The following is an 85,636-nucleotide window of genomic DNA, read 5'->3' on the forward strand; positions in this document are numbered from 1 at the left end:
CGCGCACGGCGTGGCGCCCGTGGTGCCGGCGCCCGGTGCCGGCGGGCCCGCCGACGGATCCGGCGAGGCCGCCCGTGGCGAGCGGCGGCCCGCGCCTCCCGCCCTGCCGCCGGCCGGGCCGCAGCCCGCGCCCGTCGCCCCGCAGGCCGGGGCCGCCGGTGGTACCGGCCTCGTCGAGTGGCTGCGGGTGCCCCGGCCGGACGCCGGGCCCGGGGTGTGGCGGTACGGGCACGTGCCGCGGCCCGAGCGGGAGGAAGCACAGACGCCGCTGCGGTCGGTGCTGTCCGGGGCGGTCATCTCCTTCCTCGCCGGCGTCCTGCTGTGGTCCCTGCTCCGCAACGGCTACATCCCGTACTGGAGCGTCCCCCTCAAACTCTTCACCCCCGACGACTGGTGGCACCCGCTCGACGGCGGCCCGCAGCCCGGCACCGGCGGTGTCCTCGCCCTCGCCGTCTACGAGCTCGTCCTCTTCACAGGCGTCTTCTACGGGCTCGGCCGCTTCGGCCGCTGGCCGTACGCCTGGCGGCGGCTGACCGCCGAACGCGGGCCCGCCGCCCAGGCCGTCCTCGCCGCCGTCGCCGGAGTCGTCACCGTCGCCCTCGTCCGCGGCGGCTGGATCCCGGTCAAGGGCGTCGTCTACGCGCTGCTGCCGTACGAGCGGGGCACCCCCACCGCCGCGTACGCCAACCAGCACATGGTCGAGACGGCCGACCTGTGGATGACGGTCGCCGCCGCCCTGCCCTTCGTCTGGCTCGCCCTGCGCCGCACCGCCCGCCCCGCCGGCCCGGCCGTCGCCGCGCCGCTCACCGACCCGGCCGCGCCCGACCCCGCCGACTGGCCCGAGCTGCGGGCCGCCGGGCTCGGCGAGGCCGCCGACCGGCTCGCCGCCGAGGCCGCCGCCGGCCGCATGAACGACGTCGACCACACCCGGATCCGCGCCGCCTGGGAGACCGCCCGCACCACGGCCGACCGGCAGGCCGCCTTCCTGCGCGAGGTCCGCGCCCACGGCGCCGCCGCCTTCGCCCACCCCTCGGGCGCCCGGCTGCTGCCCGGCCGGACGGCGGCCCACGACCTCACCCTCCGCCAGGTCCGGCTCGGCACCGTCGCCGACGTGCCCCGCAACCCGTACCCCCGCCGCGGCACCGGCCTCGCCGTCGACCCGGCCGTCCTCGGCACCTCGATGCTGGTCGTCGGCCCCTCCGGCAGCGGCAAGACCACCCGGCTGCTCCGCCCCGTCGTCGAGTCCCTGGCCCTCCAGGCGCTCGCCGGACAGGCCGCCGTCGTCGTGGTCGGCTCCGCCGGGGCACCGCTCGGCCCCGACGAGGCGTACGACGTCGTCATCCGCGTCGGCGACCCGGCCTCGCCGCACGACCTCGACCTCTACGGCGGGACCGGCGACCCCGACCAGGCCGCCACCCTCCTCGCCGACGCGCTCGCCGACGACGCCCACGGCGTCCCCGGCACCACCGACGCCCGGCGGGCCGCGACCGCGCTCGCCCAGCTCCTCGGCCCGTTCCACGCCGTCCACGGCCGCTTCCCCACTGTTCCCGAGCTCCGCGAGCTCCTCGACGGCGCCCCCGCGCCCCGCCAGGCCCTGCGCGCCGCCCTGGAGCGGGACGGCAGGGCCTCCCTCGTCCGCGAGCTCGACGCACGGGAACGCCAGCACGGCACGCCCGGCGACCCCGCCCCCGCCCTCGCCGACCGGATCGCCCTGCTCGACCGGCCCGCCTTCGCCGGGTTCTTCGACACCACACGCGGCGCCTCCGGCGGCGGGCCGTTCACCATGCGCGCCCTGGAACACCCCGTACGCGTACGGATCGACCTGCCCGAGACCGGCCACCCCGACGCCTCGCGGTTCCTCGCCCGGCTCGTGCTCGCCCAGTTCCTCGCCCGCGCGGTCACCCGCACCGACCGGTCGCGCTTCGCCTGCCTGGTCCTCGACGACGCCGCCCACACCCTGACCGCCGGGACCGTCCGCGGACTGCAGCGCCTGCGCTCCGCCCACGCCGGCGTCGTCCTCGGGCTGCGCGGCCTCGACGACGTGCCCGAGCACCTGCGCACGCCGCTGCTCGGCGCGGTCGGCTGCCGGGTCGCCCTCGCCGGGGTCACCATGTGGGACGGCAAGCGGTTCGCCGAGACCTGGGGCACCGAATGGGTGGAGACCCGGGACGTCACCAGCCGGACCGTGCTCGCCGACGAACCCCTCACCCGGCTCATGCACACCCTGCGCAGGCTCGTCACCGGCCGGGCCGTCACCACCGACGCCGTGACCGTCCGCGAGGTCGAGCGCGAACGCTGGTCCGCCTCCGACCTCGCCCACGCCGTCCCGCCCGGCCACGCGGTCCTCTCCCTCACCCACGTACGGGGCGAACACACCCCGCCCCTCCTGGTCGACCTGCGCGACACCCCTTGAGGGTCCCGGCGGCCCGCGAGGCCGAGGGGGCCCTCGGCCTGCGAGGCTGGGGGCGGGCCCGGGAAGGGACTGGCACAATCGGGGGCGCGCCGCCCGTCGGGCGGTGCGCGCCTCCCCATCCCCCACGCGCACTCCCTCCCCCCTTAAGGTCCGACGGTTCCCCATGCCGCCCACCCTCGCCTCGCTCGTCCAGCACTCGGCGCTCAAACTCACCGTCCGCGCCGGTGAGGACCGCCTCGACACCCCCGTGCGCTGGGCGCACGTCAGCGAGCTCGCCGACCCCGTCCCGTACATGGAGGGCGGCGAGCTGCTGCTCACCACCGCGCTGACCCTCGACGCCGAGGACCCCGAGGCGATGCGGCGCTATGTGCGGCGGCTGCTCGGCGCCGGTGTCGTCGGGCTCGGCTTCGCCGTCGGCGTCAACTACGAGACCATCCCGGCGGCGCTGCTCGACGCGGCCCGCGAGGAGCACCTGCCGCTGCTCGAAGTGCCCCGGCGCACCCCGTTCCTCGCCATCAGCAAGGCCGTGTCCGCGGCCATCGCCGCCGACCAGTACCGGGCCGTGACCGCCGGCTTCGAGGCGCAGCGCGAACTGACCAGGGCCGCGCTCGCCGAAGGCCCGAACGCCGTCGTCGCCCGGCTCGCCGCGCATGTCGACGGCTGGGCCGCGCTCTACGACACCTCCGGCAGCGTCCTCGCCGTCTCGCCCGAATGGGCGGCGCGCCGGGCCGCCCGGCTCACCGCCGACGTGGAACGGCTCCGGGAACGGCCCGCGCCCGCCAGTGCCGTCGTCGGCGGCACCGACGACCGGGTGGAGCTGCAGTCCCTCGGCACCGGCCGACGGGTGCGCGGCGCGCTCGCCGTCGGCACCGGGGCGCCGCTGGGCACGGCCGAGCGGTACGCCGTGCACTCCGCCGTCGCCCTGCTGACCCTCACGACGGAACGCTCCCGCTCCCTCCAGGCCGCCGAGCAGCGGCTCGGCGCGGCGGTGCTGCGGATGCTGCTCGCCGGGCAGCCCGACCACGCCCGCGCGGTGGCCGGCGGCCTGTACGGGGGGCTGCTCGACGCGCCGTTCCGGCTGCTGATCGCCGAGCCCGTGCCCGGCGGCGAGGCGAAGGAGGGCGGCGAGGCGCCGCTCGCGGTGCTCGCCGAGACCCTGGAGGCGGCCGCCGCCCGGGCGGGCGAGTCCGTCCTGACCGTGCCGGAGGGCCCCGAGGGCGCGGAGCGGCTGGTGGTCCTCGCCGGGGACGGGGGAGCGGTGGTCGCGGCGTGCGCGGGGTACGCGACGCGGGAGGCGGAGGAGGCCGGCCTGGTCGTGGGGCTGTCCGCCCCGACCGGACTGATCGCGGCGGCCGCCGCCTACAAGCAGGCCGAACAGTCGCTGTCCGTCGCCCGCAGGCGCGGCCGGGCGCTCGTCGAGCACGAGGAGCTGGCGGCCGGCTCCGTGCTGCCGCTCCTCGCCGACGACGCCGTCCGCGCCTTCGCCGACGGACTGCTGCGCGCCCTCTACGACCACGACGCCACCGGCCGCGGCGACCTGGTGGCCTCCTTGCGCGCCTGGCTCTCGCGGCACGGCCAGTGGGACGCGGCCGCGGCCGACCTGGGCGTCCACCGCCACACCCTGCGCTACCGCATGCGCCGGGTGGAGGAGATCCTGGGCCGCTCCCTCGACGACCCCGACGTCCGCATGGAGCTCTGGCTGGCCCTCAAGACCCGGGGCGACGGGACGCCGGCGGGCGGGGGACCCGGTTCGGAGTAGCGCCGCCCTCGAATTCGAGCTCCCCCTGCCCGATCCCGGGCAAAATTCTTGGATTCCGCGCCGCCCGCTGCCTAGTCTCCTGAGCATGACAACCCCCGCCGTCGATTCGGCAGCCGACGCCCAGCCTCCCTCCCCCGCCCCAGCAGCCCGCCGCGTCCCCGTCGCCGTGTGGGTGGCCCTCGGGATCGTGTACGTCGTGTGGGGATCGACGTACCTCGGGATCCGGGTCGTCGTGGAGACCATGCCGCCGTTCCTCTCGGCGAGCGCCCGGTTCGTCACCGCCGGTCTGCTGCTCGCCGGGATCATCGCCTGGCGGCAGGGGCCCGCCGCGCTCAAGGTGAGCCCGCGGCAGCTCGCCTCCGCCGCGGTCGTCGGCCTGCTGCTGCTCCTCGGCGGCAACGGGCTCGTCGTCCTCGCCGAGACCTCCGTGCCGTCCGGGCTCGCCGCGCTCCTGATCGCGGTCGTCCCGGCCTGGGTGGTGCTGCTCAAGGCGGGCTTCGGCGAACGGCCGAGCGCGGGCGGTCTCGTCGGCGTGCTGCTCGGCCTCGCGGGGCTCGCCGTGCTCACGCTGCCGGGGTTCAGCGGGGACGTGAAGGCCGGCGGGGTGGTCCTCGTGATCGTCGGGACGCTGCTGTGGTCGGTCGGGTCGTTCGCCTCCTCGCGGATCCCGATGCCCGCCAACCCCTTCACCGCCAGCGCGTACGAGATGGTCGCCGGCGGCATCGGCTGCCTCGGCGTCGGCCTGGTCCGCGGCGAGCAGCACGGCCTGGACCTGTCGGCCGTCTCCGGCCGCTCCTGGGCCGCCCTCGGCTACCTGATCGTCTTCGGCTCGCTGATCGCCTTCACCGCGTACGCCTGGCTCCTCCAGGCCGCCCCGCTCTCGCTCGTCGCCACCTACGCGTACGTCAACCCGGTCGTCGCCGTCGCCCTCGGCGCGCTGATCCTGAACGAGGCCCTGTCGTGGCCGATCGTGCTCGGCGGCGCCGTCGTGGTCGCCGGGGTGTGCCTCATCGTCTCGACCGAGCGGCGCGGATCTCCGTCCAGTCGGCGTACCGCGCCTGGTGACGACCGGCCCCCGCGCCCCATGGCGCCCGTCCCTTCGGCCAAAGCGGACAGATGAAACGCCCCACCACTCCATCACGGACAAGCGCCCCTTCGCCCGCTTCGCCCTAACGTGGCACGAGAGCGCGAGAACACCCCCTCGCACCACCCCCGAAACGGAAAGGGCCGGTACGCAATGACGACCACCCACGCCTTCTGGCTCGCCGGCCGCGAGGCCACCGGCGAGGCCACCTTCGACGTCACGAACTCGTACGACGGACGTCTGGTCGGCAAGGTCAGCGTGCCCACCGAGGCCCAGGTCGAGGAGGCCGTCGCCGCCGCCCACGCCGTCGTCGACGAGTTCGCCGCCACCCCGGCGCACGTCCGCGCCGCCGCCCTCGACCACGTGTCGAAGCGGCTCGCCGAGCGCACCGAGGAGATCGCCCAGCTGATCTCCGCCGAGAACGGCAAGCCCATCAAGTGGGCCCGCGGCGAGGTCGGCCGTGCCGTGTCCGTGTTCCGTTTCGCCGCCGAGGAGGCCCGCCGCTTCAACGGCGGCGAGGCCCAGCGCCTCGACACCGAGGCCGGCGGCGTGGGCCGCCTCGCGCTCACCCGCCGCATCCCCAAGGGCGTCGTGCTCGGCATCGCGCCGTTCAACTTCCCGCTGAACCTCAGCGCCCACAAGGTCGCCCCGGCCATCGCCGTCGGCGCCCCGATCATCCTCAAGCCGGCCCCGTCCACCCCGATCTCCTCCCTGATCCTGGGCGAGATCCTGGCCGAGACCGACCTGCCGGCCGGCTCCTGGTCGATCCTGACCGTGCCGAACGACCGCATGCCCGCCCTGGTCCAGGACGAGCGCCTCCCGGTCATCTCCTTCACCGGCTCCGACACGGTCGGCTACGCCATCCAGGAGTCCGTGCCGCACAAGCACTGCACCCTGGAGCTCGGCGGCAACGCCGCCGCCGTCGTCCTGCCCGACTGGTCCTCCGAGGCCGACCTGGACTGGGCGGCGACCCGCATCGCCACCTTCTCCAACTACCAGGGCGGCCAGTCCTGCATCTCCGTGCAGCGCGTGATCGCGGACGCCTCCGTCTACGACCGCCTGCTGCCGAAGATCGTCGCCGCCGTCGAGGCCCAGGTCACCGGCGACCCCGCGGACGACGCCACCGACGTCGGCCCGCTCGTCGACGAGAACGCCGCCAAGCGCGTCGAGGCCTGGGTGGACGAGGCCGTCGCGGCCGGCGCCAAGCTGCTCGCCGGCGGCAAGCGCGAGGGCGCGACCTACGCCCCGACCGTCCTCACCGACCTCCCCGCCGACGTCACCCTGGCCCGCGCCGAGGTCTTCGGCCCGGTCCTGACCGTCGCCAAGGTCGACGGCGAGGCCGAGGCCTTCGCCGCGGTCAACGACTCCGACTTCGGCCTCCAGGCCGGTGTCTTCACCCACGACCTCCAGGCCGCCTTCCGCGCCCACCGCGCCCTCGAGGTCGGCGGCGTGATCATCGGCGACGTCCCGTCCTACCGCGCCGACCAGATGCCGTACGGCGGCGCCAAGCGCTCCGGCGTCGGCCGCGAGGGCGTCAAGTACGCCATGGACGACTACACGTACGAGCGGGTCCTGGTCCTCACGGGCCTCGCGCTGTAACCCGTACGTACGCATCACAGACCGACGGCCGGAGCCCACTGTGCGGGGGCTCCGGCCGTCCTGCGTGCCCGCCTCCCCGCCCCCGCCGTCTTTCCGAACCCGTGGATATCGGGTACGACGGACATAGCCACATGGCCCCCCGACGAGCGGCGAGGTGAGCCCCTCATGTCCGCACCCACCCAGCGGCCGCCCAAGGTCACCGAACGCGAGGCCCGGCAGGTCGCCGAGGCAGCCCGACAGCAGGACTGGCACAAACCCAGCTTCGCCAAGGAGCTCTTCCTCGGCCGCTTCCGCCTCGACCTCATCCATCCGCACCCGCTCCCCGCCGACGAGGACGTCCGGCGCGGCGAGGCCTTCCTCGCCAAGCTGCGCGCCTTCTGCGAGACCCGCGTCGACGGCGCCCGCATCGAACGCGAGGCCCGCATCCCCGACGAGACCGTGCGGGGCCTGAAGGAGCTCGGCGCGCTCGGCATGAAGATCGACCCCAAGTACGGCGGTCTCGGCCTCACCCAGCTGTACTACAACCGCGCCCTCGCCCTCGTCGGCTCGGTCAGCCCCGCGCTCGGCGCGCTGCTCTCCGCCCACCAGTCGATCGGCGTACCGCAGCCGCTGAAGCTCTTCGGCACCCAGGAGCAGAAGGACGCCTTCCTGCCCCGGCTCGCCCGCAGCGACATCTCCGCCTTCCTGCTCACCGAGCCCGACGTCGGCTCCGACCCGGCCCGGCTCGCCACCACCGCCGTCCCCGACGGCGACGACTACGTCCTCGACGGCGTGAAGCTGTGGACCACCAACGGCGTCGTCGCCGACCTGCTCGTCGTCATGGCCCGCGTCCCCGCCTCCGAAGGCCACCGCGGCGGCATCACCGCCTTCGTCGTCGAGGGCGACTCACCCGGCATCACCGTCGAGCACCGCAACGCCTTCATGGGCCTGCGCGGCCTGGAGAACGGCGTCACCCGCTTCCACCGGGTCCGCGTCCCCGCCGCCAACCGCATCGGCCCCGAGGGCTCCGGCCTCAAGATCGCCCTCACCACCCTCAACACCGGCCGGCTCTCGCTGCCCGCCGCCTGCGCCGGCGCGGGCAAGTGGTGCCTGAAGATCGCCCGCGAATGGGCCGCCGAACGCGAGCAGTGGGGCAAGCCCGTCGCCCGGCACGAGGCCGTCGGCACCAAGATCTCCTTCATCGCCGCCACCGCCTTCGCCCTGGAGGCCGTCGTCGACCTCGCCTCCCAGATGGCCGACGAGGACCGCAACGACATCCGCATCGAGGCCGCCCTCGCCAAGCTCTACGGCTCCGAGATGGCCTGGCGGATGGCCGACGAACTGGTCCAGATCCGCGGCGGCCGCGGCTACGAGACCGCCGACTCCCTCGCCGCCCGCGGCGAACGCGCCGTCCCCGCCGAACAGCTCCTGCGCGACCTGCGGATCAACCGCATCTTCGAGGGCTCGACCGAGATCATGCACCTGCTGATCGCCCGTGAGGCCGTCGACGCCCACCTCGCCGTCGCCGGCGACATCATCGACCCCGACAAGGACCTCGCCGACAAGGCGAGGGCCGGCGCCAGGGCCGGCGGCTTCTACGCCCGCTGGCTGCCGAAACTCGTCGCCGGCCAGGGCCAGCTGCCCGGCGCGTACGGGGAGTTCGGCGACCTCGCCACCCACCTGCGGTACGTCGAGCGCACCTCCCGCAAGCTCGCCCGCTCCACCTTCTACGCCATGTCCCGCTGGCAGGGGAAGATGGAGCTCAAACAAGCCTTCCTGGGCCGGATCGTCGACATCGGCGCCGAGCTGTTCGCGATGAGCGCGGCCTGCGTACGGGCCGAACTGCTGCGCACCACCGGCGAGCACGGCCGCGAGGCCCAGCAGCTCGCGGACGCCTTCTGCCGCCAGGCCCGGCTGCGGATCGCCGAGCTCTTCGGCCGGCTCTGGGACAACACCGACGACCTGGACCGCAAGGTCGTCGACGGTGTCCTGGCCGGCGCGTACACCTGGCTGGAGGAGGGCATCCTCGACCCCAGCGACGACGGCCCCTGGATCGCCGACACCACCCCCGGCCCGTCGACGAAGGACAACGTCCACCGCAGGATCCGGTAGCCGCTTCCCGCCGTATGAGGCGCCGCCCGGATCCCCGGACGGCGCCTCACATACGCCCGCCGCCGCCCAGGCCCCCGGACGGCGCCTCACGTACGCCCGCCGCCGCCCAGGCCCCCGGACGGCGCCTTACGTACGCCCGCCGCCGTCCGGCCGTCGTTCCCGACCGGCCCCCACCCCGCCGTCCACGTTCCGGACCGCACCGCGCCCCCGCCGCCGCCACCGGCAGGATGACGGGCGTGACCGTCATCCAGATCCCCGGCTCCAAGTCCGTCACCGCCCGCGCCCTGTTCCTCGCCGCCGCTGCCGAAGGCACCACCACCCTGCTGCGGCCGCTCCGCTCCGACGACACCGAGGGCTTCGCCGAAGGGCTGAAGGCCCTCGGCTACGCCGTACGGCAGGAGCCCGACGCCTGGCACATCGAGGGGCGGCCCGCCGGGCCCGGCGTCGGGGAGGCCGACGTGTACTGCCGGGACGGCGCCACCACCGCCCGCTTCCTGCCCGCCCTCGCCGCCGCCGGCCACGGCACCTTCCGCTTCGACGCCTCCGCCCAGATGCGCCGCCGCCCGCTCGGCCCGCTCACCACCGCCCTGCGCGAGCTGGGCGTCGAGCTGACCCACGGCGAGCGCGAGGGCCACCACCCGCTCACCGTCACCGGCCGCGGCATCAAGGGCGGCGCGATCCGGCTCGACGCCGGCCAGTCCTCCCAGTACCTCACCGCCCTGCTGCTGCTCGGCCCGCTCACCGCCGAGGGCCTCGCGATCACCGTCACGGACCTGGTCTCGGAGCCGTACGTGGAGATCACCCTCGCGATGATGCGGGCCTTCGGTGCCGAGGTCACCCGCGAGGACGGTCCCCAGGGACGTACGTACACCGTCGCCCCCACCGGCTACCGGGCCACCACGTACGCCGTCGAGCCGGACGCCTCCACCGCGAGCTACTTCTTCGCCGCGGCCGCCCTCACCCCCGGCGCCGCCGTCACCGTCCCCGGCCTCGGCACCGGCGCACTCCAGGGCGACCTCGCCTTCACGGACGTCCTGCGCCGCATGGGCGCCGAGGTCACGACCGACGCCGACGGCACCACCGTCCGCTCCACCGGCACCCTGCGCGGCCTGACCGTGAACATGCGGGACATCTCCGACACGATGCCGACCCTCGCCGCGCTCGCGCCCTTCGCCGACGGGCCGGTCCGCATCGAGGACGTCGCCAACACCCGGGTCAAGGAGTGCGACCGGCTCGACGCCTGCGCCGAGAACCTGCGCCGCCTCGGCATCACCGTCGCCACCGGCCCCGACCGGATCGAGATCCACCCCGGCACCCCGGCCGGCCCCGCCGAGATCGCCACCCGCGGCGACCACCGCATCGTGATGTCCTTCGCGGTCACCGCCCTGCGCACCCCGGGCATCACCTTCGACGACCCGGGCTGCGTGCGGAAGACCTTCCCGGACTTCCACACCGCCTTCGCCGCGTTCGCGCGGAACCTGTGAGGGCGCCGGCGGGGGTGCCGGTCAGGGCGCCGGTGCGACGGGCCGTGTGAAGAGCGCACCGTCTTTGCGGCAAGAATGGGGGGCATGAGCGACCGCCCCTCTCCTCTCGCCGACCCGCACATCGCCTTCGACGTCTCCGAAGGCCGCCGGGACATCGTCGTCCTCGGCTCCACCGGGTCCATCGGCACCCAGGCCATCGACCTGGTCCTGCGCAACCCCGACCGGTTCCGGGTCACCGCCCTCGCCGCCTCCGGCGGCAGGGTGAAGCTGCTCGCCGAGCAGGCGCACCGGCTGCGGGTCGGCGCGGTCGCCGTCGCCCGCGAGGACGCGCTGCCCGAGCTGCGCGAGGCGCTGAAGGCGCTGTACGGCTCCGAGCCGCTCCCCGAGCTTCTCGCGGGCCCCGACGCGGCCACAGCGCTCGCGGCCTCGCCGTGCCACACCGTCCTCAACGGCATCACCGGCTCCATCGGCCTGGCGCCCACCCTCGCCGCCCTGGAGGCCGGCCGGACGCTCGCCCTCGCCAACAAGGAGTCGCTGATCGTCGGCGGCCCGCTGGTGAAGGCGCTGGCCAAGCCCGGTCAGATCATCCCGGTCGACTCCGAGCACGCCGCCCTGTTCCAGGCGCTCGCCGCCGGCACCCGCGCCGACGTCCGCAAGCTGGTGGTCACCGCCTCCGGCGGCCCCTTCCGCGGCCGCACCCGGGCCGAGCTGGAGGGCGTCACCCGCGAGGACGCCCTCGCCCACCCCACCTGGGCCATGGGCCCCGTCATCACGGTGAACAGCGCCACCCTCGTCAACAAGGGCCTGGAGGTCATCGAGGCCCACCTGCTCTACGACATCCCCTTCGACCGGATCGAGGTCGTCGTCCACCCCCAGTCGTACGTCCACTCCATGGTGGAGTTCACCGACGGCTCCACCCTCGCCCAGGCCACCCCGCCCGACATGCGCGGCCCCATCGCCATCGGCATCGGCTGGCCCGAGCGGGTCCCGGACGCGGCCCCCGCCTTCGACTGGAGCCGGGCCTCCACCTGGGAGTTCTTCCCGCTCGACGACGAGGCCTTCCCGTCGGTGAACCTGGCCCGGCACGTCGGCACCCTCGGCGGCACCGCCCCCGCCGTCTTCAACGCCGCCAACGAGGAGTGCGTGGACGCCTTCCTCGCCGGAAAGCTGCCCTTCAACGGAATCATGGATACGGTCACCGCAGTCGTCACCGAGCACGGTGCCCCCGCCGGGGGAACCTCGCTCACGGTGTCGGACGTCCTGGAAGCGGAGACCTGGGCCAGGGCCCGGGCCCGGGAACTCGCGGCGAAGGCAATTGCGGAGGCGCGCGCATGACCACACTCCTGACCGTCCTCGGCATCGTGCTGTTCGCGGTGGGACTCCTCGTCTCCATCGCCTGGCACGAGCTGGGCCACCTGTCCACGGCCAAGCTCTTCGGCATCCGGGTGCCGCAGTACATGGTCGGCTTCGGCCCGACCCTCTGGTCGAGGAAGAAGGGCGAGACGGAGTACGGCATCAAGGCCATCCCGGCCGGCGGCTACATCCGCATGATCGGCATGTTCCCGCCCGGCAAGGACGGCCGGATCGAGGCCCGCTCCACCTCCCCCTGGCGCTCCATGATCGAGGACGCCCGCGAGGCCTCCTTCGAGGAGCTCCAGCCCGGCGACGAGTCCCGGCTCTTCTACACGCGCAAGCCGTGGAAGCGGATCATCGTCATGTTCGCCGGGCCCTTCATGAACCTGGTGCTCGCCGTCCTGCTGTTCTTCGGCAGCGCCATGGCGATCGGCTTCGAGACCCAGACCACCAAGGTCGCCGGCGTCACCAGCTGCGTCATCGACCAGAGCGAGAAGCGCGACACCTGCAAGCCGAGCGACCGCCCGTCGCCCGCCAAGGCGGCCGGCCTGCTCAAGGGCGACCGGATCGTCGCCTTCAACGGCGAACGCGTCTCCGACTGGAACACCCTCTCCGACCGCATCCGCGCCACCACCGGGCGCGCCACCGTCACCGTCCAGCGCGACGGCCAGGAGCTCGACCTCCACGCCACGCTCCTGGAGAACAAGGTCCTCAAGAAGGACGCGGACGGAAACGTCGTCCAGCCCCTCCAGTACGTCTCCGCCGGCTACCTCGGCTTCGAGTCCGGCCGCGAGGTCGTCCCGCTCACCTTCGGCCAGTCCGCCGACCGGATGACCGACCAGCTCCAGGCCGGGGTCCAGTCCGTCATCGCCCTGCCCGGCAAGATCCCGGACCTGTGGAACGCCGCCTTCGGCGACGGCGAGCGCAAGCAGGACTCGCCGGTCGGCGTCGTCGGCGCCGCCCGCATCAGCGGTGAGCTGATGGCCATCGAGGCCCCGCCGCAGACCAGGCTGGTGTTCTTCCTGAACCTGCTGGTCATGTTCAACGTGTCGCTGTTCCTGTTCAACATGCTCCCGCTGCTCCCGCTCGACGGCGGCCACATCGCCGGCGCGCTGTGGGAGTCGATCCGCCGCCACACCGCCCGGATCTTCCGGCGGCCCGACCCGGGCCCCTTCGACGTGGCCAAGCTGATGCCGGCCGCCTACGTCGTGGCGGGCGTCTTCGTCTGCTTCACCCTGCTCGTCCTCGTCGCCGACATCGTCAATCCGGTGAAGCTCACGTGACCCGCCGCGCGGCCGGACCCGTGCGGTGTCCGGCCGCCCGCCCGCGGGGCGGTAATCTCGAAGACCTGAGCCCGATGAACCACACCTTGGGGTTGTACAGCTGATGACCGCGATCTCTCTCGGTATCCCGTCCGTTCCGACGAAGCTCGCCGAGCGGCGCAAGAGCCGCCAGATCCAGGTCGGGTCGGTGGCCGTCGGCGGCGACGCCCCGGTGTCGGTGCAGTCGATGACCACCACCCGCACCTCCGACATCGGCGCCACGCTGCAGCAGATCGCCGAGCTCACCGCCTCCGGCTGCCAGATCGTGCGCGTGGCCTGCCCCACCCAGGACGACGCCGACGCGCTGCCGATCATCGCGAAGAAGTCGCAGATCCCGGTCATCGCCGACATCCACTTCCAGCCGAAGTACGTCTTCGCCGCGATCGACGCCGGCTGCGCCGCGGTCCGCGTGAACCCGGGCAACATCAAGCAGTTCGACGACAAGGTCAAGGAGATCGCCAAGGCCGCCGGCGACGCCGGCGTCCCGATCCGCATCGGCGTCAACGCCGGCTCCCTCGACCGCCGCCTGCTCCAGAAGTACGGCAAGGCCACCCCCGAGGCCCTCGTCGAGTCGGCCCTCTGGGAGGCGTCCCTCTTCGAGGAGCACGGCTTCCAGGACATCAAGATCTCGGTCAAGCACAACGACCCGGTCGTGATGGTCAACGCCTACCGCCAGCTCGCCGCCCAGTGCGACTACCCGCTGCACCTCGGCGTCACCGAGGCCGGCCCCGCCTTCCAGGGCACCATCAAGTCCGCCGTCGCCTTCGGCGCCCTGCTCGCCGAGGGCATCGGCGACACCATCCGGGTCTCCCTCTCCGCCCCGCCGGCCGAGGAGATCAAGGTCGGCATCCAGATCCTGGAGTCCCTGAACCTGCGCCAGCGCCGCCTGGAGATCGTCTCCTGCCCCTCCTGCGGCCGCGCCCAGGTCGACGTCTACAAGCTGGCCGAGGAGGTCACCGCCGGCCTCGACGGCATGACCGTCCCGCTGCGCGTCGCCGTCATGGGCTGCGTCGTCAACGGCCCCGGCGAGGCCCGCGAGGCCGACCTCGGCGTCGCCTCCGGCAACGGCAAGGGCCAGATCTTCGTCAAGGGCGAGGTCATCAAGACCGTCCCCGAGTCGAAGATCGTCGAGACCCTCATCGAGGAAGCCCTCAAGATCGCCGACCAGATGGAGAAGGACGGCGTCGCCTCCGGCGAGCCGACCGTCGCCGTCGCCGGCTGACCGGCTGACTCTCCGGCCCACCGGCACGGTCCCCCGGCCGGCCCTCCGGCCCCTCGGCACGATCCTCCGTACGGTCCTCGGCCGGCCCTCCGTACCGAAACAAGCCCCTCCCGCCACGGGAGGGGCTTCTTTCACACCTCCCCGCCGGCGGGAAGGGGCGGTAAAGTGCCAAGACCAGCAGAACCGTACGGTGAGGCCCCACGTGTTGACGCAATCATCGACGCGGGTCCTCGAACCCGCCGACCTCGGCGCCGCGCTCGCCGTCCTGGACAGCGCCCCCGTCGAGAACGCCTTCGTCACCGCCCGCGTCCAGATCGCCGGCCTCGACCCCTGGCGCCTCGGCGGCGAGATGTGGGGCTGGTACGCCGACGGACAACTGCGCTCCCTGTGCTACTCCGGCGCCAACCTCGTCCCCATCTGCGCCGGCCCCGAAGCCGTCCGCGCCTTCGCCGACCGGGCCCGCCGGGTCGGCCGCCGCTGCTCCTCCATCGTCGGCCCCGCCGAACCCACCGCCCGGCTCTGGAGCCTCCTCGAACCCAGCTGGGGCCCCGCCCGCGACGTCCGCGCCCACCAGCCCCTGATGATCGCCGAGGAACCGTCCGCCACCGTCCCGCCCGACCCGCTCGTCCGCCGGGTCCGCAAGGACGAGATGGACGTGATCATGCCCGCCTGCGTCGCCATGTTCACCGAGGAGGTCGGCATCTCCCCGATGGCCGGCGACGGCGGACTGCTCTACCAGGCCCGCGTCGCCGAACTCGTCGGAGCCGGCCGCTCCTTCGCCCGCATCGAGGACGGCAAGGTCGTCTTCAAGGCCGAGATCGGCGCCGCCACCCGCCAGGCCTGCCAGATCCAGGGCGTCTGGGTCGCCCCCGAACACCGCGGCAAGGGCCTGTCCGAGACCGGCATGGCCGCCGTCCTCCAGTACGCGCTCACCGACATCGCCCCGGTCGTCAGCCTCTACGTCAACGACTACAACACCCCCGCCCGCGCCGCCTACCGCAGGGTCGGCTTCCAGGAGGTCGGCGCCTTCATGAGCGTGCTGTTCTGACCGGCTTGTAGGGTGCGGCGCATGGATGAGCGCATGGATGAGCGCGGGAACGACACCGAGGTCGCGATCGCGCCGGTCGATCTCGCCGCACGGGTCGACGAGGCCCTCGCCGTACAGGCCGTCGCCTTCGGACTCGACGAGACCGAGGTCGCCGTACGCCGCCACATCGTCCTGCGCCACCTGCTCAGCCCCGGCGCCCGCGCCTACGCCGCGACGACCCCCGACGACCGGCTCGTCGGCTTCGTCTACGGGATGCCCAACGACCGCACCCACTGGTGGTCCACCATCGTCGAGCCGTACCTCCGCTCGGAGGGCAACGCCGCCTGGCTCCACGACGCCTTCGTCATCACCGAGCTCCACGTCCACCCCGACTACCAGGGCAGGGGAGTGGGCCGCGCGCTGATCACCACGATCACCGACGGCTCCGACCTCCCGAAGTCGATCCTGTCCGCCATCGACACCGAGAGCCCCGCCCGCGGCCTGTACCGCTCGCTCGGCTACACCGACCTCGCCCGCCGCGTCCACTTCCCGAGCGCGCCCCGCCCGTACGCGGTGATGGGCGCTCCGCTGCCGCTGAAGCGCGCGCACGGCACACGGAACTGATTTCACCGTCCCGGGCCCGCCCGGCTAACCTCCTAGCCATCACCTAAACATCCGGCAGGAGTACGAGAACCATGGCCAACGCACCGGTCCAGCGCATGTCCCAGTTGATGGCGAAGACGCTGCGCGACGACCCGGCCGACGCCGAGGTCCTCAGCCACAAGCTCCTCGTCCGCGCCGGCTACGTCCGCCGCACCGCCGCCGGCATCTGGAGCTGGCTGCCGCTGGGCAAGAAGGTCCTCGCCAACGTCGAGCGGATCGTCCGCGAGGAGATGGACGCCATCGGCGCCCAGGAGGTCTCCCTCCCGGCGCTGCTGCCCCGCGAGCCCTACGAGGCGACCGGCCGCTGGGACGAGTACGGCGCCGAGCTGTTCCGCCTGAAGGACCGCAAGGGCGGCGACTACCTCCTCGGCCCCACCCACGAGGAGATCTTCACCCTGCTGGTGAAGGACCAGTGCTCGTCCTACAAGGACCTGCCGGTGATCCTCTACCAGATCCAGACGAAGTTCCGCGACGAGGCCCGCCCCCGCGCCGGCATCCTGCGCGGGCGCGAGTTCCTCATGAAGGACTCGTACTCCTTCGACCTGGAGGACGAGGGCCTCGCCCACTCCTACGCCCTGCACCGCGAGGCCTACCAGCGCGTCTTCGAGCGCCTCGGCCTCGACTACCGCATCTGCGCCGCCACCGCGGGCGCGATGGGCGGCTCGAAGTCCGAGGAGTTCCTCGCCCCGGCCGAGGCCGGCGAGGACACCTTCGCCGACTGCCCGAACTGCGACTTCGCCGCCAACACCGAGGCCATCGCCTACGAGCTGAAGCCGGTGGACGCCGCCGGTGTGCCCGCCGCCGAGGACATCCCCACCCCGGACACCCCCACCATCGAGACCCTCGCCGCCTCCCTCGGCGTCCCGGCCTCCGCCACGCTCAAGAACCTCCTCGTGAAGGTCGACGGCGAGATCGTCGCCGTGGGCGTGCCCGGTGACCGCGAGGTCGACCTGGGCAAGGTCGAGGCGCACTTCGCGCCCGCGACCGTCGAGATGGTCACCGAGACGGACTTCGCCGAGCGCCGTGACCTCGTCCGCGGCTACGTCGGCCCGCAGGGCCTCGACAAGGTGAAGTACGTCGCCGACCCGCGCGTCGCGCCCGGCACCGCGTGGATCACCGGCGCCAACAAGGAGGGCATGCACGCGAAGAACGTCGTCGCCGGACGTGACTTCGAGGTCGAGGAGTACGTCGACGTCGTCGTCGTCGAGGAGGGCGACCCCTGCCCGAAGTGCGGCACCGGCCTGAAGCTGGACCGCGCCATCGAGATCGGTCACATCTTCCAGCTCGGCCGCAAGTACGCCGACGCGCTCAAGCTCGACGTCCTCGGCCAGAACGGCAAGCCGGTCCGCGTCACCATGGGCTCGTACGGCATCGGCGTCTCCCGCGCCGTCGCCGCGCTCGCCGAGCAGACCGCCGACGACAAGGGCCTGTGCTGGCCCGCCGAGGTGGCCCCCGCCGACGTCCACGTCGTCGCCGCCGGCAAGGCCCTCCAGACCGAGCTGGCCCTCGACGTCTCCGACAAGCTCTCCGCCGCCGGCCTCCGCGTCCTCGTCGACGACCGCGCCGGCGTCTCCCCGGGCGTCAAGTTCACCGACTCCGAACTCATCGGCGTCCCCAAGATCCTCGTCGCGGGCCGCCGGGCGGCCGAGGGCGTCCTGGAACTGAAGGACCGCCGCACGGGCGAGCGCGAGGAACTGACGGTCGACGAGGCGATCGCCCGCCTCAGCGCCTGACGACGCACGGGCCCCGTGCACGGTGCCGGGGAGGTCGGCCTACGGACCCTCCGCCCCCACCGGTGCGGTGCCCACCGGCTACCCGCCCCACCGGTGCGGTGCCCCCGCAGCGCCGGGCCCTGTGCGGTGCTGCGGGCGCTCCGCTCGCCACGGGTGCGGTGCCCACCCGCAGCGCCGGGCCCGTGTCGAGGCTGCGGGCCCTCCGCCGCCCACCGGTGCCGGCCTTACCGGTGCGGCGCCCCCCGCCCCGGCGCGGGGCGCGCCCGTTGCAAGGGCCTTCGCCCACGCCCGTGTGGGCAATCGTCCCGCTGGGGCGGGACGGGTGGGCACACGGGACGGCGCCCATGCGGCGCGTTCCGCACCTGCACCTGCCCGCACCACGAGTGAGCCGCACCAGTGGTGCGGGTCAAGGCGCAGGGAGCCTAGCCCGGCAAGGGGCGCCGTTCCGTGGTGCCCACCCGTTCCGCCTGGAGCTACCCCCGGACGAAGTCTGGGGGAGGAACGAATGCCCACAACGGAGTGGGGCGACGGCCCCGCACGTGGCCGGGGGCAAGGCCCGGACGGGGCGGGGCGGCGGCCCGAAACGGTGCCGCAAGCCCGGAACAGCGGGCCCTGGGCCCGCAAGGCGTCCGGCCACGGGGCTCCACGGGCGGCAGCCAGGACCCGCAGGGGTGCGCGCACCCGGGCGCCCCGCACAAGCCCCCGCTCCCGTCCCGCCAGGGACCCCTCAGCCGCCGCCGTCCTCGTGCGGCGCCGGTTCCACCGAGGTGCCCGTCAGGTCCTCGATCGCGTCCTGGGCCGCCGCCCGCCCCGCCCCGTACGCGTCGCTGCGCGGCGGCACCGTGGGCTCGTGGTACAGGTGGTGCTGCCCCGATCCCGGCCCGGTGGGTGCCGCACGTTCCAGGAAGCGCAGCAGCTCCACCGGGATCGGCAGGACCAGCGTCGAGTTCTTCTCGGCGGCGACCGCCATCACCGTCTGCAGCAGCCGCAGCTGCAGCGCGGACGGCGCGTCCGCCATCTGGTGCGCCGCCTCCGCCAGCTTCTTCGACGCCTGCAGCTCCGCGTCCGCGTTGATCAGCCGCGCCCGACGCTCCCGGTCCGCCTCCGCCTGCCGGGCCATCGACCGCTTCATCGTCTCCGGCAGCGAGACGTCCTTGATCTCGACCCGGTCGATCTGCACGCCCCAGCCGATCGCCGGAGAGTCCAGCATCAGCTCCAGACCCTGGTTGAGCTTCTCCCGGTTCGACAGCAGGTCGTCGAGGTCGCTCTTGCCGATGATCGACCGCAGCGAGGTCTGCGCCATCTGCGAGACGGCGAACTTGTAGTCCTCCACCCGCACCAGCGCCTCGGCCGCGTCGACCACCTTGAAGTAGACGACCGCGTCCACCCGCACCGTCACGTTGTCCCGGGTGATGCCCTCCTGCGCGGGCACGGGCATCGTGACGATCTGCATGTTCACCTTGTGCAGCCGGTCCACGCCGGGAACGATCATCGTGAAGCCGGGCTTGCGCACGTCACCGTGCAACCGCCCGAAGCGGAACACCACGCCCCGTTCGTACTGCTTCACCACGCGCGCGGCGGCACCCACGTACGCCACGGCCGCCGCACCTGCTCCGCCGGCCGCCATCAAGAGCTCTTCGATCATCACGGCCCCCTCGGGGAAGGGTTAAAGCCAGCGTATTCCCCTAAAGCCAGCCCGCGAACTCAAGCAGCAGCTCCGCGTCCGTCCGCCGGCCCGCCGTGAGCGCCCGGGTCGCCGACTCGACCGCGCGGAACAGGGTCCAGCCGCGCAGCCGCTCCCGGTCGAGCTCCAGGGAGTCCGCCAGCTTGTTCACCCGGCGCCGGGCCGCCGACGCGCCGGCCGAGCCGGCCACCAGGTCCTCCACCCGGTCCCGTACCAGCCGCGCGAGGTCGTAGGCGCGCTCGCCCACCAGGGGATCGGGCCCGACCGCGAGCCACGGCGCGCGGTCGCCCGCCAGCACCTTGCCCTGCCGGAAGCAGCCGTGCAGCAGCAGCGTCTCCGCGCCCCCGGCGACCAGCTCGTCACGGGCCGTGAGCGCGGCGGCCACCAGCTCACCGGCCTCGGCGTCGGCCCCGTAGGAGGCCATGGCCGCGGCCTGGCGGGCGGTCCGCTCCGCCACCGACTCGAAGCCGTGGCCCGCCGACGGCTCCACCCAGAGCTTGCGCACCGTCCCGGCGGCCTCCAGGAGGGCCTTCGCCTCCGGCAGCGAGCGCAGCGACACGTCGGGGTGCAGCCGCTCCAGGAGCAGCGCGCCCTCCTCCGTCTCGCCGAGGAGACGGACCGCGCCCCAGCCGTTCCAGTGCGCGAGGGCGTCCCGCTCCAGGTCCGGACGGGTGAATCCGGGCGCGATCTTCACGACGGCGTCGGGGACGAGCACGACGAGGCTGCTGCGCCCGCCGGGGGCCACCACCCGCTCGGTGGCGAGACCGGCGTGCTCCAGCGTGTCCCGGGCGAGCTCCGGGAGCTTTCCGAGCCACTCGGCCGCGGCAGCGTCCCCGTACGTCTCGCCGAGAGCCCGCACCAGTCGCTGCGGCGGTTCGAAACCCATGCGTGCGTTGTTCCTTCGGCTCGGCTCAGGCCCGTTCGGCGAGCCCAGGAAAGGTTACGTCGCTGCCGCGCCAGCGGACCGCCCGCACCGCCGCCTCGCGCAGCGCGGCCGCCGCGTCCCGGCGCAGCGGCCCGTCGGCGGAGCGGACCAGGTCGGAGTAGACGCCCGCGACCCGGTCCTCCAGGACGGCCGCGAGGCGGACGGCGGCGGCGCCGTCGGGCACCGGGAACGGCAGCGCGTAGCCGGCGGCCGCGGCGACCGGTTCGCCGCCCAGGTCCCGCATGGTGCGGCGCAGCGCGTCGCGCCGGGCGCGGTGGGCCTCGTACGCGGCGGTGGCCTCCCCGCGCCGGCCGTCGCCGACGCGGGCGCCGACGACCCCGTAGCCGTACACGGCGGCGTGCTCGGCGGCGAGTGCGGCCTGGGCCGCGTCGAGCGCCGTCATCCCCGGCCCCCTTCGGTCGTAGGAGTCGTCGTCGGAGCGGTCAGCAGGAAGGCGTGGGCCGCGCCGGCGGCGGCGACGGAGGCGAGCAGCCGGGCGTACTCGGGCGGCGCGGTCAGGAGCGCGGCCATGTGGGTGTCGGCGGTCGCCCGTTCGGCGGAGGCGAGCGTCTTCAGCGCCGCCGCCGGATCGGCCGGTACGCGGACGAAGGCGAGCGACCGGGACGGCGACGGGGAACCGGAGGGCGCGGGGGAGCCCGAGGGGGAGGCGGACCCGGGGGAGCCCGGCGCCGGGGCCGTGCCGTCCTCGCCCAGCGCCTTCACATGGGCCGCCACCGAGGCCCGCAGCGGCGCGAGCCGGTCCGCGAGCGCCGGGTGCCCGGAGACGACCGCGTCGTAGCGGAGCAGCAGGTCCCGGCTGGCGTTCGCCGAACGGGTGCGCAGGGCCGCCTCCGCGGCCGCCGCCCGATCGGCCGCACCGGGCTTCCTCGGTCCGTCGTTCCCGCCGGACGTACAGCCCGCGAGGGTCACCGCCGCGCCCGCCGCGAGGAGCGCGCGCCTGCCCACTGTCGTCACGCCTACTCCCTCGCGTGTTCGAACGACTCGAAGATCACCGCAGGCGAGCGTACCCGCGGCCCCCGGCCCGGTGGACGGCAACACCCTCCTGGACCGGATACCCTTTGGTCTGACACGCGACGAACCCACAACAGCACACGCGGCCGAGGAGTCACCCGGATGAGCACCACCCAGAGCGAACGGCTGCGCGGTCTTCTGGAGCCGCTCGTTCACGCGAAGGACCTCGACCTCGAGGAGATCGAGGTGTCCCGGGCCGGCCGCCGAGGACTGCTGAGGGTCATCGTCGATTCGGACGAGGGCGTCGAGCTGGACGCCTGCGCCGAGCTGAGCCGCGTGATCTCCGAGAAGCTGGACGAGACCGACGCGATGGGCGAGGGCGAGTACGTCCTCGAAGTCAGCTCGCCGGGCGCCGACCGCCCGCTCACCCAGCACCGCCACTACGTGCGCGCCACCGGCCGTCTCGTGAAGCTGCAGCTGACGCCCGAGGCGGGCGGCGGCGAGCTCGTCACGCGCGTTCTCGCCGTGGACGAGGACGGTCTGGACACCGAGGTGCCGGGCGTGAAGGGCCGCAAGGCCACCGCCCGCCGCGTGGAGTTCTCCGAGATCGCGAAGGCGCGTGTCGAGATCGAGTTCAACCGCAAGGACAAGAAGGAAGAGGAGGCGTAGCCGTGGACATCGACGTGAAGCTCCTGAAGGGCTTGGCGCAGGAGAAGGAAATCTCCTTCGAGATGCTGGTCGAGGCGATCGAGTCGGCCCTCCTCATCGCGTACCACCGGACCCCCTCCGCGCGGCGCCACGCGCGCGTGGAGCTGGACCGGCACACCGGTCACGTGACGGTGTGGGCGAAGGAAGACCCCTCCGAGCTGGAGGAGGGTCAGCAGCCGAAGGAGTTCGACGACACGCCGTCGGACTTCGGCCGGATCGCCGCGAGCACCGCCCGCCAGGTCATCCAGCAGCGGCTGCGGGACGCCGAGAACGACGTCACCTTCGGCGAGTACGCCCGCCGCGAGGGCGACATCGTGGCCGGCCAGGTGCAGCAGGGCAAGGACCCGAAGAACGTCCTGGTCAAGCTGGACGACAAGCTGGAGGCCATCCTGCCGGTGCAGGAGCAGGTGCCCGGCGAGGAGTACACGCACGGTCTGCGGCTGCGCACGTACGTCGTACGGGTGGCCAAGGGCGTCCGCGGCCCGTCCGTCACCCTGTCGCGCACGCACCCCAATCTGGTGAAGAAGCTCTTCGCCCTGGAGGTGCCGGAGATCGCCGACGGTTCCGTCGAGATCGCGGCCATCGCCCGTGAGGCCGGTCACCGCACCAAGATCGCCGTCCGTTCCACCCGTTCGGGCCTGAACGCCAAGGGCGCCTGCATCGGCCCCATGGGCGCCCGGGTGCGCAACGTGATGGCGGAGCTGCTCGGCGAGAAGATCGACATCGTCGACTGGTCGGACGACCCGGCCGAGATGGTGGCGAACGCCCTGTCTCCGGCGCGGGTCTCCAAGGTCGAGATCGTCGACCTCGCCGCCCGTTCGGCCCGGGTGACGGTGCCCGACTACCAGCTCTCGCTGGCCATCGGCAAGGAGGGCCAGAACGCCCGTCTGGCCGCGCGGCTCACCGGCTGGCGGATCGACATCCGGCCCGACACCGAGCAGCAGGACGACGCCGCCCACTGATTCTTTTTGGCCAACGACTGTTCGATTTTTGCCCCGAACGGGTGAGGTCGGTACGGGGAGGTAGACTTAAGCGTGTCTGGCCGGACGCATGCCCGCGCGTGCCCTGAGCGAACCTGTGTGGGATGCCGGGAGCGAGCGGCCAAGAGCGATCTGCTGCGGATCGTGATGAACAAGGACGAGTGCGTCCCGGATCATCGCGGTACGCTGCCCGGCCGGGGTGCTTATCTGCACCCCGCCTCGGTCTGTCTCGACCTGGCGGTGCGTCGCCGGGCGTTCCCGAGGGCCTTCAGGGTCCAGGGACCGCTCGACACGACGGCGCTTCGCGAACATGTCGAGCAGGCGGCACCGTAGAGATGTACGGCACGAAGAAGTACGGCACGGAACCCCGTGCGGTCAGGTACCTCGCGAGTTGGAAGTAGGTCGAGATTGCGATGAGCACTCGATGAGTACGCGATGAGTACGCCCATGAAGTAGCGACGGTCCGGCGGTAACCGGACCTCAAAGGAGCGAAGTGGCTAAGGTCCGGGTATACGAACTCGCCAAGGAGTTCGGTGTGGAGAGCAAGGTCGTCATGGCCAAGCTCCAAGAACTCGGTGAGTTCGTCCGTTCGGCGTCCTCGACGATCGAGGCGCCGGTCGTGCGCAAGTTGACTGATGCACTGCAGGGTCCCGGCGGCAACGCCGGCAAGACCTCTGCGAAGCCGGGTGCGCCCCGCAAGGCGACGCCCGCCCCCAAGCCGGCCCCGGCGCCCTCCCCGGCGCAGGCCGCACGTCCGGCCGCCCCCAAGCCTGGCGCGCCCACCCCGGCGCCCAAGCCCGCGGCGGCCGAGAAGTCCACCCCGGCAGCGGCGCCCGCCGCCCCGGGCAACCGTCCGACCCCGGGTCCGAGGCCCGCGGCTCCCGCGCCCAAGCCGGCGCCGGCCGCCCCGGCTCCGACCACCCCGGAGTTCACCGCGCCTCCGTCGGCCCCGGCCGCCGGTCCGCGCCCCGGCGCGGCCCCCGGTCCGCGCCCGACCGGCGCCCGCCCGGGCCAGCAGGCTCCGCGTCCCGGTCAGCAGGCTCCCCGTCCCGGCGGCCAGCAGGCCCCGCGTCCGGGTGCCCGTCCGGCCGGTCCCCGTCCGGGCAACAACCCCTTCACCTCCGGCGGCTCCACCGGCATGGCGCGTCCGCAGACGCCCCGTCCGGGTGGCGGCGCGCCGCGTCCCGGCGGCCAGGGTGCCGTTCCGGGCGCTCCGCGTCCGCAGGGTCCCGGGTCCGTTCCCGGCGCCCCGCGTCCGCAGGGCCAGGGTGCGCGTCCGACCCCCGGTGGCATGCCCCGTCCGCAGGCTCCCCGTCCGGGCGGCGCGCCCGGCGGTAACCGTCCGAACCCGGGCATGATGCCGCAGCGTCCCGCTGCCGGCCCGCGTCCGGGCCCCGGCGGCCGTGGCCCGGGTGGCCCCGGTGGCCGTCCCGGCGGTCCCGGTGGCGGCGGCGGTCGTCCCGGCTTCGCCGGTCGTCCGGCCGGTCCCGGCGGCGGTGGCGGCGGCTTCGCCGGCCGTCCCGGCGGTCCGGGTGGCGGCGGCGGTCGTCCGGGTGGTCCCGGCGGCGGTGGCGGCGGCTTCGGCGGTCGTCCCGGCGGCTTCGGCGGCCGTCCCGGCGGCCCCGGTGGCCGTGGTGGCACGCAGGGCGCCTTCGGCCGTCCCGGCGGCCCCGCGCGTCGCGGTCGCAAGTCGAAGCGGCAGAGGCGCCAGGAGTACGAGGCCATGCAGGCCCCGTCCGTGGGCGGCGTGATGCTGCCTCGCGGCAACGGCGAGACCATTCGCCTGTCGCGCGGTGCGTCCCTCACCGACTTCGCGGAGAAGATCAACGCCAACCCGGCGTCGCTCGTCGCGGTCATGATGAACCTCGGCGAGATGGTCACGGCCACGCAGTCCGTCTCCGACGAGACGCTGCAGCTCCTCGGCGACGAGATGAACTACACCGTTCAGATCGTCTCGCCGGAGGAGGAGGACCGTGAGCTGCTCGAGTCCTTCGACATCGAGTTCGGCGAGGACGAGGGCGGCGAGGACGAGCTGGTCTCCCGTCCGCCGGTCGTGACCGTCATGGGTCACGTCGACCACGGTAAGACCCGACTCCTCGACGCCATCCGCAAGACCAACGTGGTCGCGGGCGAGGCCGGTGGCATCACCCAGCACATCGGTGCCTACCAGGTCGCCACCCGCGTCAACGACGAGGACCGGGCCATCACCTTCATCGACACCCCGGGTCACGAGGCGTTCACCGCCATGCGTGCCCGTGGTGCGAAGTCGACCGACATCGCGATCCTCGTGGTGGCGGCCAACGACGGTGTGATGCCCCAGACGATCGAGGCGCTGAACCACGCCAAGGCGGCCGACGTGCCGATCGTGGTCGCGGTCAACAAGATCGACGTCGAGGGCGCGGACCCGACCAAGGTGCGCGGTCAGCTGACCGAGTTCGGTCTGGTCGCGGAGGAGTACGGCGGCGACACCATGTTCGTCGACATCTCCGCCAAGCAGGGCCTGAACATCGACAAGCTGCTCGAGGCCGTCGTCCTGACCGCCGACGCCGCCCTGGACCTCCGGGCCAACCCGAACCAGGACGCGCAGGGCATCGCGATCGAGTCCCACCTCGACCGCGGCCGCGGTGCGGTCTCGACCGTCCTCGTCCAGCGCGGAACGCTGCGCATCGGCGACACGATGGTCGTCGGCGACGCGTACGGCCGTGTCCGGGCCATGCTCGACGACAAGGGCAACAACGTCGAGGAGGCGACCCCGTCGACTCCGGTCCTGGTCCTGGGTCTCACCAACGTCCCGGGCGCCGGCGACAACTTCCTCGTCGTCGACGAGGACCGCACGGCCCGCCAGATCGCCGAGAAGCGCGCCGCGCGGGAGCGCAACGCCGCCTTCGCCAAGCGCGTCCGCCGCGTGTCCCTCGAGGACCTCGACAAGGTGCTCAAGGCCGGTCAGGTCCAGGAACTCAACCTCATCATCAAGGGCGACGCGTCCGGTGCGGTCGAGGCTCTCGAGTCCTCGCTGCTCCAGCTCGACGTCGGTGAAGAGGTCGACATCCGCGTCCTGCACCGCGGTGTGGGTGCGGTCACCGAGTCCGACATCGACCTGGCCATGGGCTCCGACGCCATCGTCATCGGCTACAACGTCCGCGCGGCCGGCCGTGCCGCGCAGATGGCGGAGCGCGAGGGCGTCGACGTCCGGTACTACTCGGTCATCTACCAGGCGATCGAGGAGATCGAGGCGGCGCTCAAGGGCCTCCTCAAGCCGGAGTACGAAGAGGTCGAGCTCGGTACGGCGGAGATCCGCGAGGTCTTCCGCTCGTCCAAGCTGGGCAACATCGCCGGTGTCCTCATCCGCTCCGGCGAGGTCAAGCGCAACACCAAGGCGCGCCTCATCCGCGACGGCAAGGTCGTGGCCGAGAACCTCAACATCGAGGGTCTGCGCCGCTTCAAGGACGACGTCACCGAGATCCGCGAGGGCTTCGAGGGTGGTATCAACCTCGGAAACTTCAACGACATCAAGGTCGACGACGTCATCGCGACCTACGAGATGCGCGAGAAGCCGCGCTCGTAACGCACAGCGCGACAACCGGGGCCGGTCGGCGGGAGTATTTCCGTCGATCGGCCCCGGCCGTTGCGTGTACGGTTTTGATGTTCCTTCCGGGCCGTCGCCCGGCAGGCCGTCGAACCCGAACCGGCGGGACATCCGGCACCACATGTACGTGGGGACTCTGTCCTTCGATCTGCTCCTCGGCGACGTTCATTCGTTGAAGGAGAAACGCTCCGTCGTCCGGCCCATCGTCGCCGAGCTCCAGCGCAAGTTCTCCGTGAGCGCGGCCGAGGTGGGCGACCAGGACCTCCATCGCAGGGCCCGTGTGGGGGTCGCGCTGGTCGCCGGGGACGCGGGATTCGTGTCGGACGTGCTCGACCGCTGTGAGCGGCTGGTCGCGGCCCGGCCCGAGGTGGAGCTGCTGTCGGTGCGCCGCAGACTCCACACTGATGAAGACTGAACGAGCAAGGCAAAGAAGGAGAAGGACCAGTGGCCGACAACGCGCGGGCGAAGAAACTGGCGGACCTCATCCGGGAGGTGGTCGCCGAGAAGCTGCAGCGCGGCATCAAGGACCCGCGCCTGGGTACGCACGTGACCATCACGGACACCCGCGTCACCGGTGACCTGCGGGAGGCCACGGTCTTCTACACGGTCTACGGCGACGAGGAGGAACGGGCCAGCGCCGCCGCCGGCCTGGAGAGCGCCAAGGGCATCCTGCGCTCGGCCGTCGGCCGGGCCGCGGGCACCAAGTTCACCCCGACGCTCACCTTCGTGGCCGACGCCCTCCCGGAGACCGCCCGGAACATCGAGGACCTCCTCGACCAGGCGCGGGCCTCCGACGCCAAGGTGCGCGAGGCGTCCTCGGGCGCCACGTTCGCCGGCGACGCCGACCCGTACAAGAAGCCCGGCGAGGACGAAGCCGCCGAATGAGCAAGGCAACCACCACCACGCCCGACGGCCTTGTCATCGTCGACAAGCCGTCGGGCTTCACTTCGCACGACGTCGTCGCCAAGATGCGCGGGATCGCCAGGACCCGCCGGGTCGGGCACGCCGGCACGCTCGACCCCATGGCCACGGGCGTCCTCGTCCTCGGCGTCGAGCGGGCGACCAAGCTGCTCGGTCACCTCGCGCTGACCGAGAAGGAGTACCTGGGCACGATCCGCCTCGGGCAGACCACGATCACCGACGACGCCGAGGGCGAGATCACGGCGTCGGTCGACGCGTCGAAGGTCACCCGCGAGCGGATCGACGCGGGCGTGGCCGAGCTCACCGGCGACATCATGCAGGTGCCGTCGAAGGTCTCCGCCATCAAGATCGACGGCAAGCGGTCCTACGCGCGCGTGCGCGGCGGCGAGGAGTTCGAGATCCCGGCCCGGCCGGTCACCGTCTCCTCCTTCCAGGTGTACGACGTGCGGGAGGCCACCGCCGAGGACGGCACCCCGGTTGTCGACCTCGTCGTCTCCGTCGTCTGCTCCTCCGGCACCTACATCCGGGCGCTCGCCCGCGACCTGGGCGCCGGACTGGGCGTGGGCGGCCATCTGACCGCCCTGCGCCGCACCCGGGTCGGCCCGTACAAGCTGGACGCGGCCCGCACCCTGGACCAGCTCCAGGAGGAGCTGACGGTCATGCCGGTCGCCGAGGCGGCCGCGGCGGCGTTCCCGCGCTGGGACGTCGACGAGAGGCGGGCGCGCCTGCTGCTGAACGGCGTCCGCCTGGAGATGCCGGAGTACCCGGCCGGCCCGGTCGCGGTCTTCGGCCCGGACGGGCGGCTCCTCGCCCTGGTCGAGGCGCAGCGGGGCAAGGCGAAGAGCCTGGCCGTCTTCGGCTGAGCCGTAGCGCGGCCGTCGGGCTCGTGGGCGGGGCACCCCTGGGGGTGCCCCGCCCCTCTTTTCTCCCTCCTTCACCCCTTCGGGCGGGCGCTCGAAGTGAACGGGGGGAGCGCGAGGGGGCGCGTTCGGCAGGTGCACTGCCCCGGTGATCACCGGACGCCTACCGTCGAACCATGGGGAGCGGGAACCGGACGACGCTGGTACGGATCGAGGATCCGTCCGGCCGGTCCGTCGGCACCGGATTCCTCGTCGACCACCACGGCACCGTCCTCACCGGCCACGAGGTCGTCGCCGGCGCCGGCCCCGAAGGCCTGCTGCTGCGCGCCCCCGGCGGCCGAAGCGTCCATGTCGCGCCCGCCGCCATCACCCCGCTGCCCGACAGCGGGCTCGCCGTCGTCCGCACCGAGGGCCTGGACGCCCGCCCGCTGCCGCTGTCCACCCGGCAGGACCTCGAACCGGGTACGTACGTGCGGATCGAGGCCCACGGCTGGCGCGAGGCGCGCGTGCTCGGGGCCACCGCCGGACCCGCGCTCGAACTCGCCATCGGCACCGAGGGCGCCGAGGCCCTGCGCGAGGGCGGACCCGCCGCCGGCGGCCCCGTTCTCGACCCCGTCACCGGAGCCGTCCTCGCCGTCCTCGGCACCGCCCGGCACGGCGACCGGCGCGCCGCCGGCCACGCCCTGCCGATCCCGCCCGCCGGCCCGCTCGCCCCGCTCCTGCGACGCAACGCCGTCACCGTCCCCTGCTACGGTCGCGACCTCAACCCGGCCGGCGTCCTGGAGCTCACCGCCACCACGACCGGGACCCACGAGGACCTCCCGCCCGCCCGCGTCCACGACGACGGCACCACCCCGGTCCTCGCCGTCGTCGGCGCCCCCGGCACCGGCCGCAGCACCGCCCTCGCCAACCTGGCCGCGGCCCGCGCCCACGGGCCGGAGCCCGAGCCCACCGTCTGGCTGCGCGGCGCCGACCTGCGCGCCGACGACCGCTGCGTCGCCGACGCCATCGGCCGCGCCCTGCGCCGGGCCGGGCGGGTCGCCGCCGCCTCCGGCACCCCGGGCGACCCCGCCGCCGTCACCCCCGAACAGGCCGCCGCCCACGGCCCCCTCCTCGTCCTCCTCGACGGCCCCGAGGAGATGCCGCCGCACCTCGCCCACCGCCTCGCCGCCTGGACCACCGCCACCGAACGGTGGCTCGCGGAGCACGGCGCCCGCCTCGTCGTCGCCTGCCGCCCCGAACACTGGGAGCAGGCCCGCGGGCTGTACGAGGCCGAGCCCCGGGCCGTCGTCCTCGACGACCTCACCGAGGCGGAGGCCGCCGAGGCCCGGCGGCGCCACGGCGTCCCCGACGACGCCATCGCCGAGGAGGACGCCCGCCACCCCCTCGCCCTGCGGCTCCTCGGCGAGCTCCGGGCGGCCACACGGGGCGACCTGCCCGGGCGGCCCGACCGGCACCAGATCTTCCAGGCCCACCTGGACCTGATGTGCCTGCGCGTCGCCGTACGCATCGCCGCCGCCCAGCGCCCCGTCCTGCGCGGCACCGCCGTACGCCGCCTCGCCGCCCGCGTCAGCGGCCAGGTCCACGAGGCCGCCCGCCGCTGCCTCGGACCCGGCCAGGGCGAACTGGACCGCGCCTCCTTCGAGGAGCTCTTCCCCTGGCGCACCGGCTGGGCCTCCGCCGTCCTCACCGAGTCCCTCCTCGTCCCGGCGGGCGCCGGCTACCGCTTCTGCCACGAGGAGGTCGCCGACTGGCTCCAGGGCACCCACCTCGACATCGACCGCGCCCTCGACAGCCTGATCCACCACCCGGCCCCCCTCCCCGTCCCCCGCCACCGCATCGGCCCCGTCCTCCAGTCCCTCCACCACCTCCACCACGACGACGGCCCGACGGGCCTGACCCCGCGGCTCATGCGCCTGGTGGACGCGCTGGAGGAGTTCGCGGGGCGTGCGGGTGCGGGTGCGAGTGCGGGGTGGGACGGCGGGGCGACGGAGGGGGCGGAGGGGCCCGTGACCGGGGCGGCCGTGGGGTGGTCGGTGGGGCTGGGGGCGCCTGGGGTGCCGGGGTCCGTGGCCGGGGCGGGAGGCGTGTCCAGTGCGCCTCTGGCCCCAGGGTCCGTGACCGGGGCGGGGCCACTGGTCGCCCCGGGGGCACCTGGCTGGGCGGTGGCCGCGCCGGAGGCGCCCGATGACCCACCGTCCGCTCCCGTCCCAGGGGCCTCGGGAGCTCCTTGGGCCCCCTGGACGGGAGGTTCCTCGGGCCCGCCTGCCGCTCCGTCCCCCGCCACGGGCCGGGGGCCCTTGGCCGTTCCTCCGGCCCGGGGCCGTCACCGGGCGGGTCCGGCGCCGACGGGTGCGACCGGACCAGGACGGCCGGAAGCCGACCAGGCCGAGGCGTGGCGCGACGGTCCGGGCCGGTCCGGGACCCACCCGCCTGACCGCCCTTCCGGCGCGGTGGGACGCGGGCCGGGCCCGGAATCCGATGCCGGGGTATGGGCGCCGCGCGCCTTCGGCGGTACCGATTCGGTCCCGATCGGCGGCGGCGTGCCGTCCGCCGGGGCCGCAAGGACGAGGGGCCGGCCTGCGGCCGGCGGGCCGGACGGCGGGGGGCAGAGCGGCACGGACCCCGCGGATGCGGCGTGGACCTCCGGCGCGGAGGCGGGGGCGGCGCTGAAGGCCGCCCACCCGACCGAGGCTGCCGACGAGGCCCCGGCAGGAGCCTGGTACAGCGCGAGCGGGGACGGCTCCCTGAGGCCGGGTCCGGGGCCGGGGACGGGGACGGGGGTGGTCGCGCCGCGTGGCGCCGTCACCCCGGTGCCCGCATCCGCAGACGACTCGGGGGCGGGGCCTGCGCCCGTACCGACGTCGGGGGAGCCCGGAGGCGCAGCCCTGGCTATGGAGACCACCGCCTGGGCGCGGGCTGCCGGAGCACCGCCCGCGCCCGGAGGCGCCCCGGTGTTGGCGGAGAGCGCACACCCGGGGGCCTGGGCCGCGGGCGCGTGGGGTTTTGCGGCGGCCGCCCCGGCGGGTACGTCCGGCGCGCCCCGAGGCGCAGCCCCGGCGACGGACAGCGCACATCCGGCCTGGGGCGCGGGCGCGGGCGCGGTCGCGTGGGGTTCCGCGGCGCCCGTCCCGGCGGGTACGTCCGGCGCGCCCCGAGGCGCAGCCTCGGGCATCGACCGGGTGTGGCCCGAGGACGCCGCTCCCGGTACGGCGCCCGTGGGGCCTGCCTCCGGGCAGCGGGCGGCCGCCGACGATCCGGCAGGGCGGCCCGGACCCGGCGCGGCCGTGGCACCGTGTGGTGTCGTCCCGCCCGGGTCGGGATCCGAGGGCGATCCCCTCGGACGCGAAGCGGTGTGGGCTTCGGCCGGGCCCGTCCCTGACGGACGCGCAGGCGCGGTGCCCCGGGCCAGGGAGGCGACGCAAGCGGCGAGGACGGCCGGCACGACGCCGATGCCGCCTGGCGTCGGTGGCGGTGCGCACGCGGCACTGCCCGAGGCAGACCTCCGGCAGCGGACGGCAGGCGACGGGGCCGTGGCCCAGGGCGGCGTCACCCCGCCAGGGACGGGGTCCCGGGGTGCGCCGGTCGGCGACGCAGCGGTGTGGGTCTCGGCCGGACCTGTCCTGCCGGTGTCGGCCGCTGACGAACGTGCGGGCACGGCGCCCCGCGCTGCGGACACCGCGCCCGCGGCATGGGCCGCCGATGCGGCGACCTGGACTTCGGCCGGGCCTGTCGCGGCGGCGCCCGCCCCTGGACGCCCAGGCGCGGTGTTCCGCACTACGGGCACGGCGCCTCCGGCGGGGGCTGCCAGGGCAGAGGGATGGGCTCCGGCCACCACGGAGACCGGACACCCTGCCGGGCTCACCTCAGCGGGGCCTGGCTTCGGCGAGAGCGGACACGCGGCTGAGGACGGCCTGCGGCAGGGGCCGGCCGCCGAAGGTCCGGCAGGGCGGGGACCGGTGGCGCCGCATGGCCTTGCCACGCCGGGCGTAGCCTCCGGCGCGCCCGGAGACGCAGACCCTGCCACAGGCTCCCCGTACCAGGCCTGGGCCGCCGGTGCGGTGGCCTGGGACTCGGCGGCGCCCGTGCCCGGCGCTCCTGGAGCCGCAGGCCCCGCCACGGACACCCCGTATCAGGCATGGGCCGCCGGTGCGGTGGGCTGGGACTCGGCGGCGCCCGTGCCTGGCGTTCCTGGAGACGCAGGCCCCGCCACGGACACCCCGTATCAGGCATGGGCCGCCGGTGCGGCGGCCTGGGACGCGCCCGCGCCCGGCGCGCCCGCAGCCGCAGGCCCCGCCACGGACACCCCGTATCAGGCATGGGCCGCCGGTGCGGCGGCCTGGGACTCGGCGGCGCCCGCGCCCGGCGTGCCCGGAGCCGCAGGCCCCGCCACGGACATCGCAGACGCGGTGAGTGCCGCCGGTGCGGCGGCCTGGGACGCGCCCGCGCCCGGGGCGCCCGCAGCCGCAGGCCCCGCCACGGACACCCCGTATCAGGCATGGGCTACCGGCGCGGCGGCCTGGGACTCGGCGGCGCCCGGCGTGCCCGGAGCCGCAGGCCCCGTCACGGACACCTCGTACCAGACAGGGGTTGCCGACTCGCCCGCGCCCGCGTCTGCCCTGCCCCGAGCCGCTGCCCCCGCCACGGACACCCCGCCCCAGGACCTGGCCCCCGGTGCGGCCGCCGGCCGGCCGGGGACTGCCGGGGGCTTCCGGCAGAGGGCGGCAGCAGCGGCCCCCCGGGACATCGCCACGCCCCAGCCCGCGTCCGCTTCCGGTGGGCCCGTCCCGGTGGGTCCTTCCTTCGGTCCGCTCCGAGGCGCCGAGCCTCCCGTGCGGGTCCCCCGGCCCCGTACGGCGGTGGTGGGCATGCGCGCCGAAGGGGTGTGGTGGGCCTCGCGGTTGCTGCGTGGGGTGCTCGGGCAGGTGCGGGACGCGCGGCCGTATCTGGCCGTGGTGCGGCGGCTCGCCGATCTCGTGGGCGCGGGCGCGGTGCACGGGTTCGGGGTGGAGTTCTGGGGCGGGCTGCGGGTCGGGGAGGGCGAAGGGCTCGATCTGCTGCGGCGGCTCGTGGTCGCCGACCCCCCGCCCGCCACGCGCGGCCCCCGGTTCCTCGACCCGGCCGCCGACCCCCCGCCCGCCACGCGCGGCCCCCGGTTCCTCGACCTCGCCGCCGCGCGGCTCGTCGCCGACCCGCGCGGCGTGCAGCCCCTGCTGTGCCGGTGGTTCGGGGACGAGCGGCCCCTCGTGGCCGCGCCCGGGGCCACCGTCGGCACCGCCGCCCAGGCGCTCCTGCACACCCACCGGTCGCTCGCCGTGGACGACCTCTGCGAGGCCCTGGTCGCCACCGCGCACCCGCTCGCCGAAGGGCTCCTCGCGGCGCTCGCCGAGGACGAGCCGGCGGCGGTGTGCCGGGCCGTCGACCGGTGGGCGCACGACGACGGCCGGCCCGAGCGGCGCGCGGCGGCAGCGGCGTACGGGACCCTCGTCGCCCCGCACGCCACGGACCCCGCCGACCGCGGCACCCTGCGCTACGCGGCCCTCGCCCTGCTCGCCCGCCCCGACGACCGCCCCCTGCACGGCGCCGCCCTCGGGCTGCTGCTCCGCGACCCGGACGTGCGCGGCCGGTTCCTGCCGCGCGCGGTCGCCGACCCGGGGGTGCCCGTGGACGCCCTCGCCGCCGCGCTGCCCAGTCACCCCGAACCGGTCCTCGACGCCTTCCGGGCCCGGCTCGACGGCCCCGACGCCGCACCCGTCCTGCGTGCCCTCGCCGAGGTCGACACGCCCCGCCTCGCGCGCCGCGCGGCCGGCCTCGTCGCCGAGTACGCCGAACGGCACCCGGAGGGTGCCCCGCTGGTCGCCGCCTTCGTCGACCGCCGCCTCGAAGAGGGGCCCGAGGCCCGCTGCGTCCTGCACCCCCTGGTGATCCGTCTCCTGACGCTCCCGGCGACCCGGGCCGCCCTCGCTCCCGTCCTGGCCGCCCCCGGCACCGGCGCCTCACGCTTCCTGCGCACAGAGCTGTGCGCCGAACTCCGAGACATGGCCAACACCATGCCGATGCCTACGAAGCCGCATGCTCATGGCAGTCTTAGACCTGCGCCAACAGGCGTACACGCGGACATGGGTACAGGCGGACGAGGAGCGGTCACAGTGCAGCGCTGGCGTGGCTTGGAGGACATTCCCCAGGACTGGGGGCGCAGCGTCGTCACCATCGGCTCCTACGACGGCGTGCACCGCGGGCACCAGCTGATCATCGGCCGGGCCGTGGAGCGCGCCCGCGAACTGGGCATCCCCTCGGTGGTCGTCACCTTCGACCCGCACCCCTCCGAGGTCGTCCGCCCCGGCAGCCACCCGCCGCTGCTCGCCCCGCACCACCGGCGGGCCGAGCTGATGGCCGAGCTCGGCGTGGACGCGGTGCTGATCCTGCCGTTCACGGCGGAGTTCTCGCAGCTGTCCCCGGCGGACTTCATCGTCAAGGTGCTCGTCGACAAGCTGCACGCCAAGCGCGTGATCGAGGGCCCCAACTTCCGCTTCGGCCACCGGGCCGCCGGCAACGTCGACTTCCTGGCCGAGCTCGGCGCCACGTACGACTACGACGTCGAGGTGATCGACCTCCGGGTGAGCGGCACCGCCGGCGGCGGGCAGCCGTTCTCCTCGACGCTCGCCCGCCGGCTCGTCGCCGAGGGCGACATGGCGGGCGCCGCCGAGATCCTGGGCCGCCCGCACCGCGTCGAGGGCATCGTCGTGCGCGGCGCCCAGCGCGGCCGCGAGCTCGGCTTCCCGACGGCCAACGTCGAGACCCTGCCGCACACCGCGATCCCCGCCGACGGCGTCTACGCGGGCTGGCTGACCGCCGACGGCGAGCGGATGCCCGCCGCGATCTCGGTGGGCACCAACCCGCAGTTCGACGGCACGGAGCGGACCGTGGAGGCGTACGCGATCGACCGCGAGGGCCTCGACCTGTACGGCCTGCACGTGACCGTCGACTTCCTCGCCTACGTCCGCGGGATGCTCAAGTTCGACACCCTCGACGACCTGCTCGCGGCGATGGCCGACGACGTCGAGAAGTGCCGTGAGCTGACGGCCGCCTACGACCGGGGCGAGCGCCCGGTCACCACGTGACCGCCCGTCATCCGGCGACCGTCATCCCGTGACCGTCATCCCGTGACCGTCACCACGTGACCCACAGCTCCTTGGGCCCGCGGATCAGGCCCTTGGACTGGAACACCGTGTCCTCGGGGCGGCCCGCGAGCCGCAGCTCCGGATAGCGGGTGAGCAGCGTCGAGAGCATCACCTCGGACTCCATCCGGGTCAGCATCGCGCCCATGCAGTGGTGCGGCCCGTGGCCGAAGGAGACGTGCCCGACACCCGTACGGTCGAAGTCGACGGTGTGCGGGTCCTCGAACACCTCCGGGTCGCGGTTGGCGGCCAGGTAGGAGGCGTACACCGCCTCGCCCGCGCGGATCAGCACCCCGCCGACCTCCACGTCCTCCAGGGCGATCCGGGGCAGGCCGACGCCGTTGCGGTGCGGGATCCAGCGCAGCAGCTCGTCCACGGCCTGCGGCAGCAGCTCCGGTTCGGCGCGCAGCCGGGCGGTCAGGTCCGGCCGGGTGAGCAGCAGGTAGACCATGTTGGCGCTGTTGTTCCGTACCGCGTGCGCGCCGCTGATCAGGATCGCCATGGCGAGCGACACGGCCTCGTCGACGTCGACGCGGCCCTCGGCCAGGGACTCGGCGAGCACGCCGGCCAGGTCGTCGGACGGCTCGGCCCCGCGCTGTTCGAGGAGCCGGGAGATGTAGCCGTGGATCTGGGCCTTCGCCGCCCGGCTGCTCTCCGGGCCGGGCCCCGAGGACAGGATCAGATCCGGCCAGGAGGCGAGCTCGGCCCGGTCCTCCTCGGGGATGCCGAGCAGGTCGCACACCACCGCCATCGGCAGTGGGCCGTGCAGGTGCCTCATCAGGTCGGCGGGACGCCCCGCCCGCTCCATGGCGTCGAGGAGCCGGTCGGTGGTCGCCTGGGCGAGCGGGCGCAGCCGTTTGGTCGACTGCCCGGTGAACGCCTTCGTCACCGCCTTGCGCAGCTGGGTGTGGTACGGCGGATCGGCGTAGTTGAGCGCCGCCTTGGAGGCCACCATGTGGCCCGTCATCCCGGTCACCTGGCGTTCCAGCAGGGCCGTCCGGCTGAACCGCGGGTCCGAGGTCACCGCACGGACGTCGTCGTACCGGGTGACCAGCCACGCCTCGTGATCCGCGCCGAACGGCAGCCGGATCCGGGCGACGGGCTCGTCATGGAGCAGTTCGAGCAGCAGCGGGTCGAAGTCGAGGGCCGGCAGGTCTTCGACCGCCCAGGTGCGGACCGGCCGGGACCCGGCCGTCGGGGCCTGGGCGGGGGCCTGGGCCGGGGGAGGGGCCGCCGGGGGCGGGGAGGTGGTGGGTTCGGAGGTCATGAGAGGGCTGTTCCCGGCGGGGCCCGACGGCGACACGCCGAGCGCCGACAGCCCCCTGAACGGAGGACGCGCCGGTCCCGGCCGAGGTCACGTTCCGCGACCGGCCGGTCGCTCTCGCGGTTGCGGGCTCGCGACGGCGGGGTGAGTGTGGGCCCAGTTCACGGCGAACGAGACGAAGGAGCGCGTGTCGTGGTGACTCTGTGCAAACCCGCGGTGTCCGTACCCGAGTACGTGATCACGATGGAGGAGACCCTCGACCTCGCCCGCTCACGCCATGCCGACCACCCCCAACTGGCCCTCGCCCTGCGGCTGATCGGGAACACCGGGGTCACCCGTCGGCACATCGTGCAGCCGATCGAGGAGACCCTGAAACATCCCGGATTCGAGGAGCGCAACGCGCTCTACGAGGCCGAGGCGAAGGCCCGCGTCCCGGCGGTGATCAAGGAGGCCCTGGACAACGCCGGGCTGGGCCCCGAGGACATCGACATGATCGTGTACGTGTCGTGCACGGGCTTCATGATGCCCTCGCTCACCGCCTGGCTGATCAACACCATGGGCTTCCCCAGCCACACCCGGCAGATGCCCATCGCCCAGCTCGGGTGCGCGGCGGGCGGCGCGGCCGTCAACCGGGCACACGACTTCTGCACGGCGTACCCGGACGCCAACGTCCTCATCGTGGCCTGCGAGTTCTGCTCGCTGTGCTACCAGCCCACCGACCTGGGCGTCGGATCGCTGCTGTCCAACGGCCTGTTCGGCGACGCGGTGGCCTCCGCCGTCGTCCGGGGCCGCGGCGGCACCGGCATCGCCCTGGAACGCAACAACTCCTACCTCGTGCCCGACACCGAGGACTGGATCGCCTACAGCGTCCGCGCCACGGGCTTCCACTTCCTGCTCGACAAGCGGGTGCCCGGCACCATGGAGCCGCTCGCGCCCGCGCTGCGCGAACTCGCGGGCGAGCACGGCTGGGACGCCGGCAAGCTGGACTTCTACATCATCCACGCGGGCGGCCCGCGCATCCTGGACGACCTCAGCCGCTTCCTCGAAGTGCCCCCGGAGGACTTCCGCTTCAGCCGGGCCACCCTGACGGAGTACGGCAACATCGCCAGCGCCGTCGTCCTGGACGCGGTGCGCCGGCTCTTCGACGAGGGCGGTCTGCCCGAGGGCGCGCGGGGGATCCTGGCCGGCTTCGGCCCGGGCATCACCGCCGAGATGTGCCTGGGGCGGTGGACGAACGGGCAGCCCGCGCAGGAGACGAGCCTGAACGCGCGCCGCATCGTGGGCTACTCGCCCCGGCACGCCACCCCGGTCCGCACCACCGCCGCCTGACCGCGCACCGGGCCCGTACGGCGCTTCCGCTCCCGGCCCGGCCGCGTCCCCGACCTCACCCCACCCCCTGTACCGCCCCGCTCCCCACCGCAGAGGAGATTCCCATGACCGCCACGCCACCCTCCCTCCGCAGATCGCTGCGCGGCCCCGCCGCCCTCGCCGTCCTGGTCGCCGCGGCCTCCCTCACCGGCGTGCCCGCCCATGCCTCCGCCCGTGTCCCCATGCACCAGTGCTGGATCAACGACGTCCCCGCCCCGCCCGGCGCCCAGGTCAACGGCACGCCCCAGGACGACCACATCTTCTGCGACAGCGACATCGAGGGCGTCACCGTCTCCGGCGGCAACGGCAACGACATGATCGAGATCAGGGGTCTGGTCATCGACTCGGCCGTGCTGGGCGGTGAGGGCGACGACGTCATCCGCGCCAAGCACCTGGTGCCGCAGACCACCTTCAGCATGGTGCGCGGCAACCGGGGCAACGACGTCATCAAGGTGGCCACCGTGCACGGCGACGGGGCCAAGCTCGGTGCCGTCGTCCACGGCGACGACGGCAACGACAAGATCACCACCGGCTCGGTCCACGGCGCGCCCGGCCAGTTCAACCGCGGCGGCGGCATCGTCACCGGCAACGACGGCGCCGACACCATCAAGACCGGCGTCATCGACTTCTCCGGGCGGGTCCTCGGCGGCAGCGAGAACGACACCATCGAGGCCGCCGCGCTCGGCCCCGAGTCCGGCGGCATGATCCAGTCCGGCCCCGGCGACGACACCATCCAGGGCCCCGGCGGAGCCGTGCTGATCGTGGGCGAGCACTGGGGCACGGTGGACGCCGGCGTCGGCAAGGACACCTGCACCGTGAAGTCCGTCTCCACCCGGACCTCCATCAGCTCCTGCGAGATCCTCCCGAAGGGCTCCGTGCCCCAGAAGCCCGCGGGCCAGCCGCAGAACCCGGCAGCCCCGGACTCCGCGGCGAAGCCGCCCCAGGAGCAGGGCCAGAACCAGGACCAGGAGCAGAACCCGAACCAGGAGCAGAACCAGCACCAGGCACAGCCGCCGCAGGACCCCACGGCCCCGCACTCCGAGGTGAAGCCGCCGCACGACCAGGCACAGCCGCCGCAGGACCAGGGGCAGCCGTTCCCGAACCTGGTGCCGCCGCCCTTCTAGGACGGCCGGCACGGCCCGCACGACCGGCGCAGCCCGTCCGGTCTGGACGGGCCGCACGACCCGCACAGCCCGCACAAGCCGGACGGGACACCCGTCACACCCGTCCGGCCCGCGCCCAGTGACAGGCCGCCTCCACCCGGTCCGCGCCCGCCGCGAGGACCGGAAGGTCCTCCGTACGGCAGCGCTCCGCCACCCCGGCCGCCTCACCCGAGGCCAGCACCGGGCAGCGCACGTGGAAGCGGCAACCGGACGGGATGCGGGCCGGGTCCGGGGGCTCGCCGGTCAGCACCACCGGATCGCCCTCGGACTCCGGAAGGACCGACAACAGCGCCCGCGTGTACGGGTGCCGGGGGCTCGTCAGGACCGACTCGACGGGCCCCGTCTCCACGATCCGGCCCAGGTACATGACCGCCACCCGGTCCGCGATGTTCCACGCGAGGCCCAGGTCATGGGTCACCACCAGGGCCGACAGGCCGAGTTCGTCGCGCAGGCGCAGCAGCAGGGCCAGGATCTCACCGCGTACCGACGCGTCGAGCGAGGCGACCGGCTCGTCCGCGACGATCAGCTCGGGCGCGAGGACGAGCGCGCCCGCGATGACCACCCGCTGGCGCTGCCCGCCGGACAGCTCGTGCGGATAACGGAGGAAGAAGCGCTCCGGGGGCCGCAGCCCGGCCCGCGCCAGGGCCTCGGCGACCGCCGCCCGCTCGTCCCCCGCGTACCCGTGGATCCGCAGCCCCTCCGCCACCGCGTCGTACACCGTGTGCCGCGGGTTCAGCGAACCGCTCGGGTCCTGAAGGACCAGCTGGGCCCGCTTCCGGTAGGCCCTCAGCGCCTTCCCCGTGTACGACAGCGGCTCGCCCGCGAACCGCACCGTGCCCCCGCTCGGCCGGACCAGGCCGAGCAGCGAGCGGGCGAGCGTCGTCTTGCCGCACCCCGACTCGCCGACCAGGGCCACGATCTCGCCCGCGCCGATGTCCAGGTCCACCCCGTCCACCGCCCGCGCGGCCGGCGCGCCCCGCCGCCCGGGGAACTCCACCCGCAGGCCCTTCGCCGACAGCAGCGGCCGCAGCGGCCCGGAAGAACTCATGACGTGCTCCCCACCTGGGTTCCGACGTGTACGCAGGCCGCCCGGCGCCCCTCGCCCGCCTCCCGCAGCTCCTGGTCCCGCTCCGCGCACCCGTCCACGGCCACCGGGCAGCGCGGATGGAAGGTGCAGCCGCCCGGCAGGTCGGCCGGGTCCGGCGGGTCGCCCGGCAGCCCGCGCGGGGCGCGCCGCGACGCCGGATCGCCGATGCGGGGGAACGCCGAGGACAGCGCCCGCCCGTACGGATGGGCGGCGGCCTCGTACACCGCCTTCGCCGGACCCTCCTCGACCACCCGCCCCGCGTACATCACGGCCAGCCGGTCGCAGGTGTCCGCCAGCACCGCCAGATCGTGGCTGATCATCAGCAGACCGATGTCCTGCTCGGCGACGAGCCGCTCGATCAGCCGCAGGATCTGCGCCTGGATCATCACGTCGAGCGCGGTGGTCGGCTCGTCCGCCACGATCAGCAGCGGATCGCAGGCCAGGGCCATCGCGATCATCACACGCTGCCGCTGCCCGCCGGACAGCTCGTGCGGATACGCCGCCGCCCGCGCGGCCGGCAGACCCACGTGCTCCAGGAGCTCCCCGACCCGGGCGCGGGCCGCCGCCGGGGTGGCCCGGCCGTGAACGAGCAGCGGTTCGGCGATCTGGTCGCCGATCCGCCGTACCGCGTTCAGCGAGTGCATCGCGCCCTGGAAGACGATCGACGCGCCCGCCCAGCGCACGGCCCGCAGCCGCCCCCACTTCATGGTGAGGACGTCCTCGCCGTCGAGCAGGATCTCCCCGGTCGTCCGCGCCGACGCCGGGAGCAGCCGGAGCAGCGCGAGCGCCATCGTCGACTTCCCGCACCCGGACTCGCCCGCGACCCCGAGCTTCCGCCCGGCCGGCAGGGTGAGGTCGACGCCCCGTACGGCCGGGACGGCGGCCGCCCCCGACCCGTACGTCACGCTCAGGTTCCGTACCTCCAACAGCGGGCGCGTGCTCAACGCCCCACCCCCAGCCTCGGGTTGAGGACAGACTCGATCGCCCGCCCGCACAGGGTGAACGCGAGCGCGACCAGCGCGATCGCGATCCCGGGCGGCGCCAGGTACCACCAGTGCCCGGACGAGACGGCGCCCGCCTCGCGGGCGTCCTGGAGCATCCCGCCCCACGAGACCACGGTCGGATCGCCGAGCCCCAGGAAGGCCAGGGTCGCCTCGGTGAGGATGGCGGTCGAGATGCCGAGCGTGGTCTGGGCGAGCACCAGCGGCATCACGTTCGGCAGCACGTGCCGGGTCATGACGTGTCCGTGACCGCCGCCGAGCGCCCTCGCCCGCTCGATGTACGGGCGGGACTCGACCGCGATGGTCTGCGCCCGGACCAGCCGGGCGGTCGTCGGCCAGCTGGTCACCCCGATGGCCAGGATCACCGTCCACATCGACCGGGACATCACGGTCGCGAGCACGATCGCGAGGACCAGGGCCGGCATCACCAGGAACCAGTCGGTGATCCGCATGAGGACGGTGGAGAACCAGCCGCCGTAGTGCCCGGCGACGATCCCCACGAGGGTGCCGATGGCCACCGACAGCGCCGCGGCCATGAGGCCGACCAGGAGCGAGATCCGCGCGCCCCAGATCAGCAGGCCGAGCAGCGAGCGCCCGAACTGGTCGGTGCCCAGCGGGAACTCGGCGCTCGGCGACTCCAGCGCGGTGCCGGGCGCGTTCGTCACCGACTGCACGTCGGCGCCGACGAGCAGGGGCGCGGCGAGCGCGACGAGCCCGATGAGGGCGAGCCCGAGCAGGCCGTAGAGGCCGGCCCGGTGGCTCCGGTACCGCTTCCAGAAGCGGGCGACCGTGCCGCGTCTGCGTTGCCAGGTCAGCGAGGTCTTCGTCGGTGCGGTCTTCGTCGATGGAGTCTTCTGCGCTTCGGTCTTCGTCGGCGAGGTCATCGGCCCACCCGGGGGTCGAGCAGCGGATAGAGCAGGTCGGCGATCAGGTTCATCACGATCATCGCGCCGGCGAACACCACGAACAGGCCCTGCACCAGCGGCAGATCGGGCACGCTGAGCGCCTGGTAGAACAGGCCGCCGAGGCCCGGCCAGGAGAACACCGTCTCCACCAGGATGGAGCCGGCCGCCACATGGCCGAGGTTGATGAAGACCATCGTCACCGTCGGCAGCAGCGCGTTCGGTACGGCGTGCCGGCGTCGTACGGCGTCGTCGCGCAGCCCCTTCGCGCGGGCGGTGGTCAGATAGTCGCCGCCCATCTCGTCGAGCAGCGAGGACCGCATCACGAGCAGGGTCTGCGCATAGCCCACGGCGACCAGGGTGAGCACCGGCAGCACCATGTGGTGGGCGACGTCGAGCACATGGGCGAAGCCGGTCTCGCCCGTGCCGGACTCCATGCCGCCGGTCGGGAAGAGCCCGGGGACCGGTCCGACGCCCACCGAGAACACGATGATCAGCAGCAGCCCGAGCCAGAACGACGGCACCGACCACAGGGTCAGCGCCACGCCCGTGTTCAGCCGGTCGCCGAGGCTGCCGTGCCGCCACGCGGAGCGGGTGCCGAGCCACAGACCGAGGGCCGAGTACAGCACCACGGCCGTGCCGGTGAGCAGCAGCGTCGCCGGGAGCTTCTGCGCGATGAGCTCGCCGACCGGCGCGCGGAACTGGTACGACAGGCCGAGGTCGCCGGTCAGCGCCTTGGCGCAGTAGTCGGCGAACTGCTGCCACAGCGGCAAATCGAGGCCGAACTGTCTGCGCAGCGTGGCGAGTTGCTCGGCGGTGGTGGGCATCCCGTGGGTCATCGTCTTCACCGGGTCGCCCGGGATGATCCGGAACAGGAAGAAGCTGGTGACCAGGACGGCGAGGAGCGAGACGGCCGCGCCGGCCACCTTCCCCGCCGCGTGACGGAGGTAGGCGGCGGCGGTACGGGCCCGCGCGCCGCCCTCGGAGGCGCGGACCGAGCCGGTGCCGGCACCGCTGTCGCTGTCGCTGTCGCTGTCGCTGCCGGTGCCGGTGCCGGTCCGCGTCACCGGGGCGGGAGTGCTTGCGCTCGTCACGGGCTACTCGCGGTCGTCGGCGGTGGAGCGGCGGCGCAGCCCGAGGAAGATCCCGATGGCGACGACGGCCACGACGGCCGCGCCGATCCCGGTCACCACACCGGCGGAGGACCCGCCGCCGGAGCCGTCGCCGGCGGTCCGCGCCGCGGGCACGGCCGACCACCAGCTCCAGTAGCCGTCCTGCCCCCACAGGTTGCCGGCCGCCTCGGGCATGGTCGTGATGGAGCCGATCTGGTCCGTGCGGTAGGCCTCCAGGGCGTTCGGGTACGCGAGGACGTTCATGTAGCCGGTGTCGTAGAGCCGCGACTGCATCCGCTTGACGATCTCGGCGCGCTTGGCGGGGTCGTACTCGGCGGCCTGCTGCGCGTAGAGCGCGTCGAACTCCCGGTCACAGATGAAGTTGTCGGTGGCGCCGGTGTCCTTGGGGGTGGCGGGCAGCGTGCCGCAGGTGTGGATGGACAGCACGTAGTCAGGGTCGGGGTTCACCGACCAGCCGTCGAAGGCGAGGTCGTAGTCGCCCTTCACCCACGGGTCGGAGACGCTGTCGAGGCACTCGACCTTCAGCCCGATGCCGAGCTTGCCCCACCACTCCTGCAGGTACTTGCCGACGGCCTTGTCATTGGGGTCGGTGGCGTGGCACAGGATGCGGAAGTCCAGCGGCCTGCCGTCCTTGCCGACCCGCTTGCCCGCACCGTTCAGCCGGTAACCGGCGGCGTCCAGCACCCGCGCCGCCTCGGCGGGGTCGTAGGAGCGCTTCTGCCCCTCGGCCGGCTTCCAGAAGTACGAGGAGAAGCGCGGCGGGATGTAGCCCTCGCCCTCGACGGCGTGCCCCTGGAAGACCTTGTCCACGAGGGTGGCGCGGTCCACGGCGAGGAACAGCGCCTTGCGCACCTCGGGGTCGAGCAGGGCCTTGTGCCCGTTGCCGAAGGTCCGGCCGTCCTTGGCGCGCGCCCCCGGGTTGGTGGCGAGGGCGAAGAAGCGGCGGCCGGGCGCGTCGTTGACCTTGATGTTCTCGTGCGACTTCAGAGCCGCGGCCTGAGCGGGCGTCAGGTTCGGTACGAAGGACACCTCGCCCTTCTGGAGGGCGGCGACGGCCGCGTCACCGTCCTTGTAGTACTTGAAGACCAGCTCGTCGAACTTGGGCGCCCCGCGCCAGAACTTCTTGTTCGGCTTCAGCTTGATGTACTGGTCGACCTTGAAGTCCGTGATGACGAAGGGGCCGTTGCCGACGATCGGGAACTGCCGGTCGTTGTTGAACTTCGAGAAGTCGGTGACCTTCTCCCAGACGTGCTTGGGCACGATCGGCACGTCCAGGGCCGTCATCGTCGCCTGCGGCTTCTTCAGCTCGATGACCAGGGTCTGCGGGTCGGGCGCGGTGACCTTCTTGAAGTTGGCCGTGAAGCTGCCGTTGGCGGTGGCCGCGTTCGGGTCGGTCATCATCGTGTTGAAGGTCCAGGCGGCGTCCTCGGCGGTGGCCGGCTTCCCGTCGGACCACAGCGAGTCCTCGCGGATCGTGTACGTCCAGGTCAGCTTGTCCGGCGAGGTCTTCCACGCGGTGGCCAGGCCCGGGATGGGGCGCGCGTCCTTCACGTCGTAGTTGGTCAGGTACTCGTAGGCCAGCCGGTGGATGCTGGTGGAGACGAGCTTCTGGGCGAGGAACGGCGACAGCGAGTCGACGCTCTGCGAGACGGCGACGGTGAGCGTCGTCGGAGCGGGCTTGTCGTCCGCCCGGGCCGCCGCCTGTGCCGCCCGGGCCGCCTGCGCCGCCGGGGCCGCGTGCGCCGACGGGGGGACCGCCATCAGCGAGGCGGCGACGACGCCGGCCGCGGCGAGCAGGCGGACGGCTCGGTGGGTGGGTGCCGGACGGGGTGGAGCCTTCGTGACCATGACCATGGGGCGTGACCTCGCGTCGGGATGCGTGCGTCGGGGGAAGTGCCGTGGATCTTGGGCTGACGATGGATGAAGCGAAGGTGTATCAGCGGTGGTCTGCCGTCGTCAACGATCCCTCAAACCCCGTGTGGTCTGCGGGAATGCCAGAAGGCCCCGTACCGGAACACCGGTACGGGGCCTCATTGGTCTACTCCTGTGACGCCCTACTGCTGAGGGGCTGGCGGCGCCTGCGGAGGCTGCTGCTGCCAGTTCGGCGGCGGCACCTGGCCCGGAGCCTGAGTCTGGCCCGGGACCTGGCCCTGGCTCTGCGGGTCGGCGTGCGGCGGCAGCGGCTGCGCCGGGGGCTGCTGCCAGCCCTGCGGCATGCCCGGCTGACCGGCCGGAGCGGGCGGCGCCCCGTACGGATGTCCGGGTGCCGGCGGTGCTCCGTACGGCTGACCCGCGGCCTGCTGCGGCGGGTACGGCTGCTGCGGGAACGGCTGCCCGGACGCGGGCGGACCGCCGTACGGCTGCCCCGGCACCTGCCCCGGCGCGGGCTGCTGCTGCGGATAGGGCTGACCGGCCCCAGGCTGGCCCGGCATCGGCTGACCGCCGGGCATCGGCTGACCGCCGGGCATCGGCTGGCCACCGGGCATCGGCTGGCCGGGGCCGGCCTGGGCCGGCATCGGCGGGGCCATGTGCGGAGGCATCCCGCCCTGACCGTCACCCGTCCACAGGCCCTGCGCCTGCTGCGCCCGTACGAAGTCCTCCGCCACCATCGCCGACAGATGGAAGTACGCCTCGCGGGTCTTCGGCCGCATCATGTCGAGGTCGACCTCGGCGCCCGCCGCCAGGTGCTCGTCGAACGGCACCACGACCACACCGCGGCAGCGGGTCTGGAAGTGCTGCACGATGTCCTCGACCTTGATCATCTTGCCGGTCTCGCGGACCCCGGAGATCACCGTGATCGACCGCTGCACCAGCTCCGCGTACCCGTGCGCGGACAGCCAGTCGAGCGTCGTCGACGCGCTGGAGGCACCGTCCACGGACGGAGTCGAGATGATGATCAGCTGATCGGCCAGGTCGAGCACCCCGCGCATCGCGCTGTAGAGCAGACCGGTGCCGGAGTCGGTCAGGATGATCGGGTACTGCTTGCCCAGGACGTCGATCGCCCGCCGGTAGTCCTCGTCGTTGAAGGTCGTCGAGACGGCCGGATCCACGTCGTTGGCGAGGATCTCCAGACCGGACGGCGCCTGCGAGGTGAAACGGCGGATGTCCATGTACGAGTTGAGGTACGGGATCGCCTGCACCAGGTCACGGATGGTCGCCCCGGTCTCGCGCCGCACCCGCCGGCCGAGCGTGCCGGCGTCCGGGTTCGCGTCGATGGCCAGGATCTTGTCCTGCCGCTCGGTGGCGAGGGTCGCGCCGAGGGCCGTGGTCGTCGTGGTCTTGCCGACGCCGCCCTTGAGGGAGATGACCGCGATCCGGTAGCAGGACAGCACCGGCGTCCGGATCAGCTCCAGCTTCCGCTGGCGCTCCGCCTCCTCCTTCTTGCCGCCCAGCTTGAAACGGGCCGAAGCACCCGGATTGCGGCTGGACTTGGGCTTCTGCTTGTTGTTGCGCAGCAGCCGGTCGGAGGACAGCTCGACGGCCGCGGTGTACCCGAGCGGGGCACCCGGCACCGAACGCTCACGCTGGTCGTGCGTCACCGCCGACGGCCACGCGGCCCCGGTCCGCGGATCGATCCCCGGCGAGCCGGGCCCGGGCGGCGCGGCCTGCGGGAAGCCGTAGCCGCCCTGGGGCGGCTGAGGCGCGTGGGGCGCGTGCGGAGCCTGGGGCACCTGCGGCGGTACGGGACCGGGGGCGGCGGCCTGGGGCTGCGGCTGGACCGGGGGCTGGGGCTGGGCCTGCGGCTGTCCGGGCTGCTGGCCGGGGTGCGGGAAGCCGTAGCCGCCCTGCGGGCCGGGGGCCGGGGCCGGGGGCTGTCCGGGCTGGTGGCCGGGGTGCGGGAAGCCGTAACCGGCGTGCGGACCGGGGGCCTGGGGCTGTCCGGGCTGCTGGTCGGGATGCGGGAAGCCGTAGCCGGCGTGCGGCGGCTGGACCGGGGGCTGGGGCTGGGTCTGCGGCTGTCCGGGCTGGCCGGGGTGCGGGAAGCCGTAGCCGCCCTGCGGCGGTACGGGGCCGGGGGCGCCCGGCACCGGAGGCGGGGGCCAGGCCCCGGCGGCCGGCAGCGGCGCGGCCTGGGGCTGCGGCTGGTCGCCCGGGGCGCCCTGCGCGGGCCACTGGGGCGCGGAGGCGGGCGTCGCGGGCTGGAACGACGGCGGCAGCGGCGGAAGCCCGGGGCTCTGCGGCGGCAGCGGGGCCCCGACGGGCGGCAGCGGCGCGGCCGGTGCGGCGTCCTGCGGCTGCCCGGCGGGCGCGGCGGCGTCCGGGGCGTCGCCGGTGCCGGTGGCAGCGGCGGTGTCGCTGTCGTCGGCCGGGGCCGTCTCCGGCGTGTCCGGGCCGGGCTCGGTGCCACCGGTGTCGGCACCCGGCGCGTCCGATGTGTCGGCCGTGGCGGCCGGGGTGTCCGTCGGGTCGCCCGCGGGCGACCCGGTCTCCGCGTCGCCGCCGGCCGCCGGAGCGTCGTCCTTACCGGCGCTCACGGTCGCCTCGGCTCCCTCGGCGCTCTCGGCACCTTCGGTGCCCGAGCCGGTCGCGTGGGCGGCATCGGTAGCGGACCCCTCGGCGGCGCCTCCCGCGTCGTCGGCCGCACCGCCGCCCGCATCCTCGGTCGTGACCGGTGCGGCGGTCGCCTCTTCCACGGCGCCGGTGGCGCCGACGGGCTCCTGCGCGGAGTCCCGTACGGTCTCCTCGGCCTGCTGCGGCGGGACTTCGGGGCGCGCGGCCGTGGCCGCGTCCTGGCCGTCCACGCGGCCGGTGGTGTCCAGGGTGGCCGGCGCCGGGGCCGGCGCGGTGTCGGCCGGGGCCGCCTGCTCCTCTGCCAGTGCCGCCATCTCGCGCTTCAGCGCGGCGGGGGAGAAGCGCATGGTCGCCCCGCTCTCCACGTCCCCGCCGCCGAACGGCGCAGGTGCGGGCGCGGGCTCGGAGGCGGGCTCCGGTGCGGCAGCGGGTGTGGGAACGGCCGGCGGCACCGGGGCGGCCGGCGGCGGAGGCGTCGGGGCCCAGGTCGGCTCGTAACCGCCACCCGTCGGGACGCCGGGCACCGCGACCGGGGCGCCGGTCGGCGGTGGAGGCGTGGGGACCCCGCCACCCGTACCGCCCGACGACGCGTTCTGCGTGTACCAGGCCGGCGGGGTGTAGTCGATGGTGAACTCACCCGTCATCTCGGCGGGATCTGCGTCGGACTGATCGTCGACGGGCGGGTTCCAACCCCCGTTGATCTCGTCCCGATCGCGGTTCACTTTGCCTCCTGGTGTGGTCGCGCACCCTTGTGCAGTCGTGGGCGGGCACATCCCACCCTAAACGCCAACCGGGTCCGCCGGGCAGGGCCGTCGGCCCGCCGCCGCCCCTCGCGCCGACGGCGCGCGTCCCCAAGTGACCCGCAGGTACCGGAGAGTGAAACCCCGGGTGCCCCGAACCCACACAAAAGCGGACAGGTTCGGCTGAATCTCGTGTGGTTCCGCTGTGATTCTCGTGTGCTCCCCGGGCCCGACCCGGTTCAGTCCATCCGCCGGGCGCCGCCCAGCAGTCCGGTCTCGGCGTCCGTCGCCTGCGTCATGACGAACCGCCGGTCGTTCGGCGTGCACCAGAGCGTGACCCCGTCGGCCAGCGTGGACAGCGCCTCCCACTCGGCGCGCTGCAGACCCATGATGCGGCCGATCTGCGCGGCCTCGTCGGGGGAGACCCGCTGCACCCCGACGAGCGAGGACTTCTCGAGCAGTCGCGGGGCGACCGGGCTCAGATAGGGGAGGAGCGTGACGACCGACTGCCAGGGGGCGGAGACGACCCGGCCGCGCGGCGGCCGCATGCCGCAGTCGCGGACGACGACCACGGGGCTGCCCGCCGACGCGCCCTGCGGCGGCACGCGGCCCACGTCGTGCAGGGTGACACAGGGCTGTCCGCCGCCGGCCGCCTGGGCGAGCGCCGTCCAGGCCTGCGCCCGGCCGGTCTCCACCGCGATGCGAGCACCGGTGGCCGCCGCCCGCAGCGCGAGCACCTGCGCGGTCCACAGACCGCCGATGAGCGTGACGTCGTACGGGCTGGGCTGGTTGATGCCGAGCACCGCGGGCCGCCCTTCGGCGTCCACGCCGATGACCACGCCGTCGTCGCCCACCGGCAGCGTCAGAGCGTCGAGTTGGTCCAGGGGGACGGAGTGACGGTCGCGGCGCGGGCCGATGAGCCCGAAGCCGAACCGGGGCTTCGTGCTCCGCCCCGCACGCCGAGCGGCCCGTCCGCCGCCCGCGCGGGCCCGCCGCGCGGGCGTACCGCCGGGCATCCCGCCCGACGCCCCGGCCGGGCCCCCACCGGCCACACCGCCCGCCACGAAGCCACCCGTCACGGGCCCACCGGCCGCCATCTGCCCACCGGCCACAGGTCCACCGTGCACCGGCCCACCGGCCACCGGCCCACCGGCCGCCATCTGTCCACCGGCCACCGGCCCACCGTGCACCGGCCCACCGGCCGCCACCGATCCACCGGCCATCTGCCCACCGTGCACCGGCCCGCCGCCCATCTGCCCACCTGCCGCCACGGGCCCGCCTGCCGGTCCACCCGCCACCGGTCCGCCCGCCACGGGCCCGCCTGCCGGTCCACCCGCCACCGGTCCGCCCGGACCGGGCCGCCCCGTCGCCGGAGTCGTCATCAGCGCGCACCCCCCAGCGGCAGCGTCGCCAGCATGCCCGGCACCTGTTCGCGGTCCAGCCGCACCAGACCCGTCTTCACACCGCGCGCCGCGCGCTCCAGTTCGTGCCGGGCGGCCACCAGCTCCTCGTCGCTGCGCCCGGTGATCCGTACATGTCCGGTGACCGTCACCTCCTGGCGGTCACCGCCGCTCAGCGTCAGACTGAAGGTCGTCGCGAGCGCCGGCAGCGAGGTGAGCAGCGCCACCAGCTGCGGCATCGACGCCCCCGCACCGCCCGCAGCGCCCAGCTGGGGCCAGCGCCCCACCCAGTACGTCGTGTGACGCCGGTCGTCGACCCGCCATGTGCGCGCCGTCTCCTGGGTGCGGCGGCCCGGCGCCTGGCCCCGGCCCGCCTGCGCTATCGCCATCGGGCTGGCGCACGTGGAGGTGGCCAGGGCCGAGGTGAGCTCCTGCTCGGTCAGGACCGTGGCGCGGAACCCGGCGCCGGACAGCCGGCTCGCCAGCTGGTCCGCCGCCCGCACCAGACACTTCTGCGCTCCCGTCAGGCCGCCGCCGCGCGCCTCGACCGCCTCCGGGCACAGCTCCGGGTCCAGCTTCAGCGCGATCCAGGTGATGCGGACCGCCGGTGAACCCGTCTGCGCCTGCAGCGGACCGTAGTTGCGGGCCGCCATGGACTGCGCGGGCAGGTGCGGCGCGGGCGCGGGCTGCGTGTGCTGCACGATCTGCGCGGACTCCAGCCGGATGCCGTCCACCGACAGCACGTCCCGGACCAGGCCCACCGGCAGCGGCCGCGCCGCACGGTCGGGGCGCAGCGCCGAGCCCTCGGACTCGACCCGTACGACCGCGGTGAGGAAGGTGCCGTCGCCGATCATCCCGATCGGCCGCCGGTCACGGTCGCTGTACGTGTACGTCCGCAGCGCCGGGTCGCACTCCACCACCGGGGCGAGCCCCGGCTCCGTGCCCTCCGGCACGGTGAAGGAGGCCGCCCGGCGGGTACGGGCCCGCAGCGTCAGAAAGGTGGACAGCCACTCGGGCAGCGAACGCCGGTGCCGGCGCACCACCGCGAGCAGCACCAGCAGCGCCGCGACCACACCGGCCGGTACGAGCAGAAGCTTGTCGACGACCGCGGCGACGAACAGCAGCGCCGCCGCCACCTCGATCAACACGAGCTGTTGCAATCGGAACGCACCGAAGTGTCCCGGGCGCGCCTGGAGCCTCGGTGAGACCGAGGACGGAACCGGCGAACCGGACCCCTGCGAGGGGACAGCGGGGGGCGCGGAAGTGGACGTGGCCGCAGCGGGCCGCGTCCGCGTCGCGGAAGCCATGATGGAGAATCCCCCTCAATTCGTCCCGATCACCCTCGCTCGCCAGGCCTTTGGCGGCTGGATCACCCTACCCGCCCCACGAGCACCGGCGGACAGCAGGCATAGTAGGGGGCCGGTCCGACAGCCGGGGCCCGGGCGCCATGCTCCCCGGACTCCCGCGCGAAGACTGCGCCTGACGAAAATGGGGACTCATGGCATCACGGCGGGACGAGCTCAACGCGTACACCTTTGCGAAGAAGCGCACGGTCGCGGCATTCCTCCAACCCTCTCCCTCCGGTACGGAGGAGGGGGCGCCCCGGCCGCTGCGCGCGGTGCTCCCCGGTCTCATCGTCGGCGCGCTCGTCATCGCCGGCTTCGGCGCCTGGGGCATGTTCAAGCCCACCGCGCCCAAGGGGTGGGACGAGCCCGGCACCAAGGTGATCGTCGGCAAGCAGTCCACCACCCGCTACGTCGTCCTCACCACCGGCAAGGGCAAGGACAAGAAGACCCTGCTCCACCCGGTCCTCAACCTGGCCTCCGCCCGGCTGCTGCTGAACCCCGACGACTTCAAGGTCATCCAGGTCGACGACAAGACCCTCGACGAGGGCAAGCCGCCGCGCGGCCCGATCCTCGGCATCCCGTACGCCCCCGACCGCCTCCCCGGCGCCCAGGACGCCGGCACCGCCAAGCGCTGGGCCGTGTGCGAGCAGCCCGGCGGCGGCAACGGCGGCAGCGTGCAGAAGGCCACCTTCCTCTTCGCCCAGCGCGACCTCGGCCGCACCGACAACAGCAGCAAGCTGAAGGCCGGACAGATCCTCTACGTCAAGGGGCAGAAGGACAGCGCCCAGTACCTGGTCGACCACACGGGCACCAAGTACCTCGTCAACGACAAGGCCAAGGGACTCACCACCGCGCTCTTCGGCGTCAACCGCGAGCCCCAGCAGGTCACCGACGACTGGCTGGCCACCCTGAAGACCGGCAGCCCCGTCGACTTCCCGCAGATCCCCGGCCCCGTCGGCGCCGACGCCCACGTCGACGGCGGACTCAACCCCGCCCAGGACCGGGTCGGCATGGTGCTCCTCGCCCAGACGGGCTCCGGCCCCCAGCACTACGTGGTCCTCCAGGGCAAGGTCCAGCCCGTCTCCGGCTTCACCGCCTGGCTGCTCATCAACTCCCCGCAGACCGACATGCTCGACATGAAGGGCGAGCCCTCCGCCGTCGACCAGATCTCGCTCAGCCCCGACTCCGCGTACTTCGGCGCCGGACTGCGCTGGCCCGAGCTCAAGTCCACCCAGGTCAACTCCGTGGGCGGCGCGGGCTCCCGCGACACCATCTGCTCCGTCCTGGAGAGCGTGGACTCCAAGGGCAGGCCCACCCTCTCCACCTGGGCCGGCACCAAGTACCCCGCCGACATCACGGCCGGCGGCACCAGCACGTACGTCACCCCCGGCACCGGCCTGCTCTACACCCAGGTCCAGGGCAACCAGTCCCGGCCCGACGGCTCGCTCTTCCTCGTCACCGACACCGGACTGCGCTACGCGGTGCAGGCCAACGGCGACAGCGACTCGGGCCGCTCCGAGATCGGCGCCCCCGAACAGAACCAGCAGACCGACGGCCGCCCGGAACCCAGCGACGCGCAGAAGCGTCTGGGCTACGAGAAGGTCACCCCGGTGCTCGTACCGCTGGAGTGGTCGGAGTTCCTGTCGAAGGGCCCGCGTCTCGACACCAACAGCGCACGCCAGCCGCAGGGTTCGTGAGGGGGCACGAGGTGACGACACGGCGTACGGCGACGGTACGAGGCGCGCTGACGGCACGGGGTGCGGTGACACCGCGTGGTGCGGTGACGGCACGGGGTGCGGTGACGGCACGTGGTGCGGCGGTGCCCCGACGCGCGGCCGCCCTGCTCGCGGCCGCGACCCTGACCGGCCTCCTCGCGGCACCGCCCGCGGCCGCCGAGAGCCCGGTGGACATAGACGGCAGCGGCGAGTGCACCTTCCCGATGAAGAAGCAGATCGAGGGCATCCCCTGGTCGCTCCAGCGGGTGCTGCTCGACGAACTGTGGCAGGACACCAAGGGCAAGGGCGTCAAGGTCGCCGTCATCGACACGGGCGTCGACGACGTCAACCCGCAGCTCAAGCCCGCCGTCGACGCGAAACTGGGCAAGGACTACCTGAAGCCCGACAAGGAGAGCGCGAGCAGCGGCAACGACCAGCGCGGCAAGACCGACGGCACCGTCGACGAGGTCGGCCACGGCACCAAGGTCGCCGGCATCATCGCCGCCCGCCCTCGCAAGGGCACCGGCTTCGTCGGCCTCGCGCCCGAGGCGACGATCATCCCCATCCGGCAGAACGACGAGAAGAACAGCGGCAAGTCCGACACCATGGCGCAGGCCATCGACCACGCGGTCGACAAGGGCGCCCACGTCATCAACATCTCCCAGGACACCACCCAGCCGCTCGGTCCCGAATCGCTCATGGCCAAGGCCGTCGCCCGCGCCCTCGCCAAGAACGTCGTGGTCGTCGCCTCCGCCGGCAACGACGGCATGGACGGCAAGCTGAAGGACACCTACCCCGCGGCCTTCCCGGGCGTCCTGGCCGTCGCCTCCTCCGACCGCAACAACGAACGCGCCGCGTTCTCCCAGTCCGGCACCTTCGTCGGCGTCGCCGCACCCGGCGTCGACATCGTCTCCACGGTGCCCGGCGGCGGCCAGTGCGTCGACAACGGGACCAGCTTCTCGGCCCCGTACGTCGCGGGAGTCGCGGCGCTGCTGCGCGCCAAGTACCCGCAGTGGACGGCCGCCCAGATCGTGACGAGAATCGAGCAGACGGCCATCCGCTCCATCAACGGCCGTGACAACCACGTAGGTTGGGGAGTCGTCGATCCGGTACGAGCACTCGCCGACGGCCCCGAACCACCGGAGTCCGGTCCCACCCCGGACCCCGGCCCCCCGAAGCCACCGGCACCCGAACCGGCCCACATGGCGATGTCGGAGACTCCCCAGGAGCGCTCCGAACGCCTCGCCACCTACGCGCTGGGCATCGGCGCCGTGCTGGTCGCGGTCGTGTCCGGAACGGCCGTCGTCATCCGGGACAGCCGGCGACGCGGGGCCACCCGATGAGCCGTCACATGCGGCATCGGATGAGTAGGAATACCTAGGTAGCTTTGCAGTTGGAACTGTCGTACCAAGTCGTTAGAGTGAGCGAGTTCGAGCGTGTGACGAGGGGGAACTGAAGTGGCAGGGCCGAACGGGGACGGCAGTGGCAAGCAGGGTCTGGAAGTCGGGGACGTCACCCTCCAGACCTTCCAGGCACGCATGCAGAAGCTGGTCGACGATCTGAAGGGCTCACCCGCCGAACACAAGAAGATCGGCGAGCAGAAGGTCACGGCGGACTCGTACGGCACGGGCTTCGCCGCGGCGACCGAGCTCCACGGGGCGTACGAGAAGGTGCGCACCCGGCTCGAGGAGCTGACGAGGATCTTCGGCGAGACGATCGAGGCCATGGGAATCCGGGCCCAGATCGCCGACAAGGGCTACGCGGGCGTGGACGAAGAGGAGCGGCAGCGCTTCGCGGAGATCCAGAAGCGTGCCAAGGAAGACTACGAAGAGCGCCACGGCGGCGGCCAGCAGCCGGCGACCGGCCCGGCCGGCCCGAACCAGCCGGCGCCCAAGCCGACGACCAACACCGGCGATTCCGGCGGATTCAGCTAAGCGGGGGAGTGCACCAAGATGTCTGGAGAGTTCGAGGGCAAGTCCCTGGACGCCCTGTACGCGATGATCGCGTCCGCCAAGCCCGAGGAGATCACCAGCACCGGCGAGGCCCTCGCGGCGGCGGTGCCGAAGATCCTCGACATCGCGGCCGACCTGCGCCACTACATCTCCCGCGTCCAGTGGGAGGGCGAGGGCGCCGAGGCCTTCCGCAAGTGGGGCGCCGACATGGTCTCGGAGACGCTCGTCCTGGGTGACTTCACCAAGATCGTCTCCGAGGAGATGAAGCGCGCGGGCGCGGCACTGCGGGAGGCGAAGTCCTCCGTGCCGAAGCCGGCGGGCATGTGCTTCGCGGACCCGGAGAAGGAGAAGGCCCGCCAGGAGGCGGAGACGGGGCCGAAGCTTCAGGAAGCGATCACGGCGATGAATCGGTTGTCGTCTTACTACACGGAGACGAACCACCGGATTTCGTCGGAGCGGCAGCCCGAGTTCAAGCCGATGACCGTTAATGACGGGTTCGGTGAAGGAGAGCGTGCGTACGGCACGGGCAGTGGTACCGGTTCCGGAACTTACTCAGGGACGGGTACGGGTTCCACCGAGTCCAGCCACACGTCCCTTCGGCGCGCCGATGAGTCGACGTCGAGCAGCGGCACCGACCGGCAGATCCGTGATGAGCGGGTCACCCTGCCGCCGACCGCGCCGACGCGTCCGCCGGAGTCCGAGGTCGATACGAACCTCGACTCGGTGACCATCACGCCGGAAGCGCCGACCAAGCCCACGGTGCAGCCTCCGACCGTGCAGCCGCCGACGACGAACGGCCCGCAGCCGGTCGTGCTGCCGCCGGTCGCTCCGCCGCTCGGCCCGCAGACCAATCCCCACATCGGTCCGCAGGGCCGGACGTCCCACCCGGGCCTTCCGGGTCCTGCCGGTCGTAGCAACCCGTTCACGCCCAGCCCGCTGGGTCCGGGGCCGAGGGCCGAGGGCATCACCGGCGGCCGCCAGGTCCCCGGCCGACCCGGCATGGGGCAGCCGATGGGACGGCCCCCCATGGCCACCGTCATCGGCGAGGAGAAGCACTCCCCGTACGGTCGCGGTGCGGCCGGCCTCCACGGCCCTGGAGCCGTCGGCCCCGGCGCTCCGGGTGGCCCCGGTGGGCCCGGTGCTGGATCCGGTCGTCGCCTGGCGACGCAGCCGGGCGGAACCGTGGGCGGTGCCGCCGCGCCCGGAGTCACGGGACGCTCGGCCTTCACGCCTGGCGGTACGGGCCTCGTCCGTCCCCCCGCCTCGTCTGAGCCGGGCCAGGAGGAGCGGCGCCAGTCGCGCCGCCGTCCCGACTACCTGTCCGAGGACGAAGAGACGTGGAACTCGGGCCAGCGCCCGATCGTCCCGCCCGTCATCGACTAGGAGCACTCTCTGATGTCCCCCCTCACCCGGGCCGCTCGCAACCGAGCGGTCGGCCTGCTCGGCGCCATGGCCGCCGTCGTCGCGACCTGGACCGTCGCGGCGCCGGCGGCGCAGGCCGAGGACATGCGGTCGCGCCAGTGGTACCTGGACGCGATGAAGGCCGACGAGATGTGGAAGGTGGCCACGGGCAAGGGCATCACCGTCGCCGTCATCGACACCGGTGTCGACTCGACGCTGCCAGAGCTCCGCGGAAAGGTGCTGCCCGGGCGCAACTTCGACACGGGTGGCCTGGGGCGAGTGGACGATAAGGACACCGATCGCCACGGCACGAACATGGCCCTTGCAATCGCTGGCAGCGGGGCCGGCGGTGGCATCAAGGGCATCGCCCCCGATGCCACGATCCTTCCCGTGAAGACGGGTGCCTTTTCGACCTTCAGTTGGGAGTCGGCGCACAAGGGCATTCGATACGCGGTAGACAGCGGTGCTCGCGTAATCAACATTTCCAAGGGCGGGCCAGCGCTGGAAGAGGACACTGCAGCCTGGCGAGCAACCGTGGACTACGCCAGCAAAAAGGGCGCCTTGGTCTTCGCGGCGTCTGGCAACGACGGGGAAGGGGACCAGGTCTACCCGGCCTCCATCCCCGGCGTGATCGCCGTCGGCGCCCTCGACACCAAGGGCAAGGTCGCCAAGTTCTCCAACTATGGCCCCCACCTCGCCCTTGCCGCCCCCGGCGTCGAGATCCCCGGCCGTTGCACCGACGACAAGAACCAGTACTGTGCCCACAGGGGTACCAGCCAGGCCACCGCCATCGCCTCCGGCACCGCCGCCCTCATCTGGTCCGCACACCCCGACTGGACCGGCAACCAGGTCCTCCGCGTCATGATGGAGACGGCCGGCCACAACGGCCCCGTCCCCAGCAAGTACATCGGCTACGGATCCGTCCGTCCCGCCCAGGTGCTCCTCGAAGGCAAGGGGAACCCGGGCGATCCCCACGTCAATCCGCTGCTCGCCGCGCAAGGCGGCGGCCAGTCACCGACCTCCAAGCCTTCTGAGCCTTCCCAGGCTTCACAAACCTCCCCCTCTCCTGAGAACACGGGGGCAAGCGGCAGCGACCAGGTCAAGGACCAGGCCGCAGGGTCCGACGAGGGCGGGTTCCCGCTCTGGGCCATTGTCGCGAGTGCCGTCGCCGTCGTGGCCGTCATCGGCCTCGTCGTCGCGGCGGGCGTACGCAGGAGAGCGTCGACAGACGCATGAACAACGCCATCGACTAGAACGAGGAGCTTCAATGAGCACTCCGGGTGGGTTCGGACTCGCAGACGATCCGATCGTCCAGGCGAAGAACAAGATCATGGAGACCGGTGACGCCGTCACCAAGCAGGCCCGTGAGCTCGCCAACATCCTCGAGACCTGCAGCGCCGGCTGGACCGGTGTGGGTGCGGCGGGCTTCAAGCAGGCCCAGACGCTCCTCAACGAGGACCACGACGTCATCCGTCGCCTGCTGAACGTTCTGCTGAACGCCGTCGGCGAGACGAAGAACCTCAGCAACGCCAACGACGACGAGGTGCGTGCCACCTTCGCCGCCGTCAACAACTCGTCGCTCAACAACATCTGACGTAAAGGGGGAGCACCATGTCTGCCGACAACGCAGGGACCAAGGTCCGGTACGAGAGCGTTCAGGAGATGGCGAACCGCATCCGTACCGTCTCGCAGAACATCATCAAGGACATCCAGGAGATGGACGCCGCGCTCCGCGTCGTCACGGACACCTGGGACGGTGACGCGCACCGCGAGTACGAGATCCTCCAGGGCAAGTACAAGAAGCGCGCCGAGGACATGAAGAACCGCCTCGAGCAGACGGCGAAGATCGTCGAGCAGGGCAAGGACAGCTACCGCTCCACGGACGTCAAGGCCTCGCGCCTGTTCACCGAGTCGTACTGACCCTCGGGTACGCGAGAAGGGGCCCGCTCCTCCCGGAGCGGGCCCCTTCCGTATGTCTCCCCGACCCGCCTACTGGAGGTCGAACTCGCCGTCCTTGGCGCCGAGGACGAACGCGTCCCACTCGGCCTTCGTGTACCGCAGCACGGTGTCGTGGTCGAGCGAGGACCGCATCGCGACGGCGCCGCCCGGCAGGTGGGCGATCTCCACGCGCTCCTCGTCGGGGCTCGTCCCCGGGGCGCCCTGCCACTCGACGCCGCTGATGTCGAGCGCGTACAGCTCGTCCTTCTCCTGCTGAGTGCCCATCTGGCTCCTTCGTACAGCGGTGGAACACGCGCACACGCGTCGTTGCAGGTCAATCATGGGTCCCGCGGGGCCCGGCTGTCAGCCGGACTCCGGAATCGGCCCCGCCGGTTCACTCGGCCTGGTGGGCGAGGGTTGTGGCGAGTTCGAGGATCTTCTCCGGCTCGAGCGCGGTCTTGCCGTGCTCGCCGACGGTCAGGACCATCGCGACATCGCCCTGGTCGCCGGAGCGGAAGCGGACCGTCACGACGTTCCCGCCGTCGCTCTGGACGGGCTTGCGGAGCTCGGCCTCGGCGGCCTTCTTGGTGTACGTCTGGAGGGCGGCCGGGTTCATGCCGCCGGAGTACTGGATGAGAGGCGCGAGGACGTACACCCCGCTGCCCTCGGCGACCGCGACGGTGCTGATCTCCAGCTTCTCGTCACCCGCGTGGTACACGCAGCTGATGACCGCGCCCGGCTTGCCGGCCCACGGCGACTGCGGGTCCGTCTTCTGCCCGCCGTCGGCGGTCGCGACGGGATCACCCGGCTCGGCGCCCGGCGCGCCCGGCTCGACCCCCTTGCCCAGGTCGACGATCGACGCCGCCTTCCCGGGGTCGTACGGGATCGGACAGCTGTCCGCCCCGTCCTTTCCGACCTTCCCCCGGAGCCCGGTGAGCCGGTCCAGGGTCAGGGTCTCGGAACTGCTCGCAGCCGTCGCGCCGCAGCCGACCAGCGTGGCCAGGAGGAAGGCCATGGCCGCTGCACCGACGTACTGTTTCATCGTGTCCCGCATTGTCTCCGCTCTCGGTCCTTCTTCGTGTTTCCCGTGAGGTAGGTTACGAGGGATAGGCGGCCTCGAAGGCGGCTCAGAGCTTCACTTCGCGGGAACCGCCGAGTGCGCTGTCCTCCACGTCGGCGAGCAGGGCCTGCTGTGTCGCCTCGTCCGTCTTCCGGTTCTTCAGCCAGCTGCGGGTCAGATCGACGCCCTGCGTACTCAGGCGGTCGAATCGCTGCCCCTCCGGCGCCTTCGTGAAGTCCTGGAGCCAGCCTGCCGTGAGCGCGTCCGCGCTGTTCGTCCCGTCCTCCCGGGCGGCCAGACCGCGTGTGACCTCATCCACGACCGCCGCACGCCAGGCCCGCGCCTCGTCCCTGTCCAGACGGTCCACGACCACGGAGGCGATGCCGTCGAGAACGCCGAGGGCACGCGCGCCCTTGGTGGCGGGCAAGGAGAAGGCCGCTCCTTGGGCGTCGGCGGGCACAGCGGCCAGCTCTCCCGCCACGTGCCGGCTCTCGGCCGTACGCAGCAGCGCATAGGCCCGGGGATCCTCGGAAGCCGCGCGCACGATGTCCCGGAAGAACGTGCTGTACACGGAAAGGTGGTAGGTGCCCCCGGACTCCCACGGCGGTTCCCATCGGCCATCCCTCTCCGCGTGCTCGGTGTCGAGGGTGGTGAGCATCTCGTGGACGTCCGGCGTGTAGTCCGCCAGCGCGGTCGCGAGCGGGAGCCGCATCGCCGGGTCGAGTGTGAAGTCGTCAGGCTGCCCGAACCCGAGGGCGAAGAGCACGTCCTTCAATGCCTGGGCCTGCTGCTGGGTGTGCTGCCCCGGCTTGTCCCCCGTGGTGGCCTTCAACATGGCCTCACCGAATTCGGCGCAGCTCATACCGGGCCGCACGGCCGCCCCCATCGACTTCCGCACGCGCTCGTCCTCGGGCAGCCCGTTGCACGGCACGCCGTCGTCCCTGCCGAGCACCAGCCACGCGGCGCCCCCTCCGAGTACGGCCAGGCATATACCGAGCGCGATCAACGTCCTCAGGCGTGTCACCCTGCCGGGTTTGTCGTTCTTCACTCTGCCTCGTTCAGGTCTGCTGTTCGTCATGTCGGTCCGCTGCTTTCACGGTCTGGTTCCGGCGACCGGCTTTGGTACGGGGGCCTGCTTCAACGGGTCACCGACACAGCCCAGAGCATGCGTCGCACGCTGGTCAGGCTCTTCCACTCTCGGTCCTGGTGCAGCCACTCGGTCTCGAACGATGCCGACCCCAGCGCCCGCGCGGGAATCCGTGCGCGGCGGAGACCTCCGAGACCGTACAGAGCTGATCGTCGGTCTGATGGGCTGGTGGCGTTCCGGTGGTGCAGGACACCCCGCCGAGTGCGTGGGCACCCGCCAGAGTGATCCGCAGGTGACGAGCCAGTCTCTTCGTCACAGGCGCAGTCATGCGCACCCAAAGGAGGCGCCGACCTTGTCCATGAACCTGGTGAACAGCTCGGAGGACGGGGGCCGGAAGGAGTCCCCTGGCTCCGCGTGCTGAAGGCCCTGCTCCATGGTGAAGTAGGTCTCCTTGCCGCGGCACATGACCACCACGTTGGTGGGGTGGATGCCGGTTGCCTTCCGGCCCTTGAGCGGAGATTCTTCCGAATGCCTGGGGGAGCTCTTCAGGCCGGCAATGATGTGAGGGTCCTGCACGACGGAGTAGGTGACGTAATCCGAGCCCTTTGGCGCGTCGGCGAACGTCTTGTCGAGGGTGAGGCTGCAGGACCAGATGTCGCCGGGCGTCCGCTGGGCCGTCTCGTGGGCCCTGACGCCCGGCTCCGTGTAGACGTCGGCGAGGGTGAAGCCAGCGATTCCGCAGACGCGGCTCGCGTCGGTCTGCCTCGACTTGGCTTCAGGCGTCAGCGTGTCAGGGGCGTGGACCTTTTTCGGGAATCCGCACCCGTTCGCTTCGGCCGAAGCCTGTGCGGTCTCCACCATGAGCCGCGCGAGGCCGAGCCGGTCGGTGTTCTTGTCCGCAGAAGCCTCGAGGACGCGAGGCCTGCCGCTCCAGCAGGATTCGGGGAGCAGAACCCAACCCCTGCCCTCGCCGACCGCGCCGGTCACGTCACCGGAGAAGAAGGACATACGGGCCGGGTGGGGCCAGGGGGCGCCGTTGAAGGCGAAGTCGGGGTCCTCCGTCGTGCCCAGCAGGGAGATCCACTGTTCTTCCTGCCCCGGGATGACCGTGGAGTTGACTATCTCGCAGTGGAAGGCGAACGCATCCTTACCGGAATCCGCGAGAGCACCCTCCCGGTCCGTTATCTTCCCGGATCGCTCGAAGCCCGCTTCCGCGGCGGAGGAGGTCACGAGCCCCCCGCAGAGCTTCGAAGCACCGAACAAGTTCGTATTCAGAAACGCGTAGAGTCCGCACACGGCCAGAAGAGCCGCCATGGCCCATCCGACATACTTACCTCGCGATGTGTGCGGTGCGGGAGGGGCTGCGCTCATTCCGGTCTCTCTCCATGAAGGATGCCGTTCGCTTCCAAGTGCCTTGCTTCCGGGGCGGTGGCGCGCAGATCGCGCGTCCACGTCGACGTGATGTGGTCGCCGACGCCGCCGTCGCCGATGGGAGCTCCTGCCGAGGACGCCAGAAGTTCCTCGGGAACCGGGTTCGCCAGGTCCGGGACTCCTCGTCGCCCAGACGTTCCACAACCGTGGTCGCCACGCCGTTCACGGCGCCAAGGGCTCGTGCGCTTCGCATTGCGGGGGCGTCGACAGCATCGCCGGCAGCGCCGGCCGGGACGGACGCGAGGTCACCTGCGACGGTCCGGGTGGCGGCCAGCCGGATGGCGGCCTACGCCTTGGGGTCCTCCGCGGCTGCCGTGAGGACGTTCAGCAGGTGGATGTAGTCCACCGCCATGTGTACGCCCTGAGCATCCTGCCAGGGCGGGACCTCGGCCCCCGCCGGGTGGTGTACGCGGGATCCAGGGAGTGCCGCCGGGCGTAGATGTCGTGGCCGTCATCCGCCAGAGCCGGTGCCGGCGAGGGACGCAGCGCCGGATCGAGCTCGATGCGGTGCCCCTCGGACGGGGTGAGAGGTTCTCGAGCAACCCGTTGCAGCGTTCGCCGGAATCCCTGCCGAACAAGAGCCAGCCGCCGATCCCGCCGAGCGCGGCCAGGCATGTTCCGAGCGCGAGCAGCGTTCTCACACGAGCTGCCGTGTGGGGTTTGCTGTCCTCCATGCGGCTTCCTTCAGGTCTGCTGTTCGACACGTCGGTCTGGTGCGGGCACGCTGTGGTGGCTTCGGCGGTGGGGCGGCGTCGGACGAGGTCCCTCGTTGCGCGATCGCTGCCGTCACCGGTGGGCACAGCCCTGTCAGGGAGCAGTAACTTCCTGACGAGCGGTGGAATGGCTCTTCTGGACCTTCTCCAGCAGCTCCCCCGTGGCCGCCGAGTCCGCCTTGCGTCCCTCGGCCCATGCCCGGGCCAGGTCGACCGCCTGGGTGCTCAGCCGTTCGGCTCTCCGGCTCTCCGGGGTGGCCTTGAGAGCGTTCAGCCAGGCCTCGATGAGGTCAGCGGCGGCGCCATCGTCGAGTCCGCCCGTGGCGGCGGGCTCCCGAAGGAGCTCGTCGACGACCGTGGCGCGCCAGGCGCGTGCCTGTTCGTCGTTCCGCGACCGCGTGACGAGGTCAGCGACGCCGTCGAGAGTGCCAAGTGCCCGCGCGCTCTCAGTTGGAGGGACAGTGAGAGCGTGGCCAGAGGCTTGAGCCGGGACTGCGGCGAGCCGTTGGGCCGCAGACCGGGTCTCCGCCATGCGCAGCACGGCGTACGCGTCAGGATCCTCGGCGATCGCCCGCAGAACCTTGGTGAGGGTGCTGGGGAAGACGGCGATGTGGTGAGTCCCCTCGGATTCCCAGGGCGGGGTGTTGGGTCCGGCCTTGGTGATGTAGTCCGCATCGTTGCCTCCGAGCATGGCGTGGAGGTCCGGTGCGTAGTCGGCCAGGGCCGTAGCGAGGGGGGCGCGGAGCGCGGGATCGAGGTCGACGCTCTTCGACTCCCACGAGTCGAGGGCGACGAGGACATCCTTGAGTGCCCGTGCCTGGGCCTCGGTGTGAACGCCCGGCCTTTCCCCCACCGTGGTCCTCATCACGGCCTCACCGAAGGCGGCGCAGCTCATGTCGGGCTGCACGGCAGCGCCCAGGGATGTACGCACTCGCTCGTTCCCGGGCAGGCCGTTGCACGGCACAGCGTTCTCCCTGCCGAGCAGCAGCCACGTGGTGCCCCCTCCGAGTACGGCCAGGCCTATGCCGAGCGCGATCAGCGTTCTCGCACGGGTTGTCCTGCGGGATGTGCTGTCCTTCATGCGGCCTCCTTCAGGTCTGCTGTTCGTCATGTCGGTCCACTGCTGTCACGGTGTGGTCGCTTCGGCGTTCCCCTGCTTCGGGGCATGCGTCTACGCACGGTCCTTGGCCATCCGGCCGCGTCAGGAGGACGCGAGCTTCACGGCCGGGCATCCGTGTCGCTTGCCGGCCGAGTCGATGAAGCCCTGGAACATTGCCCGTGAAACCTGAATGACATCGTCTCGAGTGGCGTCGCTGTATTCGTCACTCCAGCGCATGCTGAAGAAGACCTTCTCGGCACCGCAGGTGAGGGCAGCAGTGGACCGGGACCTGTTGACCTTTCCGGCGCCGTCGGCGATGTCCCTGAAATTCTTGTCGCCGAGGAGCGCCGGACCGACGAGGCGGGGGTCCGAGGTGGTGGAGAACCAGATCACTGCCTGGGCGCTGCCTGAAAGGTGCATTCCGCAAGCCCAGGTATCCGACGCCCTGCCACTGGTCTGCTCTGTCCCGAGTGTGGCCTCGCCGTCGATCAAAGCCTTCCGGGGAAGGGTGAAGCCGGGAAGACCGCACACGGCCCCGGCGGTGGTGGGAGCCGTCTTCACGGGCTGGAGCCGGGGCGTCTCGACCGGCCCGCCGACACCGCAACCTGCTCGCTCGGCGATGCGGTGAGCGGCTGCGGCGAGCATTTTCGCGAGAGCTTGGCGATCGACGGTTCCGTTCTCGATTACGGCGTCGAGAGTGGTGACCTCGCCGGAGCGTGGTAGGACCTGGGCCAGCTGGGTAGTACCCACCTTCGTCCAGCAGACTTCGGGAAGAAGCACCCAGCCACGTTCGCCCGAAACCGCTCCGGTGGTTCCGTTCGAGAAGAAGGACATGGCCGACGGGTCCTTCCAGACGCGGGTCTGGAAGGGGAAGTCAGGTTCGTGCACCCCGGTGCTTATGTGGATTTCTGTGGATTCTTTCCCGAGAAATCTACTGGTGCGCTCGACGCGGCAGGCGAAGGCTGGGGTCACTTTACCGAGCGACGAAACCGTCGAGATCCGCCCGGCACCGTCAAGGACCGAGCTCATTTCGGTCGAGCTGACGATGCCGTCACAGAATTCCTGCTCTCCAAGGAAGTTCGTGTTCCAGTGGACGAACAGTGCGGCCATCGTGAGCAACGCCGTGATGCCTCCTGTTGCGGTGACCCAGCCGCGCCTGCGGCGTTTGGTTGGCAAGGGGGTTCCCTGGAAACTCTGCATGGGAGTATCCGAATCCATTGGTACCTTCCCCACGATGCCTCGAAATCAGTCTGGCGAGTCGTAGAATAGCTGCCTCGAGGAACAAGCCCAGGTTGCCTTCGGTCTTTTGATTGTGATTGTTTACGGTTTCCTTTGCCAAGAGGCCATTCTTAGCTGTAATGGCACTTAGTCGCTCGTTCAGTAAGATGTCGACAGCTCGTTGTGCCATGTCACCGATGACGGGAATACCGGTGATCGCCCCGCCCGTGACGTGGTAACCGTAGAAACGGGATTTTCCGGCGCTGGAGTTCTCTGTGTCCGGCGGTCAAGGTCGAGGTCACCGCCCACGGCGATGAGGGCTCCGTATGCCTCGCCGACCTTGTGGACTTGTGCCTCGATCGCATTCCGGTCGGGGAAGTCGCCGGTCGCGAGCCCAGGGTCGTGCCGGTCGAAATGCGCAGGCTGTGAGGGACGCGGAGACGCGCCGGCCCCCACAGCCGCTTTACCGCTTGGTTCCTTCTGGGGCGCTGGTATGGGAAGACGTCGCGATCGGCTTTGCGACGGGATCCGCCTTCAGCGGATTCCCCTCGCATCCCAGAGCGTTCGTGGCACGCCGGGCCATGAGATAGAGGAAGGAGACCTGCTCATTCCGCATCGTGGTGTCGGGCGCGGCGTCGAGATCGGCGGAATAGGTGGCCTTTGCGTGCAGGAAGCGTTCCTCCGACTTTGTGCGGAGATCTCCCGGAATAGTGCACGGGGTGCGGAGCTCGGTGAACGCGTCTGACGATTCACCGAATGAGTTGCCCAGCTCGTAGTAGGTTCGCTCCTTCAAGCGTGGGTGCTTGCTCGGATCGACCCGCGGGGTCCAGGAGAAATGGATGACTACATCTCTTGCGTTTGATTGCTGGTCACGCGGTGCGAAACCACAGCTTTCGACGCGAGGAGTCGATGGCGTGCTCGAGTGGCGGAGCATGTCCTGCATCCGTTCGGAGAAGTCGCGGTCGCGATGGAGCCACTCGGTGTCGTAAGACCTCGCCGCCAGAGTTCTGTGCAGAAGTGCTTCTTCCGCTGAGCCCTCCGAAATCTCGCAGAGCCTGTCCTTCGCTTGGCTTGGCGGCTCTGTAGTGGTGCACGAGATGGCGCTAAAGGCAATCGCACCCACGCATGTGAGCCAACGAAATCGATTCCATCTATTCGACACAGGCGTCGAACTCCTTGAGGTTCCTTTTGAGGATGTGTGTGGAAGATCGGATGGGTGGTTTGTCAGCTCCTGCTGCGCAATGCTTCGAACGTGATCTGCCGTGCACCGTTGTAACTCTGCCTGGCCTCGTTCTGGGTCCGTCCAAGTGTGTCAGGGTCGACGGCATGGCGCTCCGCGTTCCAGCCCGCGAAGAACTTGTCCAAGGTGTCGTGTGCCTTGTCGTTCTGGGTGGCGAGGGTTTCCTTTGTCAAGAGCCCGTTCTCCGACTGGATGACAGAAAGGCGTTCGTTGAGAACGATGTCAACGGTCCGCTGGGCCATGTCACCGATCACCGGAATGCCGGTGATCGCTCCACCCATGACGTGGTAGCCGTAGAACCGCTGGTTCCCTGCCTCGCTGTTTTTCTGATCCCGGATGTCCAGGTCGAGATCACCGCCGACGGCGGTGATTGTTCCGTACACCTCACCAATCTTCTGGGCGCGATTCTCCAGGGCGTCCGGCTTGGAGAAGTCGCCTGTCGCGAGTTGCTCCGACATGTAGCCCAGCTGCGACTGGTAAAGCAGGTTGAAGTTCTTCGACTCGGCAGAACCGTCGGGGACCTCCGAAACACCCCGCATGAAGCGCAACAGACTGCTTCGGCTGTTCTGGATCTGGGAATCGTCACCATTCGCCAGGGCCTCATTCAGACCCACTCGCTTACCAGGGCCCTCACCGGCGATGGTGTCCACCACATCCGGTGTGTACGAGGCCATGGCGCGCGCCAACGGATCACGCATGTTGGCGTAGTCCTCTTTCGCGAGGACTTCGTCGGCCCGGCCCAAGCGCTTCGGGTCGCCTTCCTTGCCCTCGGCGTCGCCGTAGTCGATCAGGTTGATGGCGTCGTGCATGATGCGGGCCTGGGCCTCGGAATGGCGTCCCAGCTCCGTACCGGGGCTTCCAGCTGCATGCCCCGTCGTCGCCGCCTCCAGCGCGAGACCGAGACCGGCACGGACGTCCTTGTCGAAGGTGTCCTTGCCCGTGATCTCGATGTTGCCCCGCCAGTCCGTCGTGTTGACGAAGTCCCAGTCCCGGTCCTTCAGCAGGTACTTGAGCCGGTCATTCGTGTTGCCCTCGCCCTTCGGGTCGCGGTACTCGCTCGCCGAATTCACGTCGCCGCTCTTCGGGTCGAGGTACCCGGTGGCGGCCTCCGGGTCGCGGCTCATGACGTTGAGGACGCCGTCGACGGGGTCGTTCTTGAACCAGCCGTCCTTCTTGTCGTCGAAGGACCCGTGGAGGTCCCAGATGTTCTTGTCCTTCTTCTCCGCGGCGATCATGTCGTCCGTCAGGTCGCCCAGGAACTGCGGGGAGTACCCGCTGCCCTGCTGCATGAGCGTGGCCAGGGCCTGGTAGCCCCGGACCTCCTGGCCGTGACCGGTGCCCACCGAGATCTTGTCGCCGGCGACGTCCAGTTCGTACTTCTCGACGCCGGACTTCCTGAGGTCACCCATGAAGTCGTGGTAGAACTTCGCGTCCGACGTCTTGGACCAGTCGGCGAACGCGTCCTGGTACGCCTTCGAGCCGTACACGAGCTTCTTGCCGTCGGAGCCCTTGAACTCCGGCACGGCCGTGGCTCCCGCCAGCGTGTCGGCGAGCCCCTTGTTCACGTCGCGGTACAGGCCGCGCTGCGACTGGTCGCCGGAATGGGCCCGGTCGTTCAGCGCGTTGGCCAGCTTGATGGTGCCGTCGGCGCCCATTCCGCCGATGAAGGTCTGGCTGAACTTCTTGTCGTCGGCGTTGTCGCGGAAGGAACGGTTCAGTTCCGCGTAGTCCGCGGCGGAGACCTTCTCGCCGTTGTTGATGCGGGTGGCGATGTCCTTGGCGTTCTCGGCCTCGTAGAGCTCGATGTCGCCCTTGGCGCCGGCGTTGAAGCCGTTGAGCTGGTCGTCGCCCTTGCCGCCGATGTCCTTGTTGCTGTCGATGACGACGGCTTCCAGGGCGATCTTGACGCCCTCGTCGGCGTCCGAGACGGCCTTGACCCTGTCGTCGATGTGCTTCTGCCACGTGGCGACGGCTTCGCTGATCGCCCGCTGGCCGTCCGGGTCGTTCCGGTAGGCGCGCCGCTCGGAGTCGGTGAGCTTGGCGTAGTCGAAGGAGACCCGCCCCTCCTCCGAGATCGTCATGCCGGCGTCGATGGCATCGGTGCGCGCGGAGTCGAGCTTCTTCTTCAGGTCGACGAACTGGGTGTGGGCATCGCGCAGAAGGGACCCGACGGCCTTGGCCTGGGTCTGGGCCGCGGCGTACTCGTAGCGCGTGCCCGCGAAGTTCGTGTGGGCGACACCCGCGGTGAGGCCGAGCCAGTTCGGCCCCATCGTGACCTTCTGGACGGTGTCCTTGTAGCGGTCCTCGACCTTCTTGATCTCACCCGCCATCGACTCCCACTTCTCCGCGGCCGTCGTCAGCGCCGCGAAGTCGGTGGTCATGATCTCTGCGTACGTCAGCATGCCGTCGTCCCCCGTGTGATGCGTGTGCTCGTCATCGCCGTGCCTATATGCCGTCGATCTTGGACTTCGAAAGCGGCGCGAACTGTCCGCGGATGCCCAGGTCGTTCTGCGCGAAGTACCCCGACGCGCCGCGCAGAGCGGCCTTCTCCGAGGACAGCCGGCCCATGAGGGTCTTCACCTGCTGGTCCCACGTTTCCTGGACCTTCTTCAACCCCGCGGACGTCTGCCAGCCGTCGAAGGTCTTGACCGCGGCGTTGGACGCCTCGTCGGCCCAGTCCGTGGCCTTCTTGGTGTTCGGTTCCAGCTCGTTCTCGATCGTGTTGGCCGCGGCCTTCTTCTCCGCGGGACTCGAGCCGAAGTCGCCCGGCCCGCCGCCCGGCGTGGGCCCCGAGGGCTCGGCCGGCAACTGGTTCAGCCGCATGCTCGTGTCCTGCTGCTGAGCGGTCTGCCCGCGCAGCGCCGCCCACTCCTCGTCGAACCCCATGATGATCTCCCCGTCCGTGGCCCACCGCGGACCACACCTGTGATAGCCGACATGTCCGAACACTCACGCCATGGCTCAACCCACCGTCACGTGCCGGCGGAAGTCGTCCATCGACATCGTGTTCGCGTCCGAGGGCAACGTGATCGAGAAGAATTCCCCGAAGGAGTCGTACTGCGTGGTGCTGAACCGCCCGTTCCGGGCCGACACCAGCTCCACGAGCCGCGAGGTGTCGGACTCGATGTAGTACGTGTCCCGGGCACCGCCCGCGGCCACCGCGAACGCCTGAATCTGCTTGCCCCGCGAGGTGCGGTCGTCCCCCGGCTCGTGCTTGGCGGACTCGGGAATCTCGAAGAACCTCTCGCAGCCGCCGTCCGTCTCCGACGTGACGAATGTGCCGGCCAGCCGGTCCGGCACGGTGACCGACTGCCCCTTCTCCTTCAGCGAGTGGGCGAGCAGCGCGGCACTGGTGTACGTCTTGCCGTCTTTGCAGAACATCTCGCCGGTGCCACCGATCCAGGAAGCCTTCAGCCGATAGCCCTGATCCGGGTCCCACCACGCCTCCTGCGTACCACCGCTGAACGCCGTCGTGGTGCCGGAGGAGTGGAACGACGCCGAGCGGAGCCGGTCGTTGGCCTCCTCCACCTGAGCGCCGTCCCCGGCACACGCCGTCAGCGAGAGTGCTCCCGCGACGGCCGCAAAGGCACATCGGACGGTCAGCGTGGTCCTGCCACGGGTCGTCAGGCGTCGCTCCGGCAACTGTCCCCCTCGTCAGTGATCCACACGATCGTCAGTGATCCACACGATGACGTCGATGTTTGCATTTCTGAAGTGCTCACGTCCAACGACGTGTACGGGCCGGTTCCGCCATGACCAGGGCGGAACCGGCCCGGACGTCGCGAGCCCTACCTTTCCGGCATACGGCCCGTCTGCACCAGCGACGTGGCCCCGCGCCGCGACACGAAGTACCCGCGGCCCGGCGGCATCGGCCGCGGCCGGGCGGTGCCGAGCAGGTCGCCCTCCGACGGGTCGCCCGAGAGGACCACGCCCTGCGCGCCCAGCTCCTTGATGCGCTGCATGAACGCCTCGTACATCGAGCGCGAGGCGCCCGCGCTGTTGCGGGCGATGATGAAGCGCACGCCGGTGTCCCGGGCGAACGGCAGGTACTCCGCCAGCGGCGCCAGCGGGTTCCCGGCGCTCGTCGCCACCAGGTCGTAGTCGTCGACGATGATGAAGACCTGCGGGCCCGACCACCAGCTGCGGTCCCGCAGCTGCTGCGGGGTCACGTCCTGCGGCGGCTGGCGGCGCGCGAAGACGCCCGAGAGCGCCTCCATGTGCATCTGCATGGAGCTCGCCATCGGCGCGTACTCCAGCAGGTGCTCCTCCGGCAGGCTGCCGAGCAGCGCACGGCGGTAGTCGCCCACGACGAGCTTCGCCTCGTCGGGGGAGTAGCGCTCGCCGATCTGCTTGGCGATCAGACGCAGCAGGTTCGTCTTGCCGGACTCGCTCTCGCCGAAGATGAGGAAGAACGGGTCGGTGTCGAAGTTGACGAAGACCGGCTCAAGCCGCGTCTCGTCGATGCCGATCGCGATGCCGTGCTGCGGGAACTCGAAGCCCTTCGGCAGCCGGTCGGCCGACAGCTTGTGCGGCAGCAGGCGCACCGGCGGCGTGGCCGGCCCGTGCCAGGCGGAGCGCACCGCCTCGACGAAGGCCGCCGTGCCCGCCGCGAGATCGCTCGCCGAGCTCGACCCGTCGATCCTCGGCAGCGCCCCCATGAAGTGCAGCTTCTCCGGCACCTGGCCGCGCCCGGGCACGCCCGTCGGCACGTTCGCCGCGACCTTGCGGTCGAACTCGGAGTCCATGACGTCACCGAGCCGCAGCTCCAGACGCCCGAGCATCTGGTCCTTGAGCGCCGCCCGCACCTCCATGTAGCGGGCCGCGGTGATCACGACGTGGATGCCGTAGCCGAGGCCGCGCGCCGCGAGGTCGGCGACCAGGGGCTCCAGGCCCTCGTACTCGTTGCGGAAGCCGCCCCAGCCGTCGATGACCAGGAACACGTCGCCCCAGGCCTCGTTCGGCAGCTCGCCCGCCGCGCGCTTGCGCCGGTAGGTGGCGATGGAGTCGATGTTCTGCGAACGGAAGAACTCCTCGCGCCGGTTGAGCACGCCGAGCACCTCGGCGACCGTACGGCGCACCCGCTCCGGGTCGAGCCGGGACGCCACCCCGCCGACGTGCGGCAGGTCGGCCAGCGAGGACATGCCGCCGCCACCGAAGTCCAGGCAGTAGAACTGCACCTCGGCCGGGGTGTGGGTGAGCGCGAACGACGAGATCAGCGTCCGCATCAGGGTCGACTTGCCGGACTGCGGACCGCCGACCACCATCATGTGGCCCGCCGCGCCGGAGAAGTCCCGGTACAGCACCTCACGCCGCTGCTCGAACGGCTTGTCGATCAGGCCGAGCGGGACCGTCAGGCCACCCGGACGGGTGTACTCCGTCGCCGTGAGCCCCCGGTCCGCGGTCTGCGCGAGACCCGGCAGGAGCTGGTCGAGCGAGGGCGCCTGGTCCAGCGGCGGCAGCCACACCTGGTGGGCGGGCACGCCCTGCCCCTCGAGGCGGCGCACGATCACGTCGAGGACGGTGTCCGCGAGCGCGTCGTCCTCCTCCGCCCGCTGCGCCGTCAGATACGCCGGGTCGGGCGCCGCGTACACCACCGGCACCGGCGAGGCCGTGAACAGCGCGGGCCGCCGCTCGATCGGCAGCTGCCCGGCCTCCAGGCGCGGACCGCCCGTGCGGTACGTGCCCGAGACGTACGCCGCCTTGAAGCGGGTCATCTCGTCCGTACCGAACTTCAGATAACCCGAACCCGGCACCGACGGCAGGTGGTAGGCGTCCGGCACGCCGATCGCCGTGCGCGACTCGGCCGCGGAGAACGTCCGCAGACCGATCCGGTACGACAGGTACGTGTCCAGGCCGCGCAGCTTGCCCTCCTCCAGGCGCTGCGAGGCGAGCAGCAGGTGGACGCCGAGCGAGCGGCCGATGCGGCCGATCTGGATGAACATGTCGATGAAGTCGGGCTTGGCGGTGAGCAGCTCGCTGAACTCGTCGATGACGAGCACGAGCGAGGCCAGCGGCTCCAGCGGGGCACCCGCCGCCCGCGCCTTCTCGTAGTCGTGGATGTTGGCGTAGTTGCCCGCCGAACGCAGCAGCTCCTGGCGCCGCTGCAGCTCGCCGCGGATCGCGTCGCCCATGCGGTCGACCAGCGTCAGGTCGTCCGCGAGGTTGGTGATGACGGCCGCCACGTGCGGCATCTGCGACATGCCCGCGAAGGTCGCGCCGCCCTTGAAGTCCGCGAGGACGAAGTTCAGCGTCTCCGAGGAGTGCGTCACCGCGAGACCGAGCACCAGCGTGCGCAGCAGCTCCGACTTTCCGGAACCGGTCGCGCCCACGCACAGACCGTGCGGGCCCATGCCCTCCTGCGCGGCCTCCTTCAGGTCCAGCATGACCGGCTGGCCGTCCTCGCCGACACCGATCGGCACCCGCAGCCGCTCCGCGACCGACCTCGGCCGCCAGGTCCGCGCCACGTCCACCGACGCCGCGTCGCCCAGGTTCAGCAGATCGGTGAAGTCCAGGTTGGCCAGCAGCGGCTCGTCGTCGTCCCCGCCGCCCATCCGCAGCGGCGCCAGCTGCCGGGCCAGCGCCTCCGCGGCCGGCAGCGACATGACGTCCGGCACGCCCTCGTACGCGAAACCGCCACCCGACTCCAGGCGCAGCCGCCCGGGCCGTACGATCACGGACAGACCGCCGCGCGGCTCGTCGAGCTCGCCGGAGACCACCTCGACGATGGTCACGCCCTGCAGGCCCTCGGCCGCCGCGAACAGCGAGTCCGGCGGCACCATCCCGCCGTCCAGGATCACCACCACGTGCGGCTGGTCGAGGACCGGCTGGTTCTCCCGGCTGAAGCGCGGCCGGCCGTCCAGCTTCGAGCGGATCAGCTGCTCCAGCTCGCCCAGGTCGTCCCCGAACAGCCGCTTCGTGCCCGCCCCGTCGACCGTCCCCGGCACCTGCGCGTGGGGCAGCCACTTGGTCCAGTCCCAGCGCTCCTGCGCGCCCCGCGCCGCCACCACGGCCAGCATCAGGTCCTCGGGGGAGTGCAGGGTCACCAGCTGCGCGACCAGAGCGCGCGCCGCGGACTGCGCCGCCTCCGGGTCACCGGAGACCGTCACGTGGTAGAAGGCCCGCAGCGACACCGCCATCGGCAGCCCGTCCAGGGTGCCGTGCACCGCGAGGAACTGCTGCATCGCCCCCGCGCACAGCGGCTCCAGCTCGTCGACCGGCGCCGTCTCCGGCGCCACCAGCGGCGTCGCCAACTGCTGGGCGCCGAGCCCGATCCGGGCCTGCGCGAAGTCGGCGTCGCCGACCCGGCGCTCCCAGACCCGCGACCCCTCGGCGACCACCGACCACAACTGCTCGGGCGCCGGGTGCAGATACAGCTGCGCGTCCCGCTGCCGGCGCGCGGTGCGCCGCACCGTACGCCGGGTCTGGGCGAGGTATTTGAGGTAGTCCCGCCGGACATCGGCCATTTGCCCCTGCGACCCCCGGCGGAACCTGACGAACTGGGCGATCGCCATGCCGATGGTCGACGCCAGCATCAGCGTGCCCATGATCCGCATGATCGGCGACGGCGTCATGAAGAAGAACACCACGGACGAGCCCATGCCGAGCATCGGCAGGAGCTGCATCAACGCCGACTCCTGCTGTCCCCGCGGCAGTTCCGGCGGAGACTCCAGGACCAGTTCCTCGCTGGGTACTTCCGGAGGAAGGGACCTCGGCGGGCGTTTGACGACGATCTGGCTCACCGGCGCATCAATCCCTCGTTACGGGCGGGCTCGTGGAGGGAACTTCCGCACCGGCGCCCCCGTCGGCTGTGTGCAATGCGGACCCCCGAGACGACCAGGATCCTACTTGCAGCCACTGACACCGGTGCCCGGTAGGGTGGCCCGGCATCGTGCGCAACCGCGAATCAGGGGGTCCAGACACGTGAGTACGACCGCAGCGACCGGTTTCTGCCGCGTCACCGTCGTGGCGCCGGACAGCCGCATCGACGTCGCACTCCCCGAGGACATCGCCGTCGCCGACGTCTACCCGGAGATCCTCCGGCTCACCGGCCAGACCCAGCCGGCCGGCGCCCCCACCGGCTACCACCTGGTCCGCCGCGACGGCTCGGTCCTCGACGGCGCCCGCACCCTCGCCGCCCAGCAGGTCCTCGACGGCGAGGTGCTCTCGCTGCGCCCCTTCGCGCAGTCGCTGCCGCCCGCCGTCTACGACGACGTCTCCGACGCCGTCGCCTCCGCCGTCACCCGCGACCGTCACCTGTGGAGCGACGAGCTGCTGCGCGGCGCCGGACTCGTCGGCGGCGTCCTGCTCCTGGTCCTCATGGGCTTCGTGCTCTGGTTCGCCGACCCGGTCCGCCACGACATGCACAGCCTGCCCGGCATCATCGCCGGAGCGGCCGGCGTTCTCCTCACCGCCTTCGCCGGCGTCCGCGCCCGGGTCTACGGCGACCGGGCCACCGCCGTCGCCCTCGGCCTCGGCGCGCTGCCGCTGCTGCTGATCGCCGGCTCCGGGATCATCGCCGCCGACGCGGGCCAGGGCCCCGGCCGGCTGCAGTTCCTGCTCGGCTGCGTCACCGTCCTGGTGGCCGCCGTCGCGCTCGTCGCGCTCACCCCGAGCGGTGACGCCCCCTTCGTCGCCGCGACCTTCCTGGCCGCCGTCGGCACCCTCGCCACCTTCGTCGCGATCCTCACCGAGGCATCGGCCACCCAGACCGCGTCCGTGTGCGTGCCCGTCGCCATCGGCCTGGTCGCCTTCCTGCCCGGCCTGTCCGCCCGCTTCGCCCGGCTCCCCATCGGCTACGCCGCCCCGCGCAGCGCCACCGACGAGGAGTTCCTCGCCGACCCGCACCAGCCGGCCCCCGAGCAGGCCCAGCCGGTCGACGGCGAGCGCATCGCCCTGCAGGCCCGCCGCGGCCACGAGATGCTGCTCGGCCTGGTCGGCGGCTGCGCGGCCGTCGTCGTCGGCTCCTGCGCCGTCCTCGGCTTCGCCGGGAACGTGTGGGGCCAGCTCCTCGCCCTGGCCGCCGGCCTCGCGATGCTGCTGCGCGCCCGGCTGTTCCGCTACACCGCCCAGGTCACCTGCGTCCTGGTGGCCGGCCTCGCCGCCATCGCCCTGCTGGTCCTCGGCCTCTCCCTGAACCCGCCGGTCGACCTGGTCAAGGACCTGCTCATGTACGGCGACCGCGGCGGCCTGGACATCCGTACGATCTGGCTGTCGGCGGCCGTCGCCGCCGGCGCCGCCCTGGTCACCGCGATCGGCCTGATCATCCCGCGCAAGGGCCTCTCGCCCTTCTGGGGCCGGCTGCTCGACCTCACCGAGGGCTTCGTGCTGCTCTCCCTGGTGCCGCTGTGTCTCGCGGTCCTGGACGTCTTCATGCGGGCCCGCTCGCTGACCGGCTGAGCGGCCGGCCGCCCGGCCGGGGCCCGTCAGGGGCGTGGCCGCGAGCTGGTACGCTGGGTGACGGCCGTTTGTGTACGCGTTCCCGGAAAGCCACGGGCCTCCCGTGAAGATCGGGGAGCAGCGCTCATCGGACCTTCGCTCCCGAGTCACGGAAGTTTCCCCTGAGACCAAGACCAGGGGCACTCGTGGGCGCACGAACCAAGAGGAGATCCGCGTGGCTCTCGACGCCGCCGTCAAGAAGCAGATCATGGCCGAGTTCGGCACCAAGGAGGGCGACACCGGCTCCCCCGAGGTCCAGGTCGCGATGCTGTCCCGCCGCATCTCGGACCTGACCGAGCACCTCAAGACCCACAAGCACGACCACCACTCCCGTCGTGGTCTGCTGATCCTGGTGGGCCAGCGCCGCCGCCTGCTGCAGTACCTGGCCAAGAAGGACATCCAGCGCTTCCGTACGCTGGTCGACCGCCTCGGCATCCGCCGCGGTGCGGCCGGCGGCGCCAAGTAAGACGCTTGAAGGGAGCGGTTCCCACTTTCAGGGGGCCGCTCCCTTTGCTGTACGTGCGCGATGTACCCACCGGCACTTAGTCTGGTCACACAACGCCACACCCACGCGCGAGAAGCAGCCGGCACGCCGCCGGTCCTCGGTAGTGGCCCCCGGGCATCGTCCCCGGGTGCTTCGATCGAAGACCGGCCCCGCCACGACAGCGCTTCTCCCGCACCGTCCCGGGCCATACGGGCCCGGGACGCAAAGACGCAAACGTAGGAGAAACCGCTAGTGGAGAACGAGACCCACTACGCCGAGGCCGTCATCGACAACGGCACCTTCGGCACCCGCACCATCCGCTTCGAGACCGGCCGCCTCGCCAAGCAGGCCGCCGGCTCCGCCGTCGCCTACCTCGACGACGACACCATGGTCCTCTCGGCGACCACCGCGTCGAAGAAGCCCAAGGACCAGCTCGACTTCTTCCCCCTGACGGTCGACGTCGAGGAGCGGATGTACGCGGCCGGCAAGATCCCCGGCTCCTTCTTCCGCCGGGAGGGCCGCCCCTCCGAGGACGCGATCCTCACCTGCCGCCTGATCGACCGCCCGCTGCGCCCCTCCTTCAAGAAGGGCCTGCGCAACGAGATCCAGATCGTCGAGACGATCATGGCGCTCAACCCCGATCACCTCTACGACGTGATCGCCATCAACGCCGCCTCCTGCTCCACGCAGCTGGCCGGCCTGCCCTTCTCCGGCCCGATCGGCGGCACCCGTGTCGCCCTGATCAAGGGCCAGTGGGTCGCGTTCCCGACGCACACCGAGCTCGAGGACGCCGTCTTCGACATGGTCGTCGCCGGTCGCGTCCTGGAGGACGGCGACGTCGCGATCATGATGGTCGAGGCCGAGGCCACCGAGAAGACCATCGAGCTCGTCAAGGGCGGCGCCGAGGCGCCGACCGAGGAGGTCGTGGCCGCCGGTCTCGAGGCCGCGAAGCCGTTCATCAAGGTCCTGTGCAAGGCGCAGTCGGACCTCGCCGCCAAGGCCGCCAAGCCCACCGGCGAGTTCCCGGTCTTCCTCGACTACCAGGACGACGTCCTGGAGGCGCTCACCGCCGCGGTCAAGAGCGAGCTGGCCCAGGCGCTCACCATCGCCGGCAAGCAGGAGCGCGAGGCCGAGCTCGACCGCATCAAGGAGCTCGCCGCCGAGAAGCTCCTCCCGGCCTTCGAGGGCCGCGAGAAGGAGATCGCGGGCGCCTACCGCGCGCTGACCAAGAAGCTGGTCCGCGAGCGGATCATCAAGGACAAGGTCCGCATCGACGGCCGCGGCATCACGGACATCCGTACGCTCGCCGCCGAGGTCGAGGCCATCCCGCGCGTGCACGGCTCGGCGCTGTTCGAGCGTGGCGAGACCCAGATCCTGGGCGTCACCACCCTCAACATGCTCCGCATGGAGCAGCAGCTGGACACCCTCTCCCCGGTGACCCGCAAGCGCTACATGCACAACTACAACTTCCCGCCGTACTCCGTCGGCGAGACCGGCCGCGTTGGCTCGCCCAAGCGCCGCGAGATCGGCCACGGCGCGCTCGCCGAGCGCGCCATCGTGCCGGTCCTCCCGACCCGCGAGGAGTTCCCCTACGCGATCCGTCAGGTGTCCGAGGCCCTCGGCTCCAACGGCTCGACGTCCATGGGCTCGGTCTGCGCCTCCACCATGTCGCTGCTGAACGCCGGTGTGCCGCTGAAGGCCCCCGTCGCCGGCATCGCCATGGGTCTGATCTCCGAGGAGATCGACGGCCAGACGCACTACGTCGCCCTCACCGACATCCTCGGTGCGGAGGACGCCTTCGGCGACATGGACTTCAAGGTCGCCGGTACGAAGGAGTTCGTCACCGCCCTCCAGCTCGACACCAAGCTGGACGGAATCCCGGCCTCCGTCCTGGCCGCGGCCCTCAAGCAGGCCCGTGACGCCCGCCTCCACATCCTCGACGTGATGATGGAAGCGATCGACACCCCGGACGAGATGTCCCCCAACGCCCCGCGGATCATCACCGTCAAGATCCCCGTGGACAAGATCGGCGAGGTCATCGGCCCCAAGGGCAAGATGATCAACCAGATCCAGGAGGACACCGGCGCCGAGATCACGATCGAGGACGACGGCACCATCTACATCGGTGCCCAGGTCGGCTCGCAGGCCGAGGCCGCCCGCGCCACGATCAACGGCATCGCCAACCCGACCATGCCGGAGGTCGGCGAGCGCTACCTGGGCACGGTCGTCAAGACCACCACCTTCGGTGCGTTCGTCTCCCTGCTCCCGGGCAAGGACGGCCTGCTGCACATCTCGCAGATCCGCAAGCTCGCCGGTGGCAAGCGCGTGGAGAACGTCGAGGACGTGCTCGCGGTCGGCTCCAAGGTCCAGGTCGAGATCGCCGAGATCGACCAGCGCGGCAAGCTCTCCCTCATCCCCGTGATCGAGGGCGAGGACGAGGCGAAGGACGACACCGACCAGTGACGTCCCGCAGTTCCGCGACGACGGCCCGCCCCTCCTCCGAGGGGCGGGCCGTCGCCCGTACCCAAACGCTTCTCCCGGGCAAGGACGGCATCGGCACGGTCCGGCGCACCACCCTCCCCGGCGGCCTCCGCATCGTCACCGAGACCCTGCCCTCCGTGCGCTCCGCCACCTTCGGCATCTGGGCGCACGTCGGCTCCCGCGACGAGACCCCGGCGCTCAACGGCGCCACCCACTACCTGGAGCACCTCCTCTTCAAGGGCACCCGCAAGCGGTCCGCCCTCGACATCTCCGCCGCCATCGACGCGGTCGGCGGCGAGATGAACGCCTTCACGGCGAAGGAGTACACCTGCTACTACGCCCGGGTCCTCGACACCGACCTGCCGCTGGCGATCGACGTCGTCTGCGACATGCTCACCGACTCGCTCATCCTCGAAGAGGACGTCGACGTCGAGCGCGGCGCGATCCTCGAAGAGATCGCGATGACCGAGGACGACCCGGGCGACGTGGTCCACGACCTCTTCGCGAAGACCATGTTCGGCGACACCCCGCTGGGCCGCCCGGTGCTCGGCACGGTCGAGACGGTCACCGCCCTCGACCGCGCCCGGATCGCCCGCTTCTACAAGAAGCACTACGACCCGACCCACCTGGTCGTCGCAGCCGCCGGCAACGTCGACCACGCCACGGTGGTACGCCAGGTCCGCCGCGCCTTCGAGAAGGCCGGCGCCCTCACCCGTACCGACGCCGTCCCGGTCGCCCCGCGCGGCGGACGGCGCACCATCCGTACGGCGGGCAGGGTCGAGGTGCTCGGCCGCAAGACCGAGCAGGCCCACGTGGTCCTCGGCATGCCGGGCCTCGCCCGTACCGACGAGCGCCGCTGGGCGCTGGGCGTGTTGAACACCGCCCTCGGCGGCGGCATGTCCTCCCGCCTCTTCCAGGAGGTCCGGGAGAAGCGGGGCCTCGCCTACAGCGTCTACTCGTACACCTCCGGATTCGCCGACTGCGGCCTGTTCGGCGTGTACGCGGGCTGCCGGCCCGGCCAGGTCCACGACGTGCTGAAGATCTGCCGGGACGAGCTCGACAAGGTCGCGAGCGACGGACTGACCGACGAGGAGATCACCCGCGCCATCGGGCAGCTCTCCGGATCGACCGTCCTCGGACTTGAGGACACCGGCGCGCTGATGAACCGCATCGGCAAGAGCGAGCTGTGCTGGGGCGACCAGATGTCGGTCGACGACATGCTGGCCAGGATCGCCGCGGTCACCCCCGACGACGTGCGCGAGGTGGCCCGCGATGTACTGGAGCAGCGGCCCTCGCTGTCGGTGATCGGCCCGCTGAAGGACAAGCAGGCGGACCGCCTCCACCAAGCGGTCTCCTGACCCACCCGTCCCTTAAGGAAGAGCAATGAGCAAGCTGCGCGTGGCGGTCCTCGGAGCCCAGGGCCGTATCGGCTCCGAGGCGGTCAAGGCGGTCGAGGCCGCCGAGGACATGGAACTGGTCGCGGCCCTCGGCCGCGGCGACAAGCTGGAGTCGCTGGTCGAGGCGGACGCCCAGGTCGCCGTCGAGCTGACCACCCCCGCCTCGGTCATGGGCAACCTCGACTTCTGCGTGCGCCACGGCATCCACGCGGTCGTCGGGACCACCGGCTGGACCGACGAGCGCCTCGCGCAGCTTCGGGGCTGGCTCGACCAGTCTCCCGCAACCGGTGTCCTGATCGCCCCGAACTTCTCCATCGGCGCGGTCCTCACCATGAAGTTCGCGCAGATCGCGGCCCCGTACTTCGAGTCCGTCGAGGTCGTCGAGCTGCACCACCCGAACAAGGTGGACGCCCCCTCCGGCACCGCCACCCGCACCGCCCAGCTGATCGCCGAGGCCCGGTCGAAGGCAGGCTGCGCCCCGCAGCCCGACGCCACGACCACCGCCCTCGACGGGGCGCGCGGCGCGGACGTGGACGGCGTGCCCGTCCACGCGGTACGCCTGCGGGGCCTGCTCGCCCACCAGGAGGTGCTGCTCGGCGGCGAGGGCGAGACGCTCACCGTCCGCCACGACTCGCTGCACCACTCCAGCTTCATGCCGGGCATCCTGCTGGGCGCCCGCCGCGTGACGACCGCCCCGGGCCTCACCTTCGGCCTGGAGCACTTCCTGGACCTGGGCTGACGGTCATGGGCGGAAAGATCACGTACGTCTTCCTCAGCACCGTCCTCGTCCTCGTCTTCGCGGTGGTGGGGATGGAGGGCGTCCTGCTCCTGCTGACCGGCGAGCCGGCGGCGATGGGCATGGGGGCGGTGGCGTTCCTGCTGCCGTTGGTCGGCGGCTGGTTCCTGTGGAAGAACACCCGCTTCGCGCGCCGGGCGAACCGCCTGGCCGCGGAGCTGGAGGCCGAGGGCGGGCTGCCCGTCGACGAGCTGAAGCGGACGGCGGGCGGCCGGATCGACCGGGACTCGGCCGACGAGGTGTTCGCCCGGCGCAAGGCCGAGACGGAGGACGCGCCGGACGACTGGCGCTGCTGGTTCCGGCTCGCGGTGGCGTACCACGACGCCCGTGACACCCCGCGCGCCCGCAAGGCGATGCAGCGGGCGATCGCCCTCCACGAGGGCCGTACGGCCGACGCCTAGCGGACCTGGGCGCCCGCGGGCTCGGCGTATTCGGCGGCGTACTCGGGGGCGTATTCGGCGTTCCAGGCCTCGATGGAGTCCGCGGCGCGGTCGAAGGCCTCGACGCGCGAGAGGAAGTCGGCGTTGTGATCGGTGAGCAGGGGAGCCTGCTCACCGTTCGGCCGTACGAGGACGAGGGCCTGGCCCTGCACGGTACGGGGGAGCCCCAGCCAGCGCACCGGCTGCTGCGTGGTGCGCACGGCGGAGACCTGGTCCCAGGGGACGGTCCTCGTCGAGAAGAAGGCGACGTGCCGCAGCCCGGCCCGGCTCACCCACACTCCCATGCGCAGCAGGCGCAGGGCGGCGCAGATGACCACCGTGGCCAGGCCGAAGGTGAACAGGGACCCGCCGAACGCCCCCGCGACGGCGATGATCACGGCCGCGAGCAGGACGAACGAGGCCAGCAGCAGCGCGATCGCGGCGATGCCCACCCGCCACGGACCGGGCCGGTACGGCCGACGCCACTGGTCGTGGTCGTCGAACGGCAGGGCGATGTCGTCGGTCGTGTCGAATGCACGGTCGGCCGTCAGAAAGGGCAGGGGCACGACGGGTCCTCACTCACAAGCACGTTCGGGGCTGTGCCGGGAGGCTACCTCAGCGGCCCTGGGAAGCCTCGGACTGCTGCTGGTGCCCGCTCGCGTCGCCGGGCTGCAGGGACGGCATGCCGAAGACGAGGGAGCCGACGAGCCCCGCGACGACGGTCAGTCCGAGGAGGGTACGGCCGAGGATCTGGGATGCGGTGGGACGCTCGCGGGGCGGCGGAGTGACGTTACTGCGGAAGCGGTCGGACTCCGCGACGAACGCGAACGGGACGGCCTCTCGCCGGGGCGACATCAGGGTCACTCTCCTTTGCATCACTATGCGTGGGTGTAGGGGGTGTGGTCACTGGTAGAGACGATCGAGCCGCAGGTTTGGTGCCGTTTTTTCATCAAAGCGGCCGAATCTCCGAGCGCGGTGGCCCCGCAGCGGACATACGTACGAACTTCACTGGCGAAGTGTCCGTATTGCGACGTTTCGTGAAGTTCATCTAGGCTGATCAAACGGACCCGGCACTGCTTGAACCCCCGAGCAGGCAGTGCCGGGCTCCGCATATCCCGTCCCCCGAGGGGGGACCCGGCGTTGAGCAGCGAGTAGCGTGTTACCCATGGCTCCGATCTCCACTCCGCAGACCCCCTTCGGGAGGGTCCTCACCGCCATGGTCACGCCCTTCACGGCGGACGGCGCACTCGACCTCGACGGTGCCCAGCGACTCGCCACCCACCTCGTGGACGCCGGCAACGACGGCCTCGTCGTCAACGGCACCACCGGCGAGTCCCCCACCACCACCGACGCGGAGAAATCGCAGCTGGTACGGGCCGTCCTGGAGGCGGTCGGCGACCGCGCCCACGTCGTCGCCGGCATCGGAACCAACGACACCCACCACACCCTGGAGCTCGCCCGCGCCGCCGAGCGCGACGGCGCACACGGCCTGCTCGCCGTCACGCCGTACTACAACAAGCCCCCGCAGGAGGGCCTGTACCGGCACTTCTCGGCCATCGCCGACGCCACCGAGCTCCCGGTGATGCTCTACGACATCCCCGGCCGCAGCGGCGTCCCGATCGACACCGAGACGATCGTCCGGCTCGCCGAGCACCCCCGGATCGTCGCCAACAAGGACGCCAAGGGCGACCTCGGCCGCGCCAGCTGGGCCATCGCCCGCTCCGGCCTCGCCTGGTACTCCGGCGACGACATGCTCAACCTGCCGCTGCTCTCCGTGGGCGCCTGCGGCTTCGTCTCCGTCGTCGGCCACGTCGTCACCCCCGAGCTCCGCGCGCTCCTGGAGGCCCACCTCGCGGGCGACGTCCAGAAGGCCACCGAGGTCCACCAGCGGCTGCTCCCCGTCTTCACCGGCATGTTCCGCACCCAGGGCGTCATCACCACCAAGGCCGCCCTCGCCCTCCAGGGCCTGCCCGCCGGCCCGCTGCGCCTGCCGCTCGTGGAGCTCTCCGAGCAGGAGACCGCCCAGCTCAAGGTCGATCTGGCCGCCGGCGGGGTACAGCTCTGACAACGAAACTTCACAACTGAAGACGCGTAACTGAACAGATCAACCGAACAGACGTAACTGAAAACAACAGCAAGTGCACGATTGTCATGCGCGCCACGTGCCGAGCCGGTACGTGGCGCGCGTGGTGAGGAGAGACTTTTGAGCCATCCGCATCCCGAACTCGGCGCCCCGCCGAAGCTGCCCAAGGGCGGCCTCCGCGTCACCCCCCTCGGCGGGCTCGGTGAGATCGGCCGGAACATGACGGTCTTCGAATACGACGGCCGTCTGCTGATCGTCGACTGCGGCGTCCTCTTCCCCGAGGAGGAGCAGCCCGGCATCGATCTGATCCTGCCCGACTTCACCACCCTCCAGGACCGCCTCGACGACATCGAGGGCATCGTCCTGACCCACGGCCACGAGGACCACATCGGTGGTGTGCCGTACCTGCTCCGCATGAAGCAGGACATCCCGCTCATCGGCTCCAAGCTGACCCTCGCGCTCATCGAGGCCAAGCTCCAGGAGCATCGCATCCGCCCCTACACCCTCGAGGTGGCCGAGGGGCAGCGCGAGCGGTTCGGCCCCTTCGACTGCGAGTTCATCGCCGTCAACCACTCCATCCCCGACGCCCTGGCCGTCGCGATCCGCACCCCCGCGGGCATGGTCGTCCACACCGGCGACTTCAAGATGGACCAGCTCCCGCTGGACAACCGCCTCACCGACCTGCACGCCTTCGCGCGCCTGAGCGAGGAGGGCATCGACCTCCTCCTCACGGACTCGACGAACGCCGAGGTCCCGGGCTTCACCCCGCACGAGCGCGACATCTCCAACGTCCTGCGGAACGTCTTCGCCAACGCCCAGAAGCGCATCATCGTGGCCAGCTTCGCCAGCCACGTGCACCGCATCCAGCAGATCCTGGACGCCGCCCACGAGTACGGCCGCCGGGTCGCCTTCGTCGGCCGCTCCATGGTCCGCAACATGGGCATCGCCCGCGACCTCGGCTACCTCAGGGTCCCCGCCGGCCTGGTCGTCGACGTGAAGACCCTCGACGACCTCCCGGACGACGAGGTCGTGCTGGTCTGTACGGGCTCGCAGGGCGAGCCGATGGCCGCCCTGTCCCGGATGGCCAACCGCGACCACCAGATCCGGATCGTCCCCGGCGACACCGTGATCCTCGCGTCCTCGCTCATCCCCGGCAACGAGAACGCGGTCTACCGCGTGATCAACGGCCTGACCCGCTGGGGCGCCAACGTCGTCCACAAGGGCAACGCCAAGGTCCACGTCTCGGGCCACGCCTCGGCCGGCGAGCTGCTGTACTTCTACAACATCTGCAAGCCGAGGAACCTCATGCCGGTCCACGGCGAATGGCGCCACCTGCGCGCCAACGCCGAGCTCGGCGCGATGACGGGCATCCCCAAGGACCACATCGTCATCGCCGAGGACGGCGTCGTCGTCGACCTGGTCGACGGCCGCGCCCGCATCACCGGCAAGGTCCAGGCCGGCTACGTGTACGTCGACGGCCTCTCGGTCGGCGACGTCACCGAGACCTCCCTGAAGGACCGCCGCATCCTCGGCGAGGAGGGCATCATCTCGGTCTACGTCGTCGTCGACTCGACGACCGGCAAGATCGTCGGCGGCCCCCACGTCCACGCCCGCGGCTCCGGCATCGAGGACTCCGCCTTCGACGCGGTGCTCCCCAAGATCGACCAGGCCCTGAACAAGTCCGCCCAGGACGGCGTGGTCGAGGCGCACCAGCTCCAGCAGCTGATCCGCCGCACGGTCGGCAAGTGGGTCTCCGACACCTACCGCCGCCGCCCGATGATCCTCCCGGTGGTCGTCGAGGTCTGACGACCGGCCCTCCCGAGGGCACGACGACGGAGCGGGGCGCCTCGATTTGCATCGGGGCGCCCCGCTCCAGTACGTTTACGGCTCCGCCAGAACGGGAAGCCCCGGGCGCCGCCGTGCGCCAGGAGAGTGAACCGGGAGGCGGGAAATCCGACTCAGAACTTCTGATAAAGTCGGAGCCGCCGGAAAGGCCCGAAACGACGAAAGTCGAATAGGACCCGGAAAGCACCGAGGAAATCGGATCGGAAAGATCTGATAGAGTCGGAAACGAAGGAAGCGCCCGGAGGAAAGCCCGCGAGGGGGAGTACAAAGGAAGCGTCCGCACCTTGAGAACTCAACAGCGTGCCAAAAATCAACGCCAGATTAGTTGATACCCCGTCCATCTTCGGATGGTCGAGGTTCCT

Annotated in this window: 64 protein-coding genes and 1 pseudogene; 38 read left to right on the forward strand and 27 right to left on the reverse strand. The window is 72.1% G+C overall.

Annotated elements, in window-relative coordinates; genetic code table 11:
- The 12 genes from ABTZ91_RS31135 to ABTZ91_RS31190 all read left to right on the forward strand — a co-directional run.
- Positions 1-2,413: ATP/GTP-binding protein (locus ABTZ91_RS31135; RefSeq protein WP_407078066.1), on the forward strand; the 2,413-nt coding region annotated here is incomplete at its 5' end.
- A 163-nt stretch (positions 2,414-2,576) separates the two neighbouring features.
- Positions 2,577-4,172 carry a PucR family transcriptional regulator gene (locus ABTZ91_RS31140; RefSeq protein WP_352080576.1) on the forward strand — a complete coding sequence of 532 codons (1,596 nt, stop codon included), beginning with the start codon at positions 2,577-2,579 and terminating at the stop codon, positions 4,170-4,172.
- Between the two features lie 85 nt (positions 4,173-4,257).
- On the forward strand, positions 4,258-5,292 hold the full coding sequence (locus tag ABTZ91_RS31145) for an EamA family transporter (RefSeq protein ID WP_352080577.1): 1,035 nt from the start codon (positions 4,258-4,260) through the stop codon (positions 5,290-5,292).
- Between the two features lie 117 nt (positions 5,293-5,409).
- Positions 5,410-6,855 carry an aldehyde dehydrogenase family protein gene (locus ABTZ91_RS31150; protein ID WP_352080578.1) on the forward strand — a complete coding sequence of 482 codons (1,446 nt, stop codon included), beginning with the start codon at positions 5,410-5,412 and terminating at the stop codon, positions 6,853-6,855.
- Positions 6,856-7,020: 165 nt separating this feature from the next.
- Entirely contained in the window at positions 7,021-8,946 is a 1,926-nt protein-coding gene (locus tag ABTZ91_RS31155; protein WP_352080579.1) for an acyl-CoA dehydrogenase family protein, read from the forward strand.
- Positions 8,947-9,182: 236 nt separating this feature from the next.
- On the forward strand, positions 9,183-10,430 hold the full coding sequence (aroA, locus tag ABTZ91_RS31160; protein ID WP_352080580.1) for a 3-phosphoshikimate 1-carboxyvinyltransferase: 1,248 nt from the start codon (positions 9,183-9,185) through the stop codon (positions 10,428-10,430).
- Positions 10,431-10,514: 84 nt separating this feature from the next.
- The gene (gene dxr, locus ABTZ91_RS31165) at positions 10,515-11,765 is read left to right on the forward strand and encodes a 1-deoxy-D-xylulose-5-phosphate reductoisomerase (protein ID WP_352080581.1); all 1,251 of its coding nucleotides are present in this window, start codon (positions 10,515-10,517) and stop codon (positions 11,763-11,765) included.
- Positions 11,762-13,066 carry a site-2 protease family protein gene (locus tag ABTZ91_RS31170; protein WP_352080582.1) on the forward strand — a complete coding sequence of 435 codons (1,305 nt, stop codon included), beginning with the start codon at positions 11,762-11,764 and terminating at the stop codon, positions 13,064-13,066. The genes dxr and ABTZ91_RS31170 overlap by 4 nt, the downstream gene beginning before the upstream one ends.
- Before the next feature lie 103 nt (positions 13,067-13,169).
- Positions 13,170-14,327, forward strand: a complete 1,158-nt coding sequence (gene ispG / locus ABTZ91_RS31175; RefSeq protein ID WP_345485275.1) for a flavodoxin-dependent (E)-4-hydroxy-3-methylbut-2-enyl-diphosphate synthase — start codon at positions 13,170-13,172, stop codon at positions 14,325-14,327.
- A 202-nt stretch (positions 14,328-14,529) separates the two neighbouring features.
- Positions 14,530-15,375 carry a GNAT family N-acetyltransferase gene (locus tag ABTZ91_RS31180; protein WP_352080583.1) on the forward strand — a complete coding sequence of 282 codons (846 nt, stop codon included), beginning with the start codon at positions 14,530-14,532 and terminating at the stop codon, positions 15,373-15,375.
- Between the two features lie 21 nt (positions 15,376-15,396).
- Positions 15,397-15,978: a GNAT family N-acetyltransferase gene (locus ABTZ91_RS31185; RefSeq protein WP_352080584.1), complete on the forward strand. Its 582-nt coding sequence runs from the start codon at positions 15,397-15,399 to the stop codon at positions 15,976-15,978.
- A gap of 71 nt (positions 15,979-16,049) precedes the next feature.
- On the forward strand, positions 16,050-17,750 hold the full coding sequence (locus tag ABTZ91_RS31190) for a proline--tRNA ligase (protein ID WP_352080585.1): 1,701 nt from the start codon (positions 16,050-16,052) through the stop codon (positions 17,748-17,750).
- A 727-nt stretch (positions 17,751-18,477) separates the two neighbouring features.
- Here the strand turns inward: ABTZ91_RS31190 and ABTZ91_RS31195 are convergent.
- The 4 genes from ABTZ91_RS31195 to ABTZ91_RS31210 are packed head-to-tail and all read right to left on the reverse strand — an operon-like array spanning position 18,478 to position 21,334.
- Positions 18,478-19,395: a slipin family protein gene (locus tag ABTZ91_RS31195; protein ID WP_352080586.1), complete on the reverse strand. Its 918-nt coding sequence runs from the start codon at positions 19,393-19,395 to the stop codon at positions 18,478-18,480.
- Positions 19,396-19,435: 40 nt separating this feature from the next.
- A complete protein-coding gene (locus ABTZ91_RS31200) occupies positions 19,436-20,320 on the reverse strand; it encodes an aminoglycoside phosphotransferase family protein (protein WP_352080587.1) in 885 nt (294 codons plus the stop codon).
- A 25-nt stretch (positions 20,321-20,345) separates the two neighbouring features.
- Positions 20,346-20,762, reverse strand: a complete 417-nt coding sequence (locus ABTZ91_RS31205) for a ferritin-like domain-containing protein (protein WP_352080588.1) — start codon at positions 20,760-20,762, stop codon at positions 20,346-20,348.
- Positions 20,759-21,334: a hypothetical protein gene (locus ABTZ91_RS31210; protein ID WP_352080589.1), complete on the reverse strand. Its 576-nt coding sequence runs from the start codon at positions 21,332-21,334 to the stop codon at positions 20,759-20,761. Before ABTZ91_RS31210 ends, ABTZ91_RS31205 begins: the two co-directional genes overlap by 4 nt.
- A gap of 159 nt (positions 21,335-21,493) precedes the next feature.
- On the opposite strand from ABTZ91_RS31210, the gene rimP reads away from it, so the two are divergent.
- The 9 genes and pseudogenes from rimP (at position 21,494) to ABTZ91_RS31255 (ending at position 35,507) form a co-directional block, all read left to right on the forward strand.
- On the forward strand, positions 21,494-22,000 hold the full coding sequence (gene rimP, locus ABTZ91_RS31215) for a ribosome maturation factor RimP (RefSeq protein WP_352080590.1): 507 nt from the start codon (positions 21,494-21,496) through the stop codon (positions 21,998-22,000).
- Positions 22,001-22,002: 2 nt separating this feature from the next.
- On the forward strand, positions 22,003-23,001 hold the full coding sequence (gene nusA / locus ABTZ91_RS31220; protein WP_352080591.1) for a transcription termination factor NusA: 999 nt from the start codon (positions 22,003-22,005) through the stop codon (positions 22,999-23,001).
- A gap of 72 nt (positions 23,002-23,073) precedes the next feature.
- Positions 23,074-23,352, forward strand: coding sequence for a YlxR family protein (locus ABTZ91_RS31225; protein WP_352080592.1), 279 nt, complete (start codon positions 23,074-23,076; stop codon positions 23,350-23,352).
- 160 nt (positions 23,353-23,512) lie between these two features.
- Entirely contained in the window at positions 23,513-26,584 is a 3,072-nt protein-coding gene (gene infB / locus ABTZ91_RS31230) for a translation initiation factor IF-2 (RefSeq protein WP_352080593.1), read from the forward strand.
- 142 nt (positions 26,585-26,726) lie between these two features.
- Positions 26,727-27,020, forward strand: coding sequence for a DUF503 domain-containing protein (locus tag ABTZ91_RS31235; RefSeq protein ID WP_345485252.1), 294 nt, complete (start codon positions 26,727-26,729; stop codon positions 27,018-27,020).
- A 29-nt stretch (positions 27,021-27,049) separates the two neighbouring features.
- The gene (gene rbfA, locus ABTZ91_RS31240; protein ID WP_352080594.1) at positions 27,050-27,490 is read left to right on the forward strand and encodes a 30S ribosome-binding factor RbfA; all 441 of its coding nucleotides are present in this window, start codon (positions 27,050-27,052) and stop codon (positions 27,488-27,490) included.
- On the forward strand, positions 27,487-28,389 hold the full coding sequence (truB, locus tag ABTZ91_RS31245) for a tRNA pseudouridine(55) synthase TruB (protein ID WP_352080595.1): 903 nt from the start codon (positions 27,487-27,489) through the stop codon (positions 28,387-28,389). The genes rbfA and truB overlap by 4 nt, the downstream gene beginning before the upstream one ends.
- A 173-nt stretch (positions 28,390-28,562) precedes the next feature.
- A pseudogene (locus tag ABTZ91_RS31250) lies at positions 28,563-30,356 on the forward strand (trypsin-like peptidase domain-containing protein); the annotation flags it as partial.
- A 4,179-nt stretch (positions 30,357-34,535) separates the two neighbouring features.
- On the forward strand, positions 34,536-35,507 hold the full coding sequence (locus tag ABTZ91_RS31255; protein WP_352080630.1) for a bifunctional riboflavin kinase/FAD synthetase: 972 nt from the start codon (positions 34,536-34,538) through the stop codon (positions 35,505-35,507).
- 49 nt (positions 35,508-35,556) lie between these two features.
- Here the strand turns inward: ABTZ91_RS31255 and ABTZ91_RS31260 are convergent, their stop codons facing one another.
- Entirely contained in the window at positions 35,557-36,831 is a 1,275-nt protein-coding gene (locus ABTZ91_RS31260; protein WP_352080596.1) for a cytochrome P450, read from the reverse strand.
- 189 nt (positions 36,832-37,020) lie between these two features.
- Between ABTZ91_RS31260 and ABTZ91_RS31265 the strand changes: the two genes are divergently transcribed.
- The gene (locus ABTZ91_RS31265) at positions 37,021-38,157 is read left to right on the forward strand and encodes a type III polyketide synthase (protein WP_352080597.1); all 1,137 of its coding nucleotides are present in this window, start codon (positions 37,021-37,023) and stop codon (positions 38,155-38,157) included.
- A 104-nt stretch (positions 38,158-38,261) separates the two neighbouring features.
- The gene (locus ABTZ91_RS31270) at positions 38,262-39,320 is read left to right on the forward strand and encodes a hypothetical protein (protein ID WP_352080598.1); all 1,059 of its coding nucleotides are present in this window, start codon (positions 38,262-38,264) and stop codon (positions 39,318-39,320) included.
- 94 nt (positions 39,321-39,414) lie between these two features.
- Here ABTZ91_RS31270 and ABTZ91_RS31275 read toward each other — a convergent pair whose 3' ends face one another.
- From ABTZ91_RS31275 to eccE, 8 genes are all read right to left on the reverse strand, one after another.
- Positions 39,415-40,407 carry an ABC transporter ATP-binding protein gene (locus tag ABTZ91_RS31275; protein ID WP_352080599.1) on the reverse strand — a complete coding sequence of 331 codons (993 nt, stop codon included), beginning with the start codon at positions 40,405-40,407 and terminating at the stop codon, positions 39,415-39,417.
- Positions 40,404-41,390, reverse strand: coding sequence for an ABC transporter ATP-binding protein (locus ABTZ91_RS31280; protein WP_352080600.1), 987 nt, complete (start codon positions 41,388-41,390; stop codon positions 40,404-40,406). Before ABTZ91_RS31280 ends, ABTZ91_RS31275 begins: the two co-directional genes overlap by 4 nt.
- Positions 41,387-42,331: an ABC transporter permease gene (locus ABTZ91_RS31285; RefSeq protein ID WP_352080601.1), complete on the reverse strand. Its 945-nt coding sequence runs from the start codon at positions 42,329-42,331 to the stop codon at positions 41,387-41,389. The genes ABTZ91_RS31280 and ABTZ91_RS31285 overlap by 4 nt, the downstream gene beginning before the upstream one ends.
- Complete coding sequence (locus ABTZ91_RS31290; RefSeq protein ID WP_352080631.1) at positions 42,328-43,275, reverse strand: ABC transporter permease; 948 nt, start codon at positions 43,273-43,275, stop codon at positions 42,328-42,330. The genes ABTZ91_RS31285 and ABTZ91_RS31290 overlap by 4 nt, the downstream gene beginning before the upstream one ends.
- Before the next feature lie 171 nt (positions 43,276-43,446).
- Positions 43,447-45,330 carry an ABC transporter substrate-binding protein gene (locus ABTZ91_RS31295; protein WP_352080632.1) on the reverse strand — a complete coding sequence of 628 codons (1,884 nt, stop codon included), beginning with the start codon at positions 45,328-45,330 and terminating at the stop codon, positions 43,447-43,449.
- Positions 45,331-45,536: 206 nt separating this feature from the next.
- Entirely contained in the window at positions 45,537-48,716 is a 3,180-nt protein-coding gene (locus ABTZ91_RS31300; RefSeq protein ID WP_352080602.1) for an SCO5717 family growth-regulating ATPase, read from the reverse strand.
- A gap of 257 nt (positions 48,717-48,973) precedes the next feature.
- The gene (locus tag ABTZ91_RS31305) at positions 48,974-49,750 is read right to left on the reverse strand and encodes a hypothetical protein (RefSeq protein ID WP_352080633.1); all 777 of its coding nucleotides are present in this window, start codon (positions 49,748-49,750) and stop codon (positions 48,974-48,976) included.
- Positions 49,751-50,115: 365 nt separating this feature from the next.
- The gene (eccE, locus tag ABTZ91_RS31310) at positions 50,116-51,441 is read right to left on the reverse strand and encodes a type VII secretion protein EccE (RefSeq protein ID WP_352080603.1); all 1,326 of its coding nucleotides are present in this window, start codon (positions 51,439-51,441) and stop codon (positions 50,116-50,118) included.
- 191 nt (positions 51,442-51,632) lie between these two features.
- On the opposite strand from eccE, the gene eccB reads away from it, so the two are divergent.
- From eccB to ABTZ91_RS31345, 7 genes are all read left to right on the forward strand, one after another.
- Positions 51,633-53,177 (forward strand): type VII secretion protein EccB, encoded by a 1,545-nt coding sequence (gene eccB, locus ABTZ91_RS31315; RefSeq protein ID WP_352080604.1) that lies wholly within the window; start codon positions 51,633-51,635, stop codon positions 53,175-53,177.
- A gap of 122 nt (positions 53,178-53,299) precedes the next feature.
- Positions 53,300-54,538, forward strand: a complete 1,239-nt coding sequence (gene mycP, locus ABTZ91_RS31320; RefSeq protein ID WP_352080605.1) for a type VII secretion-associated serine protease mycosin — start codon at positions 53,300-53,302, stop codon at positions 54,536-54,538.
- A gap of 114 nt (positions 54,539-54,652) precedes the next feature.
- Positions 54,653-55,129 carry a hypothetical protein gene (locus ABTZ91_RS31325; RefSeq protein ID WP_352080606.1) on the forward strand — a complete coding sequence of 159 codons (477 nt, stop codon included), beginning with the start codon at positions 54,653-54,655 and terminating at the stop codon, positions 55,127-55,129.
- A gap of 18 nt (positions 55,130-55,147) precedes the next feature.
- Positions 55,148-56,530, forward strand: a complete 1,383-nt coding sequence (locus tag ABTZ91_RS31330; RefSeq protein ID WP_352080607.1) for a hypothetical protein — start codon at positions 55,148-55,150, stop codon at positions 56,528-56,530.
- Positions 56,531-56,542: 12 nt separating this feature from the next.
- Positions 56,543-57,784 (forward strand): S8 family serine peptidase, encoded by a 1,242-nt coding sequence (locus ABTZ91_RS31335; RefSeq protein WP_352080608.1) that lies wholly within the window; start codon positions 56,543-56,545, stop codon positions 57,782-57,784.
- 31 nt (positions 57,785-57,815) lie between these two features.
- Positions 57,816-58,142: a hypothetical protein gene (locus ABTZ91_RS31340; protein WP_345485219.1), complete on the forward strand. Its 327-nt coding sequence runs from the start codon at positions 57,816-57,818 to the stop codon at positions 58,140-58,142.
- Between the two features lie 17 nt (positions 58,143-58,159).
- Positions 58,160-58,468, forward strand: a complete 309-nt coding sequence (locus tag ABTZ91_RS31345; RefSeq protein WP_352080609.1) for a WXG100 family type VII secretion target — start codon at positions 58,160-58,162, stop codon at positions 58,466-58,468.
- 69 nt (positions 58,469-58,537) lie between these two features.
- Here the strand turns inward: ABTZ91_RS31345 and ABTZ91_RS31350 are convergent, their stop codons facing one another.
- The 11 genes from ABTZ91_RS31350 to eccCa form a co-directional block, all read right to left on the reverse strand.
- Positions 58,538-58,771 carry a DUF397 domain-containing protein gene (locus ABTZ91_RS31350; RefSeq protein WP_345485215.1) on the reverse strand — a complete coding sequence of 78 codons (234 nt, stop codon included), beginning with the start codon at positions 58,769-58,771 and terminating at the stop codon, positions 58,538-58,540.
- A 109-nt stretch (positions 58,772-58,880) separates the two neighbouring features.
- Positions 58,881-59,528, reverse strand: a complete 648-nt coding sequence (locus ABTZ91_RS31355) for a hypothetical protein (RefSeq protein WP_352080610.1) — start codon at positions 59,526-59,528, stop codon at positions 58,881-58,883.
- An 85-nt stretch (positions 59,529-59,613) separates the two neighbouring features.
- Positions 59,614-60,594, reverse strand: a complete 981-nt coding sequence (locus ABTZ91_RS31360) for a hypothetical protein (protein ID WP_352080611.1) — start codon at positions 60,592-60,594, stop codon at positions 59,614-59,616.
- Positions 60,595-60,957: 363 nt separating this feature from the next.
- Positions 60,958-61,947: a hypothetical protein gene (locus ABTZ91_RS31365; protein ID WP_352080612.1), complete on the reverse strand. Its 990-nt coding sequence runs from the start codon at positions 61,945-61,947 to the stop codon at positions 60,958-60,960.
- 924 nt (positions 61,948-62,871) lie between these two features.
- Entirely contained in the window at positions 62,872-63,858 is a 987-nt protein-coding gene (locus ABTZ91_RS31370) for a hypothetical protein (protein ID WP_352080613.1), read from the reverse strand.
- 120 nt (positions 63,859-63,978) lie between these two features.
- Positions 63,979-65,076 carry a hypothetical protein gene (locus ABTZ91_RS31375; RefSeq protein ID WP_352080614.1) on the reverse strand — a complete coding sequence of 366 codons (1,098 nt, stop codon included), beginning with the start codon at positions 65,074-65,076 and terminating at the stop codon, positions 63,979-63,981.
- Positions 65,077-65,557: 481 nt separating this feature from the next.
- Positions 65,558-66,217, reverse strand: coding sequence for a hypothetical protein (locus ABTZ91_RS31380; protein ID WP_352080615.1), 660 nt, complete (start codon positions 66,215-66,217; stop codon positions 65,558-65,560).
- Positions 66,218-66,318: 101 nt separating this feature from the next.
- Entirely contained in the window at positions 66,319-68,736 is a 2,418-nt protein-coding gene (locus ABTZ91_RS31385; protein WP_352080616.1) for a hypothetical protein, read from the reverse strand.
- A 43-nt stretch (positions 68,737-68,779) separates the two neighbouring features.
- Complete coding sequence (locus tag ABTZ91_RS31390; protein WP_352080617.1) at positions 68,780-69,220, reverse strand: hypothetical protein; 441 nt, start codon at positions 69,218-69,220, stop codon at positions 68,780-68,782.
- 75 nt (positions 69,221-69,295) lie between these two features.
- Positions 69,296-69,862 carry a hypothetical protein gene (locus tag ABTZ91_RS31395; RefSeq protein WP_352080618.1) on the reverse strand — a complete coding sequence of 189 codons (567 nt, stop codon included), beginning with the start codon at positions 69,860-69,862 and terminating at the stop codon, positions 69,296-69,298.
- 260 nt (positions 69,863-70,122) lie between these two features.
- Positions 70,123-74,073 carry a type VII secretion protein EccCa gene (gene eccCa / locus ABTZ91_RS31400; RefSeq protein WP_352080619.1) on the reverse strand — a complete coding sequence of 1,317 codons (3,951 nt, stop codon included), beginning with the start codon at positions 74,071-74,073 and terminating at the stop codon, positions 70,123-70,125.
- Between the two features lie 181 nt (positions 74,074-74,254).
- Between eccCa and eccD the strand changes: the two genes are divergently transcribed.
- The 6 genes from eccD (at position 74,255) to ABTZ91_RS31430 (ending at position 81,328) form a co-directional block, all read left to right on the forward strand.
- Entirely contained in the window at positions 74,255-75,730 is a 1,476-nt protein-coding gene (gene eccD / locus ABTZ91_RS31405) for a type VII secretion integral membrane protein EccD (RefSeq protein ID WP_352080620.1), read from the forward strand.
- A 214-nt stretch (positions 75,731-75,944) separates the two neighbouring features.
- Positions 75,945-76,235, forward strand: coding sequence for a 30S ribosomal protein S15 (gene rpsO / locus ABTZ91_RS31410; RefSeq protein ID WP_128976159.1), 291 nt, complete (start codon positions 75,945-75,947; stop codon positions 76,233-76,235).
- 270 nt (positions 76,236-76,505) lie between these two features.
- Positions 76,506-78,716: a polyribonucleotide nucleotidyltransferase gene (locus tag ABTZ91_RS31415; protein ID WP_352080621.1), complete on the forward strand. Its 2,211-nt coding sequence runs from the start codon at positions 76,506-76,508 to the stop codon at positions 78,714-78,716.
- Positions 78,713-80,092 (forward strand): pitrilysin family protein, encoded by a 1,380-nt coding sequence (locus ABTZ91_RS31420; RefSeq protein ID WP_352080622.1) that lies wholly within the window; start codon positions 78,713-78,715, stop codon positions 80,090-80,092. Before ABTZ91_RS31415 ends, ABTZ91_RS31420 begins: the two co-directional genes overlap by 4 nt.
- A gap of 25 nt (positions 80,093-80,117) precedes the next feature.
- Complete coding sequence (gene dapB / locus ABTZ91_RS31425; RefSeq protein WP_352080623.1) at positions 80,118-80,870, forward strand: 4-hydroxy-tetrahydrodipicolinate reductase; 753 nt, start codon at positions 80,118-80,120, stop codon at positions 80,868-80,870.
- A gap of 5 nt (positions 80,871-80,875) precedes the next feature.
- Positions 80,876-81,328 carry a hypothetical protein gene (locus ABTZ91_RS31430; RefSeq protein ID WP_352080624.1) on the forward strand — a complete coding sequence of 151 codons (453 nt, stop codon included), beginning with the start codon at positions 80,876-80,878 and terminating at the stop codon, positions 81,326-81,328.
- On the opposite strand, the gene ABTZ91_RS31435 is transcribed toward ABTZ91_RS31430, so the two are convergent.
- Positions 81,325-81,912 (reverse strand): PH domain-containing protein, encoded by a 588-nt coding sequence (locus tag ABTZ91_RS31435; protein ID WP_352080625.1) that lies wholly within the window; start codon positions 81,910-81,912, stop codon positions 81,325-81,327. The genes ABTZ91_RS31430 and ABTZ91_RS31435 overlap by 4 nt on opposite strands.
- 49 nt (positions 81,913-81,961) lie before the next feature.
- The gene (locus ABTZ91_RS31440; protein WP_352080626.1) at positions 81,962-82,201 is read right to left on the reverse strand and encodes a hypothetical protein; all 240 of its coding nucleotides are present in this window, start codon (positions 82,199-82,201) and stop codon (positions 81,962-81,964) included.
- A 310-nt stretch (positions 82,202-82,511) separates the two neighbouring features.
- On the opposite strand from ABTZ91_RS31440, the gene dapA reads away from it, so the two are divergent.
- Both dapA and ABTZ91_RS31450 read left to right on the forward strand, forming a co-directional pair.
- Positions 82,512-83,411, forward strand: coding sequence for a 4-hydroxy-tetrahydrodipicolinate synthase (gene dapA, locus ABTZ91_RS31445; RefSeq protein ID WP_345485201.1), 900 nt, complete (start codon positions 82,512-82,514; stop codon positions 83,409-83,411).
- Positions 83,412-83,549: 138 nt separating this feature from the next.
- Positions 83,550-85,235: a ribonuclease J gene (locus ABTZ91_RS31450; RefSeq protein ID WP_352080627.1), complete on the forward strand. Its 1,686-nt coding sequence runs from the start codon at positions 83,550-83,552 to the stop codon at positions 85,233-85,235.
- A 152-nt stretch (positions 85,236-85,387) separates the two neighbouring features.
- Here ABTZ91_RS31450 and ABTZ91_RS31455 read toward each other — a convergent pair.
- The coding region (locus ABTZ91_RS31455) for a hypothetical protein (protein WP_352080628.1) at positions 85,388-85,636 on the reverse strand (249 nt) is incomplete at its 5' end.

The sequence above is a fragment of the Streptomyces sp. NPDC126499 genome (assembly GCF_040302485.1).
Classification (GTDB): domain Bacteria; phylum Actinomycetota; class Actinomycetes; order Streptomycetales; family Streptomycetaceae; genus Streptomyces.

Excerpts from the sequence above, each read along its gene's own strand:
- ABTZ91_RS31370 (WP_352080613.1), bottom strand. The coding sequence starts at position 63,858 with ATGAAGGACAGCACATCCCGCAGGACAACCCGTGCGAGAACGCTGATC.
- ABTZ91_RS31330 (WP_352080607.1), top strand. The coding sequence starts at position 55,148 with ATGTCTGGAGAGTTCGAGGGCAAGTCCCTGGACGCCCTGTACGCGATG.
- ABTZ91_RS31440 (WP_352080626.1), bottom strand. The coding sequence starts at position 82,201 with ATGTCGCCCCGGCGAGAGGCCGTCCCGTTCGCGTTCGTCGCGGAGTCC.
- ABTZ91_RS31205 (WP_352080588.1), bottom strand. The coding sequence starts at position 20,762 with ATGACGGCGCTCGACGCGGCCCAGGCCGCACTCGCCGCCGAGCACGCC.
- ABTZ91_RS31305 (WP_352080633.1), bottom strand. The coding sequence starts at position 49,750 with ATGCCCGGCGGTACGCCCGCGCGGCGGGCCCGCGCGGGCGGCGGACGG.
- ABTZ91_RS31200 (WP_352080587.1), bottom strand. The coding sequence starts at position 20,320 with ATGGGTTTCGAACCGCCGCAGCGACTGGTGCGGGCTCTCGGCGAGACG.
- ABTZ91_RS31350 (WP_345485215.1), bottom strand. The coding sequence starts at position 58,771 with ATGGGCACTCAGCAGGAGAAGGACGAGCTGTACGCGCTCGACATCAGC.
- ABTZ91_RS31190 (WP_352080585.1), top strand. The coding sequence starts at position 16,050 with ATGGCCAACGCACCGGTCCAGCGCATGTCCCAGTTGATGGCGAAGACG.
- ABTZ91_RS31155 (WP_352080579.1), top strand. The coding sequence starts at position 7,021 with ATGTCCGCACCCACCCAGCGGCCGCCCAAGGTCACCGAACGCGAGGCC.
- ABTZ91_RS31145 (WP_352080577.1), top strand. The coding sequence starts at position 4,258 with ATGACAACCCCCGCCGTCGATTCGGCAGCCGACGCCCAGCCTCCCTCC.
- ABTZ91_RS31340 (WP_345485219.1), top strand. The coding sequence starts at position 57,816 with ATGAGCACTCCGGGTGGGTTCGGACTCGCAGACGATCCGATCGTCCAG.
- truB (WP_352080595.1), top strand. The coding sequence starts at position 27,487 with ATGAGCAAGGCAACCACCACCACGCCCGACGGCCTTGTCATCGTCGAC.
- ABTZ91_RS31345 (WP_352080609.1), top strand. The coding sequence starts at position 58,160 with ATGTCTGCCGACAACGCAGGGACCAAGGTCCGGTACGAGAGCGTTCAG.
- eccB (WP_352080604.1), top strand. The coding sequence starts at position 51,633 with ATGGCATCACGGCGGGACGAGCTCAACGCGTACACCTTTGCGAAGAAG.
- ABTZ91_RS31335 (WP_352080608.1), top strand. The coding sequence starts at position 56,543 with ATGTCCCCCCTCACCCGGGCCGCTCGCAACCGAGCGGTCGGCCTGCTC.
- ABTZ91_RS31385 (WP_352080616.1), bottom strand. The coding sequence starts at position 68,736 with ATGCTGACGTACGCAGAGATCATGACCACCGACTTCGCGGCGCTGACG.
- ispG (WP_345485275.1), top strand. The coding sequence starts at position 13,170 with ATGACCGCGATCTCTCTCGGTATCCCGTCCGTTCCGACGAAGCTCGCC.
- ABTZ91_RS31185 (WP_352080584.1), top strand. The coding sequence starts at position 15,397 with ATGGATGAGCGCATGGATGAGCGCGGGAACGACACCGAGGTCGCGATC.
- ABTZ91_RS31275 (WP_352080599.1), bottom strand. The coding sequence starts at position 40,407 with ATGAGTTCTTCCGGGCCGCTGCGGCCGCTGCTGTCGGCGAAGGGCCTG.
- dxr (WP_352080581.1), top strand. The coding sequence starts at position 10,515 with ATGAGCGACCGCCCCTCTCCTCTCGCCGACCCGCACATCGCCTTCGAC.
- ABTZ91_RS31375 (WP_352080614.1), bottom strand. The coding sequence starts at position 65,076 with ATGCAGAGTTTCCAGGGAACCCCCTTGCCAACCAAACGCCGCAGGCGC.
- ABTZ91_RS31195 (WP_352080586.1), bottom strand. The coding sequence starts at position 19,395 with ATGATCGAAGAGCTCTTGATGGCGGCCGGCGGAGCAGGTGCGGCGGCC.
- ABTZ91_RS31365 (WP_352080612.1), bottom strand. The coding sequence starts at position 61,947 with ATGGCGGCTCTTCTGGCCGTGTGCGGACTCTACGCGTTTCTGAATACG.
- ABTZ91_RS31355 (WP_352080610.1), bottom strand. The coding sequence starts at position 59,528 with ATGAAACAGTACGTCGGTGCAGCGGCCATGGCCTTCCTCCTGGCCACG.
- eccE (WP_352080603.1), bottom strand. The coding sequence starts at position 51,441 with ATGGCTTCCGCGACGCGGACGCGGCCCGCTGCGGCCACGTCCACTTCC.
- ABTZ91_RS31235 (WP_345485252.1), top strand. The coding sequence starts at position 26,727 with ATGTACGTGGGGACTCTGTCCTTCGATCTGCTCCTCGGCGACGTTCAT.
- dapB (WP_352080623.1), top strand. The coding sequence starts at position 80,118 with ATGAGCAAGCTGCGCGTGGCGGTCCTCGGAGCCCAGGGCCGTATCGGC.
- ABTZ91_RS31170 (WP_352080582.1), top strand. The coding sequence starts at position 11,762 with ATGACCACACTCCTGACCGTCCTCGGCATCGTGCTGTTCGCGGTGGGA.
- ABTZ91_RS31270 (WP_352080598.1), top strand. The coding sequence starts at position 38,262 with ATGACCGCCACGCCACCCTCCCTCCGCAGATCGCTGCGCGGCCCCGCC.
- rimP (WP_352080590.1), top strand. The coding sequence starts at position 21,494 with ATGAGCACCACCCAGAGCGAACGGCTGCGCGGTCTTCTGGAGCCGCTC.
- ABTZ91_RS31295 (WP_352080632.1), bottom strand. The coding sequence starts at position 45,330 with ATGGTCACGAAGGCTCCACCCCGTCCGGCACCCACCCACCGAGCCGTC.
- dapA (WP_345485201.1), top strand. The coding sequence starts at position 82,512 with ATGGCTCCGATCTCCACTCCGCAGACCCCCTTCGGGAGGGTCCTCACC.
- ABTZ91_RS31150 (WP_352080578.1), top strand. The coding sequence starts at position 5,410 with ATGACGACCACCCACGCCTTCTGGCTCGCCGGCCGCGAGGCCACCGGC.
- ABTZ91_RS31140 (WP_352080576.1), top strand. The coding sequence starts at position 2,577 with ATGCCGCCCACCCTCGCCTCGCTCGTCCAGCACTCGGCGCTCAAACTC.
- ABTZ91_RS31285 (WP_352080601.1), bottom strand. The coding sequence starts at position 42,331 with ATGACCTCGCCGACGAAGACCGAAGCGCAGAAGACTCCATCGACGAAG.
- ABTZ91_RS31260 (WP_352080596.1), bottom strand. The coding sequence starts at position 36,831 with ATGACCTCCGAACCCACCACCTCCCCGCCCCCGGCGGCCCCTCCCCCG.
- ABTZ91_RS31390 (WP_352080617.1), bottom strand. The coding sequence starts at position 69,220 with ATGGGGTTCGACGAGGAGTGGGCGGCGCTGCGCGGGCAGACCGCTCAG.
- ABTZ91_RS31430 (WP_352080624.1), top strand. The coding sequence starts at position 80,876 with ATGGGCGGAAAGATCACGTACGTCTTCCTCAGCACCGTCCTCGTCCTC.